At 72.7% G+C, this 113773-nt stretch carries 99 protein-coding genes and 2 pseudogenes (2 of these 101 cut by a window edge); 56 read left to right on the top strand and 45 right to left on the bottom strand.

Features of this window, described 5'->3' with window-relative positions; all coding sequences use genetic code 11:
• From ACIHEI_RS11725 to paaE, 6 genes are all read left to right on the top strand, one after another.
• Positions 1-120, top strand: partial view of a sensor histidine kinase gene (locus ACIHEI_RS11725; RefSeq protein WP_396606468.1) — the 3' portion only. The gene continues 1710 nt to the left of window position 1, outside the view; 120 of the gene's 1830 nt are visible here — the last part of the coding sequence; the start codon falls outside the window, past its left edge; its stop codon occupies positions 118-120.
• Positions 121-227: 107 nt separating this feature from the next.
• Positions 228-1211 carry a 1,2-phenylacetyl-CoA epoxidase subunit PaaA gene (gene paaA, locus ACIHEI_RS11730; protein WP_387635009.1) on the top strand — a complete coding sequence of 328 codons (984 nt, stop codon included), beginning with the start codon at positions 228-230 and terminating at the stop codon, positions 1209-1211.
• Positions 1208-1501: a 1,2-phenylacetyl-CoA epoxidase subunit PaaB gene (gene paaB, locus ACIHEI_RS11735; RefSeq protein WP_392944654.1), complete on the top strand. Its 294-nt coding sequence runs from the start codon at positions 1208-1210 to the stop codon at positions 1499-1501. Before paaA ends, paaB begins: the two co-directional genes overlap by 4 nt.
• 43 nt (positions 1502-1544) lie before the next feature.
• Positions 1545-2426, top strand: coding sequence for a 1,2-phenylacetyl-CoA epoxidase subunit PaaC (gene paaC, locus ACIHEI_RS11740; RefSeq protein ID WP_396606469.1), 882 nt, complete (start codon positions 1545-1547; stop codon positions 2424-2426).
• Positions 2420-2917 carry a 1,2-phenylacetyl-CoA epoxidase subunit PaaD gene (gene paaD / locus ACIHEI_RS11745; RefSeq protein WP_396606470.1) on the top strand — a complete coding sequence of 166 codons (498 nt, stop codon included), beginning with the start codon at positions 2420-2422 and terminating at the stop codon, positions 2915-2917. The genes paaC and paaD overlap by 7 nt, the downstream gene beginning before the upstream one ends.
• Positions 2917-3984: a 1,2-phenylacetyl-CoA epoxidase subunit PaaE gene (paaE, locus tag ACIHEI_RS11750; protein ID WP_387634998.1), complete on the top strand. Its 1068-nt coding sequence runs from the start codon at positions 2917-2919 to the stop codon at positions 3982-3984. Before paaD ends, paaE begins: the two co-directional genes overlap by 1 nt.
• Positions 3985-4041: 57 nt before the next feature.
• Here paaE and ACIHEI_RS11755 read toward each other — a convergent pair whose 3' ends face one another.
• From ACIHEI_RS11755 to ACIHEI_RS11765, 3 genes are all read right to left on the bottom strand, one after another.
• Positions 4042-5157, bottom strand: coding sequence for an NAD(P)-binding domain-containing protein (locus tag ACIHEI_RS11755; RefSeq protein WP_396606471.1), 1116 nt, complete (start codon positions 5155-5157; stop codon positions 4042-4044).
• A 38-nt stretch (positions 5158-5195) separates the two neighbouring features.
• Positions 5196-6068, bottom strand: a complete 873-nt coding sequence (locus ACIHEI_RS11760) for a RimK family alpha-L-glutamate ligase (RefSeq protein WP_396606472.1) — start codon at positions 6066-6068, stop codon at positions 5196-5198.
• Positions 6069-6270: 202 nt separating this feature from the next.
• Positions 6271-6645, bottom strand: coding sequence for a YbjQ family protein (locus ACIHEI_RS11765; protein WP_392944642.1), 375 nt, complete (start codon positions 6643-6645; stop codon positions 6271-6273).
• A gap of 143 nt (positions 6646-6788) precedes the next feature.
• Here ACIHEI_RS11765 and ACIHEI_RS11770 point away from each other — a divergent pair, with 143 nt between their 5' ends.
• Both ACIHEI_RS11770 and ACIHEI_RS11775 read left to right on the top strand, forming a co-directional pair.
• Positions 6789-7706, top strand: a complete 918-nt coding sequence (locus ACIHEI_RS11770; RefSeq protein ID WP_396606473.1) for a hypothetical protein — start codon at positions 6789-6791, stop codon at positions 7704-7706.
• 17 nt (positions 7707-7723) lie between these two features.
• Positions 7724-8476: an aminoacyl-tRNA hydrolase gene (locus tag ACIHEI_RS11775; RefSeq protein ID WP_396606474.1), complete on the top strand. Its 753-nt coding sequence runs from the start codon at positions 7724-7726 to the stop codon at positions 8474-8476.
• Between the two features lie 66 nt (positions 8477-8542).
• Here the strand turns inward: ACIHEI_RS11775 and ACIHEI_RS11780 are convergent, their stop codons facing one another.
• From ACIHEI_RS11780 to ACIHEI_RS11795, 4 genes are all read right to left on the bottom strand, one after another.
• Positions 8543-9856: an aldehyde dehydrogenase family protein gene (locus tag ACIHEI_RS11780; protein WP_396606475.1), complete on the bottom strand. Its 1314-nt coding sequence runs from the start codon at positions 9854-9856 to the stop codon at positions 8543-8545.
• A 23-nt stretch (positions 9857-9879) separates the two neighbouring features.
• Positions 9880-10017 (bottom strand): hypothetical protein, encoded by a 138-nt coding sequence (locus tag ACIHEI_RS11785; protein WP_396606476.1) that lies wholly within the window; start codon positions 10015-10017, stop codon positions 9880-9882.
• Positions 10018-10095: 78 nt separating this feature from the next.
• Positions 10096-10671 carry a TetR/AcrR family transcriptional regulator gene (locus tag ACIHEI_RS11790; protein ID WP_396606477.1) on the bottom strand — a complete coding sequence of 192 codons (576 nt, stop codon included), beginning with the start codon at positions 10669-10671 and terminating at the stop codon, positions 10096-10098.
• Between the two features lie 4 nt (positions 10672-10675).
• On the bottom strand, positions 10676-11371 hold the full coding sequence (locus ACIHEI_RS11795; RefSeq protein ID WP_396606478.1) for a type 1 glutamine amidotransferase domain-containing protein: 696 nt from the start codon (positions 11369-11371) through the stop codon (positions 10676-10678).
• Between the two features lie 171 nt (positions 11372-11542).
• On the opposite strand from ACIHEI_RS11795, the gene ACIHEI_RS11800 reads away from it, so the two are divergent.
• Positions 11543-12493 carry a LysR family transcriptional regulator gene (locus ACIHEI_RS11800; protein WP_396606479.1) on the top strand — a complete coding sequence of 317 codons (951 nt, stop codon included), beginning with the start codon at positions 11543-11545 and terminating at the stop codon, positions 12491-12493.
• Between the two features lie 181 nt (positions 12494-12674).
• On the opposite strand, the gene ACIHEI_RS11805 is transcribed toward ACIHEI_RS11800, so the two are convergent.
• The 9 genes from ACIHEI_RS11805 to ACIHEI_RS11845 all read right to left on the bottom strand — a co-directional run bounded on the left by ACIHEI_RS11805 (position 12675) and on the right by ACIHEI_RS11845 (position 25303).
• Positions 12675-13538 (bottom strand): NmrA family NAD(P)-binding protein, encoded by an 864-nt coding sequence (locus tag ACIHEI_RS11805; RefSeq protein ID WP_396606480.1) that lies wholly within the window; start codon positions 13536-13538, stop codon positions 12675-12677.
• 97 nt (positions 13539-13635) lie between these two features.
• A complete protein-coding gene (locus ACIHEI_RS11810; protein ID WP_396606481.1) occupies positions 13636-14100 on the bottom strand; it encodes a hypothetical protein in 465 nt (154 codons plus the stop codon).
• Positions 14101-14274: 174 nt separating this feature from the next.
• Positions 14275-14793 (bottom strand): MarR family winged helix-turn-helix transcriptional regulator, encoded by a 519-nt coding sequence (locus ACIHEI_RS11815; RefSeq protein WP_396606482.1) that lies wholly within the window; start codon positions 14791-14793, stop codon positions 14275-14277.
• 593 nt (positions 14794-15386) lie between these two features.
• Complete coding sequence (locus tag ACIHEI_RS11820; RefSeq protein ID WP_396606483.1) at positions 15387-16631, bottom strand: TIGR02679 family protein; 1245 nt, start codon at positions 16629-16631, stop codon at positions 15387-15389.
• A gap of 2 nt (positions 16632-16633) precedes the next feature.
• On the bottom strand, positions 16634-20752 hold the full coding sequence (locus ACIHEI_RS11825; protein ID WP_396606484.1) for a TIGR02680 family protein: 4119 nt from the start codon (positions 20750-20752) through the stop codon (positions 16634-16636).
• Complete coding sequence (locus tag ACIHEI_RS11830) at positions 20749-22014, bottom strand: TIGR02678 family protein (protein WP_396606485.1); 1266 nt, start codon at positions 22012-22014, stop codon at positions 20749-20751. Before ACIHEI_RS11830 ends, ACIHEI_RS11825 begins: the two co-directional genes overlap by 4 nt.
• Positions 22007-23620: a TIGR02677 family protein gene (locus ACIHEI_RS11835; RefSeq protein WP_396606486.1), complete on the bottom strand. Its 1614-nt coding sequence runs from the start codon at positions 23618-23620 to the stop codon at positions 22007-22009. The genes ACIHEI_RS11830 and ACIHEI_RS11835 overlap by 8 nt, the downstream gene beginning before the upstream one ends.
• 105 nt (positions 23621-23725) lie before the next feature.
• On the bottom strand, positions 23726-24751 hold the full coding sequence (locus ACIHEI_RS11840; protein WP_396606487.1) for a ferritin-like protein: 1026 nt from the start codon (positions 24749-24751) through the stop codon (positions 23726-23728).
• A gap of 369 nt (positions 24752-25120) precedes the next feature.
• Complete coding sequence (locus ACIHEI_RS11845) at positions 25121-25303, bottom strand: hypothetical protein (RefSeq protein WP_396606488.1); 183 nt, start codon at positions 25301-25303, stop codon at positions 25121-25123.
• 739 nt (positions 25304-26042) lie between these two features.
• On the opposite strand from ACIHEI_RS11845, the gene ACIHEI_RS11850 reads away from it, so the two are divergent.
• Positions 26043-26759 (top strand): class I SAM-dependent methyltransferase, encoded by a 717-nt coding sequence (locus tag ACIHEI_RS11850; protein WP_396606489.1) that lies wholly within the window; start codon positions 26043-26045, stop codon positions 26757-26759.
• A gap of 721 nt (positions 26760-27480) precedes the next feature.
• Complete coding sequence (locus ACIHEI_RS11855) at positions 27481-28788, top strand: TIM44-like domain-containing protein (RefSeq protein WP_396606490.1); 1308 nt, start codon at positions 27481-27483, stop codon at positions 28786-28788.
• A 202-nt stretch (positions 28789-28990) separates the two neighbouring features.
• Here ACIHEI_RS11855 and ACIHEI_RS11860 read toward each other — a convergent pair whose 3' ends face one another.
• Positions 28991-29899 carry a DMT family transporter gene (locus tag ACIHEI_RS11860; protein WP_396606491.1) on the bottom strand — a complete coding sequence of 303 codons (909 nt, stop codon included), beginning with the start codon at positions 29897-29899 and terminating at the stop codon, positions 28991-28993.
• Between the two features lie 286 nt (positions 29900-30185).
• Here ACIHEI_RS11860 and ACIHEI_RS11865 point away from each other — a divergent pair, with 286 nt between their 5' ends.
• Positions 30186-30626: a hypothetical protein gene (locus ACIHEI_RS11865; RefSeq protein ID WP_396606492.1), complete on the top strand. Its 441-nt coding sequence runs from the start codon at positions 30186-30188 to the stop codon at positions 30624-30626.
• 8 nt (positions 30627-30634) lie between these two features.
• Here the strand turns inward: ACIHEI_RS11865 and ACIHEI_RS11870 are convergent, their stop codons facing one another.
• The 6 genes from ACIHEI_RS11870 to modA form a co-directional block, all read right to left on the bottom strand.
• Positions 30635-33340, bottom strand: a complete 2706-nt coding sequence (locus tag ACIHEI_RS11870; RefSeq protein ID WP_396606493.1) for an MXAN_6230/SCO0854 family RING domain-containing protein — start codon at positions 33338-33340, stop codon at positions 30635-30637.
• A 162-nt stretch (positions 33341-33502) separates the two neighbouring features.
• Positions 33503-34381 (bottom strand): glycosyltransferase family 2 protein, encoded by an 879-nt coding sequence (locus ACIHEI_RS11875; RefSeq protein WP_396606494.1) that lies wholly within the window; start codon positions 34379-34381, stop codon positions 33503-33505.
• A gap of 59 nt (positions 34382-34440) precedes the next feature.
• Positions 34441-34920: an SMI1/KNR4 family protein gene (locus ACIHEI_RS11880; protein ID WP_396606495.1), complete on the bottom strand. Its 480-nt coding sequence runs from the start codon at positions 34918-34920 to the stop codon at positions 34441-34443.
• Positions 34921-34932: 12 nt separating this feature from the next.
• A complete protein-coding gene (locus ACIHEI_RS11885; protein WP_396606496.1) occupies positions 34933-35991 on the bottom strand; it encodes an ABC transporter ATP-binding protein in 1059 nt (352 codons plus the stop codon).
• Positions 35988-36827 (bottom strand): ABC transporter permease, encoded by an 840-nt coding sequence (locus ACIHEI_RS11890; RefSeq protein ID WP_396606497.1) that lies wholly within the window; start codon positions 36825-36827, stop codon positions 35988-35990. The genes ACIHEI_RS11885 and ACIHEI_RS11890 overlap by 4 nt, the downstream gene beginning before the upstream one ends.
• On the bottom strand, positions 36824-37609 hold the full coding sequence (gene modA, locus ACIHEI_RS11895) for a molybdate ABC transporter substrate-binding protein (protein ID WP_396606498.1): 786 nt from the start codon (positions 37607-37609) through the stop codon (positions 36824-36826). Before modA ends, ACIHEI_RS11890 begins: the two co-directional genes overlap by 4 nt.
• 271 nt (positions 37610-37880) lie before the next feature.
• On the opposite strand from modA, the gene ACIHEI_RS11900 reads away from it, so the two are divergent.
• Complete coding sequence (locus tag ACIHEI_RS11900) at positions 37881-39251, top strand: cytochrome P450 (protein WP_396606499.1); 1371 nt, start codon at positions 37881-37883, stop codon at positions 39249-39251.
• A gap of 48 nt (positions 39252-39299) precedes the next feature.
• Here the strand turns inward: ACIHEI_RS11900 and ACIHEI_RS11905 are convergent, their stop codons facing one another.
• Positions 39300-39965 carry a hypothetical protein gene (locus ACIHEI_RS11905; RefSeq protein WP_396606500.1) on the bottom strand — a complete coding sequence of 222 codons (666 nt, stop codon included), beginning with the start codon at positions 39963-39965 and terminating at the stop codon, positions 39300-39302.
• A 434-nt stretch (positions 39966-40399) separates the two neighbouring features.
• Between ACIHEI_RS11905 and ACIHEI_RS11910 the strand changes: the two genes are divergently transcribed.
• The 12 genes from ACIHEI_RS11910 to ACIHEI_RS11965 all read left to right on the top strand — a co-directional run bounded on the left by ACIHEI_RS11910 (position 40400) and on the right by ACIHEI_RS11965 (position 53792).
• Positions 40400-41197, top strand: coding sequence for an MHYT domain-containing protein (locus ACIHEI_RS11910; RefSeq protein ID WP_396606501.1), 798 nt, complete (start codon positions 40400-40402; stop codon positions 41195-41197).
• An 80-nt stretch (positions 41198-41277) separates the two neighbouring features.
• Positions 41278-43770, top strand: coding sequence for a nitrate- and nitrite sensing domain-containing protein (locus ACIHEI_RS11915; RefSeq protein WP_396606502.1), 2493 nt, complete (start codon positions 41278-41280; stop codon positions 43768-43770).
• Positions 43767-44177, top strand: coding sequence for a roadblock/LC7 domain-containing protein (locus ACIHEI_RS11920; protein ID WP_387634894.1), 411 nt, complete (start codon positions 43767-43769; stop codon positions 44175-44177). Before ACIHEI_RS11915 ends, ACIHEI_RS11920 begins: the two co-directional genes overlap by 4 nt.
• A 105-nt stretch (positions 44178-44282) precedes the next feature.
• On the top strand, positions 44283-44609 hold the full coding sequence (locus tag ACIHEI_RS11925; RefSeq protein ID WP_396606749.1) for a DUF742 domain-containing protein: 327 nt from the start codon (positions 44283-44285) through the stop codon (positions 44607-44609).
• A complete protein-coding gene (locus ACIHEI_RS11930) occupies positions 44590-45177 on the top strand; it encodes an ATP/GTP-binding protein (RefSeq protein WP_387859565.1) in 588 nt (195 codons plus the stop codon). The genes ACIHEI_RS11925 and ACIHEI_RS11930 overlap by 20 nt, the downstream gene beginning before the upstream one ends.
• A 142-nt stretch (positions 45178-45319) precedes the next feature.
• Positions 45320-45751, top strand: a complete 432-nt coding sequence (locus ACIHEI_RS11935) for a CBS domain-containing protein (protein ID WP_392944590.1) — start codon at positions 45320-45322, stop codon at positions 45749-45751.
• Positions 45752-46062: 311 nt separating this feature from the next.
• Complete coding sequence (locus ACIHEI_RS11940) at positions 46063-46200, top strand: hypothetical protein (protein WP_396606503.1); 138 nt, start codon at positions 46063-46065, stop codon at positions 46198-46200.
• Positions 46201-46400: 200 nt separating this feature from the next.
• Positions 46401-47615 carry an MFS transporter gene (locus ACIHEI_RS11945; RefSeq protein WP_396606504.1) on the top strand — a complete coding sequence of 405 codons (1215 nt, stop codon included), beginning with the start codon at positions 46401-46403 and terminating at the stop codon, positions 47613-47615.
• A gap of 381 nt (positions 47616-47996) precedes the next feature.
• Entirely contained in the window at positions 47997-48611 is a 615-nt protein-coding gene (locus ACIHEI_RS11950) for a hypothetical protein (RefSeq protein ID WP_396606505.1), read from the top strand.
• 258 nt (positions 48612-48869) lie between these two features.
• Complete coding sequence (locus tag ACIHEI_RS11955) at positions 48870-49310, top strand: Lrp/AsnC family transcriptional regulator (RefSeq protein WP_387634875.1); 441 nt, start codon at positions 48870-48872, stop codon at positions 49308-49310.
• Positions 49311-49408: 98 nt separating this feature from the next.
• Complete coding sequence (locus tag ACIHEI_RS11960) at positions 49409-52363, top strand: aminotransferase (protein WP_396606506.1); 2955 nt, start codon at positions 49409-49411, stop codon at positions 52361-52363.
• 94 nt (positions 52364-52457) lie between these two features.
• Positions 52458-53792, top strand: a complete 1335-nt coding sequence (locus ACIHEI_RS11965; protein ID WP_396606507.1) for a flavin monoamine oxidase family protein — start codon at positions 52458-52460, stop codon at positions 53790-53792.
• 71 nt (positions 53793-53863) lie between these two features.
• Here ACIHEI_RS11965 and ACIHEI_RS11970 read toward each other — a convergent pair whose 3' ends face one another.
• On the bottom strand, positions 53864-54385 hold the full coding sequence (locus tag ACIHEI_RS11970; protein WP_387859579.1) for an RICIN domain-containing protein: 522 nt from the start codon (positions 54383-54385) through the stop codon (positions 53864-53866).
• Positions 54386-54637: 252 nt separating this feature from the next.
• Here ACIHEI_RS11970 and ACIHEI_RS11975 point away from each other — a divergent pair, with 252 nt between their 5' ends.
• Positions 54638-56086, top strand: coding sequence for a BTAD domain-containing putative transcriptional regulator (locus tag ACIHEI_RS11975; RefSeq protein ID WP_396606508.1), 1449 nt, complete (start codon positions 54638-54640; stop codon positions 56084-56086).
• Positions 56087-56092: 6 nt separating this feature from the next.
• Here ACIHEI_RS11975 and ACIHEI_RS11980 read toward each other — a convergent pair whose 3' ends face one another.
• Complete coding sequence (locus ACIHEI_RS11980; RefSeq protein WP_396606509.1) at positions 56093-56500, bottom strand: hypothetical protein; 408 nt, start codon at positions 56498-56500, stop codon at positions 56093-56095.
• 8 nt (positions 56501-56508) lie between these two features.
• Here ACIHEI_RS11980 and ACIHEI_RS11985 point away from each other — a divergent pair.
• Together ACIHEI_RS11985 and ACIHEI_RS11990 are read left to right on the top strand one after the other, a co-directional pair.
• Positions 56509-56628 (top strand): annotated as a pseudogene (locus ACIHEI_RS11985) (hypothetical protein); the annotation flags it as partial.
• Between the two features lie 58 nt (positions 56629-56686).
• Positions 56687-57622, top strand: a complete 936-nt coding sequence (locus ACIHEI_RS11990; RefSeq protein ID WP_396606510.1) for a hypothetical protein — start codon at positions 56687-56689, stop codon at positions 57620-57622.
• Positions 57623-57709: 87 nt separating this feature from the next.
• Here ACIHEI_RS11990 and ACIHEI_RS11995 read toward each other — a convergent pair whose 3' ends face one another.
• Positions 57710-59071, bottom strand: a complete 1362-nt coding sequence (locus ACIHEI_RS11995) for a cation:dicarboxylate symporter family transporter (protein WP_396606511.1) — start codon at positions 59069-59071, stop codon at positions 57710-57712.
• Between the two features lie 192 nt (positions 59072-59263).
• On the opposite strand from ACIHEI_RS11995, the gene ACIHEI_RS12000 reads away from it, so the two are divergent.
• Both ACIHEI_RS12000 and ACIHEI_RS12005 read left to right on the top strand, forming a co-directional pair.
• Complete coding sequence (locus ACIHEI_RS12000) at positions 59264-61084, top strand: ATP-binding protein (RefSeq protein WP_396606512.1); 1821 nt, start codon at positions 59264-59266, stop codon at positions 61082-61084.
• Positions 61081-61815 carry a response regulator gene (locus ACIHEI_RS12005; RefSeq protein ID WP_396606513.1) on the top strand — a complete coding sequence of 245 codons (735 nt, stop codon included), beginning with the start codon at positions 61081-61083 and terminating at the stop codon, positions 61813-61815. The genes ACIHEI_RS12000 and ACIHEI_RS12005 overlap by 4 nt, the downstream gene beginning before the upstream one ends.
• A 19-nt stretch (positions 61816-61834) precedes the next feature.
• Here ACIHEI_RS12005 and ACIHEI_RS12010 read toward each other — a convergent pair whose 3' ends face one another.
• Positions 61835-62479: a class I SAM-dependent methyltransferase gene (locus tag ACIHEI_RS12010; protein WP_396606514.1), complete on the bottom strand. Its 645-nt coding sequence runs from the start codon at positions 62477-62479 to the stop codon at positions 61835-61837.
• 176 nt (positions 62480-62655) lie between these two features.
• Here ACIHEI_RS12010 and ACIHEI_RS12015 point away from each other — a divergent pair, with 176 nt between their 5' ends.
• Positions 62656-64035, top strand: coding sequence for a diaminobutyrate--2-oxoglutarate transaminase family protein (locus ACIHEI_RS12015; protein ID WP_396606515.1), 1380 nt, complete (start codon positions 62656-62658; stop codon positions 64033-64035).
• A gap of 56 nt (positions 64036-64091) precedes the next feature.
• Positions 64092-65537 carry a pyridoxal phosphate-dependent decarboxylase family protein gene (locus tag ACIHEI_RS12020; protein ID WP_396606516.1) on the top strand — a complete coding sequence of 482 codons (1446 nt, stop codon included), beginning with the start codon at positions 64092-64094 and terminating at the stop codon, positions 65535-65537.
• 6 nt (positions 65538-65543) lie between these two features.
• Here ACIHEI_RS12020 and ACIHEI_RS12025 read toward each other — a convergent pair whose 3' ends face one another.
• On the bottom strand, positions 65544-66344 hold the full coding sequence (locus ACIHEI_RS12025) for an inositol monophosphatase family protein (protein ID WP_396606750.1): 801 nt from the start codon (positions 66342-66344) through the stop codon (positions 65544-65546).
• A 679-nt stretch (positions 66345-67023) separates the two neighbouring features.
• Here ACIHEI_RS12025 and ACIHEI_RS12030 point away from each other — a divergent pair.
• Positions 67024-67341, top strand: a complete 318-nt coding sequence (locus tag ACIHEI_RS12030) for a hypothetical protein (RefSeq protein WP_396606517.1) — start codon at positions 67024-67026, stop codon at positions 67339-67341.
• A complete protein-coding gene (locus ACIHEI_RS12035) occupies positions 67338-67637 on the top strand; it encodes a hypothetical protein (protein ID WP_396606518.1) in 300 nt (99 codons plus the stop codon). The genes ACIHEI_RS12030 and ACIHEI_RS12035 overlap by 4 nt, the downstream gene beginning before the upstream one ends.
• Positions 67638-67692: 55 nt before the next feature.
• On the opposite strand, the gene ACIHEI_RS12040 is transcribed toward ACIHEI_RS12035, so the two are convergent.
• Complete coding sequence (locus tag ACIHEI_RS12040; RefSeq protein ID WP_396606519.1) at positions 67693-68442, bottom strand: MerR family transcriptional regulator; 750 nt, start codon at positions 68440-68442, stop codon at positions 67693-67695.
• 225 nt (positions 68443-68667) lie between these two features.
• Between ACIHEI_RS12040 and ACIHEI_RS12045 the strand changes: the two genes are divergently transcribed.
• From ACIHEI_RS12045 to ACIHEI_RS12055, 3 genes are read left to right on the top strand one after another with little or no spacing between them, the layout of a single operon-like run.
• A complete protein-coding gene (locus ACIHEI_RS12045) occupies positions 68668-70224 on the top strand; it encodes a flavin-containing monooxygenase (RefSeq protein WP_396606520.1) in 1557 nt (518 codons plus the stop codon).
• Positions 70221-71240 carry an alpha/beta fold hydrolase gene (locus ACIHEI_RS12050; protein WP_396606521.1) on the top strand — a complete coding sequence of 340 codons (1020 nt, stop codon included), beginning with the start codon at positions 70221-70223 and terminating at the stop codon, positions 71238-71240. Before ACIHEI_RS12045 ends, ACIHEI_RS12050 begins: the two co-directional genes overlap by 4 nt.
• Positions 71237-72118 carry an SDR family oxidoreductase gene (locus ACIHEI_RS12055; RefSeq protein WP_396606522.1) on the top strand — a complete coding sequence of 294 codons (882 nt, stop codon included), beginning with the start codon at positions 71237-71239 and terminating at the stop codon, positions 72116-72118. Before ACIHEI_RS12050 ends, ACIHEI_RS12055 begins: the two co-directional genes overlap by 4 nt.
• Positions 72119-72204: 86 nt before the next feature.
• On the opposite strand, the gene ACIHEI_RS12060 is transcribed toward ACIHEI_RS12055, so the two are convergent.
• Complete coding sequence (locus tag ACIHEI_RS12060; protein WP_396606523.1) at positions 72205-74268, bottom strand: discoidin domain-containing protein; 2064 nt, start codon at positions 74266-74268, stop codon at positions 72205-72207.
• A 512-nt stretch (positions 74269-74780) separates the two neighbouring features.
• Here ACIHEI_RS12060 and ACIHEI_RS12065 point away from each other — a divergent pair.
• Together ACIHEI_RS12065 and ACIHEI_RS12070 are read left to right on the top strand one after the other, a co-directional pair.
• Positions 74781-75554, top strand: coding sequence for an SDR family NAD(P)-dependent oxidoreductase (locus tag ACIHEI_RS12065; RefSeq protein ID WP_396606524.1), 774 nt, complete (start codon positions 74781-74783; stop codon positions 75552-75554).
• 252 nt (positions 75555-75806) lie between these two features.
• Positions 75807-77612 carry an ABC transporter ATP-binding protein gene (locus ACIHEI_RS12070; RefSeq protein ID WP_396606751.1) on the top strand — a complete coding sequence of 602 codons (1806 nt, stop codon included), beginning with the start codon at positions 75807-75809 and terminating at the stop codon, positions 77610-77612.
• Between the two features lie 15 nt (positions 77613-77627).
• Here the strand turns inward: ACIHEI_RS12070 and ACIHEI_RS12075 are convergent, their stop codons facing one another.
• Positions 77628-78299 (bottom strand): lysophospholipid acyltransferase family protein, encoded by a 672-nt coding sequence (locus tag ACIHEI_RS12075; RefSeq protein ID WP_387634814.1) that lies wholly within the window; start codon positions 78297-78299, stop codon positions 77628-77630.
• 239 nt (positions 78300-78538) lie between these two features.
• Positions 78539-80719 carry a CDP-glycerol glycerophosphotransferase family protein gene (locus ACIHEI_RS12080; protein ID WP_396606525.1) on the bottom strand — a complete coding sequence of 727 codons (2181 nt, stop codon included), beginning with the start codon at positions 80717-80719 and terminating at the stop codon, positions 78539-78541.
• Between the two features lie 617 nt (positions 80720-81336).
• Here ACIHEI_RS12080 and ACIHEI_RS12085 point away from each other — a divergent pair.
• Together ACIHEI_RS12085 and ACIHEI_RS12090 are read left to right on the top strand one after the other, a co-directional pair.
• Positions 81337-81606, top strand: coding sequence for a hypothetical protein (locus ACIHEI_RS12085; RefSeq protein ID WP_387634808.1), 270 nt, complete (start codon positions 81337-81339; stop codon positions 81604-81606).
• 214 nt (positions 81607-81820) lie between these two features.
• Positions 81821-82243, top strand: coding sequence for a secondary thiamine-phosphate synthase enzyme YjbQ (locus tag ACIHEI_RS12090; RefSeq protein WP_387634806.1), 423 nt, complete (start codon positions 81821-81823; stop codon positions 82241-82243).
• Positions 82244-82262: 19 nt separating this feature from the next.
• Here the strand turns inward: ACIHEI_RS12090 and ACIHEI_RS12095 are convergent, their stop codons facing one another.
• From ACIHEI_RS12095 to pqqC, 4 genes are all read right to left on the bottom strand, one after another.
• A complete protein-coding gene (locus ACIHEI_RS12095; RefSeq protein ID WP_396606526.1) occupies positions 82263-85310 on the bottom strand; it encodes a choice-of-anchor D domain-containing protein in 3048 nt (1015 codons plus the stop codon).
• Positions 85311-85400: 90 nt separating this feature from the next.
• Positions 85401-86306, bottom strand: coding sequence for a pyrroloquinoline quinone biosynthesis protein PqqB (gene pqqB / locus ACIHEI_RS12100; protein WP_396606527.1), 906 nt, complete (start codon positions 86304-86306; stop codon positions 85401-85403).
• A gap of 19 nt (positions 86307-86325) precedes the next feature.
• Positions 86326-87750, bottom strand: a complete 1425-nt coding sequence (gene pqqE, locus ACIHEI_RS12105) for a pyrroloquinoline quinone biosynthesis protein PqqE (protein WP_396606528.1) — start codon at positions 87748-87750, stop codon at positions 86326-86328.
• Positions 87751-87753: 3 nt separating this feature from the next.
• Positions 87754-88455 carry a pyrroloquinoline-quinone synthase PqqC gene (gene pqqC, locus ACIHEI_RS12110; protein WP_396606529.1) on the bottom strand — a complete coding sequence of 234 codons (702 nt, stop codon included), beginning with the start codon at positions 88453-88455 and terminating at the stop codon, positions 87754-87756.
• 312 nt (positions 88456-88767) lie between these two features.
• On the opposite strand from pqqC, the gene ACIHEI_RS12115 reads away from it, so the two are divergent.
• Positions 88768-88983, top strand: coding sequence for a hypothetical protein (locus ACIHEI_RS12115; RefSeq protein ID WP_387634793.1), 216 nt, complete (start codon positions 88768-88770; stop codon positions 88981-88983).
• Between the two features lie 22 nt (positions 88984-89005).
• Positions 89006-89836, top strand: a complete 831-nt coding sequence (locus ACIHEI_RS12120) for an alpha/beta fold hydrolase (protein ID WP_396606530.1) — start codon at positions 89006-89008, stop codon at positions 89834-89836.
• Between the two features lie 116 nt (positions 89837-89952).
• Here the strand turns inward: ACIHEI_RS12120 and ACIHEI_RS12125 are convergent, their stop codons facing one another.
• On the bottom strand, positions 89953-92979 hold the full coding sequence (locus tag ACIHEI_RS12125) for an AAA family ATPase (RefSeq protein ID WP_396606531.1): 3027 nt from the start codon (positions 92977-92979) through the stop codon (positions 89953-89955).
• Positions 92980-93001: 22 nt separating this feature from the next.
• Positions 93002-94168 (bottom strand): exonuclease SbcCD subunit D, encoded by a 1167-nt coding sequence (locus tag ACIHEI_RS12130; protein WP_396606532.1) that lies wholly within the window; start codon positions 94166-94168, stop codon positions 93002-93004.
• A 227-nt stretch (positions 94169-94395) separates the two neighbouring features.
• On the opposite strand from ACIHEI_RS12130, the gene ACIHEI_RS12135 reads away from it, so the two are divergent.
• Entirely contained in the window at positions 94396-94989 is a 594-nt protein-coding gene (locus ACIHEI_RS12135) for a hypothetical protein (RefSeq protein ID WP_396606533.1), read from the top strand.
• Positions 94990-96249: 1260 nt separating this feature from the next.
• Positions 96250-97047, top strand: a complete 798-nt coding sequence (locus ACIHEI_RS12140; protein WP_387634781.1) for an SGNH/GDSL hydrolase family protein — start codon at positions 96250-96252, stop codon at positions 97045-97047.
• A 133-nt stretch (positions 97048-97180) separates the two neighbouring features.
• On the opposite strand, the gene ACIHEI_RS12145 is transcribed toward ACIHEI_RS12140, so the two are convergent.
• Positions 97181-98356, bottom strand: a complete 1176-nt coding sequence (locus tag ACIHEI_RS12145) for a polysaccharide deacetylase family protein (RefSeq protein ID WP_396606534.1) — start codon at positions 98354-98356, stop codon at positions 97181-97183.
• 209 nt (positions 98357-98565) lie between these two features.
• Complete coding sequence (locus ACIHEI_RS12150) at positions 98566-100389, bottom strand: AMP-dependent synthetase/ligase (protein ID WP_396606535.1); 1824 nt, start codon at positions 100387-100389, stop codon at positions 98566-98568.
• Between the two features lie 338 nt (positions 100390-100727).
• Here ACIHEI_RS12150 and ACIHEI_RS12155 point away from each other — a divergent pair, with 338 nt between their 5' ends.
• From ACIHEI_RS12155 to ACIHEI_RS12185, 7 genes and pseudogenes are all read left to right on the top strand, one after another.
• On the top strand, positions 100728-103373 hold the full coding sequence (locus ACIHEI_RS12155) for a nitrate- and nitrite sensing domain-containing protein (RefSeq protein ID WP_396606536.1): 2646 nt from the start codon (positions 100728-100730) through the stop codon (positions 103371-103373).
• The gene (locus ACIHEI_RS12160; protein WP_387634770.1) at positions 103370-103768 is read left to right on the top strand and encodes a roadblock/LC7 domain-containing protein; all 399 of its coding nucleotides are present in this window, start codon (positions 103370-103372) and stop codon (positions 103766-103768) included. Before ACIHEI_RS12155 ends, ACIHEI_RS12160 begins: the two co-directional genes overlap by 4 nt.
• 8 nt (positions 103769-103776) lie before the next feature.
• Positions 103777-104286, top strand: coding sequence for a DUF742 domain-containing protein (locus ACIHEI_RS12165; RefSeq protein ID WP_396606537.1), 510 nt, complete (start codon positions 103777-103779; stop codon positions 104284-104286).
• Positions 104267-104884: an ATP/GTP-binding protein gene (locus tag ACIHEI_RS12170; protein ID WP_387859622.1), complete on the top strand. Its 618-nt coding sequence runs from the start codon at positions 104267-104269 to the stop codon at positions 104882-104884. Before ACIHEI_RS12165 ends, ACIHEI_RS12170 begins: the two co-directional genes overlap by 20 nt.
• Before the next feature lie 539 nt (positions 104885-105423).
• Positions 105424-106074, top strand: a complete 651-nt coding sequence (locus ACIHEI_RS12175) for a winged helix-turn-helix domain-containing protein (protein WP_387859624.1) — start codon at positions 105424-105426, stop codon at positions 106072-106074.
• A gap of 202 nt (positions 106075-106276) precedes the next feature.
• Positions 106277-107242, top strand: a complete 966-nt coding sequence (locus tag ACIHEI_RS12180; protein WP_396606538.1) for an SGNH/GDSL hydrolase family protein — start codon at positions 106277-106279, stop codon at positions 107240-107242.
• A 195-nt stretch (positions 107243-107437) separates the two neighbouring features.
• A pseudogene (locus ACIHEI_RS12185) lies at positions 107438-107818 on the top strand (VOC family protein); the annotation flags it as partial.
• 819 nt (positions 107819-108637) lie between these two features.
• Here the strand turns inward: ACIHEI_RS12185 and ACIHEI_RS12190 are convergent.
• Entirely contained in the window at positions 108638-108904 is a 267-nt protein-coding gene (locus tag ACIHEI_RS12190) for a hypothetical protein (RefSeq protein WP_396606539.1), read from the bottom strand.
• A 324-nt stretch (positions 108905-109228) separates the two neighbouring features.
• On the opposite strand from ACIHEI_RS12190, the gene ACIHEI_RS12195 reads away from it, so the two are divergent.
• Positions 109229-110548 (top strand): RICIN domain-containing protein, encoded by a 1320-nt coding sequence (locus tag ACIHEI_RS12195; protein ID WP_396606540.1) that lies wholly within the window; start codon positions 109229-109231, stop codon positions 110546-110548.
• A gap of 104 nt (positions 110549-110652) precedes the next feature.
• Here the strand turns inward: ACIHEI_RS12195 and ACIHEI_RS12200 are convergent, their stop codons facing one another.
• The 3 genes from ACIHEI_RS12200 to ACIHEI_RS12210 are packed head-to-tail and all read right to left on the bottom strand — an operon-like array spanning position 110653 to position 111895.
• The gene (locus tag ACIHEI_RS12200) at positions 110653-110856 is read right to left on the bottom strand and encodes a DUF397 domain-containing protein (protein WP_396606541.1); all 204 of its coding nucleotides are present in this window, start codon (positions 110854-110856) and stop codon (positions 110653-110655) included.
• Positions 110853-111065: a DUF397 domain-containing protein gene (locus ACIHEI_RS12205; protein WP_396606542.1), complete on the bottom strand. Its 213-nt coding sequence runs from the start codon at positions 111063-111065 to the stop codon at positions 110853-110855. Before ACIHEI_RS12205 ends, ACIHEI_RS12200 begins: the two co-directional genes overlap by 4 nt.
• The gene (locus tag ACIHEI_RS12210; RefSeq protein ID WP_396606543.1) at positions 111062-111895 is read right to left on the bottom strand and encodes a helix-turn-helix domain-containing protein; all 834 of its coding nucleotides are present in this window, start codon (positions 111893-111895) and stop codon (positions 111062-111064) included. The genes ACIHEI_RS12205 and ACIHEI_RS12210 overlap by 4 nt, the downstream gene beginning before the upstream one ends.
• A 129-nt stretch (positions 111896-112024) precedes the next feature.
• Here ACIHEI_RS12210 and ACIHEI_RS12215 point away from each other — a divergent pair, with 129 nt between their 5' ends.
• The 3 genes from ACIHEI_RS12215 to ACIHEI_RS12225 all read left to right on the top strand — a co-directional run.
• On the top strand, positions 112025-112294 hold the full coding sequence (locus tag ACIHEI_RS12215) for a hypothetical protein (RefSeq protein WP_396606544.1): 270 nt from the start codon (positions 112025-112027) through the stop codon (positions 112292-112294).
• Positions 112295-112320: 26 nt separating this feature from the next.
• Positions 112321-112905: a hypothetical protein gene (locus ACIHEI_RS12220; protein WP_396606545.1), complete on the top strand. Its 585-nt coding sequence runs from the start codon at positions 112321-112323 to the stop codon at positions 112903-112905.
• Positions 112906-113056: 151 nt separating this feature from the next.
• Positions 113057-113773, top strand: the 5' portion of a protein-coding gene (locus tag ACIHEI_RS12225) for a methyltransferase domain-containing protein (protein WP_396606546.1). It continues 126 nt past the right edge of the window; only the first 717 of its 843 coding nucleotides appear in the window; it begins with the start codon at positions 113057-113059; its stop codon lies beyond the right edge, outside the window.

Raw genomic sequence — 113773 nt, forward strand, 5'->3', positions numbered from 1 at the left:
GACGGCGGCGTCCAGGTGGCCAGCACGCCGGGGGCGGGCTCGGTGTTCACGGTCCGGCTGCCGCTCGAGGGCGCGAAATCAGGCTCGCGCGAGCTGGCGGGCAGGCATCCGGGGGCGTAGGGGGTACCCCCAGCGCCCCCGGATTCGCACCCGCCTGCGCTCTCCCGGTATGCGCACCCGCTGCCCTTTCCCTCCATGCTTGTCACGAGGTCCCCCATGCGTACAGAATGGAACCGACCGAACGGTCAGTCGGGAGGTGGGTGGTGGAGGCGAGCGCGGAAGCGCAGTCGCGGTTCGAGGCGGTGATCGCCAACGAACAGCGCGTGGAGCCCCGGGACTGGATGCCCGAGGCGTACCGGGCGACCCTGGTGCGGCAGATTGCGCAGCATGCCCACTCGGAGATCATCGGGATGCAGCCGGAGGGCAACTGGCTGACCCGGGCGCCGTCGCTCAGGCGCAAGGCGATCCTGTTGGCGAAGGCGCAGGACGAGGCCGGGCACGGGCTGTACCTGTACGCGGCGGCGGAGACCCTGGGCGTGGACCGGGCCGAGCTGACCGAGAAGCTGATCGACGGGCGGCAGAAGTACTCGTCGATCTTCAACTACCCGACGCTGACGTTCGCGGACGTCGGCGTGATCGGCTGGCTGGTGGACGGCGCGGCGATCTGCAACCAGGTCCCGCTGTGCCGGTGCAGTTACGGGCCGTACGCGCGGGCGATGGTGCGGATCTGCAAGGAGGAGTCCTTCCACCAGCGGCAGGGCTACGAGTTGCTGATGACGCTGATGGCCGGCACCGAGGCGCAGCAGCGGATGGTGCAGGACGCGGTGGACCGATGGTGGTGGCCGTCGCTGATGATGTTCGGCCCGCCGGACGGGGCCTCGCCGAACAGCGAGCGGTCGATGGCATGGCGGATCAAGCGGCACAGCAACGACGAGCTGCGCCAGCGCTTCGTCGACATGACCGTCCCGCAGGCCGAGCACCTCGGCGTCACACTGCCGGACCCGGCGCTCGCCTGGAACGAGGAGCGCCGCAGCTGGGACTTCGGCGAGCCGGACTGGTCGGAGCTGATGCAGGTGATCAAGGGCCAGGGCCCGTGCAACGCGCAGCGGATCGACCGGCGGCGCGCCGCCCACGAGGACGGCGCCTGGGTGCGTGAGGCGGCGTCGGCGTACGCGGCCAAGCGCGGGCAGAGGAAGGGGAGTTCGGAATGAGCGGGGAGCGATCGTCCTGGCCGCTGTACGAGGTGTTCGTACGGCCCCGGCGCGGACTGAACCACGTCCATGTGGGGTCGCTGCACGCGGCCGACGACAGGATGGCGCTGCTGGCGGCGCGGGACCTGTACACCCGGCGCAACGAGGGGGTGAGCCTGTGGGTGGTCCGCTCGGACGCGATCACCGCGTCCAGCCCGGACGAGCAGGACCCGTTCTTCGCGCCGAGCGGCGACAAGGTGTACCGGCACCCGACGTTCTATCCGATCCCCGAGGACGTTCCGCACATCTGACGCGGAGCTGATCCACCGTCAACTACTGGGCAGGGAAGGCGACATGACCGACGACCACGTGTACCTCTCACTGGCCGACGCCGCCGGGGAGCCGGACGGCGAGGCCCGCTGGGCCTACGGCACGGGGTTCGCCGATCCGCTGCTGGGCGTGGACGCCGCGCCGCCGCCGGGCATCGACCCGGCGGACCTCGCGGCGTACTGCCTGATGCTGGGCGACGACGCGCTGGTGCTGTCCCAGCGGCTGATCCAATGGATCACCCGGGCACCGGAGTTGGAGGAGGAGGTGGCGCTCGCCAACCTCGGCCTCGACCTGCTCGGACAGGCCCGCCGACTGCTCACCCGGGCCGGGCAGCTGGACGGCACCGGCCGCGGTGAGGACGAACTCGCCTACTGGCGCGAGGACTTCGAGTACCGCAACGTCCGCCTCGTGGAGCTGGAGAACGGCGACTTCGCGCAGTGCGTGGCCCGGCTGCTGATGTTCGCCACCGCCCGCGAGGAGCTGTACCGCCGCCTGGCCGGGCACGCCGACCCGGTGCTGGCCGCCGTCGCGGCCCTCGGCGTCAAGGAGTTGGCGTACCACCGGGAGTACGCGCAGTCCTGGGTGCTGCGGCTCGGCGACGGCACCGCGTACTCGCGGGAGCGGATGCAGGCCGCGCTGGACGCGCTGTGGCCCTGGCTGGACGAGCTGTTCACCCCGCACGAGGTCGAACTGCGGCTCGGCGTCGACCCGTTCGAGCTGCGCGAACCCGTACTGGCAAGCCTGGCAGCGGTGTTGGGGGAGGCCACACTGAGCGTCCCGGAGGCCGCGCCGCGGGCGTACGTGAACGGCCGGGCCGGGCGGCACGGCGTGCACACCGAGGCGCTCGGCCCGCTGCTGGCCGAGCTCCAGGTGGTGGCCAGAGCGCACCCGGGGGCGACATGGTGACCACCGTCGAACGGGCCAGGGAGGTCGCGGCCGCGGTGCCCGACCCCGAACTGCCCATGCTCACCCTGGAAGACCTCGGCATCCTCGCCGACGTCGAGGAGCACGACGGGACGATCACCGCCTGGCTCACACCCACCTACTCCGGCTGCCCCGCGGTCGCCGAGATGGCCGGCGACGTGGCCCGGCGGCTGCGCGCGGCCGGCTTCGAGCAGGTTGAGGTGCGGCTGCGGATCGACCCGCCGTGGTCCAGCGACCGGATCAGCGAGGAGGGCCGCCGGAAGCTGGCCGAGTCGGGCATCGCCCCGCCGGTCCTCGGGGCGCGGCCCGTGGTGGCCTCGCTGACACTCGGCCCGACCCGGCTGGCCGTGCACTGCCCGCAGTGCGGCTCCACCGACACCGAGGAACTCTCCCGGTTCGGCTCCACCGCCTGCAAGTCCCTGTGGCGGTGCCGCAGTTGCCGCGAACCCTTCGACCGGATCAAGGAGATCTGATGGCCGCCCGCCGCCCGCAGTTCCACATGCTGCCGATCGGCAACCTGGAACGGCTCTGCGAGGACGCCGTCGCGGTGACCTTCGACGTACCGCCCGCGCTCGCCGAGGAGTTCACGTTCCGGCCCGGGCAGACGCTCACGCTGCGCCGGATCGTCGACGGGGTGGACGAACGCCGCTCCTACTCGCTGTGCTCGCCCGTCGGCGGGCCACTGCGGATCGCCGTCCGCGAGGTGCCCGGCGGGCTGTTCTCGCACTGGCTGGTCGACCAGGCCGCGATCGGCGAGATGGTCGAAGTCCTGCGCCCCAGTGGGACGTTCACCGCCGACCCGGCCGAACCCGGCGAGCACGTGCTGATCGCCGCGGGCTCCGGCATCACCCCGATGGTGTCCATCGCGGGCTCCGTGCTGGCCGGCCACCCCGACTCGCGGGTCACCCTGCTGTACGGCAACCGGCGCAGCGACACGGTGATGTTCGCCGACGAGCTCGCCGACCTGAAGGACCGCTACCTCGACCGCTTCCAGCTCGTCCACGTGCTGTCCCGGGAGAGCCGGGACGCCGAACTGCTCAGCGGCCGGCTCGACGCGGACCGGGTGAAGGCGCTACTGGAGGCGCTGGTGGACGTCCCCGAGGTCGACCACTGGTGGCTGTGCGGGCCGTTCGGGCTGGTGACGGACGCCAAGCAGCTTCTGGCCGAACTCGGCGTCCCCGCCGGGCGGGTGCACCAGGAACTGTTCCACGCCGAGGACGAACGGGCCGAGGAACGACACCTGGAACCCGCGCCCGACGCCGACGCCAGCGAGGTCACCCTCGTCCTCGACGGCCGCTCCAGCACACTCGCCCTGCCGCGCGACCGCGCCATCCTGGACGGCGCCCAACGCGCCCGCCCCGACCTGCCGTTCGCCTGCAAGGGCGGCGTCTGCGGCACCTGCCGCGCCCTGCTCTGCGAGGGCAAGGTCGAGATGCGCCGCAACTTCGCGCTGGAGGAGTCCGAACTGGCCGCCGGCTACATCCTCACCTGCCAGGCCCGGCCGGTCTCCGACCAGGTCACCGTGGACTACGACCGGTAACTGCCGTCAGACGGTAACTCCCGCTACGCGGTAGCTCCCGCTGCGCGGTAACTCCCGTTACACAGCGGCGGGTTCGGCGGCCGGCCGGTCGCTTCCGCGCAGCAGGCGGACGACCTCGTTCACCGCTGCGCGGCCCGCCCGGTTGGCGCCGACCGTGGACGCCGAAGGGCCGTAGCCGAGCAGGTGGATGCGCGGGTCGTCGGTGACGCGGGTGCCGGTCATCCGGATGCCGCCGCCCGGGCCGCGCAGGGCGAGCGGCGCCAGGTGGGTCAGCTCGGCGCGGAAACCCGTCGCCCAGATGATCACGTCCACCGCCAACTCCTGCTCGCCCCAGGCCACCCCGTGCTCGGTGAGACGGTCGAACATCGGGCGGCGGTTCAGCACACCCAGCGCCTCGGCCCGGCGGTACGCGACGCTCGGGCCGAGACCGGTCACCGAGACCACGCTGCGCACCGGCAGGCCCGCCGCGACCCGCTCCGCCACCTTGGCCACCACCTCGCGGCCGAACTCCGGTGTGAACGGCCCCTCGTGGACCACCGGCGGGGTACGCGTCACCCACACTGTCTCGGCGACCTCACCCAACTCGGACAGCACCTGGATCGCCGACGCCCCGCCACCGACCACCACCACCCGCAGCCCGGCGAACTCCGCCGGGCCCCGGTAGTCCGCGTAGTGCAACTGACGGCCCGCGAACCGGCCCGGGTAGCGCGGCAGGAACGGCCGCGTCCAGGTGCCGGTCGCGTTCAGCAGCGCCCGGGTGACCCAGCTGCCGGAGTCGGTCTCCACCAGCAGCCGCCCGTCCGGCCGGTCGCGCACCGCCAGGACCTTCACCGGGCGCACCACCGGCAGGGCGTGCTGCGCCTCGTACGCGGCGAAGTAGCCCGGCACGGCGACCCGGGCCGGGGTGGCCGGGTCGGTGGCGGGCAGCTCGAAGTCCGGCAGGTCGTGGAAGCCGTGCACGGTGGCCATCGTCAGCGACGGCGAGCGGTGCGCCCAGGCGCCGCCCGGGGCGTCGTCCGCGTCCAGCACCACGAAGCCGGTGTACGGGGCGAGGCCGCGACGGTGCAGGTGGTAGGCGGCGGACAGGCCGGCCTGGCCCGCGCCGATCACCACCGCGTCCACCTCGCGGGGGTCGGCGGCGGCGGGCTCGGTCGTTGCACCTTGAACAGTCACGCCGGTGAAACATCGCCGCGCGGGCGGGTGTTCCCGTCTCAGCCGCCGTTCTCGGGCAGCAGACGCAGGGCGGCGGCGACCAGGGCCTCGGGGCCGTCCGGGCGCAGGCCCAGGAACAGCCGGGGCTCGGTGAGTTCGAGCTCGATCAGCGCGGGGGAGCCGTCCGGCAGACGCACCAGATCGACCCGGGCGTAGAGCAGCTCCGCGCGCTCCGGGACGGCCGCCAGCACCTGCTCGGCGAGGGCGAGTTGGTCGTCGGCGGGCTCCCGGGCGACATCGGCGAAGCCGCCACCGAGCATCGGGCCGCGGCGCACCGCGTGGCTGAACTCCCCGCCCAGGTACAGCAACGAGGTCTCGCCCTCGTCCTCGACCATCGGCAGGTACGGCTGCACCATCGCGGTGCGGCCGGCCGCGGTGAGGGCGGCGGTGTGCGCGAGCGCCTCGGCACGGTCGGTGGTGCGCAGGGTGTCCCGGGCGCCGGACGAGACGGTGGGCTTCACCACCAGCTCCGGCCAGTCGGCGCCGGCGAGTTCCCCGCCCGGGGCGACCCAGACGGTGGGAACGATCGGCACACCGGCCCCGGCCAGGTCGCGCAGGTAGGTCTTGTCGGTGTTGCGCTCCAGCACCGGTACCGGATTGGCCAGCCGGGTCAGCGCGGCCGTCCGGCGGGCCCAGTCGAGGAACGCGTCGCGGTACAGGATGTAGTCCCAGACGCTGCGGACCAGAACCAGCTCGTAGCCGCTCCAGTCGACCGCCGGGTCGTCCCAGACCGCGGCCTCCGCGGACACTCCGGCCCGGGCGAACGCGGCCAGCACGGGCCGCATTTCCACGTCCTCGATGCCCCGGCAGGTGGCGTACGCGACCCGGGCCGGGCCGGTCGGTGCGGGAACTGGAGGCAGAGGGGTGCTCACGGGTGCTCCTGGCGGTGCGCGGGACGGGCCGGCAGCGAGGCTCTTATGCATCCGTGAGCGGTGTCAACCGTTTTACTGACCGTCAGACAAGTTGACCGCTCTGTGGTCGAAACCAAGTTCATCTACGCGGGGATGGTCTCCGCGTAGATGAACTCCAGCGCGTGATCACTTCTGATCAACCGTGACCGCCCCCGAAACCGAGTCAGCCGTCGAGCGGCTCGATGACCGCGGCGGTGCCGTACGCGCACACCTCGGTACCGACGTCAGCAGCCTCCGTGACGTCAAATCGCATCATCAGAACGGCGTTGCCGCCACGTGCCTTGGTCTGCTCGACCAGCCGCTCCATCGCCTGGTTCCGGGTCTCCACGAGCGTCTTCGTGAGGCCCCTCAGCTCACCGCCCATCAGAGACTTCAGGCCCGCGCCGATCTGCGAGCCGATGTGCCGCGAACGCACCGTCAGGCCGAACACCTCGCCGATCACCCGCACCACCTTGTGGCCCGGCACATCGTTCGTGGTGACCACCAGCACGCCGCCGGACGGATCCTGCCCACCGCCGAAATTGTCCAGTTCACTCATGGTTCCCACCTTCCGTCACGATTTGGTCGGAACGCCAGCATGGCACACGGAAAGCGCTTTCCGCGCTACCTCGGCAGGCCTGTCCGGCATCGGATCGGGAGAGCGGATGGACATCGGACCCCCGGGTTTGTCAACCTGGTGGCATGGGCGAGCGAAGCGATCATCCACACGGGCCTGGCGCGGCGGAGGACTCCGGCGCGCAGGAGATCGAGGCCACCGTGGTGCTGGGCATCCGGATCACCGACTGGCCGGCCCTGCGGGCCGCCGCACAAGCGGCCGTCGAAGACCTGGACTTCGCCGGGATCGACCCCGAGGGCCAACGCCGCCAACTGCTGCGGGAAGTCGCCGAAGACCCCAACGCGGCCCTCGGCGCACTGCTCCACCCCGACCGGCTGGTCGCCGCCATCCCCGGCATCGAAGCCCTCGGCGGCACGCTGGAAATCAGCGTCACCGACGACTTCGCACCCGACTTCGCCGAACTGTTCCCCCTCGACGACGGCAGCGACACCGGCGACTGGACCCTCACCCCGCGCACCGCGTGCCTGCTGCACACCCAGCTGATCAGCCTCTCCGACGCCGCCTACGAAGACCTCGACGAACACGGCGACGACCCCGTCACCGTCGTCGACGAACCCGACTGGACCGTCTTCGGTCGCCTCCAGCAGCGCACCTGGAGCCTGCACCGCGGCTGGCGGCGCGCCTTCGCCCGTGCCTTCGACGACCTCGCCGACGACCTCGCACTCGGCGAATGGCCACTGCCCCGCAGCCTCGCGGAGGACGTCGCGCTGCGCCTCGCGCTCGCCGACGCCCGCGCACTGCTCGGCTCCCAACCCGAGTCCGTGGCCGACATGATGGGCGACCTGCCCGCCGACCTGTACGACTACGACTGGGACGGCTGCGCCGACGAACTCTTCGGCGTCTACGGTCCCGAAGAGACCCCCGACGACCTGGACGCCGGACAGCGGATCGACCAACTCCTCGCCGCCACCCACCCCGAGGGCTGGTTCCTCGGCTACCGGGACGCCGAGGAACGCGACCCCGGGCGGGGCTACCGGCGCTGAACTGGCATGCTGGAGGCGTGAGCTCACCCACCGACGTGCCCAGCGAACTTCCCCCGTCCGCCCCCGCCGCTCCGCCCGCGGTCGGCGGGGACGCCGAGGACCGCGACTCCCACGAGCAGTACGTGCTGCCGCTGGTGGTCCGGCTGGAGAAGGCCGACCCGCCCGGCCGGACGGACGCGCTGGAGACCTCGGCCCGGGCCGTGCTCACCCTGCTGTCCGACCCGCGGGTCACCGCCGACGACGGCGAGTGGGCGGAACGCGTCAAGGCCTGGGAGGACGCCCGGATCCGCAAGGTCGTGCGGCGCGCCCGCGGCGGCGAGTGGCGCAAGGCGGGCGAGCTGCCCGGAATCACCGTCACCGGCGAGCGCGCCGAAGTCCGCGTCTTCCCGCCGATCCCGCTGGACGGCTGGCCCAAGGAACTCGCCAAACTCCAGGTCTCCGGCACCGAACTCGACGACCCCACCCCACCCGCCCCCGTCCCCGAGGGCGTCCCCGTCCTGTGGCTCAACCCCGAGTTGGAGATGAGCGCCGGCAAGACCATGGCGCAGACCGGCCACGCCGCCCAGCTCGCCTGGTGGGAACTGAACGACGCCGAGCGCAAGGAATGGGCCGAAAGCGGCTTCCGGCTCGCCGTCCGAACCGCCCCCGCCGCCGACTGGCCCGCCCTCACCGACGGACACCTCCCGGTCGTCCGCGACGCCGGCTTCACCGAGATCGCCCCCGGCAGCTGCACCGTCGTCGCCGACCACCCGGCCATGCGGGCCCGCTGACGCCTCCGGGCCAACTGTTCCATCGGACGGCGGCGCGACACCGCCCCGACCTGTCCGTTGGACGGGTCAGTTCAGCGGTACGTCGAGGCGGGCGCGGCGGTGGCTGAACGTGGCGATGGAGTGAGGGCCGTGGTAGCTGCCGAGGCCGGACTCACCGACGCCGCCGAAGGGCAGGTCGGGTACGCGGAGGTGAGCCATGGGCAAGCCGAATCCGAGGCCGCCGGAAGACGTCTCGGCGGCGAGGCGGGCGCGCGTGGTCTCGTTCCCGGTGAAGCCGTACAGGGCCAGCGGCTTGTCGCGGTCGTTGATGAAGGCGATGGCCTCGTCCAGGTCTGCGACCTCGACGATCGGCAGAACGGGACCGAAGATCTCTTCCTGCATGACCGGGTCCTCGGCCTTCACGCCGGTCAGGACGGTGGGCGCGATGTAGACGTCGTCGCGGTCGGTCGTGCCGCCGAAGGCGAGGGTGCCGGAGTCGAGCAGAGCGGCGACCCGGTCGAAGTGGCGCTGGTTGACGAGGCGTCCGTACGCGTCCGAGGTCTGCGGGTCGCTGCCGAACATGCGCTCCGTGGCCTCGGCGAGTGCGGCCGCCAGGCGCCGGGCGGTGGCCGGGTCGGTCAGGACGTAGTCGGGGGCGACGCACGTCTGGCCGGCATTGCGGAACTTGGCGTCGGCCAGGCGGGCCGCGACCGTGTCGATGTCGGTGTCGCTGTCGACGAACACCGGGGACTTGCCGCCCAGTTCGAGCGTGACGGGGGTGAGGTGCTCGGCTGCCGCGCGCATGACGATGCGGCCGACGGTGCCGTTGCCGGTGTAGAAGATGTGGTCGAAGTGCTGGGCGAGCAGCTCGGTGGTCTCGGGCACCGCGCCCTCGACGACGGCGACCGCGTCCCGGTCGAGGTACTCCGGTACCAGTCGGGCCATCAACGCCGAGGTGGCGGGGGCGAGTTCGCTCGGCTTGAGGACGACGGTGTTGCCGGAGGCGAGCGCCCCGGCGACGGGGACGAGCGACAGCTGGACCGGGTAGTTCCAGGGCGCGATGACAAGAACGGTACCCAGCGGTTCGTAGTGGGTTCCGGCGGTCGTGCCCTGCGGCAGCCCGGCCAGGGACCGGGCGCCGAGCGGTTCGGGGGCCAGCCACTCCTCCAGGTGGGCGAAGGTGTGGTCGATCTCGCGGATCGGGAAGTCGACCTCGGCGGCGTACGCCTCGGCGCGCGGCTTGCGGAGATCGGCGTGGAGGGCGTCGGCGATGGCATCCCGGTTGTCGGTGAACAGGGTGCGCAGTGCGGTCAGTTGGGCGCGGCGCCAGGCGATCGGCTTGGTCCTGCCGGAGCGGAACGTGGCCCGCAGTGACGCGATGAGGGATTCGGTGTCAGACATGGCAGTGGTACTCCTGATGCTGGTCAGTGGGCGCTGAACAGCAGGTCGATGCTGTGGTTGACCTGGCTGCCGGGCTCGAGGTACTGGTCGGCGGCCTGGCGCCGGGCGAGGAAACGCGGAGTCGCACGGTGTGCTTCGGCAGCCTCGGCGTCGACGTACACCTCGTAGCGGAAGACGCTCCGTGCTGGCCGGGCCGGGCGAGGGAGTGGGGAGCCCCGGCCGGTGGGGAGGCGGGGAAGTCAGCTGCCCGCGGTCACGATGGGCTCGGGTACGCCCAGCAGTCCGGCCACGAGGGCGTCGGATCCCAGGGGCAGCAGGCGGTGCGCGTCCGTCGCGTGCTCCAGGCCGACCACGAGCGAGATGCAGATGTCCGCGGCCTCGGCGGGCCCGACTCCTTCTGCGGTGCCCGCCTCGGTGAAGAGTCCGGTGAGCAGGTGGCGCAGCTCGGCGGTGAAGCCGGAGCAGATCCCGCCGAAGAGGCGGGCCTTGTCGTCGAGGAGTTCGGCCGTGTGCGGGGAGTCCTCGGACAGGGCGAGGACGAGTTCGAGCTTGGCGGCGAGCACGCCCCGGACGCGGGCGGTGTACGGAACCGCGCTGTCGGCCGCTGCCCGGCGGGCCCGCACGAGCGCCTGCTCGTGCAGGCGCCCGGCGAGCCGCCGGAAGGCGTCGTCCTTGCTGCGCACGTACTGGTAGACCGCGGACCGGGACACGCCCATGGTGGTGGCGATGTCGTCCATCGTGGTGCGCCGCACGCCGTACCTGGTCAGGCAGTCGTACGTGGCGTCGAGGACCTCGTCGAGCCGGTCGGTGCCCATCGGGTCAGGCCAGCTTCTTGAGCATTTCGACGGCCAGCGGGGCGGAGGAGGCCGGGTTCTGGCCGGTGACCAGGTTGCGGTCGACCACCACGTTCGGCACCCACGGCTCGCCGGCCCGGACGTTCACGCCGGCCTCGGTGAGGCGGTCCTGGAGCAGCCACTTCGCCTTGTCGGCGAAGCCGGCCTGGGTCTCCTCGGCGTTGGTGAAGGCGGCGACGTCGTAGCCGGCGAAGGCGTTGGTGCCGTCGGCCTCGACGGCTGCCAGCAGCGCGGCCGGGGCGTGGCAGACCACTCCGAGCGGCTTGCCGGACTCCAGTGCGAGGGTGAGGAGGCGGCCGGAGTCGGCGTTGACCGCGAGGTCCTCCATGGGGCCGTGGCCGCCGGGGTAGAAGACGGCGGCGTAGTCGTCGAGGTCGACGTCCTCGACCTTGATCGGCGACTGCAGCTCGCCGAAGCCGGCCAGGGCGTCGGCGATGCGGTCGGCGTTCTCCTGCCCGCCGTTGACCTCGGGGGCGAGGCTGCCCTTGTCGACGGTGGGAACGACACCGCCGGGCGTGGCGACCACGATCTCGTGACCGGCCGCCTTGAAGGCCTGGTAGGGGGCGACGGCCTCCTCGGCCCAGAAGCCGGTGGGGTGCTTGGTGCCGTCGGCCAGCGTCCAGTGGTCGGCGCCGGTGACGACGAAGAGGAGCTTCGACATGAGGGTGGTTCTCCGAGGGTGCGGATCCCGTACGGGCCGTAGGGATCGGGGACGGTAGGTCGCCGCCGCCGACGTTTCCGAAGGACTGACACTTCGTGTTCAGTTCGTCAGTGCGGCGCTGTCCTCGAAGGTAGGACCCCTGCCCCATCGGAATCCAATAGGCTCGTGCATGTGAGAGATAGGGATCCCAATGGACCGCCGGGAATACCGCCGCCGCAGGGCAGCGGCCTTCTCGATCTGAATCTGCTGCGCACGTTCCTCGCGGTGTACCGCGCCGGCGCCTTCACCGCGGGCGCCCGCGTGCTGGGCCTGTCACAACCGACAGTGACCACGCAGATCCGCTCGCTGGAGAACCAGCTGGGCCGGGAGCTGTTCGAGCGGCTGTCCCGCGGCGTCGCCCCGACCCCGTTCGCCGACGAGCTGGCCGCGCGGGTCATGGAGCCGTTGGACGCCCTCGGCCCGGTCAGCGGCGGCGCCCTCTTCGGCGAGAGCGACGCGGAACCCGTGCACCTGGCGGGGCCTGCCGAGTACCTCACGCACTGCGTCATGCCGACGCTCGCCCCGCTCGTCGACAAAGGTGTGCGCCTGCGCGTCGCATTCGGCCTCACCGACGACTTGCTCGACGGACTGCGCGCGGGCCGGCACGACCTGGTGGTGGCCACCCTGCGCCCACGTGGCCGCGCGCTCGCCTCCGTACCGCTGGCCGACGAGGAATTCGTCCTGGTCGCCGCACCTTCGTGGGCCGAACGGATCGGATCACGCCTTGCCGCCGAGGGGCCCACAGCCCTGCACGGGGTGCCGCTCGTCTCGTACGCCGAGGACCTGCCGATCGTCCGCCGCTACTGGCGCCACGTGTTCGACAGGCGCTTGACCTGCCAGCCGACCGTCACGGTCCCCGACCTCGGAGCAGTCAAGGCGGCGGTTGTCGGCGGCGCAGGGTTCAGTGTGCTGCCCCGCTACCTGTGTGCCGACGATCTGGCCTCGGGCACCCTGATCCTCCTCAACGATCCGGACGACCCGCCGATCAACACCGGCTTCCTGGTCCAGCGCCCAGGATCGTCCACGAACCCCCATGTCACGCTGGTCCGAGACCACCTGCTGCGCTCCGCCCGCGAGGCCTGAGGGTCGCCGCAGCCATCGCCCACGCGGCGCCGCCGGGGGTGCGGAGGGCACAGGATCCGGGGGAGGGGCGCGGGCGGTTCGCCGCGCCCCGTCCGGCTTCGGACGGAGTGAGGCGTTCGGGGAGGGGTGAGCGCCCGCCGCCTGGAGTCGGTCTTCTTCAGGTGGCGGGCGCATTACTGAATCACCGGAAGTGCGTGCGGTGTTCGTTCAGGAAGGCGTCGAGGGTGCGGGGCGGCCTGCCGAGGATGTCGGTGACGGTGCTGGTGGGGAACTCGGGCCGGGCGATGGCGAGTTGCTGGATCTCCACGACGTGGTCGGCGAGCCAGGCGGGCAGGCCGGCCTGGTGGATGAGGTTGTCTCGCAGCTCGTCCGGTGCGAGGTCGATGTACCGGATCCGGCGGCCGGTCAGTTCGCTCAGCCGGGCGGCGAGGTCGGGGTGGGAGACGGCTTCCGGCCCGGTCAGGGTGTAGGTTCCGCCCGCGAGGTGGCGCCGGGTGAGCACGGCGGCCGCGACGTCGCCGATGTCGCGGCAGTCGATGTAGTTGCAGGGCGCGTCCCCCATGGCGCCGAGGACGACGCCCTGGGCCACGGTGGGCGCGAGGCGCAGCAGGTTCTGCATGAACGCGTAGGGGCGCACGACGGTGCCGGTGAGTCCGGAGGCGCGCAGGTGTTCCTCGACGGCGTGGTGTCCGCGGGATATCGCGACGGGTGCCGCGGGCTCGGCGGCGGGGGCGGAGAGCTTGACGATGTGTCCGATTCCGCTGTGGGCGGCGATGTCGATGACGCGGGTTTCGAGTTCGACCTGTGCGGGGCCGTTGGCCATGGCGAGGAAGAGCTGGTCGGCGCCCGCGAAGGCCGTGCGCAGCGAGTCGGGGTCGCCGGCGTCGGCGTACCGGACCTCGACGCGCCGGTCGTGCGGGCCCGCTGCGCCGGGGAGCGGTCGGTGCGGGGTGCGGGTGAGGGCGCGGACGGGGACGTCGAGTGCGCGCAGGCTGTGGAGCAGGGCGGTGCCGGTGGTTCCGGTCGCTCCCATGACGACGATCATCGGGTGTCTCCTCGGTGCTTGGTGGCTTCCGCGGCAGCCGGTGCCGCCGGGGTGGGTTCGGTGCGTTCGGGCGCCGGTGCCCGGGTGCCGGGGCCGGTCACGGCCGGGCTTTCGCGACTGTGCCGCGCCAGCGCAGGGTGACGATGGTGGTGGCGAGGACGGCGGAGACGGGCAGGTCGATGCGCAGTCGCCGCAGCCAGGGGGCGGCGTGGATCGAGGCGCGGGCCGGCAGCCACTCGGCGGCGAACCATCCCAGCGCTGCCGCCACACCGGCGGTCGCCATGACGAGCAGCGCGGTCAGGACGACGCGCGGCAGGGCAGTGGTCCAGCGTCGCGGCCGCCCGCCGTGCCGCAGCCAGGTGCCGACCAGGAACGCCACCACCGCGGAAGTGCCGGCGATGGAGGTGCAGGCCGCCACTGTCAGGTCCGCCTGTCCGGTGACGACCCCCGCGGTACCCGCCATCAGCGCGGGGGCGGCGTAGGCGGTTAACACCTCGCGCCACAGCGTGAACGGTCGGGCGGCCGCCCGGCTCGGGCCGGTTCTGTCGTTCGTTGCGGGCATCTTGGCCTCTTCATCTCGTTGGAGTTCCGAAAGGCGAAAGGTGTGGTCGGGTCGTCGGCAGATCTTTCCCGGCATGGTAATTAGGTGGCTAATTACTGCTTGGCGAAAAGGGCCCCCATCCGCGGGATGGGAGCCCGGGCCCGGCGGTCGGCCGGGTCAGTCGGGTCGGCTGGGTCAGTCGGCGGTCAGGGCCGAGCTGCCGCGCACGACGCGCGCGAGCAGGTCCAGGAACACCGCGCGCTCCTCGACGGTGAGCCCCGCGACCATCGCCTCCAGTCGCCCGAAATGCTCGGGCGCCATGTCGCGCAGGCGCTGCGCACCGCGCGCGGTCAGGACTGCGACCGTGCCGCGCCCGTCCTCGGTGGACGGGCGCCTGGCGATCAGGCCCTCGCGCTCCAGGCCGTCCAGCAGGCCGGTGACCGTGGCCCTGGAGACGTCGAGGTCGGCCGCGAGCTGCGAGGGGGACTTCTCTCCCCCGTGGCCTTCGAGGTCCGCGAGCAGCCGGTAGCGGCCCGTCGACAGTCCGAACCTGGCGAAGTGGGCCTCGGCCGCCCGGCCGACCCTCGCGCCTGCGGAGATCAGCCGCACCGCGACCAGTACCGCCTGCGGGTCCGTCTCCAGGCCGTAGTGTCGCAGTTGCCACCCGGCCTGCTCCAGTGTGGGCTGCTCGCCGTCGGCCTCGTCTCTCCTCATGCACGTAATATGGCAGCTAATTACTTTGCGAGTCAAGGTGCCGGCCTCAGGCCATTGGCACCCGACGGCACCTGGCCGGCCGATGCCTCCAGGGACGGGTGCTGCCCTGATCCGGGGCGACGGCATGGTCCGGCACCGGGTCGGGGCAGCCACACCGGGCGGCTCCGGACCGCTGTCGCCCACCCTCCCGGACGCTGCTCGCCACCGAAGAAGGCGACCGCGCGCTCCGGCTCCGGGACCCGCGCACCGGCGGGCAGGTGGCCGACCTGCGCGGTCACACCGGCCGGAGCGGGGGAGCGCGGTGGTCTCCCGGGCGTTCCACTGCCGGAACCTCGCGGGCAGGCACGTGCCGCAGGGCCGGTAGCCGGCGGCGCTCGCGGTGGCCTCGTCCGGGAAGAAGACGCGGTGGCGGACGTCATGGCCGGCGGCGACGAAGCGCAGGGCGGAGGGGCAGTCGCGGCGGCCGTGGATGCGCCTGGGGTGGTAGCCGCCGAGGGTGCCGGGGGTGGTGCTGGTGTACGGGTGGCCGTCGGGGCCGATCAGGGTGCGGGTGCGCGGGGGTGCCGGGGTGGTGGGGTCGCGGATGCACCGTGTCAGCGGAGGTCGGCGAGGAGTTGGTCGAGCAGGTGCTCCTCCTCGACGCGCAGGGCGTGTTCGGCGATGGCGGAGGAGAGGGACGGGTCCCAGGGCGTGGGGGCGGGGGTGCCGGTGGTGAGGGGGGTGCCGTGGCCGCGCCGGACGGCGGCGAGGTAGGAGGGGGCGTCGTAGCGCCAGGGGACGGCGCCGGGGAGGCGCAGGACGGTGGCGGCGATGCGGACGCCGCCCCAGTCGAAGTCGCCGTGGTGGGCGAGGGGCGAGCCGGCGGCGGCGATGGCGGTGAGCAGGACGCGGGCGGCGACGGAGGGATTGCCCTCGACACAGACCATGGGCGGGCAGTCGGGCCCGTACGCATCAGCGGCCGCGGCCAGGATCGCGGGGTTCTCGCAGACGCGGACCGTGCGTCCGTGGAGGTCGAGTGCGGGTGGCCGGCGGGTGAGTTGGCGGAGGGTCAAGAGGCAGGGTTCGCCGTCCTCGCGGGCGGCGGTGAGGATGCGTCCGGTCGGGTCGGAGGGAGAAGCGGGGAGGTTGAGGACGAGGACCCGGGAGGACAGCTCGTCCAGGGCCACGCCGACCGAGGCCCAAGCGGCCCGGCGGCTCTCGGCGCCGCCGGGGAGTTCGGAGGGGGCGGTGAGGGCCCGGACGGCGGAGAGGACGAGCGTGGTGAGCGGCCGGCCGTGGTCCAGCGCGTGGGCGTCGCCGATGGCGCGGGCGGCGAGGACAGGGAGGGTGAGGCCGTCCGCGGGGAGGTGGGAGAGGACCCGGGCGGTGTCGGTGGCGAGCTGCCGGGCCGTGGCCGGATCGCCGCCGGACAGCCGTTTGAGCAGCCCGGTGCCGGGCAACTTGGTGTGCCAGTCGGCGAGTTCGGGGCGGCCGGTGACGGCGGGGCGGTCGAGCTCGGCTAGCGCCCGCCGCCAGGCCGCCGCCACGGCGGCCTCCTGCACGTGGCGGTCCGTCACCGGGCCGGTCAGGGCGGTCACGGCGGCCGCGAGGCCGTCCGGACCGGCGCCGCTGGCCCGGAGCACGGCGTCCACGGCGGGGAGGGAGACGGACAGGGAGCGCCCGGGCCGGGCGGGGCGGCCCAGGAGCCTAGCGACCGCGGCCCGTTGGTTTTCGGTCGCGCCGGTCAGGGTGACGGTGGCGTCCAGGGGGCGCCCGTCCTCCATGCGGCGGCGAACGCGGTCGAGGAGCCAGGCGAGGTCGGGTGCACCGAGCAGGCGTCGCAGGCGGGGGAGATCCATGGTCAGGCGAACAGACCTTCCGGCCGACGATCCGACCGCGCGGGGGCGGCGGGGTCGGGGACCCGGGTTCGGTGGTGGCCGTCCCACCTCCAACGGGTGACCAGGACGGCCGCGATCTCGTCGACGCGGGAGAGCTGGGCGATGGCCAGCCCGGGAACCTGGGGATAGCAGCCCCATTCCCGTTCGGAGGTCATGACGACATCGAGATCGAAGGCGGCGAGCAGTCCGAGGGACTTGGCCCGGGAGTCGTCGTCGACGCCGGCGAAGGCTTCGTCCAGGGTGACCAGGCGCGGGGCGTGCGGATTGCCGGCCGAGGCGTAGTGGGAGGAAGCGGCCGCGAACAGCGGGAGCGAGACGGAGAGCACCCGTTCGCCGCCGGACGCGGGTCCGGTGGCGGACTGCCACCTGCCGTGCTGGTGGCGTTCGATGCCGAACTCGTGCCAGGACCGGTAGTCCAGGGCGGTGGTGAGGTGTTCGAGCCAGGTGCCGGAGGGACTGTCGGCGCGGGCCCGGTCGATCTGGCCCTGGAGGAATTCGCCGAGAGCGGTGCGGTCGGCGTCCGTCCAGGCGTCGGAGGACTGGCGCAGCAGGCGCCGGCGGGCTGAGGCAAGGCCCCCGGGCGCGTTGCGGGCCGGGCGCCAGACCAGCCGGAGCAGCATGCCGGTGCTGGTCGGGCGGTCCTTCAACTCCTCGTTCATCCGCAGGACGCGCTGGTCGGCGGCGCCGACCAGCTCCTGGAGGGTGCCGGCCACCTCGGTGATCAGGTGGTTCTCCAGGATCTCCTGCTCGCGGGCGGAGAGCAGGTGCTCCCGGTCGGCGACCTCGGTGGTGAGCGCGGCGGCCAGCTCGGGGACGGAGCGCTCCCGGCCCTGGAAGACCACGTCCACGATCAGGCCGTCGTCCAGCAGTCGGGCCGCGGCCGTGTGGCCGTGGCGGGACAGGGAGTCGGAGAGGTCCTTGTGTTCCTCCATGATCCGGCGCTGGACGCGTTCCCAGGCGGAGTCGGAGTCGTCCACCGATTCCAGCTCGCGTTCGACGGAGCGGGCCAGCCGGACGGCGGGTTCGGGCGCCCACGAACCGGCTTCGGCGTCGAGGCCGGGCAGGGCGACGGCGAGCAGGCCGGTGGCGGCGAAGCGTCGCAGCGCGTCGATGGCCTCGGCGCGGGTACGGGCGGTCTCCTCGATCTCCGCGCGGACCCGGGTGCGCAGCGCGTCGGCGGCGGCCTGGCCGCGGACGGCGGCGGTCTGGTCGCGGCGCGCGGTCCGCTCCTCGTCCTCGCACGCGGCCAGCGCCGCGGAGACCTCGGCCAGCCTGCGCTGCAGTTCGGCGACGGCGGCACCGATCGTGGCGGCGAGCGTCCGGTGGCGTTCGCCTGCGGCGACGGCCTCCCTGGCCGCGGTGCGGGAGCGTTCGGCGAGTTCGGCGGTGTGTTCGGCGGCCCGGGTGTGCTCGTCGCCTTCGGCGGCCAGCGCGGTGCCGGCGGCGCGGGACTCGCGCACGGCGGGCCAGAGGCCGGCCACGGCCACCCGGTATCGGCCGAGGGCCTCACGGACCTCGCGCAGTTCGTCGGCGGTGGCGGGAAGGCCCAGTTCCTCGGTGAGGGAGCGAAGTTCGGCACCGGCCAGGTCGGCGGCCGCGGCGGCCTCGGCGGCTGCCCGGTCGGCCGCTGCGCGGCGCTCGGCGGCGCGTACGTATTCAAGGTGCGCCACCGACACGGCGGCGTGCGCGCCGCGCAGGTCCGAGTCGTCCGGCAGGGCGGCCTGCTCGGCGGCGAGGGTGCGCAGGTCCGCGTCCAGCCGGGCGGAATCCGCGTCGAGGGTCGCCAACCTGGCTTCGACTTCGGCGAGCTCGGCCTCGATGGCGGCGAGCCGGGTACGTCGGGCGTGCTCCCGGGCGAGGTCGCCCAGGTATTCGGCGGCGGGCTTGGACCAGGCGCCGACGAGCGCGCCGAGGCGGAACCGGCCGTCGAGGGCGATCCAGCTGCCTGCCTCGGGGAGTTCCTCGCCCGGGTCGAGCAGACCGATGCCGGCCAGCAGCCGGGCGACCAGCCCGTCGGGAAGCGCGGCGGCGGCCGGGTCCTCGCGATCGACCGCCGGGCACAGGACATCGGCCAGCGACCGGCCCGCCACCGGAGCGCCGACGGACACCAGCGTGTCCCAGGCGTCGGCGGTGGCCACCCGGCCGTCCGGATCGACCCAGGCATCGAGCAGGCCGGACGACTCCAAAGCCGCTTCCAGGGACGATTTCTGACGATCCGTCAGGCCAGCCGTGAAATCGACCAGACGCCACAGCGGCGCACCGGGCCGCGTCCGTCGATTCTCCGGGGCACGGGTGTGCGGAGTACGGGGGCCCGGCCGGCCGCCTGCCCGCAACTCGGCCGACTCGGCCCACAGCGCATCGCGGCGTTCACCCGCCGCGCGCTGCTCCGACTCCAACACGGCCCGGCGCCGGGCGAGTTCGATACCGATGGCCTCCGCCGTCCGCCGTGCGGCCTCCCGGGCGGGGTCCGCCCCGGCCAACGTCCCGATCCAGTGGGCCAGTTCGTCGAGCGTGCCCTCGGGATCGGACGGTCGGAGCAGGGCACAGCCGGCGAAGTGCGTGCGGACGGCGGCGAGGTAGTCCGAGCCCGCCCGCTCAGCGGCCTCCGCGGACTCGGCCCGCAGCTCGGCCCGGTGGGCCAGTTCGCCGTCCGCTTCCGCCAGCCGGCGGCGGGCCGCGTCGAGCTCCCGCCCGGCCAGCTGGGCGGCCGCCACGTGCCGGTCGGCCAGGGCGACCGAACGGAGCCTGCGGTCGACGGCCTCGGCCGCGCCGCGCTGCGCCGCCTCCGGGGTGTCGCCCGCCGCGAGCGGGCCGCCGACCCGGTCGGCGTGCTCGCGGTCGATGCCGGCCGCCGCCGCCTCCTCTTCTGCCGCGGCGGCGGCGGCCGCCAGGGCGCGTTCGGCGGCCTCGACGCGTGACCGGGCGGCACCGAACCGGGCGGCGTACCTGGTCAGCTCGTCCTCGGCCCGGAGCCGGTCCGCCTCGGCCCGCTCGGCGTCCCGGGCGGTGCGGTCGGCCAGGTCGGCGGCCTGCTCCAGCTCGCGGGCGCCGCGCATCTCCGGGCCGGCCCGCAGCGCCTCGTTCCGGGCCCGCAAGCCGGCGTGCCGCCGCTCCAGTTCCTCCAGCCGGGCCCCGGTTTCGGCGAGTGCGGTGCCCGCGGCCTCGAAGTCCTGCTCCGCGGTGTTGAGTTCGGCCCGCTGGGACTCGTAGCGGGCATGCTGGGCGCGGGGCGCGCGGGCCTTGCGCCGGGCGGCCACCCGGGCGTAGCGCCGGTAGTGCTGGAGGAAGCCGGTGGCGGCGCGCTCGGCGGCCACCATCGCCGCCAACTGCTCCTTCTCCTCGTCCAGCGAGCGGAACGCCTCGGCGACGTCGGCGATCACGGCCTGGTCCATCGGCGGCAGCGATTCGGTGAGGGCCAGGGAGAGGGCCTTCTCGCTGGGGCGCTTGGACAGCTGCGGCTGCCGCAACTGGACGAGCAGGTCGACCAGGGCCGCGTACCGCTGCTCGCCCAGGCCGAACAACGCCTCGTCCACCGCCCGGCGGTACGCCCGCGCCGAGTCGTACAGCAGGCCCCGGCCGTCCAGGGCCTCGGCCAGCCGGTCGCGGCCGATCGCCGCGCCCGTGGAGTCGAGCAGCCGCAGCTCGGGGCCGATCCGCCGGTCGGTGACGAAGAACCAGTGCCGGGCGATACCGCGACCGCTGACCGCTTTCAGGCCGCAGCCCAGGGTGGTGTAGTGCGGGGTGCCGTCCTCGTCGAGGCGGCCGAACTCGATCCAGGTGTAACCGAGCCGCTCGGGGTGCGGGTGCTCGCCACCGAGCAGCAGGTTCCACTCCATCCGCTTCTTCGGGTCGGCGTCCGGCTCCACCCGGTGCGGGGAGAGGTCGCCGTCCAGCAGGAAGGGCAGCGTCAGGGCGAGCACCTTGGACTTGCCGGTGCCGTTGTTGCCGCGCAGCAGCAGGCGGCCGTCGTGGAAGTGGAACTCCTCGACGTCGTAGTAGAAGAGGTCGACCAGGCCGACCCGCAGTGGCTGCCAGCGGGTGCGGCCGGGCAGCGGCAGTGGCGTCTCGGTGGTCGTGCTCATCGGGTCCTCTTCCCCTTCGTGCTCTTCTTCGGGGTGCTGCGGGGAGCGCTCTGGCCCGGTTCCAGCAGGATCGTCTCGCCGACCCGGTACCGGTCCAGGGCCGGACGGGCCCGGACGGCGGGAGTGCCGTCCGCGGCCGCGACCCGGTCCAGCAGACCGAGCGCCACGAGCCGGTCCACGGCCTGCTCGGCCAGCTCGGCCTCGGCGCCGGGCGCGGTCGCGCTGCGCCGCCAGAAACCGGCGTGCTCCAGGGCCCAGCCCGCCACCCTCCGGTGCAGTTCGGGCAGTGGGACGGTCGCCCCGCTGCCCGCCAGGTGCTCGGCGACGAGCAGTGCCACATGGCCGTCGGTGCCCTGCTCGGGCATCCGCAGGTCCGTCAGGTCGTCGTCCGGATCGACCATCGCGATGCCCTCGGCCCGTACTTCCGGTACCAGCCCGGTGAGTTCGCCGATCCGCCGGGTCAGCGCTCCGCGCTGCGAGGCGAGGTACGTGCTCTCGGCTTCGGACAGCCCGTCCAGGTACAGCACCGGGTCGTCCAGCAGACGCCTGGTCAGCGCGTGCCGCAGCGCCCGGTTGCGCAACTCGTCGCTGTCCGGCAGCACCTCGGCGCCGAGCCCGGCGAGCCGCTGCGCGAAGCCGTCCGCACGCACGGTACTGGGACCGCGCCTGGAGACCAGGAGACCGGCCAGCACCCGGCGGTCGACGTCGTACAGGACGTCCCCGGACGCCTTGAGGAACGCCTCCTCGTCGCCCGCGACCCTGGCCAGTGCCCCCCAGTGCAGCAGCAGCCGGACCACCGCCACCAGATCGGCACGCTCCTCGCGGTCGGCCATGGCGAAGACGACCCCGGCGGCCTCCAGCGCGGGGTCCGCCGCGGCGAGCACCACCTGCTCCGCCAGCCGGCCCAGCGCGATCTGCTGCTCGGCGCGCTCCAGCGCGGCCAGGCACAGGCAGAACAGGACGTAGCGGCGCCGGGAGAACGGCAGTCCGGTGCGCTGGTCCCGGGCCGGATGGGTGGGGTTGTCGTCCCGGCCCGGGGTCCGGCGCAGCCGGGCCACCTCCGAATCCACCAGCAGCGGCCAGCCGGTGTTGCGCTCGAACCACGTGCGCAGCGCCGTCGCGTGCTGCCGGACCAGCCGGAAGTCGTCGGCGTGGGGACCGCCGGCGCGCAGCAGGGGACGTCGCAGCAGCGCCCGAGCCGCCCGTCGCACCTCCTGCGCCCGCTGCGCGGCCAGGGCGTCGCCGAGGCGGTCGTCAGTCACGGTCGTCCCCCAGTGGTTCGTCCGCAGGTGCCAGGTCGATGATCTCCACCAGGTGCTCCGGGCCCCACAGCGTGCCGTCCAAGGTGTCGATCTTGGCGATCCCGCCGCCGGGCAGCCTGGTCAGTCTGATCTCCATCGTTCCGTCGTTGGTGGTGGTGGAGACCGATTCGGCGCCCGGGCGCCAGGCCGACAGCGCGTCGCCGAGAAGCAGCAGGAACAGCCGGAACGCGTCCCGGTCGAGCCCGCCGAGGTCGCTCAGGCGCACCTCGCCCCCGGTGGCCAGCGAGGCGCGGGCGGCCGCGGTCTGCTCGGCCTGTTTGCGGGCCAGCTGGGCCAGGTACGTCCTGGCCTCGCCGCGGTCCTGCACGGCCCTGGCCCGGCCGCGCCGCTCGTACGAACCGGTCCGGCGCAGCTGTGGGCTGATCCGGACGCCCGGGGCGTCGTACCAGGAGGCCGAGGCGGGCACCGGATCCGCCTCCCGTTCGGCCAGCGTCTCCTGGTCGATCGTCAGGTGGCGGGCCGAGTACAGGCCGAAGGCCGAGCGCCACAACCGGTGGCGGGAATCGTCGTCCGGGGCCTCGGCGAACCAGCGGGCCAACTCCCGGAAGTCGGCGGAGCGGTCCGAGCGGCCGGTTCTGCGCTCGTTCAACGCCTGGACGACCGCGAGGAGTTGGGGAACGGCCTGGCGGGCGGCCGAACGCAGCAGCTTGGCCTGGGAGCTGCGACCGGGAACACTCAGGAACCAGGCCCGCAGCCCGTCCCAACGGCCCCGCCACCGGGCCTCGGCGGCGGCCAGCGCCTCGGCGGCGGCGTCCGGCGCCGCGTCCGAGGCCTCGCGTTCGGCCGCCAGCCGCAGCAGCGGACCGATCGGGCCGTCCGGTGGAGCGTCCAACTCCTCCAGCAGTTCGGCGATTTCGGCACCGCGGGTGACCAGGTCCGCGATGAAACGCTCCAGGTAGTCGATCAGCCGCTGCTTGTAGGCGAGGAACACCTCGACCTCGGCCTCGTGCAGGTCGACCGTCCGCTGCAGCGACCCCATGAAGGCGCGGGCGTTCTCCGCGAGCCCCGAGAACCGCTCCACCAGGGCCAGCAGTGACAGGTGCACCACGGCCGGGTCGGGCTCGGGCCGCCGGGCGAGGGCCAGGACGGTCCGGAGCTGGGCCGCGATGTCGGCCAGCGCGACGGCCTGCAGCTCACCGCGACGGCCCAGCGCCTCGTCGTACGCGGCCAGCGCCTCCTCGGCAGCCTCGCCGGCGCGCGTCAGCTGGTAGATGCTCCGGGCCCGGTAGAAGTCCTCCAGCGCGGTGACCCGGCCGGTGTCCGGATCGGCGCGCAGATTCCCCCACTTGGCAAGCTGTACCAGTGCGGCCGCGACGACGTCGAGTGACAGGCGGGCCTCCGGCGGCAGCCCCAGGTGCACATCCTCCGGGCGGAGGTGGACGGTGAATTCCTGCTTGGCCCGGACGAACACACCCATCACCCGCCGGTACAGCGCGCTGTTCTCCGCAGTGAGGTGCGCGAACGGCCGGTACGGCCCGTCCCCCTGACCACCCTCGCCGCGCGGCGGTCTCGCAAGCGGATCGTTCTCGCTGGTCACGCACGTCATTGTGCCGGACGGGTGACCGGGATCGGACCGGTATGCCGAAACCGGGTCGGACAGGGACTCGCGGGGCTGCTCCCGGCGGGGCCGGGAACCCGTACGTTGGTTGATTCAGCCGTGGTTGGGGCGGTGGATGAGGAACTCGGGCCCGTACACGTGTGTGCTGTCACCCGGTAGGGGTTTGACCATCAACGCCTGCGCAGCCCCTTTCAGCGTGAACATCGCACCGACCGACTGGCTCAGCGCGGAGGAGTCCCCGTCCCGCCATGCCGTCTCCAGGAAGTCGAGCATCTTGGTGTACTGGTCGTTGAAGGCGGTGAGCAGATCCGGCACGTCGCCCGCGGGGTTGGGCCAGGCCCCCTGCGTGAGCCTGCCCATGGGGTACGTCTCGGGGAAGGGAACCGGATCCCCGACCCAGTCGTACGGTGTGGGGCCGGAGGGCGTGGGCACCAGCCGGTGTCCCTTCCAGATCTCACCGAAGCCGTAGTAGTGGGCCAGCTTTCCGCCGGCGGTGGGGTCGTCGGGCAGATGGCTGGTGCCCTCTCCCTGCTCCTTGATCACATCGATCGCCTTTGTGATCTGGTCGACCGAGGTGAACTTCTCCAGCGTGTTCCTGCCGATTTGCGTCTCCATCTGATGGCCCGACCCGATGGACGGTTTGACGTTGTTGAAGGCGTCCCGCACCGCGTCGTAGAACTGGCCGATCGTGACCCACTCCTCCTGCAGGCGCGCGAGCGGGTTCTCGGGCATCTCGATCTCCATGAAGACCTCCCGGACGTACGTCTGGGTCAGCCCCTGGAGGTACACATCGATCGTCGGCCGCACATTGCCCGGCAGCTTGCCCGGATACGTCGGGGCCGCGGCGAGGATGCGCGGTGTCCCGCCGATCGCCGACAGCATGTTGCACACCATCCCCATGTGGTACATCTCGTCGTGGACGACGCTCTTGATCACCGCCTCGGCATCGGAGCCCGTGGTCTTGATGGACCACATGCCACACAGGTAGGGCGGCAGGGTCGACAACTCCAGAGCGATGGCGGACTGCAGACTCTCCTTGATCCACTCCAGGTCGTGATCGACCGCTGGGGTCTTCATGAGTTCGGCGATCGGCACCGGCTTGGTGGCGTAAGTGGTCACAGTGGTTCCCGTTCGTTCGATGGGAGCGGCGGCCAGGCACGGTCGACGCGGCCGGAGCTGCTCGAGAAGAAGCTCCGGCCGATCACGACTGTTCAGTGCGAATCCCCGCGCCGCTGAGTGCGCATTCGATCGTTCCCGGGCTGGATCGTGACAAAAGCGGACAGATGAGCGAAGACTCCTTCGGCGTACTCGCCGTCCGGGGCCGTGCGCGGACCCGCGGCGGCGTAGCGCGCCCGGAGCGGACGCGGCCGAGCCCGGACCGGAGTTGCAGGTGCCGGCGGCCTCGGTCCGTGGTCGACGCTGGGTCGAGCTGGACCCTTGCCGCGCCGGAATGGACGCCCACATGCGGGCAGACGGAACAGCGGGGCCTCAGGTGTCGAGCTCGCGGGTGATCTTCGAGCGGGCGGGGGCCCAGACGCCGTCCGGCAGGAAGCCCTCCTCGCCGACCCGGTCCAGCTGCATCGCGACGTAGTGCGTCGAAGCGTTGCAGTCGTCGTCCGCCTCGTCGAAGAACGTGATGCTGTCGGGAGCCAGGTGGAAGTTCCCCGGCATCGCTCATCGGCCCAGCACATCACCCGGAAGGAAGCGCCGAGAACCGGGGCCATCGAATTCGGAATGCCGCCGGTCGGCCCGGCGCAGTCACGAGACCGACCGCAACGCCTGCGCGACTCCCAGGAGTACGGGGTTCAACGCCGCGTGGCGTGCGTCATGCGCCCGGGGCGTGAGCCGAGGCCCATCAGGTCGAGGGGTTGGTTCACCGACCGCACTGGGCCGGAGCCAAGTCGCTCCAGCGCCACCGGCAATCGAGTCGGCGGGAGCCTGCCAGGAGCCCGCCGACTCGTGCGTGGCCTCGCACCGGGCGCGTGCTGGGGTGCGTGTGCCTTGAGCGGGCCGTCATCGAGATCGCCCCCGGCAGCTGCACCGTCGTCGCCGACCACCCCGCGCTGCGACGCTCGTGAACGCACCACGCTGACCCCAACACGGCAACGCAGTAGGTAAGGCATGCGTACTCCGACAGTCGTCGCATGCCTCTGACGGGTCCTCCTGGAGGAGTGGGGGAGCTCCGGAGAGTTGGGCAGACCGCCGGGGTTGAGGAAGTGCAGTTCTGTTCGGCGCCGTTGAAGGACGGGACAGGGGAGGTCGCCGATCCGGTGCCGGCCGTCGGCGACGGGGGAGGGATGTCAACGTCCGGTCATCGGGGGCGAGTTGTGGCCCGTTCATGGGTGCGGCGCGCGGTGTTCTGGCAGGCTGGTGCGCGGCATGTCCGAACCGGTCCGGTCAGGAGTGTTCCATGGCAGCAGGGGAGCAGGAACCCGCCCAGTACGACGCCATCGGTGAGCGGTACGCCGACTTCAAGCGCGACCACGGCAATTCGCCGGAGGAGCCCGCGGTGCGTGCCCTGCTCGGGGATCTCGCGGGAGCCCGGGTCCTCGACGTGGCCTGCGGGTTCGGCCGTTACACCCGGCTGGCGAGGGAGCTCGGTGCCGCGCGCGCCGTGGGGGTGGACGTCTCGGCGGAGATGGTGGCGTTGGCCCGGGCGGAGGAGGCGCGGAGCCCCGCTGGGGCCGTGTATCACCGGCACGATGCGGCCGCGCTGCCGGTGTTGGGGGTCTTCGACGCGGCGGTGGCGGTCTGGCTGTTCAACTACGCCGAGGACCCCGGGCGGATGGCCGACATGTTCCGGGGCATCCGCGCCAACCTCGTCCCCGGTGGCCGCCTGGTCGCGGTGACGGTCCACCCCGGTTACGAGGCGGCCGATCCGGACCGGCAGCCCGTCGGGGCGCGGGTGACGGCGGCCCGGCCCGTACCGAGGGGCACGGCTCTCGTCCTGGAGTTCCCGGTCGAGCCGCCGGTCGTGCTGGCGTTCACCCGCTGGGACGCGGACGTCTACGAGCAGTCCGCCCGCCAGGCCGGCTTCACCGACCTGACCTGGCACCCCGTCCGGAATCCGGCGTCGGAACTGCCGGGACGGGAAGACCCGTTCATCGTCGCCCTCGTCTGCGCCTGACCGGGCGGCCCCGCGCACGGGGTGCCTGATTCCGCGGTTCAGCGGGCTCGGTGGCCACCATGCCGCTGCGCTCGGCCGGTCGCACCTTCCGGGCGGCGATCAATCGCACTGCTCAGCGAGATGAGCTGTCCGCCCACAAGGACCACGAACTGTCCGCTCACCCGGACGTCCTCATGTCGGTGGACAACATCCCGCCCCCACATGGCGCGGGACCGCCCCCGGAGCCCGAAGGCCCCGGGGGCGGTCCCCTTCACCTTCACCGGACGAGCGGCGAGGTGGTGGGTGTTGTTATCCCACGAGCCGGTCCGCGTCCGCACGGCGACGTGCCCGGTACAGCAGCACACCGTCCAGCGTCAGCAGCCCGCCACCGGCCAGACCCGCGGCCGCGAGACCCGCGGGCCAACCCGTGTCCGGCGGGTGACCCCCGCCACCGGCGTGCGGCGGCTTCGAAGGCACCGCGACGACGCTGAACCCGGGTGCGAGCACGCCTGGAGCACGGCCGGGCAGGTCCATGCGCGAGGACGCCGTGGAGGGCCTGGTTCTCGGGGTGGAGATCCGGCCGGCCTGGCGGACGGGGTGCTCGCCGGGGTCGGTCTGCCGTCCCCGTCCTCGGGAGGCTCGCTGACCCCAAAGTCTGTCGGGTGTCCAGGCTTGTAGGCTCGAGTGGAACAGCTCTGATTTTTGAAGGGGGAGCCCAGTGCGCGCCCGTCGATGGATAACTGTGGTTGCTGGAGTCGTCGCGCTGAGCAGCCCGGCGGTCGCGTATGCCCGCGGCGGGGGCGGTAGCCACGGGTTCAGTGGTGGCGGGGGCGGCGGGGGCAGCCACGGTGGTGGCTTCCACGGGTCGACCGGCACCGGCTTCGGCTACGGATTCCTGGCCGGTGGCGGCGGCGGTGGGATCTTCCCGCTGCTGGTGATCGTGGCTGTGATCCTGCTGATCATGTGGCTCAGGTACCGGCGCCGGAAGGCGAGGCAGGCGGCCGACCTGAACACGGTATCGGACCGTACGGCGCACCGCTCGGACGCGCAGGCGCGCGAGCGCGCCGCCCAGATCGGGGCCCGGGTCGATGCCCTCGCCGAAACGGATGCGACCTTCGACCGCGCCGCACTCGAGCGCCGGGCCGTCTGGCTGTACACGACCGCCCAGCAGGCCTGGACCCGGAACGATCTCGCCATGCTGCAGCAGATCCTGTCTCCGGTGCTCTACGGCAAGTGGGCCGACGAACTGCACGACTACGCGTCGCGCGGCGAGGTCAACGTCGTGGAGATCGTCTCCGGCCCGGTGGTCGAGCTGGTCGACGTCGCGAACCGCGCAGGCGAGCTGAACGACACCGTCACCTTCCGGATCACCGCGACGCTCAACGACTACGTGCGCCGCGGCTACGGCACGGACGCCGTGCGCAAGGACGGCTCGACCCGCCCGGTCGAGTACTGGACGCTGCGCAAGAGCCCGGCCGGGGAGTGGATCGTGTCGTCGATCGAGCAGGCGGCCGAGGGCGCGCACCACCTGACCAGCGCCATCGAGACGGACGGCTGGGACCAGAAGGAGGTCGCCCGCGAGGCGGTGCTCGAGGTGGCCGGGAAGACCGCGGTCAAGGGCGTGAGCGACATCCTGTCGCTCACCAACATCTCGTGGAGCACGGACGCCGACAACGCCGTCGGCGACCTGAGCGTGCTCGACGGCCGGTTCGACAAGGCGGTTCTCGAGGTCGCCGTCGAGCGGTTCCTCGAGGAGTGGGTCATGAACGACGGCAGCCTGGACTTCACGTCCGTGCGCACCGTCAACCGAACCGTCATGCGCAACGCCGTCGTCAAGTCGGTCACGGTGCGCTCGCTGGTCTCGCGCGACCCGATCGTCTTCCGGGTCGCGGTCGACGCGGAGGGCGTCTACTACGAGGTCGACCGGCGCAGCGAGCAGGTACTCCGCGGCGACGCGCGCGAGCGCAGGCCGATCGGCTTCGCGTTCGATCTCCGGCTGGACGACACGTCGAGCAACGCGTGGACCGTGATCGCCGCCGACGCGGCGTAGGCGGGGTCCGCGCTGCTCAGGCCTTGACCGCGTTTGCGGGGCCGGCTGGAGCAGAACAACGCTGTGGTAATGAGCGTGGTGCTGCTGGTGATCGGTGTCGCCCTGCTGGGCAGGGGCATCGGTGGGCTCAGCTCGTAGGGGGGCGGTGTGGGACGGCCCTTGTCGGGCCGTCCCACCGTTGCTTTGCGGGCCTGGCCGGAGGTCAGCCGGCGCGCAGCTCCGTGCGGGCCAGGGCCGTTACCGACAGCAGCAGGACGGACGTGCCGAGCAGGACGGACGGGGTGAGCGGCTCGTCCAGGACGGCGGCGGCGATCACCGTCGCGCTGAGGGGTTCGATCAGGGCCACCACGGAGGCGGTGGCGGCGCGGATCACTGCCGCGCCCGCGAAGTAGAGCGCGTACGCGAGGGCGGTCGGCACGGTCGCCAGGTAGCCGAGCAGCAGCAGGGTGGACGGCAGGGCGTGCGTCGACGGGAGGAGGCCCTCGGCGAGGGCGAACGGTGCCAGGCAGACCGCGCAGACCGTGAACGACCAGAGCGTGGTGACCGCCGGGTCGTCCGCGGTGCCGGTACGGGCCCAGTGGCGGGTGGCGACGGTGATCGCCGCGTAGCCGGCCGCCGAGGTCAACGCCCAGGCCAGGCCCAGCGGTTCGGCCTTCACGCCCCCGCCGCCGCCGAGCATCAGCACCGTCAGGCCCAGCAGCGCGCCCGCGATCGCCGACACCCCGGCGCGGCCCAGGCGTTCGCCCATCAGCAGCCGTCCGCCGAGAGCCACCATCACGGGCGCCGAACCGAGCGTCACGACCGTGGCCACGGCCAGGCCCGCGTGCTGCACCGCGAGGAAGTACGCGGCCTGGAACAGCGTCAGCCCGAGCCCGTTGAACAGGATTCGGGCGGGGGCGGGCCGCGGGCGCCTCGCCTTGGTGGACAGCCGCAGCGCGAGCAGGACGCCCGCACCGCCGAGCGAACGCCAGAACGTCAGGGCCAGCGGCCCCAGCCCGCTCTGCCGGAACAGCAGCGCGGCCGCCGCCCCGGCGGTACCCCAGGCGGTCGCGGCGAGCGCGACGTACAGCAGGCCCCGCCGCGCGGGCAGGGCGGTGTGCGTGGAAAACACGGGTGAACTCCCGAAAAGCCGTGATGGTCAGTGGCCACGGAAGCGGGCAGCACCAACCGGCCCGGTCGCCCCGCCCGAAACGGCAGGACCCCGGACGCGCTCAGGAAGTGGCCGGCCGCCCGCTCAGACGGCGGGAGGGGGCAGAACACCGCGATGCATGGCGGTCACTGTACCGGGCGGCGGGGGTCGGCTGGTTCAGTCGGGATCACGGTAGGTTGACGGAATGGTGCCGGGGGGTGAGCGCAGGGTGGCGCGATGGTTGGTGGCGGGATCACTCGGGGCGTGCGTGGTGTTCACCGTCGGGGTGGTGGGGTGGGGTGCATGGCTGACGGATCGTCAGGGCGCGTTCGTGACCGATGCGGTGAGGGCGGAGCGGCTGGCCGGGTTGGGGGCTGAGCAGCATCCCGGGAAGGGGCGGTACTACGTGCCGGAGCAGGCCGTGTTGGTGCGGCGGGCGGACGGGGGTGCTGTCGGGTATCTGCATTACCGGCTGGGCGGGGGTATGGATGTCAACGTCGAGGATTTCCTGCGGACTTACGACCTTGGCGAGCCGGGGGGAGCGGTGGCGATTCCGGAGGATCTGCGGGAGGCGTTGCCCGGGGACGAGCCGGGGGACGGGGCGTTGGTGTCGGGGCAGGTGGGGCGGCAGGTGTTTGTGGTGCGGGCGGTGGGGGGTGAGCTGCCTGGGGGCGGGGATGTGTATGTGCGGGCCGAGGGGCAGGGATAGCGGGGGCGTCAGCGGGTGGGGGCGAGGAGGGCCACCAGATCGGGGGCGGTGAGGCGGTGGAGGGTGTCGGGGGCGGCGTCGAGGGGGCCGGGGTAGAGGCGGTAGAGGGAGCCGGTGAGGGGGGTGGTGGGGAGGTCGGCGTGGAGGAGGGCGAGGAACGTTCGTTGGGGGGTGGGGAGTTCGGTGGTGGTGGCGTCGGGGTCCTGGCGGTGGCGGAGGCGGGCGGCGAAGGTGGGGAGGTCTTCGGTGGGGCGGCGGCGCCAGTGGCGGACGGTGCCGTCGAGGCCGCGGACCAGGACCTCGCCGGTGGTGTGGGCGGCGCGGGCGCAGGCGATGTCCCAGAGGGTGGCGCGCTGGTCGGGGGAGAAGTGGGTGAGGACGTCGCGGCAGAGTTCGGCGATCGCGGTGCGGTAGGCGTTGACGCTGTGGAAGTGGCCGGTGGCGCCGATGTTGAGGTCGGTCCAGGTGAAGTGGCGGTCCGTCAGGTCGACGATCATCGGGACGGAGACCTTGGCGTGGCCGGTCAGGTCCATCCGTTGGCGGACGGCGCGCGGGTGGAGCAGCCGGCTGCCGGGCGGGGTCGCGTCGAGGTCGGCGAAGCCGGTGTAGGCCTCCGGGAGTTGGTCGAAGGGGACGTCGTTGTAGCTGAACACCAGCATCACGGCGTACCGGATCCGGGTGGCGGACAGCCGTTCGAGGTCCAGGTCGACGAACTCGGTGGCGCCGTCCGGTGGCGGGGCGGAGACGTAGTCGCCGGAGTGCACGGCGGCGCGCTGTCCGAACATCAACTGGGTGTAGTCGCACAGGCCGTGGAACTTCCAGTCCGCGTCGTACAGGGCAACGGAGAGGTCGAGGTCGACGCGGCGGCGCTGCGGTTGCAGCCAGTGGAGGAACAGCCGCAGGCGGTCGCCGGTCGGTAGCGGCAGGCGGCTGCCGCGCGGTACCGGGACCAGGACGCGGGCGGCCGCGCGTTCGGCGAACGGGACGGCCATGCCGGTCAACGCCTCGTCGAGGACGGCGAGTTCGGGAAGGTCGGCGGGCGTCGGGGTGGCGCGGCGGAGCAGTTCCTGCTCGATCAGGGTGACCACCGGGGCGCTCAACTCGGCCGGGACGACGGTGCCGTGGTCCTCCCGGGCGTGCACGGAGGCGGCCGGGCCGCGCAGGAAGTGCAGTCGTCGTTCGCCCGCGGTGCGCGGGCCGCGCAGGCGGCCGTACGCGCCGAGCAGCGGGCCGGGCGCGACCCGGGGCAGGGCGCGGGCCAGTACGGCGAGCAGCTCGGGTGGCAGCGGTTCGCCGGGCAACATGATCGCGTGCACGCGGAGGAGATGGTGCAGGCGGCGGGTCAACTCTCCCGGGCGGGACGAGAGTTCGTTGAGAGCGGTCGAGACGTCGCCGGTCGCGAGCAGGCCCTCCACCCGGGAGGCGAAGCCGGTGTGCGACAGCCGTCGGCGGCCGTCCGGGCCGGTGGTGATGCGTAGCGGTGCGGGCGGTGCGGCCAACTCCGGTGCGGCGGAAGGTCCGTCGAGGTCGGTGCCGCGCAGCAGGGCGAATGCGGCGGCCCCCGAGGGGAAGCGGCCCGCGTGCTCGAACGGATGCAGCAACTCGCCGACGCGCAGCCAGGGTTCGCGGTGGCGGCGGAGGTCCTCGGCGAGAGCCGACGTCGGCAGTCCGGCCAGGATTTCCAGCAGGCCGCGACGCACCGGGCGGGGCAGCTTGCGCAGTCGCAGGCGGCGGGCGGTGGAGCGCTGGAGATCCGGTTCGGCACCCGAGAAGGCCCAGAGCAGGCGCAGCACGTCGGTCGCGGTGTCGATCCGTTCCGCCAGGAAGGGGAGGGCCAACTCGCCGTCGCGGCGCATCAGTTCGGCCAGTGCGTGGGCCTTGGTCTCGCGTACCGGTATCTCGGCGGGCAGTCGGTGGGGCAGATCGGCCGGGGCGTGGGCGAGCAGGGTGGCCAGGTCGTCGCGGTCCTGCGGGCCGAGGGGGGTGCGGCGGCTCAGGAGCGTGTTCAACTCGGACATGGCGGCGTCGATGTGATGCCGCGTCAGGAGTCGGATCGGCCGTAGCTGGTCGGTTGTCGGGGGGTCGGCCTGGCCCTTGTGCGGCGGCGGGGCCGTCTTGGGGGTGGTGCGGCTTCCGCCGACCAGGAACGGGCGTTCGGCGAGGGGCTCCCAGCAGGCGGGGCAGTGGGCGGCCCGGCCGACCGTGGTCAGTTCGTCGAGGCAGTCGAGGCAGAGCAGGTGGGCGCACGGCGCGAGGATGCCGATGCCGGCCTCCGCGCCGGTCCGGGCGCAGCGGGTGCAGGGCTGGTTCGGCTGGTTGCGCAGGAAGGCCCGCATCTGGCGGCTGTGCTGCATCCGGGCGGTGTCCGGGACGGCGTCCGGGAAGCGGCGGAACAGCGGGGTGTGGCGGCGGCCGGTGCCCAGCAGGTGGTCGATCCTGGCGAGCAGCGCCGTGCCGGTCTCGGCCAGCCGCAGCGGGGCCAACCTGGCCAGGGTGGTGCGCAGTTCGGCCGTCGGCAGGTAGCCGCGGGACGCCAGGTCGGCGTCCAGTGCGGTCAGTCCGCGCAGGCTCCACGGGTCGGGCTCGGGCAGCAGTTCGGCCGGATCGACGGCGACGGCGGCGCGGCGGCGGAGCAGGAAGGAACCGAGGTCGAGGTCGACACTGGCGTCGAACCGGGCCCGGCTGGCTCGGGGCGTGCGAACGGGATCCCCCACGGAGACGGAAGACGAGAGTGCGGGCGGAGAGGGGGCGCGCTGATCTTTTCGGAGAAGGAGAAGGAAGCACGCCGCGGAGCCGCCCGCCGGGGCAGCCTAGCGGAGGCGCCGGGCCGCGCCAACGGATTTGATTCGACCGCGAATCCCGGGCACGTGCGGTCGTCAGATCAGGGGCGGGCGGCCGAGGCGGGTGAGGTGCCAGACGGTGTGCCAGCGCATGGGGCGGCGGGGTGGGCAGGAGGTGCGGAGGCCCTCGGCGAAGCCGGCGAACCAGGAGGTGAGGCCGGGGAGGGAGCGGGTGCGGGCGAGGGTGAGCAGCAGCCAGGTGGCGAGGTAGAGCGGGACGAGCGCGGCGGGGAGGCGGCGCTTGGCGAGCCAGACGCGGTTGCGGGCCGTGTAGCGGTAGTAGACGGCGTGCCGGGCGGGAGAGGTCTTCGGGTGCTGGAGGACCACCTGCGGGTCGTACTGGATGGTCCAGCCGTCGTCCAGGGCGCGCCAGGCGAGGTCGGTCTCCTCGTGGCCGAACCGGAACTCGCCCGCCCACAGGCCGGTGCGGCGCAGCATCGGCACCGAGAGGGCGTGGCCGCCGCCGAGGAACGCGGTGACCAGGCCGGCCCGCATCGGGTCGGACGCCCGCAGGCGGGGGACGTGGCGGCGCTGGGTCTCGCCGTGCTCGTCCGCGATCCGGAACGCGACGATCCCCAACCGGGGCTCTGCGGCGTAGCGTTCGGCGACGCGGCGGAACACGTCGTCGGCGATCAGCAGCCCGTCGTCGTCCAGTTCGACCACCACGTCGATGTCGCCGGCGTCCAGCAGTGATTGGAGGCCGACGTTGCGCGCGCCCGGGCAGCCCGGGTTGTCGGTGAGGGGGAGCTTTTCGAGCCCGGGCCGGTCCACGTCGGTGAGCGGGCACGCGCTGCCGACCAGTACGACGCGCTGCGCGGGGAGGTCCTGGCGGTCCACCGAGTCCAGCAGGGCGGTGAGTTCACGCGGGCGGTTGCCCATGGTGACGATCACGACGCCGATTCGTGGTGCGCTCATCTGCTGGACTCCGGTGCGGGACGGGCGGGTTCGGCCCCGATGGTAGCCGGAGGGGCCGGTCAGGCGTCGAACGCGCTTGTGGCGGTGAGCTGTTCGAGGAAGGTGCGCAGGTCGGGGGCGAGGGCGAGTTCGGTGCCGGCCTCGGCGTCGAGCCAGGTGACGGAGGGCTCGCGGTGCGGGCCGCGGGCGCGGTAGTCGAGGGCGATCCACCAGTGGCCGTCGCCGCAGAGCAGGACCACGGGCGAGGGCAGCTCCCACTCGCCGATCAGGTACGGGGTGTCGAGCAGCGAGAGGGCGTCCGGCCGGTGGCCGATGCCGAGCAGGTGGTCGAACGGGACGTGGTCGTCGCTCCAGGAGGTGGGGCGTTCGGTCGGGAAGGCGGCGTACTCGTCGGCGATCGCGCCGCCGTTGCGCCGGCGCAGCAGGGCGAGCAGCTCGGCGGGCAGGGTGACGCCGAGCAGGCGCTGCGCCTCGGCGACGGCGGCGTCGGTGAGCGGCGGCTGGGTGAAGGCGGGGGAGTCGTCCCGGAAGAGTTGCACAGGGGCAGGATCTCAGGCCGGGTAGGCGTGGGTCTGGGTGGCCTTGACGGCGGCCCAGACGCGGGTGCCGGGGGTGAGGTCGAGGTCGGCGGCGGCGGTGGGGGTGAGGTCGGCGGCGAGGGGGAGGGGGCCGGTGAGGTCGACGCGGAAGCGGTCGCCGTGCAGGTCGAGGCCGGCGACGGTGCAGGGGAAGAGGTTGCGGGCGCTGGTCTCGGGGCGGTGGCGGTGCAGGGTGACCGCGTCGGGCGGGAAGGCGACGAACGCGGGGCCGGTCAACTCCTCGTCGGTGGTGAGGACTTGGCCCTCGGGGAGGGTGACGTGGCGGCCGTTCGCGGTGCCCTGGTACAGGTTGAGGCCGACCAGGCGGGCGATGTAGTCGGTGCGCGGCCGGCGGGCGACCTCCGCGGGGCGGCCGGTCTGGACGACCTGGCCGGCCTCGATGACGACCAGGCGGTCGGCGAGCACCATCGCGTCCAGCGGGTCGTGCGTGACGAGGACCGCGACGGCCTCGAACTCGGCCAGGTGGCGGCGGAGTTCGGCGCGGACGTCGAGCCGGGTGCGGGCGTCGAGGGCGGCGAGTGGTTCGTCCAGCAGCAGCAGGCGGGGGCGGACGGCGAGGGCGCGGGCGAGGGCGACGCGCTGGGCCTGGCCGCCGGAGAGTTTCGCGGGGCGGCGTCCGGCGTGCTCGGCGACGCCCATCCGCTCCAGCCAGGGCAGTGCCTCGGCGCGGGCGGCGGCGCGGCGAAGTCCCTTGCAGCGCAGGCCGAACGCGACGTTGTCGAGCGCGGACAGGTGAGGGAAGAGCAGGTAGTCCTGGAAGACCACGCCGATCGGGCGCTGCTCGGCGGGCCGGAACACGTCGTCGGCGGGGGAGTCCAACTGCTCGCCGTCGAGGGCGAGATGGCCGCCGGTGAGGGGGAGCAGCCCGGCGAGGGCGCGCAGGGCGGTGGACTTGCCGGCGCCGTTCGGGCCGAGCAGGGCGACGACTTCTCCGGGTTGTGCGGACAGCGCCACGTCGAGCGCGAACGGGCCGCGTTCGACGAGGAGTTGGGCGTCCAGAGCAGGGTTCACGGGGTGGACATCCAGCGGTCGCGCAGTCCGGCGAGGACGGCGATGGAGACGGTGAGCAGGATCAGGCTGAGCGCGATCGCCGCCTCCGGGTCGGACTCCATGGCGAGGTACACGGCCAGCGGCATGGTCTGGGTGCGGCCCGGGAAGTTGCCGGCGAAGGTGATGGTGGCGCCGAACTCGCCGAGCGCGCGCGCCCAGGCGAGCACCGCGCCGGCCCCGATGCCGGGGGCGACCAGCGGCAGGGTGACCCGGCGGAACGCGGTGAGCCGGGACGCCCCGAGGGTGGCGGCGGCCTCCTCGTAGCGCGGGTCGGCGGCGCGCAGTGCGCCCTCCACGCTGATCACCAGGAACGGCATGGCGACGAACGCCTCGGCGACCACCACGCCGGCGGTGGTGAACGGGAGGGTGATGCCGGTCGCCGAGTCCAGCCAGCGGCCGACGATGCCGTTGCGGCCGAGCACCAGCAGCAGCGCGACGCCGCCGACCACCGGCGGCAGCACCAGCGGCAGGGTGACCAGGGCGCGCAGCAGCCGGCGGCCGGGGAACTCGGTGCGCGCCAGCAGCCAGGCCAGCGGGACGCCGAGCAGCAGCGAGATGCCGGTGGCGGCGGTCGCGGAGATCAGCGACAGCCGCAGCGCCTGCCAGACCTCGGGGCCGGTGAGCAGCGTGGGCAGCGCGCTCCACGGGGCGCGGATCAGCAGGCCGAGCAGCGGCAGGACGAGGAAGGCGAGGCCGAGCAGCGCGGGAAGCAGCAGGGCGGCGGGGACGCGGGTGGCCCCCCGGGGCCGCCGCCGGCCCCGGGGGTGTGGTGCGGGAGTGGTTCGGGGGGTGCTCACGGGACCTGGAAGCCGGCCTCGGTCAGCACGTTGCGGGCGTCCATGGAGTTCAGGTAGCCGAGGAACGCCGCGGCGCCGTTGCTGTTGGGCGCCTTGCCGAGGGCGACGACCGGGTAGTCGTTGACGGCCTGCGCGGCCTCGGGGAACTCCACGCCGTCGATCTTCGCGGCGTCCGCCTTCACGTCCGTCCGGTACACCAGCGAGGCGTCCACCTCGCCGAGTTCGACCTTGGTGAGCGCGCCCTTGACGTCCTGCTCGTAGGTGGCGGGGGTGAGTTCGACGCCGGCGGCCTTCAGCGCGGTGATGGCGGCGGCGCCGCACGGCACCTCCTTGGCGCACAGCGCGGTCTTCGCGCCGCCGAGGTCCTTCAGGGCGGCGATGTGCTTGGGGTTGCCCTTGGCGACGGCGATCTCCAGCGTGTTGCGGACGAACACCCTCGGGTCCTCGCCGGTCAGCTTGGCGTCCGTGACGGTCTTCATGGTGGCGGGGCTGGCCGCGGCGAACACGTCCACGGGTGCGCCGGAGACGATGCTCTGGGCGAGGGCGGAGGAGCCGCCGAAGTTGAAGGTCACCTTGGTGCCCGGGTAGGCGGCCTCGAAGCGCTTGCCGAGCTCGGTGAAGGACTCCTTGAGCGAGGCCGCCGCGAACACCGTCACCGTGCCGTCGACCTTGGGGGCGTTCTGCGTGCCGTTGTTCGACGTGGGGTTGGCGGTGCACGCGCTCAGCGCCGCCGCGAGGGCGAGCACGGCGGTGGCGGCGAGGAGGCTTCTGGCGCTGCGCATGGATGGTTCCCCTGGTCGTGGTGGGCGGTCGCGGCGATTTGTCGGGGGCCGATCAGCTGATCATAGTGCCGCAACTGCGGGGCTCAAGGGGGAGACCCCCTCGCACCAGCGACCTTAAGGCGAACTTAAGGGCTGCATGTGCCAGGCCTCAAGCGCCAGATCAGGCCAATGATCGTTCCTCTCGCCATGCCCCGCCCCCCGGGAGATACTGACGCAGTGTCAGCGAACCCCTACCGTCCGGGGGCTCGCCCGCCGACGGAGGGGGAACTCCATGACCGCGACCACCCGCGTGCCCGGCCCGGCCGGACTGCCGCTGATCGGCTCGCTGCTCGACCTCAAGCGCGACCCGCTCGCCACCTACGTCGCCGCCCACCGCGACCACGGCGACGTGCTGCGCATCCAGGCCGGCCCGCCCGGACTGCGCGCCGAGATCTACCTGGTCTGCTCGCCCGAGGGCGCCCAGCAGGTGCTGGCCACCGAATCGTCCAACTTCCGCAAGGACAACGTGTTCTACGGCGAGATCCGGGCCAGCTTCGGCAACGGCCTGCTCACCGCGCAGGACGAGGACTACCTGCGCCAGCGCCGCCTCGTCCAGCCGCTGTTCACCCGCCGCCGGGTCGACCAGTACGCGGACGCCATCGGCGTCGAGGCCGAATCGCTGGCGCAGCGCTGGGCCGAGGCCCCCGAGGGGACGGTGGACCTCGCCGAGGAGATGTCCCGGTTCGCGCTGCGCACCGTGGCCCGGATCCTGTTCGGCCAGGACGTCGAACAGGCCGTGGAGACCGTCCACCACGCCTTCCCGATCCTTGGCGCGTTCGTCCGCGACCGCGGCTTCGCCCCCGTCCGGTTGCCCCGCGAATGGCCACTGCCCGGGCACCGCAAGGCACTTGAGGCCGAACGCGCGCTGTACGCGGTGTGCGACGGGATCATCGCCCGGCGGGCCGCCGAGGGCGACGCCGAGGAACGGGACGGGGAGGACCTGCTCGGCCTGCTCGCCAAGGCCCGCGACGAGGACGGCAACCAGCTCGACGCCACCGAACTGCGCGAACAGGTGCTGATCTTCCTGCTGGCCGGCCACGAGACCACCGCCACCTCGCTGACCTTCGCCCTGCACCTGCTCGCCAAGCACCCCGAACAGCAGCGCCTGGCGTACCAGGAGGCCGCCGAGCTGCTCGCCGAAGGGCGCCGTCCCACCGCCGCCGACTACGCCCAACTCCCGTACCTGACAAGGGTGCTGAAGGAGGCGATGCGGCTCTACCCGGCCGCGCCCTCGGTCGGCCGGCGGGCCGTCGATTCCACCGTGGTCGGCGGCGTCGAGATCCCGGCCGGCGCGGACGTGCTGATCGCTCCGTACGTGACGCACCGCCACCCCGAGCACTGGGACGACCCCGAGCGCTTCGACCCCGAGCGGTTCACCCCCGAGCGGGAGGCCGCCCGTCACCGCTACGCCTGGTTCCCGTTCGGCGGCGGCCCGCGCGCCTGCATCGGTCAGCACTTCTCGATGCTGGAGTCGGTGCTCGCGCTGGCCGTGCTGCTGCGGGAGTTCGAGATCGCGGCCGTCGACACCGATGTCCCGCTCGGGCAGGGCATCACGCTGGAGGTGCGCGGTCCGGTCCGGGTGAAGCTGACGCCGCGTCAGTAGCAAGTGTGCCGCCCGCTCCCCGAGTTGATGGGGGAGCGGGCGGATGGCTCAGGCGGTGTGGGTGAGCTTCACCAGGCAGAGGGTGACCGGGTTGGGGCTGTCCTTGCGGACGAGCATGTTGTCACTCTCGGGGAAGGCGTCGCAGGCGTCGTCGGCGGTCGAGGAGGATCGGCCGACCACCTTGGAGTCCGCGTCCTTGGCGCCGCAGTCGACCACGACGATGAAGGTGCGGGTGGAGCCGCCGACCGTGCGCAGGCAGTCGCCGGCCTTGACGTTCGCCGGGTCGGCGACGGAGCTCGTGGCCGTGGGGGTCGGGTAGCTGCTGACGTGCACCCGGACCGGGGCGGGGCCGGTCGCCCCGTCGCGCCAGGAGTGGCCGCCGTTCCAGACGAGCGCGGCGATCAGCAGCACCGGCAGCAGCAGGCCGAGGATCTGCACCCGCTGCCACAGCGGACGGCCCACCGGCATCGGGGTGCCCGGCGCGCCCGGCAGCGGCGGGGGCAGCCGGCGGACCTTCGACCAGGCGCCGAGGTTGGTCAGCATGGTGATCGGGTTGATCAGCATCGAGCCGATGCCCCACCAGCCCTGCCACAGGCTGTTCGAGGTCATCCGACGCACCGACGCCAGTCCGCAGTCGCGGCAGAACGGGCCCCGCAGCTTGAGGAACCGCATGAGCACGATGAAGCCCTGGTGGCCGCGGACCGTGGCCTCCACGGCCGGGACCGAACCGCAGAAACGACAGAACGGGCCGTGGAACGGCGCCTGCGGGGCGGAAGCGGTCTCGGCCCCTGGAGCGGCGTACGTCGGAGCACCGAATGCGCCGGACGGCGGGGGCGGGACGGGATTGGACACGTAGATCCTCGAATTGATGTTCCAACTGGAAAGTACGCGGAGAGTAGCGGGTCCGGCCGACAGTCCGCATCCCGGTTGAAGCCCGGCGCCCGGCGGAGCATGCGGGGGGCATAGGCCAAGGGCCCATTCGAGCACACCGAACCCACGCCGCGTGGTGCTTTTCAGATCTTCTGGTGACCATCTATCAACTCTGGGTAGCGTCCAGCGTCCCCGGATCAACAAGAGCCCTGGCACCCAGGAGCTTTGACTCAGAAGAGCGTGGGCGAGCGCCGCCGGGCACTCGCAGGAGGCAACCCATGGGATCGATGGACCACTTCAGTGTCGGCTGGCTCACCCCAGTCCTCTCCTACGCGATGGCCTGCGTCGGCGCGGCCCTCGGCCTGCGCTGCACCCTGCGCGCGCTGTCCGCCACCGGCGCCTCCCGCCGCAACTGGCTGCTCACCGCCGCCGCCGCGATCGGCTCCGGCATCTGGACCATGCACTTCGTCGCCATGTTCGGCTTCGCCGTGGACGGCACCGAACTGCGCTACGACGTACCGCTGACGGTGCTCAGCCTGCTGGTCGCGATAGCCGTGGTCGGCCTCGGCGTGTTCGTCGTCGGCCACGGCCGGCACCGCGGCCGCAGCCTGCTGCTCGGCGGACTCACCACCGGACTCGGCGTGGCCGCCATGCACTACCTCGGCATGGCCGCCGTCCGCATCCACGGCGAACTGCACTACCGGTTCGGCACCGTGGCGCTCTCCGTGCTGATCGCCGTCGGTGCCGCCACCGCCGCGCTCTGGGCCGCCGTCACCATCCGCAACGTGTACGCCGCCGCGGCCGCCTCGCTGGTCATGGGCATCGCCGTCAGCTGCATGCACTACACCGGCATGGCCGCCGTGCACGTCCACATGGAACCCGCCCGCACCGGCCTCGGCGGCGCCACCGCCATGCAGTTCATCTTCCCGCTGGCCGTCGGACTCGGCTCGTTCCTGTTCCTCACCGCCGCGTTCGTCGCGCTCTCCCCGACCGCGCAGGAACGTGCCGCCTACCGCGAGGCCGGCCAACTCGCCGTCGAGGAACTCGCCGTCGACGAACTCGGCCGCGCCGCCTGACCGGTCGTCATCCACCCTGTCGCCGTCTCAACGCTCGCCCGGCCAGATGCGCCGAACCCCCCGAAAGGCCGTCCCCGCCCATGCGCCCACCCCGAGGCACCTCCCGCAGCGGACCACCCGCCCCCAGCGCCACCCGCGGACCCGCCCGCAACCGGCCCGGCGCCCCCCGGCGCGGCGCCCACGCCGGACCGCCCGCCGACGAAACCCCGCTGCCCGCAGCCCCGTTGGCCCGCCCCGGCCTGCGCCCGCGCACCGTCCGGGCCCGGATCGTCGCCGTCCTGATGCTCCCCGTGGTCGCGCTGATGGCGCTGTGGTCGTTCGCCACCGTCAGCACCGCCGGCGACGTCTGGGAACTGCTGCGGATCAAGAACGTCGAAACCACCCTGCGCACCCCCCTCGACCGCACCGTCACCGCCCTGCAGGCCGAACGCGCCGCCGCCGGCCAACTCCTCGCCACCAACGGCCCCGACGCCGCCCGCGACAGCGAACTGCGCGCCGCCGCCCAGAACACCGACAACGCCGCCGCCCCGCTCACCCTCGCGCCCGGCTACAACCGCGCCGACGCCGAAGGACTCGGCAACGAGACCGCCGGCCGCCTCGACACGCTGGCCCGCGCCGTCGCCGCCCTCCCCGCGCTGCGCCGCCAGATCTCCGGCCACGGTGTCCGCTGGGACGACGCGTACAACGCCTACACCGCGGCCGTCGACAACGCCCTCGCGGTGGCCGGCTCGCTCACCGCCCTGCAGGACCACCGGGTCGCCGCCGACGCCCGCGCACTGCTCGAATTCGCCCGCTCCCGCGAACAACTCGCCCGCGAGGACGCCCTGTTGCGCGCCGCCGCCCGGGCCGGCCGGCTCGACGACACCCAGTACCGCACCGTCCAACAGGCCGCCTACGCCCGCGCCCAGTTCGAACAGGCCGCCGCACCCGACCTGCGCCCCGCCGACCGCGCCGCGCTGGCCACCGTCACCAACGGCCCCGACTACCAGGAACTGCGCCGCTACGAGGAAACCGTCACCGCCGCCGGCGACCCGCGCGCCGCGCTCGCCGCCGTCCCCGCCGACCGCTGGGCCACCGTCGCCGCCACCACCGCCCACGACCTCGCCGCCGTCGAACAGCAGGCCGGCGAGACCGCCGCCGAACGCTCCGACCCCTACGCCCTCGGCCTGTTCACCACCTCCGGCGCCACCGTGCTGCTCGGCCTGCTCGCCGTCCTCGCCTCCCTGCTGGTCTCCGTCCAGATCGGCCGCGGCCTGGTCGCCGAACTGCACGCCCTGCGGAACTCCGCACTCGAACTCGCCGGACGCAAACTCCCCGCCACCATGCGGAGGTTGAGGTCCGGCGAGGAGGTCGACGTGGACACCGAGGCGCCGCTGCGGGAACACGGCGGCGACGAGATCGGCCAGGTCCACCAGGCCCTCGACACCGTCCAGCGGGCCGCCGTCACCGCCGCCGTCGAACGCGCCGAAGTGCTGTCCGGCGTCTCCGGCGTCTTCGTCAACCTCGCCCGCCGCAGCCAGGTCCTGGTGCACCGCCAACTCACCCTGCTGGACGCCATGGAGCGCCGCACCGAGGACCCCGCCGAACTCGACGACCTGTTCCGGCTCGACCACCTCACCACCCGGATGCGCCGCCACGCCGAAGGCCTGATCATCCTCTCCGGCGCCGCCCCCGGCCGCGCCTGGCGCAAGCCCGTCCCGCTCACCGACGTGGTCCGCGCCGCCGTCGCCGAGGTCGAGGAGTACGCCCGGGTCGACGTCCAGCGCCTCCCGCACGCCGCCGTCACCGGCCCCGCCGTCGCCGACCTCACCCACCTGCTCGCCGAACTCGTCGAGAACGCCACCGGATTCTCGCCCCCGCACACCAAAATCCACATCCGCGGCGAACAGGTCGGCACCGGCTACGTGGTGGAGATCGAGGACCGCGGCCTCGGCATGGGCCCCGAAGCCCTCGCCGACGCCAACCGGCGGATCGCCGCCAGCGACCAGGTCGACCTCTTCGACAGCGACCGGCTCGGCCTGTTCGTGGTCAGCCGGCTCGCCAAGCGGCACGGCGTCAAGGTCGCGCTCCGGCCGTCGGCCTACGGCGGCACCACGGCCGTCGTGCTGCTGCCGACCGAGCTGCTCGACCTGCGCGGCGTCGAGGCGGACGGACTCTCGCCCGACGGATTCGTCGAACCCGCCTACCCCGCACGGCCGTTGATCCCGCCATCGGTACCCGGACGGGCCGCGGCCACCGCGCTGGCCGAGCCGCCTCCCGCGCCTGCGTCGTTGCTCCCGTCTGCGCCGCCTGCGTCGTTGCTCCCGTCCGCGCCGCCCTCGCCCGCGCTGCCCGCCGACGGGGACGACCAACTGCCGCGCCGGGTACGGCAGGCCAGCCTCGCGCCGCAACTGCGCGACGCCCCCGAACCCGCCCGGCCCGGGCTGCGCCCCGGCTCGCCCGCCGCGCCCGCCTCGTTCGCCGACCGCGACCCCGAGCAGGCCCGCGCCGCGATGGCCGCGTTCCAGCACGGCTGGGCCCGGGGCAGCGCCCCCGACACCCGTCCTTTCGAGCGAGGAGACCGCCCCCGATGATCGGCACCGCCCACCACACCGGCGAACTGAACTGGCTGCTCGACGAGTTGGTCACCCGCACCGCCCAGGTCAAGTTCGCCGTGATGCTCTCCGCCGACGGCCTGTCGATGGGCAACTCCACCGGCCTGGCCCGCGAGGACACCGAGCACCTGGCCGCCGTCGCCTCCGGCTTCCACAGCCTCGCCAAGGGCGCCGGCCGGCACTTCGACGCCGGCCAAGTCCGCCAGACCATGGTCGAGTTGGAACGCGGCTACCTACTGGTCGCCGCCGCCGGCCAGGCCTCCTGTCTGGCCGTCTTCGCCGGCCCCGACGCCGATCTCGGCCTGGTCGCCTACGAGATGGCCCGCCTGGTGCGCCGGGTCGGCGAACACCTGGCCGCCGCCCCCCGCGGCCCCCAGGAGGGGTGACCCCCGTTGGCCTACCCCCCGCGCCACTACCTGCCCGGCTCCCCGTTCGGCTACCCGCCGCCGCCCGACCGCCCCGTCCAGTGGTACGACGAGGCCGCCGGCCCGATGGTCCGCCCCTACGCGCTCACCAAAGGCCGCACCCGCCCCGGCCAGCCCTTCGACCTGATCGCGCTGGTCGTCACCGATGTCTTCGATCCGGCGGTTCTGCCGGTCGGCCCCGAACAGGCCGCCATCCTCCACCTGTGCCAGGGCAACGCACTGTCCGTCGCCGAGATCGCCGCCGAGCTCGACCTGCCGCTCGGCGTCGTCCGGGTCCTGCTCGGCGACCTCCTCGACGCCGAACACATCCGGGTCAGCCGTCCCGTCCCCCCGGCCCTGCTCCCGCACGAGCACATCCTCCAGGAGGTCATCCATGGACTTCGCGCGCTCTGACGACCTGGCCCTGAAGATCCTGGTCGCGGGCGGCTTCGGCGTCGGCAAGACCACCCTGGTCGGCGCCGTCAGCGAGATCAAACCGCTGCGCACCGAGGAACAACTGACCGCCGCCGGCACCCACATCGACGACCTCGGCGGCGTCGAACGCAAGACCACCACCACCGTCGCCATGGACTTCGGCCGGATCACCATCCGCGAAGGCCTGTCCGTCTACCTCTTCGGCACCCCCGGCCAGGACCGCTTCTGGTTCCTCTGGGACGAACTGGCCCAGGGCGCCCTCGGCGCCGTCGTCCTCGCCGACACCCGCCGCCTCACCGACTGCTTCCCCGCCGTCGACTTCTTCGAGCACCGCGGCATCCCGTTCGTGGTCGCCGTCAACCACTTCGACGGCACCCGTGCCTTTCACCCCGAGGAGGTTTCGCGGGCCCTCGACCTCGACTGCGGCACCCCCGTGGTGCTGTGCGACGCGCGGGAGCGGGGATCGGGAAAGACCGTGCTGATCAACCTCGTTGAGCACGCCGGGAAGGTGCATGCGGCGAGAGTGCTGGCGGAGAGCGGAAGTTGACCTCCAGCTGCGTTGCCAGGGGCGTTCCGATTCGCGGGGACCTCGTCGCGGGGAGAAGCTGGACCAGGGGTGCAACGCCACAGGGCGGGCCGCGATCTCCGCGGCCGGACACTCAGTAACCAGCTGTAACCAGGAGGACGGCATGACCACGGCCAAGGACATCATGCATCCGGGTGCTCACTGGATCACCAAGAGCGACAATCTCCTGCACGCCGCCCAGCTGATGCGCCAGTTGAACGTGGGTGCGCTGCCCGTGGGCGACGAGACGCACAACGAACGGCTGTGCGGGATCATCACCGACCGCGACATCGTACTGAAGTGCGTCGCGCAGGGCCTCGACCCGGCCGACTGCAAAGCCTCCGACATTGTCGAGGGCACCCCGCGCTGGATCGACGCGGACGCCGGCATCGACGAAGTCCTGCGCGAGATGGAGAGCCACCGCATCCGCCGGCTCCCCGTGATCGACAACAAGCGCATGGTCGGCATGATCAGCGAGGCGGACCTGGCCAGGCACCTGCCGGAGAACCAACTCGCCGAATTCGCCGAACGCATCTACGCGGGGAGCTCGAGGTAGCGACCGCTGCGGTGACCACGGCGTCGCAGCGGTGGAGGTGCGTCAGTTGACGCCCTCGACCGCGGGCGGCGCCTGGTCGTTGCGCAGGAGGAGCGCGGACGCGGTCAGCCAGAAGAGCAGTTGCCCAGTACGTGCCCGCCCGCCCGCTGCGCCCGCTGCGGGCGGATGCGGGCAGGGCCGCTACCTGGAGCGTAGCGCCCAACTCGCCCGCACCGCCCGGGGATCGGGCCATCGGGCGGCCGCTCACCCGATGGTGGTGGCGCCGCCCCGGCGCCGGGCTCGGGCGGAACGAGATCGGGGGTGTACCCGCGATGGCGAACGACGGTCGACGGGCGACGACGGTGAAGCGGCTGGCGAAGGCGGCGCTGTTCAGTGCGGTGCGGGCGGTGGCGGGAGCAGGCGGGACGGCGGCGGTGGGGCTGGTGGTGTGGTGGGTGCGGCAGCGCTGACGTGAGGGGCGAGGGCCCGGACGTAAATGGGTGGACGGCGTCCGGGCCGGCTGGGCTAGCATGCCGCCATGTTCCTCATCCGTGACTAGGACCCCGCGCGGCACCCGCCCACCACGACCGGTGGCGCGGTGCCTTCGGCGTCCCTGTTCACCGGCGTGCTGCTCGTTGCCGCGCGCCCGGCTTCTTCGAGGAACCTCACGATGTCTACGTCGTATTGGGCTGTTCTGCGCACCCCTGGCGCCGCCCGACTGTTCGGCGCCGCCATGATCGGCCGCCTCTCCTACGGCACCGTCTCGCTCTCCCTGCTGCTCGCCGTCGCCGCCACCACCGGCTCGTACGCGCGGGCCGGCTGGGTGATGGCCGTGCTCTCCACCGTCAACGTCCTGCTGTTCCCGGCCCGGGCGGGAATGGTCGACCGCTACGGGCCGCGTCGCGTGCTGCCGCCGATGGCCGCCGGGTACGCGCTCACCCTGCTCGGACTGGCCGCCGCGACGTGGCGGTCCGGCACCCCGTACCCCGTCCTGCTGGTACTGGCCGCGGCGGCCGGCGTGTTCGCCCCGCCGCTCGGGCCCGTCACCCGCGCGCAGTGGAGCCGGCTGGTGACCGACCCCGAACTGCGGCGCCGGGCCTACAGCTTGGACACCGTCGCGGAGGAACTCCTGTACGTCACCGGCCCGTTGCTGGCCGGCGTTCTCGCAACGGTCGCGCGTCCGGCCGTCGGCGTGCTGCTCAGCGCTGCGCTGGTCCTCGGCGGGACGCTCGCGCTGGCGGTGTCCGTGCCGCGAGAGACGGCTACCGGTGGCGCCGACTCGTCTTCTGGAGACGAGGTTTCGAGCACCCGTGGGCTGCTGTCCCGGGCCCGTCAGCCGCTGGCGGCTGCCGCCGGGGCCGGGGCGGGGCTCGGCGCGTTCGGCCTGCTGGCCGTGGTCTTCGCCGGTCAGCACGGGCGGGACGCGGACGTCGCCTGGGTGGAAGCCACCCTCGCCGCCGGCAGCGCGATCGGCGGCCTCGCCCTCGGCGCCGTCAACTGGCGTATGGCGGCCGGGAATCGGCTCACCATCCTGACCGCCGTCCTCGGCACCGCACTCGCCCTCGCCGCGCTCGCCCCGTCCCTCCCCGTCCTGGCCGTCATCGCCGCCTTCGCCGGACTGGCCGTCGCCCCGACCCTCACCACCGCCTACCTGCTCACCGACGAAATCGCCGCGCCCGAACAGCGCACCCGGGCCGGCGCCTGGGTCAACACCGCCTTCAACGCCGGCGGTTCACTCTCCACCGCAACGGTCGGCCTGCTCACCGAGCGCCTCCCGCTCTCCGTCTGCCTGCTGCTCGCCGCCGTGCCCGTGCTGGCGGCGCTGGTCGCCGCTCCGTCCTGGCGGGTGTTCGGCAACGAGCGGGCGGTGGCGGCGGAGGGCTGAGCCTCCGGCAGTACCGAGGGCTGGGGGCGGCGTAGCCGCCCCACCCGGAGGGGAGGTTCCGGACGAGGGCGGGCCCACGACGGCCCTCGTCCGGCGGCTTTCGCTTCGACGTTCGCGGTCCGACCGTCAGGGCCGTGGCGGGACGTGCCGGCGCCGGCGGTGGGTCGCTCGGGCGAACCCGTCGAACATGGGTATGACGTCCCGCAGTTGATGAGGGGAGCGGGGCGTGGTGTGGCAGATCGGTGTCGTGTGTGCGGTGACCGGGCTGGTCGGTGCGGGGCTGTTGCGGTGGTTGCCCGTTCGGGGCGGGTGGACGGCCTGACGGCGGTCGAGGTCGCGGGAGTGCGGGGCGGTTCGAAGGCCGCGCTGGGAGTGGCCGTCGTGGAACTGCACCTTGTCGGGGCGATCGACGCAGGCTCGCGTGGCCGGCTGCGGCGGGTGGTGCACACCGGGCCCGGGCGTGACGTGACTGTGTTGCACCGGGCCGTGTGGACGGCGTTCGGCAGGGACCTGTCGTTCGCCGATGCTGCCGCCGCCCCGGTCGTGCGGCGAGCACGGGATGAGCCGGGCGCCGAACTGGCCGGACACGGCCTGCGGTGCGGCCGGGCCCGGTTGATGGTGGCCCGCCTGCTGGGCCTCGCAGCCGGCGGTGCGGCCGTGGGCATCGCGGCGCAGGGAGCCCGTTGGGCGGGGGTGACCTTGGCGGTGCTCGCGGTTGCTGTCCTGTGTGCCCCGGCGCGGACCCTGGCGGGGTGTCGGCTGTTGCGCGAGCTACGCCGCCTGCATCCGCTTCCCGGTGGCGCCCCGGCCGGGACGGAGGAGGTGGGGCTTCTGGTCGCGCTTCACGGGCGCCGGGCTCTGCGTTCACTGGTGCCGACGCTCGCCGCCGGCGCCGGCCTGCTCGGTGGCGGTGCTGCCCGGGAAACCGTTGCCCGGTCGGAGGGTGGCCCGTACGAGGGGTGGGGCGTCGATGCCGGTGGCAGTGGGGGTAGTTGAGAGGTCTCCGCTGCGGTGCTTCTGCTCCTCGCGCGACTGGGTGTCGAGCTGCCGTGTCGAGCTGCCGTGCCGAGCTGCCGTGCCGAGCTGCCGTGCCGAGCCGCCGGGCGGAGCCGCCTCGGCGCTCGATCCGTGTGTCCGGGCGCTCGATTCGATTGCGCTGACCATTGATTCGAGCGTCCGGATCCGGCATGGTGTCCTTCACAGCGCTCCGAGCTGCTGTTTCCCCAGGTTTCCGCAGTGAAGGGTCCTTGCTTCGTGGACGAGATCGACCGGGCCATCCTGCGGGAGCTCCAGGTGGACGGGCGGATCCCGTACGCCGAGTTGGGGCCAAAGGTCGGGCTGTCGCCGTCCGCTGCGCGGCAGCGGGTGCAGCGGCTGGTCGAGGCCAAGGCGGTGCAGGTGGTGGGGGTGACCGACCCGATGACCATGGGGCGGCAGACCATGGCGCTGCTGGGTCTGCATGTGGACGGCGACCCCCGGGCGGTGGCCGATGAGTTGTCGCGGCACGACGAGGTCGTGTACGCGGTGCTGACCGCCGGGACGTTCGATCTGTTCGTCGAGGTGGTGTGCGACCGTCCGAGCGACCTGCTGGATTTCGTCAACGACGTGGTTCGCGCCGTCGAGGGCGTCGTGTCGGTGGAGAACTTCCCCTACTTCGCGATCCACACCCACCGCTTCCTTTGGCACGTCGACTAGGGACCGCCCGGCCGATCCTGCCGGGCGCGATCGACCGGACAGGCCCTGGCCCAGCCGCCGACGCGCCGTCATATCCGCACCACGCCGAGGACCCCGTCATGCCGCACCCCGAGCACCGCACCGTCGACTTCTTCGCCGAGGACGCACTCCCCGTCCCGCGCATCACCCCGGCCGAGGCCGAGCTCCTCGCCGCCAGGGAGCTCGGGATCGCCGGGCGTGCCGAGTCGCTGGGCAGCCAGCAGGACGCCAACTTCCTGCTCCGCGACGGGGACGGGGGCATAGCCGCGGTGCTGAAGATCGCCAACCCGGCGTTCGGCGCCGTCGAGGTCGAGGCCCAGGACGCCGCCGCCGACCTGATCGAGGCCGCGCACCCGGAGTTGCGGGTGGCCACCGTGCTGCGCGACCACGACGGTGCCCCGCGCCGGGCCGTGGTGGAGGTCGAGGGCGGGCCGGTCACGGCGCGGGTGTTGCGGCACCTGGACGGGGGTGCGCTGTCGGGGCCGCGGCATCTGTCCGCGAGGACCGTCGCGGCGATGGGGACGATCGCCGGGAAGGTCAGCACCACGCTGCGGTACTTCCGGCACCCCGGGCTCGACCGCGTCCTGCAGTGGGACCTGCGGCACGCCGACCGGGTAGTGGCCCGGCTCGCCGCGCACGTCGGCGAGCCCGAGCGGCGGGCCGCCGTGCTGGCGGCGACGGACGAGGCCTGGGCGCGGGTCGAGTCGGTCGCTGCCGAACTGCCGTTGCAGGCCGTGCACTTGGACCTCACCGACGACAACCTGATCCGCCGTCCGGGCAGTTGCCCGCCGATGCCCGACGGGATCATCGACTTCGGTGACCTGACCACGAGTTGGGCGGTCGGCGAACTCGCCGTCCAGCTCTCCTCGATGCTCCACCACGACGGCGTCGAACCCCACCAGGTGCTGCCCGCAGTCCGGGCCTTCCATGCCGTCCGGCCGCTGTCCGCCGCCGAGGCGGGGGCACTGTGGCCGCTGGTCGTGCTGCGTGCCGCCGTGCTGGTGGTCAGTGGGCGGCAGCAGGCGGCCGTCGACGCGGACAACGCCTACGCCACGGCCGCGCTCGACCGGGAGTGGCGGATCTTCGAGCAGGCCACCCGCCTGCCGCTGGCGGTGATGACCAACTTGGTGCAGGACGCGACGGGCCACGCCGACGGACCGGCCGCGGTCGCCCCAACGGCGCAGCAACTGCTGGGCGGATTCGACGAGTTCACCGTCCTCGACCTGTCCACCGACGCCGACACGATGGACGGCGGCAACTGGCTGGAAGCCGGCGCCGAGGACCGGGCGGCGGCTGCCGCGCTGGCCGGCGGCGCGCAGGCCGTCCGCACCCCGTACAGCGGCGTCAGGCTCTCCCGGACGCCCGCGCTGTCCGCCGTCTCCCCGGAAACCGTCTCCACCGGCGTCGACCTGTGGCTCGGCCGGACCGCCGCGGCGCACGCGCCCGACGCCGGACGGGTGCTGGCCGCCGGGCCGGGGAAGATTGAACTCACCTATGGGCAGTGGGTGTTGGAGCTGGCCTTCGCGGCAACGGTTCACCCGCTGGTGGCCGAAGGTGCGGAGGTCGGCGCGGGCGAGGAACTCGTCCACCTCCCGGCCTGCTCCGCCGTCCGCCTCGCGCTGCGCGACGCCGACGGTCCGGCCGTCCCGCCGCTGGTGCGCCCCGAGTACGCCGCGGGCTGGCTGCCGCTCACCGCCGACCCCGCTCCGCTGCTGGGCCTGGCCTGCATCGAGCCGGTGGAAGAGCGGAGCGACCTGCTGGAGCGGCGCGGTGAGGTGTTCGCGACGGTGCAGGGGCATTACTACGACGCCCCGCCCCGGATCGAACGGGGTTGGCGCCACCACCTGTTGTCCACCGATGGCCGCTCGTACCTCGACATCGTCAACAACGTCACCCCGCTGGGCCACGCCCATCCCCGGGTCGAGCGGGCGGTGGCCCGGCAGTTGCGGCGGCTGAACACCAACTCGCGCTTCCACTACGCCTCGGTGGTGGAGTTCACCGAGCGCCTCGCGGCGCTGCTGCCCGCGCCGCTGGACACCGTGTTCCTGGTCAACTCCGGTTCCGAGGCAGTCGACTTGGGGCTGCGGCTGGCCATCGGCGCCACCGGGCAACCCGACGTGGTCGCGCTTCGGGAGGCGTACCACGGCTGGACGTACGCCTCCGACGCCGTCTCCACCTCGCTCCAGGACAACCCCAACGCGCTTGCCACCCGACCGAGTTGGGTCCACACCGTGGACTCGCCCAACCCCTACCGGGGCCGCCACCGCGGCGCCGACGCAGCCCGCTACGCCCCCGAGGCCGTGGCGGAGATCGACGCCCTCGCTGCTGTGGGGCGTCCGGCCGGTGCGTTCGTCAGTGAGACGTTCTACGGCAACGCCGGGGGAGTGGCGCTGCCGGACGGCTACCTCGCCGAGGTGTACGCGGCGGTGCGGAGGCACGGCGGGCTGGCCGTGGCCGACGAGGTGCAGGCCGGGTACGGCCGGCTCGGGCACTGGTTCTGGGGCTTCGAGCAGCAGCAGGTCGTCCCCGACATCGTGTGCGTCGCCAAGGCGATGGGCAACGGGCACCCGCTCGGCGCGGTCATCACCACCCGGGCGATCGCCGAACGGTACCGCGAGCAGGGCTACTTCTTCTCCTCCACCGGTGGCAGCCCGGTGTCCAGCGTCGTCGGGCTGACCGTGCTGGACGCCCTGCGCGACGAGGACCTCCAGGGCAACGCCGTCCGGGTCGGCGGCCACCTGAAGCGCCGGCTCGAGGCGCTGGGCGACCGGCACGGGATCGTCGGCGCGGTGCACGGCTCGGGCCTCTACCTCGGTCTCGAACTGGTCCGCGACCGTGGGACGTTGGAGCCCGCCACCGAGGAGACCGCGGAACTCTGCGATCGCATGCTCGACCTCGGCGTCGTGGTCCAGCCCACCGGCGACCACCTCAACATCCTGAAGATCAAGCCCCCGCTGTGCCTCGACACCGCCGCCGCGGACTTCTTCGCCGACACCCTGGACCTGGCCCTCACCCAGCTCGGCCACGCCGGCTGACCACCGGCTGATCCAGGCCCCCGGCGCCGGGCGACTCCCGCCCCCACGCCGGGCGCCCCACCCCCACACCTTCGAACTCCCTGGAACGGTAAAGATGTTGGACACCATCGTCGTCGGCGCGGGAATCGCCGGCCTCACCGCCGCTCGGCTGCTGCACGCCGCAGGACAGCGCGTGATCGTGCTCGAGGCCCGGGACCGGGTCGGCGGCCGGATGTGGACGGACCGCACGGCCGGGTTCTCCGTCGACCGCGGCGCCTCCTGGATCCACGGCCTCACCAACAACCCGCTCACCGGCATCGTCGCCGAACTCGGCCTGGAAACAGTCGAGTTCACGGTGGGGAGCTTCCAGGCGGGCGGGCGGCCGATCGCCGACCACGACGAATCGCGGAAGCTGTTCGACGAGGCCGCGACCGAGCAGTGGCTGGCCGACGTGGAGACCGCGGACGCGCTGTTCCAGCAGGCCATCGCGGAATCCGGCGACGACGAGAGCTACCACGTTGCCACCGAGCGCACCCTCGCCGAGACCGGCTGGGACGCCGAACGAGCAGACCGGGTACGGGTGTTCTTCCGTCACCGCACCGAGGAGCAGTGCGGCGCGGACATCGAGCAGGTCGCCGCCCACGCCCTCGACGAGGACGCCATCGACGGCGAGGAAGTGATCTTCCCCGGCGGCTACGACGCCATTCCCCGCGCCTTCGCGGAAGGCCTCGACATCCGCCTCGGAACGACCGTCACCGCCGTCACCAGGTCGGCCACCGGAGTCCGCGTCGACACCGAGGACGGACCCTTCGAGGCCGCCCAGGTGATCGTCACAGTGCCGCTCGGCGTTCTGAAGGCCGGGACGATCGCGTTCGCGCCCGCCCTGCCCGCCGCCGTCGCCGGGCCGATCGCCCGCCTCGGCATGGGCGCGTTCAACAAGGTCTTCCTCCGCTTCCCGGAACGGTTCTGGCCGGACGGCGTCTACGCGATCCGGCAGCACGGCCGGCCCGGCGTCCCGTGGCACTCCTGGTACGACGTCTCCGCGGTGAGCGGCGAGCCGATGCTGCTGACCTTCGCCGGCGGCGACTTCGCCCGCGAGCTCGAGGCCATGACCGACGAGGAGATCGTCGCCTCCGTGGTCGGCGCCCTGCGCGGGATCCACGGCGACGCCGTCCCCGACCCCGTCGGACACTGGATCACCCGCTGGGCCTCCGACCCGCTCGCCCTCGGCTCGTACTCCTATGTCGCCGTCGGCTCCTCCCACGACGACCACGACGCGATGGCCGAACCCGTCGACGGCGTCCTGCACTTCGCCGGAGAGGCCACCTACGGCCACGAACCGGCGACCGTCCACGGCGCCCTGCTCTCGGGCCACCGCGCGGCCGAACGCGTCCTCGGCGCCGAGCTCCCGCTGACCGGGCTCACCCGCGCCCTGGATCCCTCGAACTGACGACCCGGTGCGCAGCCCTGGAAGCAATCAACCGGCTTCCGCGGCTGCGCACTTGTGGGAGGTCAGGGAGGTCAGAGCTGGAGCAGGTTCCAGCTCTGGTTCGCCGTGTTCCACACGTCGTCGGTGGCGATGCAGTCCCACTGCTGCAGGACGGCCTTCTCGACGGGCGCGCCGTTCGCGTCCAGACACCTGCCGGTGGCCCGGTTCCGCAGGATCATGGTCGTGGGGAAGCACATGCAGGTGTGCCCCACCCAGCCGATGGTCCACTCGGCGGGCGCGTAGCCGGCGCCGCAGGCCGGGTACTGGATGACGGGGGTGCCGTTCGAGTAGGTGCCCGCGCGCCAGTCGAGCATCAGGCACTGGCCGGAGTGCCGGGCCTTGATCCGGAAGACCCCGTTTCCGCTGTCCAGCAGCTCGAACTCCTGGGAGAGGCTGGTGTTGTTCGGCCACAGGAAGACGCCGGTGTACGCGGCGGTCGACGCCCACATGACGTCGGCCCGCAGCCCCGTCCGGGCGTTCACGATCTCGTACCGGGCGGGGTCCGCCGCGTGAGCGGGCGCGGGGGCGAGTGCCCCGACGACGACAAACGCCACGGCCGCCGCCAGGGCCGCCGGAGCGAGTCGAGAACGCCTTGCCGGCCGTGGTGAGGCGCCTTCGCCGGGACGGTCGGACCGTCGGGGAAGCGGTATCCGCATGCTGTATCCCTCCGCGAGCACACGAGCGGTCACCGGTGGTCGGGCGCCACCGGTGATCGTCGCCGGGTGAGCCCCGGCCCGTCCCACCCTGCCTTCGCACCCTGTGCACCGACCTTGCGGCCACCTTGCGAGCCAGGCCAGCATGGGGAGTTGGGCATTCGGCGGGCGCTGCCGACCACCTGGGGGGTACATGTGGACATCCGGCTGCTGGGCGAGATCGAGGTGCGGTCGGCGGGCCGGCCGCTCGACCTCGGAACGCCGCAGCAGCAGCTGGTCCTGGCCGCGCTGATCGTCGACGCCCGAAGGCCGGTCGCGATCGAGACACTCGTCGACCGGGTCTGGGGCCACGACCCGCCCCCCAACCCCCGGCCCGTCCTGTACGCGCACCTGAGCCGAATCCGCCGACTGCTGAGACCGTCGACCGCCCCCGACGGCGGCGCGCCCGCACGGATCGAACGCCGACACGCCGGCTACGTCCTCGACCTCGACCCCGAGTTGGTGGACCTGCACCGCTTCCGCCGCCTGGTCGAGCCGCTCGACGACCGGCAGCGCGACGACCGGGCCCGGGCCGCGGCACTCGCCGAAGCGCTGCGCCTGTGGCGCGGGGAGCCCCTGGCCGGGCTCTCCGGCGGATGGGCGGCGCAGGTCCGGGCGAGCTGGCACCAGCGGCGGCTGGACGCGGCGGTGCGGTGGGCGCAGGCGGAGCTCCGGTGCGGTCGTCCCGCCGCGGTCGTCTCCGCGGTGCCCGACCTCGCCGCCGAATATCCGCTGGCCGAGCCCCTGGAACACGTACTGATCCAGGCCCTGCACGCGACCGGCCGGGGCGCGGAGGCCCTGCACCGCTACGGCCTCGTCCGGCGGCGCCTGGCCGAGGAACTGGGCGCCGACCCCGGCAAGGAACTCCGAACCCTCTACCGAACCGTCCTGATCGGAGACCCGACGCCCCTCCCACGGTGGACCGAAACCTCGCCTCGGGGCGACGTCGGCCCGGTCGCCACGGCCGAGGCGCCGACGCCGACGATCCCCCGACGCGCCCTGCCGGCCGTTCTTGCCGCGGCCACCGTTTCCGCGCTTGCCCTCCGGCGCACCGGCTGCGACCGGAACGCGATCGCCGCCCCGCCACCGTCATCGGTCGAACGCGCACGTCAACTCTTCGCCAGCGCCGAGGAGTTCGACCAGCAGGACCGGACACCGGACGCGCGGGCCACCGTCCTGGACGCTGCCCGGCTGTGGGGCGAACTCATCGCACTCGACCCGGACCGCAACGCGCCGCCGCTCGCCCCCGCCGCGCTGCAGGCCCTGACCAGGGCGGGCGTGGACTTCACCGTCCCCCGCCCCACCCTCCTCGACTGGCTCGCCGATCCGACCCGCACGCCCTACCCGGCGATCTCCCAGGTGATCCTGCTCCGCGGATGGCGGTTCGCCGCACCGGTCTCCCTCGACGCCGTCGTCCGCGCCTACGAGCACACCCCCGGGACCACTTCGCCCCGCGCCGTCACCGAGGTGCACACCGACACCCTGAAGGCGGCCGTCCTGGACCACGCCAGAACGCGCCACGGCACGCAGGCCACCGACTTCGGTCAACTCCTCAGGGCGTGAACGCTGTCAAGGCGCCATCAGGAGTGCCGCCGAGCGGGCGACGCGGCGGGCGGCCGGCGCGGGGGCCAGGGCGGCGGTGGCGGCGAACTGGGCGAGGACGGAACCGTGGGTGAGGGCGGTGGCGGTGGCGGCGTGCCAGAGCAGGGGGGCGGCCACGGCGACGGTGGTCAGGGCCGGGGCGCAGTACCAGAGCCCGAAGGGAAGTGCCCCGTACCAGTCCGCGGACAGCGACATCAGGTCGTAGCGGAGCGGTCCGCGGTACGCGCCCAGCAGCGCCGCGCCGACGGCGGTCGGGGCGCCCGCGGTGAAGAGCAGCAGGACGGCCGACAGGACGACGGGCGGGGCCTGGATCGCGGCGGCGGTGACGGTCGCGGCGGCCGCGCCCAGTACGGCGAGCAGGACGGTCGGCACCACCAGGGACGGTCTGTCTGCTGCGGACGGAGGGCGGTTGGAAGATCATCCACGAGCACGTCTCCATCCCGTTCGACCTGACGACGTTCCGGCCGTGGCTGCCCGCCGAGAAGGACGACCGGCCGGTGTGACGCTCCGTTACCGTCGCGTCGGCGAGCCGGGCTCCGGGGGCGGTCGTACATTGAGCGGATGATCGTCGACAACGGGACGGGGCCGGCGCGGCCGGTGCGGTACGGGTGGGGGCCGTCCGGGCAGTGGCTGGCCGCGCGGGGGCAGTGGGAGGAGCTGCTGAAACGTTTTCGGCTGGCCAGGGCGCTCGGTGACGCGCTGGCGGGGCCGCTCGGGCACCTGGTGGCGTACGGGGCGCCCGCGGCTCTCGCGGCGCGGCTGTTCGACCCCGACGGCGGGCCGGGTGCGGCGGCGACGGTCGGTGACCACGACGCCGGGCCGCTGTGGGAGGTGCTGGCGACCCGCCACCCCTGGCCGGTGCTGGCCGCGCTGCCGCTGCCGCCCGCGATCCGTCACCTGGCCGCGCACACCCGGGCCCTGCTCGGCGAGGAGACGGGGGCGACGTACCGGCTGCGCCCGTGGGAGGACTGCGGGTGGGAGCGCGACACCCGGGTCCGCGAGTACCTGCCCGGCGGTGGCGCGCGGCGCGCCCTGCACCTGGCGCCGCCCACCCGGGAAGGGCTCGGCGTTCTCGAACTCCCGTCCCCCGGCGCCCGGTTGACCGGACTCCCGGCGACCGCGCTGCTCGCCGGACTGTCCGGCTGGACCACCGCCGTGTGCGTGCGCGGCCGCGCCACCGACGCCGCCGCGCAGCTCGCCGCCGGGCCGGACGTCACCGGCGGCCAGTTGCCGTTCGCCGCGCTGTACCCGGCGCTGGTCCATCTCGCGTCCGCCCGCCCCGACCTCGGCGCGGCCCAAGGGCGGCTCGCCGTCCGGGAGCTGCTCACCGCGATGAGCGGCCCGGGCGCGGCCGGCGTCGACGCGCTGGTCGCCCGGCTGCACTGCCTGGCCTGGACCGAACCGGGCGACGACCTCCGGCACCTGCACCTCGCCCTGGAGGACCCCGCCACCGGCCTCGCCTGGGCCCTCTCCGGCACCACCCCCGACCCGGCCTGACGCGCCCCCGCATACGCAGACGCCCCCGCCGGCGTCCCGGGCAGACCCGGAACCCCGGCGGGGGCGACGTGCGAGGTAGCAGGAAGGTCAGGCGGCCGGCTCAGTCACCGGGGCCTGCGCCTGGGCGGGCAGGTCGGCGGTCTCGGGCGTGCCCGCGCTCTCGTCGTAGGGGAGCGCGCCGGTGAAGACGGCGTTCATCCGCTCGCGGTCGAGCTCGCCGGTCCAGTGTCCGATCAGGACGGTCGCGGCGGCGTTGCCCGCGAAGTTGGTGAGGGCGCGGGCCTCGGACATGAAGCGGTCGATGCCGACGATCAGGCCGACGCCGTCGACCAGCGCGGGCTTGTGCGACTGGAGACCGCCGGCCAGGGTAGCCAGGCCGGCGCCGGTGACGCCCGCCGCGCCCTTGGAGGCGATGATCATGAACAGCAGCAGGGAGAGCTGCTCGCCGATCGACATCGGCTTGTCCATCGCCTCGGAGATGAAGATCGAGGCCATGGTCAGGTAGATCGCGGTGCCGTCCAGGTTGAAGCTGTAGCCGGTCGGCACGGTGATGCCGACGACCGGGCGGCTCACGCCGAGGTGCTCCATCTTGGAGATCAGCCGGGGCAGCGCGCTCTCGGAGGACGAGGTGGACAGGATGAGCAGGAACTCCCGGCCCAGGTAGCGCAGCAGGCTGAAGATGTTCACGCCGGCGGCCAGCCGGAGCAGCAGGCCGAGGACCACGACCACGAACAGCACGCAGGTCACGTAGAAGCCGATCATGATCACGGCGAGGCTCTTCAGTGCGGCCGTGCCGGTCGCGCCGACCACCGCCGCCATCGCGCCGAACGCGCCGATCGGGGCGACCCACATGATCATCGACATCACGCGGAACACCAGCTTCTGCAGGTGCTCGACGCCGCGCAGGATCGGCGCGCCCGCCTTGCCCATGCCCTGCAGCGCGAAGCCGACCAGCAGCGCGACCAGCAGGGTCTGCAGGACCTGGCCCTGGGTCAGCGAGGACACCAGGGTGGTGGGGATGATCCCGAGCAGGAAGTCGGTGGTGGACGAGGCGCCCACCGCGGCCTGCGCGTGGCCGGACTTCGCCAGCGCCGCCGTCAGGTGCAGCCCGCTGCCCGGCTCCAGCAGGTTGCCGACCAGCAGGCCGATGCCGAGCGCCACGGTGGACGTCAGCAGGAAGTAGCCGAGCGCCAGGCCGCCGACCCGGCCGACCTTCGCCGCCTTGGTGACCGATCCCACACCCAGCACGATGGTGCAGAAGATGACCGGGGAGATCATCATCTTGATCAGGTTGACGAAGCCGGTGCCGACCGGCTTCAGCTCCACCGCGAACTTCGGCGCCGCCAGACCCACCACGATCGCCGCGATCACCGCCGCGATCACCGCCAGGTACAGGTAGTGCGTCCGGTCGGATTTTCTGGTCGGCTTCCCGTTCGTGGTGGGGGTCATCCGCTCGGCTCCTTCGCCGTAGGCTCGTTCTCGTCGCGCCACCGGGGGGAGCGAACGCGACCGGCCCGTTGGGTGGCGGGCCGCGCCTGACTATTCGCTCCGTCGTGAGGGACGTCACGATTACGGTCATAGAGTTCACGGGTAACCCCCGCGGACGTCGTGACGGGCCCGTGACCGGGCACACTGGTCGGCATGCACCCGTCCAGCCCGACCGTCCGTGCCGCACGCGCCGCCCGCCCCCGCCGGCGCCGCAGCCTGGCCGGACGGCTGTTCGCGGTCCAGGTGGTCATCGTCGGGGCCGTGGTCGCCGGCGGCGCCGTGCTCGCCTACCTGTTCACCGCCGGACGCGCCGAGGACACCGCCCGCCACGAGGCCACCGCCGTCGCCCAGTCCGTCGCCGACGCCCCCACCGTCCGCGCCGCCGCCGTCGGCCCCGACCCCAGCGCCGTCCTCCAGCCGTACGCCCAGCAGGTCCGCGCCGACACCTACGTGGACTTCGTCACGGTCATGGACCCGCAGGGCATCCGCTGGACCCACCCCGACCCGGCCCAGATCGGCCGCCCCTTCCTCGGCCACATCGACCAGGCCCAGCAGGGCCGCCTCCAGCAGGAGACCTACACCGGCACCCTCGGCCCGTCCGTCCGCGTGGTCGCCCCCGTCTTCGACGACCAGCACCACGTGGTCGCCCTGGTCAGCGCCGGCATCACCGTCGACAACATCTCCGCCCGGCTGCGCACCCCCCTGCTCGCCCTCAGTGGCGTCGCCGGCGCCGCCCTCGCGCTCGGCGCCACAGCAAGCTACCTGGTTGCCGCCCGGCTGCGCCGCCACACCCACGGCATGGACGCCGAGGAACTCGCCCACCTGTACGACTACCACCAGGCGACGCTGCACTCGGTGCGCGAAGGCCTGGTGCTGCTCGACCGCGACCACCACGTCCTGCTGTGCAACGACGCCGCCCGCGAACTGCTCCAACTCGGCGACGAAGTAGGCGAATTGACGGTGCATCAGCTCGGCCTCCCGGGTTCGCTGACGCGGGCCCTGGAGTTCGCCGAACCGGTGCGCGACGAGGTGCACCTGACCGCCGAACGCGTCCTGCTGGTCAACATCTCGCCGATCGGGCCCGGACTCGGCAGCGTGGTCACCCTCCGCGACCACACCGAACTCCAAGGACTCACCGGCGAGTTGGACACCGTCAAGGGCATCGCCGCGGCGCTCGACGCACAGGCCCACGAAGCCGCCAACCGGCTGCACGCCGTGGTTTCGCTGATCGAACTCGGCCGCCACCGCGAGGCCGTGGAGTTCGCCACCGCCGAACTCGCCCTCGCCCAACGGCTCACCGACCAGGTGGTCGGCGCCGTCGGCGAACCCGTGCTCGCCGCACTGCTGTTGGGAAAGGCCGCGCAGGCCGCCGAACGCGGCGTCGAACTCCACCTCACCGCGGACAGCCGGATCGACGACGGCGTACTGCCCGACCGGCTCACCCCGCGCGACCTGGTCACGCTGCTCGGCAACCTGATCGACAACGCGGTCGACGCCGCCATCGAGAACGCCGCCCACGCCGACCCCGAAGTCCGCGTCACCGCCCGCACCGAGGACGGCCACCTGCTGCTCCGGGTCGCCGACACCGGCACCGGCGTCGACCCCGCCGCCGCCGACGAGGTCTTCCGGCGCGGCTGGACCACCAAGCAGCACGGCCGCGGACTCGGCCTCGCCCTGGTCGCCCAGACCGCCCGCCGCAACGGCGGCGACGTCGAGCTCGGCACGGCCGCCACGCACGGCACGGCCGCCACGCACGGCGGGGCTGCCACGCACGGCGGGGCTGCCACGTACGGCGGGGCTGCCGCGCACGGCGAGGGTGCCGCGTACGGCGGGGCGGCCGCGCACGGCGAGGGTGCCGCGTACGGCGGGGCTGCCGCGCACGGCGACGGCGCGGACGCCCGACTCGGCGAGCCGTGCGGCGGCGCGGTGCTCACCGTCCGGCTCCCGCTCCAGCGTTCGGTGGTGGACGGGTGAGCGGCGGCGGACGTGCGACCGGGGATCCTGGGCACCGGCCGATCCGGGTGCTGGTGGTCGAGGACGATCTGGTCGCCGCCGACGCGCACGCCCGGTACGTCGCCCGCACCCCCGGCTTCACCGTCACCGCCACCGCGCACTCCCGCGCCGAAGCCGTCCGCGCCCTCGACCGCGCCCGGGAGGCCGACGCGCCCGTCGACCTGATCCTGCTCGACCTCTACCTCCCCGACGGCCACGGCCTGCACCTGTGCGCCGCGCTGCGCGCCGCCGGGCACACCGCCGACATCATCGCCGTCACCTCCGCCCGCGACCTCGCCACCGTCCGGCAGGCCGTCACCGCCGGCGTCGTCCAGTACCTGCTGAAACCGTTCGGCGCCGCCGCCCTCGGCGACCGCCTCGGCCAGTACGCCCGCTACCGGGCCAGCCTCGGCCGCGACGGCGAGGCGCTCGGGCAGGACGAGGTGGACCGGGCGCTCGCCCTGCTGCGCGGCACCGACCGCACCAGCCTCCCCAAGGGCCTGACCGCCGCCACCCTGGAGACCGTCGCGGCCGCGCTGCGCACCGCCCCCGACGGCCTGTCCGCCGGCGCCGCCGCGGAGGTCACCGGCGTCTCCCGGATCACCGCCCGCCGCTACCTCGAGCACTTGGTCACCACCGGCCACGCCACCCGCGAGCCGCGCTACGGGCAGGTCGGCCGACCCGAACTCGGCTACCGCTGGAACAGCGAATAGCCGTACGTGTGCGCCGAGTTCAGGCGGGTCGGCGCTCGGCGAGGACCAGGAAGCGGTCCGGTTCGTCGGTGTAGGACAGCGGGTGCCAGCCGGCGGCGGTGAGCAGCGGGAAGAGGTTCTCGCGGGCCCGCAGGTCGTCCGGGGTGACGGCGCGGCCGTGGCGGGCGGCGAGGGCGGCGCGGCCGACGGGGTGGTAGAGGGCGAGCCGGCCGCCCGGGCGGGTGACCCGGGCGAGTTCGCGCAGGCCGGTCGCCGGGCCGGGCAGGTGGGAGATCAGGCCGGCGCCGAAGACCAGGTCGGCCACGGCGTCGGGGAGCGGGAGTCGCGTGCAGTCGGCCTGCAGCAGCGCGGCGTCGGCGCGGTGCGCGGCGGCCTGCGCCAGCATCTCCGGCGTGAGGTCGACGCCGAGGACGGTGCCCGACGGACCGACGGCGGCGCGCAGCAGCGGCAGCGCGCGTCCGGTGCCGCAGCCCGCGTCGATGACGAACTGGCCGTCCGCCAGGCCGGTTTCGGCGATCGCGGCGGCGTAGCGCGGACTGTCGTCCGGGAACTTGCTGTCCCAGCGGGCGGCGCGCTCGGCGAAGAAGGCGCGGGTGTCGGCGAGTTCGCGGGCGTGGGACCGGCGCTGGGGCTGGTCGCGGGCGTCCGGCTGCGGAGTCTCCATGGCGGCAGGGTACTTGGGTGGTGGCCGTGACTTCGGCGCGGTCGTGCTCGTTGACATGGCAGGTGCGGAAAGTGGTGCGTGCTCACTCGAACGGGTGATCAGTAGGCCCTGGGCGCTGTTCGACGGAGCCTCAGAGGTAAAGTTAGGCTTACCTAACCATCCAAGGGAGCTCCGCTGTGACCCTCACCGTCGGCACCCCCGCCGCGCCCGCCGGCGACGCGATCCTGCGCCGCCAGCGCATCCGCGAGTCGGCCGCCCGCACCTACGCCCGGTCCTTCCCGATCGTCCCGGTGCGCGCGAACGGCATGACAGTGGAGGGCGCCGACGGCCGCCGCTACCTGGACTGCCTCTCCGGCGCGGGCACCCTCGCCCTCGGTCACAACCACCCCGTGGTGCTCGAAGCGATCCGCCGCACGCTGGACAGCGGCGCCCCGCTCCACCTGCTCGACCTCGCCACCGCCGAGAAGGACGACTTCACCACCGCGCTGTTCGAGAGCCTCCCCGAGAAGTTCGCCGCCAAGGCCCGGATCCACTTCTGCGGCCCCGCCGGCACCGACGCCGTCGAGGCCGCCCTCAAGCTGATGCAGACCGCCACCGGCCGCCGCGGCGCGCTCGCCTTCACCGGCGCCTACCACGGCATGACCGCCGGCGCCCTCGCCGTCACCGGCAACACCGCCGTCAAATCCCCGCTGCCCAGCACGGGCGAGGTCACCCGGCTGCCCTACCCGTACGCCTACCGCTGCCCGTTCGGCATCGGCGGCGAGCGCGGCGCCCAGCTGGCCTCGGCCTACACCGAACGGCTGCTCGACGACCCGTCGGGCGGCGTGCTCCCGGCCGCCGCGATGATCCTCGAACCCGTCCAGGGCGAGGGTGGCGTTGTCCCCGCTCCCGACGGCTGGCTGCGCGAGATGCGCCGGATCACCGCCGAACGCGGCATCCCGCTGATCGTCGACGAGGTGCAGACGGGCGTCGGCCGCACCGGACGGATGTGGGCGGTCGAGCACAGCGGCATCGAGCCGGACGCGATGGTGCTGTCGAAGGCGATCGGCGGCAGCCTCCCGCTCGCGGTCGTCGTCTACCGCGAGGAGTACGACAGTTGGCGTCCCGGCGCACACACCGGCACCTTCCGCGGCAACACCCTCGCGATGGCGGCCGGCGCCGCGACACTCCGGTACGTCGCCGCGAACGGGCTGGTCGCCCGCGCCGAGACGGTCGGCGCCCGGATCGCCGCCCGTCTCGACGGCGCCCGTGACCGCCTCCCGGTGATCGGCGACGTGCGCGGCCGCGGCCTGATGCTCGGCGTCGAACTCATCGACCCCGCAGGGGAGTCGGACAGCTGTGGCGCCCGCCCCGCGAACCCCGGCCTCGCCGTCCGGGTGCGCGAAGCCTGCCTCGCCCGCGGCCTGATCGTCGAACTCGGCGGCCGCCACGACGCCGTCCTGCGGCTGCTCCCGCCGCTCACCATCACCGACGAGCAGGCCGACGCCGTCCTCGAACGGCTCTGCGAGGCCATCGAGTTCGCGATGCGGGAGCCTGCGGCGGCCGTGCATGGGTAGTTGATTGATCGTCAAGGTTTGTTACTGGTCGAACGGTTGAAAGTGGAAGAGAAGAAGTGAGTGGGTTAACCGAACTCTCCGGCGGTGTGGCCGGGCCCGAGGCGCTGCGGCCGCTGCTCGCACAGGTGTTGGCGGCGCTCACCGCAGGGGCGGTGCGGCGGGGCGGGCCGGTGGTGGCGGGCGAGCCGATGGCGGTCGGGGAGGTGGTGCGGGAGGCCCTGGCCCGGGCCCACGGGCCGGGCGCGCTTGGGCAGTTGGTGGAACTGCTGGCACACGGCGCGGCCGACCCGGCGGACCCGGCGTGCGCAGCGCACCTGCACTGCCCGCCGCTGGCCGTCGCGGTGGCCGCCGACCTCGCCGTGAGCGCCCTCAACCCGTCCCAGGACTCCTGGGACCAGGCGCCCGCCGCCACCACCCTGGAGAGCGAACTCCTCGCCGAACTCGCCCAGTTGGTCGGCTTCCGGCCCGACCGCGCGGCCGGCGTGCTGACCACCGGCGGCACCGAGTCCAACCTGATGGGCCTGATGCTGGCCCGCGACCAACGCCTCGGCCCCGACGTCGAGTTGAACGGCATCCCGCGCGGCGTCCGGCCCCGGATCCTGGCCTCCGAAGTCGCCCACTTCTCCGTCCAGCGCGCCGCCGCACTGCTCGGACTCGGCGAACGCGCCGTCCGCGCCATCCCCGTCGACCGCCAACTCCGCATGGAACCCGACGCGTTGGCCGATGCGTTCGCCGAAGCCGGCTGGGAGGGCGCCACCCCGATCGCCGTGGTCGCCACCGCCGGCACCACCGACACCGGAGCCATCGACCCGCTGCACGACATCGCCGACCTCGCCGCCCGGCACGGCACCTGGCTGCACGTGGACGCCGCGTACGGCGGCGGCGCACTGTTCTCCGACCGGCTCGCCCCGCTGCTCGACGGCATCGACCGGGCCGACTCGGTCTCCCTCGACTGGCACAAACTCGGCTGGCAACCCGCCGCCGCCGGCGTGTTCCTGGTCCGCGACGCCCGCACCTACGCCTCGTTGGCCCGCCGCGCCGTCTACCTCAACCCCGCCGACGACGAGGACGCCGGTTACCCCAGCCTGCTGGGCCAGTCGCTGCGCACCACCCGCCGGCCCGACGCCTTCAAACTCGCCGTCACCCTCCGGACGCTGGGCCGCGACGGGCTCGGCGCACTGGTCGACCGCTGCCACGACCTGGCCCTGCGGGCAGCCGAACTCGTCCGCGCCAACCCCGAGTTGGAGCTGCACTGCGACCCGATCCTGACCACCGTGGTGTTCCGGTACGCGGCCTCCGACAGCGACCACGTCAACGCGGAACTGCGCCGCCACCTGCTGCGCACCGGCCGGGCCGTCGTCGGCCGCACCGAACTCCCGGGCACCGGCCCCGGCCGGGTACGGCTGAAACTGACCCTGCTCAACCCGCACACCACCGAACGGGAGATGGAGTCGCTGCTGGCGGCCGTGGTCGAGAGCGGACGGGCGGTGCAGAAACGGTAGGGCGTTCTACAGTCCCTTGAGCAGGATCTCCCGAAGCGTCTCCCACTGCTCCGGATCCGCCGCCACCAGCAGGCCGTCGGTGCCACCGGGCGGCTCGGGCAGATACGGCGAGCCGTCGAAGCGGGCGGAGCGGCCGCCGGCCTCGGTGATCAGCAAGGAGCCCGGGGCGTGATCCCAGGGGAGCGTGCGCCAGTACAGGATGAAGTCGCGCTCACCGGTCGCGACCAGCGGATACTCGATGCCGGCGGCTCTGCGCCCCGGATCGAGCGGGCCGAGCGCGCGGGCGTTGTCGAGCAGATGATGGCTGGTGGGCGGGGCGAAGTAACGCGTCTTCAAGATGCCCGTCCACTCCTCCGGCGTGGTGGTCACCTGCTCCCGGACCAGCCGCGTCCCGTTCCGCCAGGCCCCCGCGCCGAGTTCGGCGGTGTACGCGGTGCCCGAGCACGGCTGCCAGATCCAGGACGCGACGGCCCGGCCGTCCCGCACCAGCGAAGCCATCACCGCGAACGCGGGCTCCCCGGCGACGAAGTTCTTCGTCCCGTCCACCGGATCCACCAGCCACACGGCCGGCTCGTCCAACAACGCCCGCGCAAGCGCCGGATCGGCCGCCACCGCCTCCTCCCCGACCACCGGGACGGGCAGCAGTTCGCGCAGCCGCCGAGTGATGATCCGCTCCGCATCCCGATCCGCGACAGTGACGAGATCGCCCGGAGCCTTCTCCATCACCTCACCCTCGGCCAGCGCCCGAAACCGAGGCTCCACTGCCTCCGCCGACGCCTCCACGAGGATCTCGGTGACCTTCTCCATCAACACGCCCGCGCTCCCTTCACCGCCCTCCACTCTCCCATGCCGGGGTGTGACGGGTGATGCGCAGGTGTCTGGTGTGACAGCAGAGGCGCCTGGCGGCGGGCGGGGTGGGGGTGGGGGTTGGGTGCCCGGGGTGTGGCGGGTGGTGCGCAGGTTGTTGGTGTGACAACACAGGCGCCTGGCGGCGGGCGGGGAGGGGGGTGGGGGTTGGGTGCCCGGGATGCGACGGGTGGTGCGCAGGTGTCTGGTGTGACAACACAGGCGCCTGGCGGCGGGCAGAGCGGGGGTGGTGGTTGGGTGTTCTGGGGTGTGGCGGGTGGTGTGCGGGTGGTTGGTGTGACAGCCGAGGCGCCTGCGGCGGGCGGGGTGGGGGTGGTGGTTGGGTGCCCGGGGTGCGACGGGTGGTGTGCAGGTTGTTGGTGTGACAGCAGAGGTGCCTGGCGGCGGGTGGGGTGGGGGGTGGTGGTTGGGTGCCCGGGGTGCGACGGGTGGTGTGCAGGTTGTTGGTGTGGCAGCAGAGGTGCCTGGCGGCGGGTGGGGTGGGGGTGGGGTTGGGTGTTCCGGGGGGTGACGGGTGTATACGGACAGAACTGCTCCGGGACTCGACCGCCAACCGATACCGTCGTTCCTGCGGGCACTCGTTCCGGCGGCGCCCGCTACCGCCATCGAGGAGGACCAGGTGACCATCCAGCCCGACCACCAGGACGCGGCCCTGGCTCGCCCGGCCACCCTGCACGAGCTGCGCATCGCACTGTCCCGCTACGGACTGCCCGGCGATCGCGAGCAGTTCGAGCAGATGCTGGCTGCCGCCCTCGACGCCTCCCCGATCGGAGACCTCGCCGCCGTCACCGAGGTCATCGCCGCCTACCGGCACCGCCTCGCCCTGCGCACCAGCCCCGAGGCCATGGCCGCACTCACCGCGCCGATCGGCGGCCAGCAGTGGACTCCGGCCGCCGACGCGTTCGCGCGACTGCGTGCCGTCGGCGGCGACCGGTGACGGAGCAGCCCGAACAGCGGCCGGCCCCGTTGCACGTTTTCCTCTCCGACACCGCCGCGCAGACCCTCGGCCGACTGCGCCCCGGCGAGCTGGATGTGTTTGAGAAGTTGATCGAGCGCCTGGCGGTTCACCCCCGGCTCGGCATTCCGGTGCCCGGCGGAACCGACCCCGAGGTCGACGACTACACCGCCCGCACCGACCCGGCCGCCGACACCGGTGACCGCATCAGCGTCGTCTACCGCGTGCACGATTCGGTGCGCGCCGTGTTCGTGACCTGGATCATCGCCGGGCCCTGACCCGCGCAGGCCTGCGGCGCCGGGGGCGGGGGCGTCGGTGGCCGGGTGGGTGGGGTCAGGTTTCGTTCAGGCGGTCGTATTCGGCGCGGACGCGGCGGTCCATGGCGAGGGCGAACTGGGCGTCGTTGACGGCTCGGGCCAGGGGGCGGATGCGGTGGATGCGTTCGGTGAGGCGGGTGGCTTCGGCGGGGGTGAGGTCCTGGACGTGGGTGAGGGCGCCCAGGAGGCGGTCGCGGATCAGGGTGACGAAGGTGTCGGCCATCGCGTCGGCGTACTCGCTGGCGTGGCGGCTGACCTCCAGGACGGCGGACAGCGGTACGCCCTCGTCGACCAGGGCGACGGTGGCGTCCATCAGGCGGCGGGAGATGTGGGTGATGCCGTCGGGGTCGACGGTGATGAAGCCCTGGGCGAGGGATTCGGCGGTGTTGGCCTCGGTCAGCTGGTCGCCGAACGCGGCGCGTAGCTCGTCCCAGCTCAGGTGGACGGGGGTCTCGTCGGACCAGGGGGCGACCAGCGCGGCCTGAAGGCCGATCAGTTCGGCGACGTCGCGGCCGTCCTCGCCGGCGCCGATCAGTTCGGCGATGCCGCCGAGCGCGTGGCCGCGGTCGAGGAGTTCGGCGATCAGGCGGAGCCGGGCCAGGTGGTGGGGGCCGTACCAGGCGATCCGCCCGGCCTTGCGGGGCGGGGGGAGCAGGCGGCGTTCGCGGTAGAAGCGGACGGTGCGCACGCTGATGCCGGCCGCCTCGGCGAGGTCGGCGATGCGGTACTCGCGCGGGGGTTCGCGGTCCTGCTGGGTCTCCGCCACGCCGGTCAGCATAGGGCCGGGCCGGGAGGGGCGGATAGCCGCGCAATCGTCCGCGTCGGCGCTATTCCACTCGGTGTCAACAAGGGCTACTCTGCCAAACGCGCCAGTGATTACTGGCAGCATCCAGGGCTCCATCCCCTCAGCACACAGCGGCAGTTCAGCACCGCACCCACCGCACCGCACCCGGCCCGTGCCGTCCCCCACCCTTGCCAGGAGGACCCGCCCATGGCACCCCGCACCAAGAAGCCGCCCGCCCCCGACCCCGTCGAGCCCCAGGCCGTGCCGCACGTGCGGGTCGCCGTCGTCGGCTCCGGCTTCGGCGGCCTCGGCGCCGGCGTCCGGCTGCGCCGCGCCGGGATCACCGACTTCGTGATCCTGGAACGCGCGGACTCGGTCGGCGGCACCTGGCGCGACAACTCGTACCCGGGCTGCGCCTGCGACGTGCCCTCCCACCTGTACTCGTTCTCGTTCGCGCCGAACCCGGAGTGGCCCCGGGTGTTCTCCGGGCAGCCCGACATCCGCGCCTACCTGGAGAAGGTCGCCGACACCTTCGGGCTCCGTCCGCACCTGCGGTTCGGCGCCGAGGTGACCGAACTGCGCTGGGAGGAGGACCGCACCCGGTGGCGGGTCACCACCCGGGCCGGCAGCTGGACCGCCGACGCCGTGGTCTCCGCCGCCGGACCGCTGGCCGACCCGCAGATCCCGGACCTGCCCGGCCTGGACAGCTTCCCCGGCAAGGTCTTCCACTCCTCCCGCTGGGACCACGACTACGACCTGGCGGGCAAGCGCGTCGCCGTGGTCGGCACCGGCGCGTCCGCCGCGCAGATCATCCCGTCCATCCAGCCCACCGTCCGCAGCCTGACGGTCTTCCAGCGCACCCCCGCCTGGGTTCTGCCGCGCGCCGACCGCGAAGTGACGGGCGTGGAGAAGTGGTTGCACAGCAAGCTCCCGCCCAGCGGACTTCTGCGCCGGTCCGCCCTGTTCGTGATTCGCGAGCTCCAGGTGGACGCCTTCGTGCGCCGCCCCCAACTGCTCAAGGCCGTCCAGCAGGTGGCGCTGCACCACATGCGCAAGGCGGTCGCGGACCCGGCGCTGCGCGCCAAGCTCACGCCGGACTACCGGATCGGCTGCAAGCGCATCCTGCTCAGCAACACCTACTATCCGGCGCTCGCCGCCCCCAACACCGAGGTGGTCGCCTCCGGCCTGCGCGAGCTCCGCGGCAGCACACTGGTCGCCGCCGACGGAACCGAACACGAGGTCGACGCGGTGGTGTTCGGCACCGGATTCCACGTCACCGACCTGCCGATCGCGGAGCGGGTGTACGGCATCGGAGGCATGCCGCTGGCCGAAGCGTGGAAGGACGGTATGGAGGCGCTGCGCGGCTCCACCGTGCGGGGCTTCCCGAACCTGTTCTTCCTGATCGGCCCGAACACCGGGCTCGGCAACAACTCGATGATCCTGATGATCGAGTCCCAACTCAACTACCTGATCGACGCGCTGACCACACTGGACTCCCTCGGCGCCACCGCCATGCAGCCCACCGAACGGGCCCAGCGGCAGTGGAACCTGGAACTCCAGCACCGGATGAGCCGCACCGTGTGGACCACCGGCGGGTGCCGCAGCTGGTACCTCGAGGAGGACGGCAAGAACACCGTCCTGTGGCCGGCCTCCACCAGCGCCTTCCGCCGTGCCACCCGGCACGTCGACCTCGCCGAGTACGAACTCCTCAAGCGCACCGCCCCGTTGGGCGACGCGCTCGACACCGAGGCGGTGCCCGTATGAGCCCCCGTATCCCTGCCGACTGCGTGCTGCCCGACCCGGCGGCCGTCCACACCGTCCGCTCCGCCGACGGCGCCGAACTCAACGTCGAGGAGTACGGGCGCGAGGGCGCGCCCCTGCTGGTGCTCGCCCACGGCTGGACGTGCGCCACCACGTTCTGGGCGCCCGTGATCAACCGGCTGGTCAGCGACTTCCGGGTCATCGCCTACGACCAGCGCGGCCACGGCCGCAGCCCCGCGCCGGCCGGCGCCGCCGGGTACGGCACCGGCAAGCTCGCCGAGGACCTCGAAGCGGTGCTGACCGCGACCGTCCCCGCCGGTCGGCGCGCGGTGGTGGTCGGCCACAGCATGGGCGGTATGACCATCATGGCGGCCGGCGGACGCCCCGAGGTGGCCGCCCGCACCGCCGCCAACGTGCTGGTCAACACCGGCGCCGGCGAACTCGTCGACGAGCAGACGGTGTTGCCGCTCTTCGTGCGCGGACGGGCGCTGCGGCGCCTGCTGAGCCGGCCGGTGCTCCAGTCCCGGCTGTCGCTCGGGCCGATCAACGGCATCAGCCGGGCCGTCCTCAAGTACGCCACCATGGGCCCCGCCACGCCCCCCGACCGGGTCGAGGCCTGCGCGCAGGTGGTGCACGCCTGCCCGCCCAAGGTGCGCCACCGCTGGTCGATCGTGCTGGACGTGCTGGACGTGCACGCCGAACTGGCCCGGATCACCGCGCCCACCGCCGTCATCACCAGCAGCAACGACAAGCTGACCCCGCCGGTCCACTCGCGCCGGATCGCCGCCGCCCTGGCCGACCCGCGCGGCCTGCTGGAACTGGACGGCGCCGGCCACATGAGCCCGCTGGAGCGGCCCGCCGAGGTCGCCGACGAGATCCGCCGGGTCGCCGCGCTGGTCGCCGACGACCTGTTGGCGGGCGTCGTTGCGTTCGCCGGTGCCGAAAGCACGACCGATGCCGCGGGTGCCGCCGCCTCGGACCACCCGTCCCCGACCGTCACCGTGGAGAAGACCGCATGACCCCGCCGCTGTCCTCGCAGGTCGTCGTCATCACCGGAGCCGCCCGCGGCCTGGGCGCGCTGATGGCCCGCAAGCTCGCCGACCGGGGCGCCAAGGTCGCGCTGGTCGGCCTGGAGCCCGCCGAGCTCAAGGCCGTCGCCGCCCAGTGCGGCGAGCACGCCTCCGCCTGGGAGGCCGACGTCACCGACCTGGACGCGCTGACCGAGGTGGCGAACCGGATCAAGGACCGGTACGGACGGATCGACACCGTCGTCGCCAACGCCGGCATAGCACTCGGCGGGCCCACGCAGGACAGCGACCACCGGGCCTGGAGCCGGGTGATCGAGGTCAACCTGCTCGGCTCCGTCGCCACCGCCCGGGCCTTCCTACCCGCGCTGGTCGAGAGCCGCGGCTACCTGCTGCAGATCGCCTCGCTCGCCGCGCTCACCCCCGCCCCGCTGATGTCCGCCTACTGCGCCTCCAAGGCCGGCGTCGAGTCCTTCGCCCACGCGCTGCGCGCCGAGGTCGCCTACCAGGGCGTCAAGGTCGGTGTCGGCTACCTGAGTTGGACCGACACCGACATGGTGCGCGGCGCCGACCAGGACGAGGTGCTGCGGCAGATGCGCGCCAAGCTCCCCTGGCCGGCCAACAAGACGTACCCGATCGGCCCCGCCGTGGACCGGCTGGTGGCCGGCATCGGCCGCCGCTCCGCGCACGTCTACGCGCAGGCCTGGCTGCGGGGCATGCAGCCGGTGCGCTGGATGATGCCGACCCTGATCGCCGCCGTCGGCTCCCGCGACGTCGCCCGGCTCGCACCGCAGCTGAAGGCCACCGCAGGCACCCGGCTGCGCCCGGTCGGCGCGGGTGGGCAGGCCGACCAGGACGCCCGGGGCGAGTGACGATCACCGAATGACGGGCGGACGATCGGCGTTGGAGAGAGGCCGATCGTCCGCCCGTCATGTTCAGACGGTCACACCGGGCGTGGTCAGGTGCCGTGCACCGACATCTCGTACAGCGAGTACCCCCACTGGGTGGCCCGCGCCGTGCCGTGGAAGCGCACGTACCGGGCCGCCGTCGGCGCGAACGCGGCGGTGTCCAGCCCGCCGTCGCCCGCCGTGGTCGACCAGACGGTGCGCCAGGTGCTGCCGTCCGTGGACACCTCGATCCGGTAGCCGGTGGCGTAGGCGCGCTCCCAGTCCAGCGTCACCCGGTCCACGGTGTGCACCGCGCCGAGGTCCACGCTCAGCCACTGGTCGTCGCTCCAGTCGCTCGCCCAGCGGGTCGAGTGGTCGCCGTCCAGCGCCCGGCCGGGCTGGTAGGAGGTGAACGGGTTCCACTCCGCGGAGCTCGCCGTGGCATTCGCCGTGCCGGTCGCCAACTCCCGCCCGGCGGAGTGGTGTTCGGTGGCGCGCCAGGTGGTCAGGTAGGACTGCGCGCCCTTCATCAGGTCGTTCACCACTCCCTGTCCGCCACTGAGCCGGATCTGCTCGATCCAGTCCGGCAGCAGACCGGCGTGCGCCACGCCGTCGGTGTTGATGTCCCAGGTCCGGGAGCCCGTCACCTGGCGGTCCAGCACCGATCCGCCGTCCGCGCTGCGGAACGGGTACGTCACCGCGTTGGGCGCGCCCGTACCGACCGGGCCCGGCCAGCCGCCGACACCGTTCAGGTCACTGCCGTAGCCGTAACCGACCCCGTAGGTGTCGCGCAGCGCCTTGGTGCGGTTCGCCTCGGCCACGAAGCCGTTCGCGTCGTGCGGGTACTGGGCGGCGAACCCGCCCAGCTTGTACAGGCGTTCGGTCCAGCCGAGGTCCATCCAGCTGTGGCTGGAGAGCACCCCCGGGTAGGACTGCGACTCCAGGATCTCCAGCGAGCTCTTCGCCGCCTTGACGCTCATGTGGTCGAGTTCCAGCATCATGTGGCGCTTCATCATGCCGTGCACCGCGTAGTCGCCGAGCTCGGTCAGCCCACGGGTGTTGCACTGCGCGGACGCCGAGTACGTGGGCAGGTTCACCCCGGCCGGCAGCATCCCCTGGGCCTGCGCGGTGGGCAGCCCGATCGGATTGTCCTGCTGCGGGCCGGTGCACTGCTCGGTGGTCCAGAACGTGCCGGTCGACAGGAACTGCCCGGCGTTCACGGCCACCCCGGTGGTGCCCTCGTCGAACCGCACCCCGCACAGCGCGTTGTCGAACTTGTGGCACAGGAACATGCTGCGCACCCCGAGCGCGTACAGCTCGTCCAGCCCGCGGTCGATCGCGGCCCGGTCGCACTGCGGCACGTCCAGGATCTGCTTGCAGCCGAACGGCTCCGAGGTCTCCACCCCGAGCACCACCGCCAACTTGCCCTGCTCGATCACGGACCGGGCCTGGTCGGAGTCGGTGACGATGCGGAACCAGCCCTTGCCGGGCCCGCCGTACATCGTGTCGATGTACGCCTGGAGTTCGTACGACTTACGCGCCTCGGTGCGGATGGCGTCCATCTCGTCGCAGCCGCGGTCCTTGTACGGGTAGATCGAGCACAGCAGCCCGTTGGTCACCAGGTCGTTGACCAGCACCCGCTCGCCACCGCGCCAGGCCCGCTCGACCCAGGCGTAGTAGTCCTGCTGGTGGCTGAGCGAATTGTGGGCCGGCCAGTCGGCGAAGGTCGGCCAGCCGACCGGGTCGTGGTGGCCGTTCGCGCCGCCCGTGACGTTCTCGAACAGGGCGAGCGAACCGTCCGGATAGTGCTCCGGGCAGTCCTTCAGGGCGTCCGCGACCCCCTGCGGGGAGAACGCGGCACCGCAGATCACTCGGCCGCCGAACCCCTCGGCGGACATCAGGTGGTTGTGCGCGTCGACGAAGCCGCGGACGCTGTCGTCGGCGGCCGTGCCGCGGAACGGCTCGCCCGTGACGTTGATCTGCGAGTCCGGCGCGGGCCGGGCGGTGGGATTCCACCACCCGTCGGCGGCACGGGCGTTGGAGCCCGGCACGGCACCACTGGCGAGTACGGCCGCGAGCAGGAGCAGCGGCAGCAGACGGGCGAGGACGTTCCTGGTGCGATGGTTCCCGATCATGGTCACCTCGGGTCGGGGAGGCGGCGGTCGTGAGACGGCGCGGGTTTTTCCCGAGAATCGCGAGTTGTTGACACTCCGTCAATACCTTTGACGTTATTACTGACCGGTCAGTACGCGATGGGAGTGGGGTGATTTGTCGACAGATCGCCAGGTTTGCGGGTGCGGGACATGGTGCGGGACAGGGTGCGGGACATGTTGCGGGCCCGCCCCGTGGGGAGGGGGCGGGCCCGAAAAGGGGGCGAAGGCGTGCCGGCGCCGTCAGGACCACCGGGGTCGGGGACGGGCCGGGCACGCGACTTCTATCCAGAACGGGTGAAGCTGAACAAGCATCAGTTCTCCAGGGCGAGGTGGACGCCGCGTGGGACGGCGGCGATGCCCGAAACCGTAGGTTGATATGACTTATGCCGCGACGGGGCGCGCCGCCGACGCCCCGGGGGTCGCCCGAAGGGCCGACGGAGCCGCGACCCCAAGATCCACGACGGATCCGGCTACCGACCGGTACGGTCGAGCCCATGACCACAGCCCTCATCACCGGCGCGACCGCCGGCATCGGTGCCGCCTTCGCCCGCCGCCTCGCCGCCGACGGACGCGACCTGGTACTGGTCGCCCGCGACACCGAACGCCTGCGGCAGTCCGCCGACGAACTCACCTCCCGCTACGGCGTCCAGGTCGAGACGATCGCCGCCGACCTCGCCACCGACACCGGCATCGGCTCGGTCGAGGACCGACTGCGCGACGACGCCCGCCCCATCGACCTGCTGATCAACAACGCCGGCTTCGGCAACCGCGGCGCGTACCTGGACGTCCCCGTCCAGGACGAACTCGACATGCTCAAGGTCCACATCGAGGCCGTCCTGCGCACCACCACCGCCGCCGTCCCCGGCATGCGCGAACGCGGCTTCGGCGGCATCGTCAACCTCGCCTCGGTCGCGGCGTTCGTCCCGCGCGGCACCTATGGCGCGACCAAGGCGTGGGTGGTCAACTTCACCCTCGGCATCGCCCGCGACCTGGCCGGCAGCGGAGTGCGCCTCCAGGCGCTCTGCCCCGGCTTCACCCGCACCGAATTCCACCAGCGGGCCGGCATGGGCACCTCCTCCATCCCCGCCTGGGGCTGGCTCACCGCGGACCGTGTCGTCGACGAATCCCTCCGCGACCTCGCCCGCAACCGCCCGCTCTGCGTTCCCGGCAAGCGGTACAAGGCGGCGGTGACGGCGGCCCGGATGCTGCCGCTGGGCGGGCTCGGGAAGCTTTCGACCACGGCGGGGCGGGACTACCGCAAGGCGTAGTTCGGTGCTCACCCGTCCGCAAGGTCGCGATCACGTGCAAGTCATTGTCATGCGTCGCGATCTTGCGGTCGGGTCCTTCCGCTTCGCGCAGTTCCCCGCGCCCCTGGTGGTGCTCTCCCGCGCCCCTGGTGGTGCTCTCCCTGCTTGTGCCTCCTTTCCTGGGAATGCCCAGAAGGTTAGGTTTGCTAATGGTGAGTAAGGCTCGTTAAGGTGAGCCCCGCCCCCCTGTCCGCCGACCAGCTGGAGGTCTCCGTGCGACTGAACCGGATCGACTGGACGCCGCCCGAAGGGGAGGAGCGGCAGCCTGCGCAGGTGAAGAGGATCTTGCGGTTGTTCCGGCCGTATGCCGGGCGGCTGGCCGGGGTCGGGTTGTTGGTGGCGGCGTCGGCGGTGGTGTCCGTGGTGACGCCGTTCCTGTTGCGGGCGGTGCTGGACGTCGCGATTCCGGAGCGGCGCACGGGCCTGCTGACCCTTCTCGCGTTGGGGATGATCGCGGCGGCCGTGATCACCAGCGTGCTCAACGTGCTGCAGACGCTGATCTCCACCACGGTGGGGCAGCGCGTCATGCACGACCTGCGGACCTCGGTCTACCGGCATCTGCAGCGGATGTCGCTGGCGTTCTTCACCCGGACCCGCACCGGTGAGGTGCAGTCGCGGATCGCCAATGACATCGGCGGGATGCAGGCCACCGTCACCGGCACGGCCACCTCGCTGGTGTCGAACCTGACCGCGGTGATCGCCAGCGTGGTCGCGATGGTGGCGCTGGACTGGCGGCTGACCATTGTTTCCCTGCTGCTGCTCCCGGTGTTCGTGTGGATCAGCCGCCGGGTCGGCCGGGAGCGGAAGCGGATCACGGGGGAGCGGCAGCGGCAGCTCGCCAAGCTCTCGTCCGCGGTGCAGGAGTCACTGTCCGTCAGTGGCATCCTGCTGGGCCGCACGATGGGTCGTTCCGCCTCGCTGACCAGCGAATTCGCCGATCAGTCGGACGAGTTGGCGGCGCTGGAGGTGCGCTCCAGCATGGCCGGCCGGTGGCGGATGTCGACCATAGGGATCGTGATGGCCGCGATGCCCGCGATGATCTACTGGGCGGCGGGCCTGGCCACCGCGACCGGCGCGCCGATCGTCTCGCTGGGCACCCTGGTGGCGTTCGTGTCGTTGCAGCAGGGCCTGTTCCGGCCGACCGTCAGCCTGCTGTCCACCGGCGTGGACGTGCAGACCTCGCTGGCGCTGTTCCAGCGGATCTTCGAGTACCTCGACCTGCCGGTGGAGATCGACGAGCCCGAGCACCCCGTCCAGCTGGAGCGGATCCGCGGCGACGTGCGGTTCGAGGACGTCGAGTTCCACTACCAGGCCGGGCAGGACCGGCCCACTCTGGACGCCATCGACCTGACCATTCCGGCGGGCGGCTCGCTGGCGGTGGTCGGCGAGACCGGTTCCGGCAAGTCCACGCTGTCCTACCTGGTGCCGCGGCTGTACGACGTCAGCTCCGGGCGGGTGCTGATCGACGGGGTGGACGTGCGCGAGCTGTCGTTCGAGACGCTGGCCCGGGCGGTCGGCGTGGTCTCCCAGGAGACGTACCTGTTCCACGCGTCGATCGCCGACAACCTGCGGTTCGCCAAGCCCGACGCCACCGACGACGAACTCGTCGCCGCCGCGAAGGCCGCCCAGATCCACGACATGATCGCCGAACTGCCGGACGGCTACGACACCTTGGTGGGCGAGCGCGGCTACCGCTTCTCCGGCGGCGAGAAGCAGCGCCTGGCCATTGCCCGTACGGTGCTTCGCAATCCGCCGGTGCTGATCCTGGACGAGGCGACCAGCGCGCTGGACAACCAGACCGAGCTGGCTGTCCAACTGGCCCTGGACGACCTCGCCGAGGGCCGCACCACGATCACCATCGCGCACCGGCTGTCCACCGTCCAGGGCGCCGACCAGATCGCCGTCCTCGACCACGGCACGCTCGCCGAACTCGGCACCCACGAGCAGCTGCTGGCCCGCGACGGCCGCTACGCCGCCCTGCTCAACCGGGACGCCGCGGTGCCGGTGGCCGCCGCCTGACGGCCCGCCGGGGCCCTACGCGGCCTTCGGGGACTCGTTGTACTGCTCGGCCAGCTCCTGGCCGGAGAGGGCGTGGATGGCGGCCATCACCTCGTCGGTGACCTGCCGGCGCGCCTTCGCGGAGCGGGCCTGGCCGTGCAGGTCGTCGAAGCGCAGCGGCTCGCCGAACCGGACGGTGATCTTGCGCAGGCGCGGGATGCGCTTGCCGACCGGGAGGATGTGCTCCGAGCCCTCCAGGGCGACCGGGACGACCGGCACGCCGGCGGTCAGGGCCAGCCAGGCGACGCCGGTCTTGCCGCGGTACAGGCGGCCGTCCAGCGAGCGGGTGCCCTCGGGGTAGATGCCGAACGCCCGGCCGGAGTTGAGGATCTCCAGGCCCTCCTCCAGCGAGGCGGTGGCGGCCCGGACGCTGCCGCGCTCCACCGGGACGGCGTTGATCACGTGGGTGAAGAAGTACCGGGAGATCGCGCCCTTGACGCCGGTGCCGGTGAAGTACTCGGCCTTCGCCAGGAAGAACACCTGACGCGGCGCGGCCAGCGGGATCACCACGCTGTCCACGAACGACAGGTGATTGCTCGCCAGGATCACCCCGCCCTTGCGCGGCACGTTCTCCAGGCCCTCGATGGTCGGCCGGTAGAGGGCACGCGCGAGCGGCTTGAGCACGAGCTTGGTGACGAGGTCGATCAACGGGCCCTCCCTGGCCGAAGGTCGGACCGCCCGGGGCCCAAGGCGGTACCCGCCGAGGGGCGAGGCACGCGGCTCGGACGGAGGTCGGACCACTGGGTTCGAACCGCAGACTACGACATCGCACCGGCCGCCCGTCCACCGGACGGCGGCATCACGCCACTGCGATCCTCGTCACGCCCACCTGGTGGGAAAGCACCCTCTCACCTGGTGAGACGGCCCACCAGGTGAGACGGCCCTGCCTACTTGCGGACCGGGAAGATCCGGCTGACCACCCGTTCGGCGGCCCGGCCGTCGTCCCACGGGCAGAACCGCTCCCGGAAGCGCTGCCGGGCGGTCGGCTCCGGGTCGCCCGCGAGCAGCGCGTCGGTCAGCGCGTCCTGCTCGGTGGCGACCGCGCCCGGGGGCTCCTTCATCAGGTCGAAGTAGACGCCCCGGACCTGCTGGTACTCCTCCCAGTCGGGGGCGTACACGGCGATCGGCCGGTCCAGCACCGCGTAGTCGAACATCATCGACGAGTAGTCGGTGACCAGGGTGTCGGCCGCCAGGTACAGGTCCTCCACCGAGGGGTGGTCGGAGACGTCCAGCAGCCGGGCCGAGCCCGGGAGGGACGTCAGGTCGCCCGCGCCGCCGTCGTGGAAGTAGTGGGTGCGCACCAGTACCGTCCAGCCGGAGCCGAGCCGTTCGGCCAGCGCGGGCAGGTCCAGCAGCGGCAGGTAGCCGCCCCGGGACTCGCGGTGGGTCGGCGCGTACAGCACGGTGCGCTGGCCGGGGGCGATGCCCAGGTCGCGGCGGACCTTCGCGCACTCCTCGGTGGTGGCGTGCACCAGGCGGTCGTTGCGCGGGTAGCCGGTGTCGAGGACCTGGTAGGTGCCGGGGAACGCCCGGGCGAAGTGCTCGCTGGTGTGCGGGTTCGGCGACACCAGGTAGTCCCAGCGCGACACCGCCTCGCGCAGCCGGTCGAAGTCCATGCCGTCCGCCGCGACCGGGTGGTCCCGCAGGTCCATCCCCATCGCCTTCAGCGGCGTGCCGTGCTGGGTCTGCACGTGCACCGTGCCGGTCCGCTTCGCCATCGTGTGCGGGAAGTTGACGTTGTTGACGAAGTACTTGGCGGTGGCCATCGCCTTCAGGTACGCCGGGGTGTTGACGATGACGTACGGCACGCCCTCGGGCATCGTCGCGGCCCGCGCCGCGTTCTCCACCACCCACACGCCGCGCACCTGCGGGGCCAGCTCGCGGGCCTTCTCGTAGATCGCCGCCGGGTTGCAGGCGTACCCGCGGTGCCAGTACGCCGCGTACACCGCCAGGTGCTCGTCTATCGGGAGCCGCCGGAACGCGTTGTACGCGGTGAACCGGGCGCTGCTGCGCATCGCCTTCTTCACCCCGGGCGCGACCGCCCTGGTGCCGCGCTTGACGGCGCCCGGCAGCCGGCCGCCGCGGCGCAGCTCGGCGTAGGCGCGCCGGGAGCCGCGGGCGGCCAGCCGGTACTGGATGCCGCGGATGCCGGACGGGAAGCGGTAGCCGGCCGGGCGGTGCTTGGCGAAGTGGCCGGTGATCCGGGCGAAGAACTCGGCGCGCAGCTCGACCGGGACCAGCCCGGGGCTGTCGTAGATGGTCAGGGCCTGCTTGACGGTGCGGTCGAAGACCAGGGTGCGCAGCTTGTTCGCCCGCTCGTCGCGGTCCAGGAAGGCGAAGATCGCGTCGTACTGGGCGAAGGCGTCGGCGTGCTTGGGCGAGGCGGTGGCGGTGATGGCGCCCGGGCGGCCGCGCCGGTAGCGGTAGCAGGGGCGGTCGAGGTAGACCAGCCGGTCGGCGGCCAGCAGCAGCGGGTAGGTGACGGAGATGTCCTCGTAGTACCCGCGGCCGAAGTGCACGTCCAGGTCGAGCAGGTACTGCCGGCGCATCACCTTGTTCCACACCGCGAGCACCGAGTTGAACAGCGCCGGGTGCTCGGCGGCGGTGCAGCCGGAGACCAGCGGGGAGCCGGCCAGCACGTGCCGCCAGGGGTTCGGCTCCTCGCCGCCGTCGTGGTAGACGTGCGTGAAGTCGGTGAGCAGCACGTCGGCGGGCACGTCGCGGGTGGTCTCGGCGCGCAGTTCGGCGAGGATCGCGTCGATGGTGCCCTCGGGCAGCCAGTCGTCGCTGTCGACGAACCAGACGTAGGTGCCGGTGGCCTCGGCGAGGCCGGCCGTGCGGGCGCCGCCCAGGCCCTGGTTCTCCGCGAGGTGCAGGACCCGCATCCGGGGGTCGGTGGCGGCGTGCGCGTCCAGCAGGGCACCGCTGCGGTCGGGGGAGCGGTCGTCCACCGCGATCAGTTCGACCTCGCCGGGGGCGGCGCCGTCGGCCCGGAGCGAGTCCAGGCACTGCGGCAGGAAGCGTTCGACGCCGTGGACGGGCAGAACGATGCTGAGCAGGGGTGGCACGTGCGTTCACTCCGCGAAGGGATTGGGTGGCTCCGGCAGATCGCCCGGTCCCCGCCCACTCTACCGAGCGCCTACGGGCGCACCTCGGGCGCGGCTGAAACGCGACCGCCGGTGCCGCGCGTGATCGGTGGCGGCACCGGCAGTCCGGTTGGCGGTCCGACCGACCCTCAACGGTCGACCGCCGGTCCGTGCACCACGCCGGAGTCGGGCCGCCGCAGCGTCGAGACGGCCGCAGGTGACTCACTGTGGTGCCGGAAGTCTGTCATGTGATGAGCAGGTGATTCGTTCATACTCGAACTCATCCGACCGGGTTCGGGTGGCTCAGGCCCTTGATCCCGTGTCCATACAGATACTGCTTGGAGGTTCCGGCGGCGTCAATCCCTCGTATGTGTTCAGTTTCTGAACACCACGGGCCGCCGCGACGTCTGACGCCCGGTCATGCTTGGATGGTGCACCATCAACCGATGCGCAGTCGTGACCGGGCGCACCGCACTTCGGTGAACGTCAGTTCCGTTCGCGCGATACGGTGGCAGAACACCAGGACGGTTGCATGAAGACCGCCATAGCCGGATAGTCTTCGCCTCACGGCCCTGGCGCCTCGTAGGGGTGGGAAACAGATGGAACAGATTCAAGTGCGGACGCGGCCCCGGGTGCCCGCGATCCAGTGCGGCATGGGCACGACCGGCCGCCGGATCGAACGGCACCTCGCGGTGCTCGGCGCCCCCGCGCTCTCGACGGTGGACACGGCGGAAGCTCTCGGTCTGATAAGAGAACTGACGCCGCGTGGACCCAGCGTCCCCGTCGCCGTGCCCCGCCGCTCGGTGCGGGTCTCGCTGATGGCCCCGCTGCGCCGGCTCAAGCGGAGCATGTTCGGCAGCCGCGGCTGACCGCACCGACGTGAGGACGGGCGGCCCGCCGCTCGTCGCCACGAACCCGACGGACCGTGAGTCCGTCGGGCTTTCGGCGTTCCCGCGGGCGGTCGGGGCAGCCCTGGCGCACGGTTGCGAAAGGCTGGCGCGCCCTGGCGGGCGACCTTGCGGTGGGGTGGCGTTCGGCGGTCGCCCCTTCGGGACTGGTCGCAAGATCGGCCAGGATGGCCCCATGTCCGACACCTTCCACACCACCACGCTCGAGATCACCACCGGCCGCAGAGAGGTCGCCCTCGACATCACCGACCGCTGCCACGACTTCCTGCGGGACGTTGCCGGCGGACGCGACGGCCTGCTGAACGTCTTCGTCCCGCACGCCACCGCGGGCATCGCCGTCATCGAGACCGGCTCCGGCAGCGACGACGACCTGCTCACCACCCTGCGCGAACTCCTGCCCGCCGACGACCGCTGGCGCCACCGCCACGGCACCCCCGGCCACGGCCGCGACCACGTGCTGCCCGGGCTGGTCGCCCCGCACGCCACCCTGCCGGTGGTGGGCGGCCGGCTCGCCCTCGGCATCTGGCAGTCGGTCGTGCTGATCGACACCAACGGGGACAACCCCGACCGCACCCTGCGGCTGTCCTTCCTCGGTTGACCGGCCGGCCGGCCCGCCGCTAGAAGGTGATCGACACCCCCTGGACGCGGTGGTTGTCGTTGAGCCCGCCGGTGGCGCCCGTGAAGCCGACCAGGACGCCGGCCGGAACGGCCACCGTGGTGTCGATCGCCGCCCGGCCGTCCACGGTGACCTGGACGCGGCCGCCGGTGACCTGCACGTCCACGGTGTGGGTGCCGGTGCGCAGATCGCCGATGTTGGTCGCGGTGGCGGCGTAGACGAGCGCGTCGCCCTGGCCGCCGGTGGCCAGGGCGACGAAGTTGGCCGAGGGGTCGTTGGCGTTCTTGGACGTGTCCAGGGTGACGGCGAGGCCGTGCAGTCCGGAGTAGCCGAGCCCGCCGCCGCCACCACCGAGCGCGTGCGGCGTCTCGTGGGCCGCGTCGAGCAGGACGAAGGCCAGGCCGTCCGCCCCCGAGGCACCGCCGCCGCCGATGACGGCCGTGAAGTGGGCACGCAGGTTCGCGGAGGGCACGGCCATGTCGCACAGCGCGGATCCGGTCTGGTCGTTGATGGCCTCGGTGAGCACGATGTCGGTGCCGGAGAGCACGGCCGTGCCGTTGAACGTCCAGTCGTCGGCGCTCGGCGGGGCGACGCTGCCGCTGGTGACCCCGGTGCCGGTGAAGGAGACGGTCTGCATGCCCTGGCTGTCGTCGCCGGTGAGCAGGAAGTGACCGGAGGCCTGGCCGGCGGCGGTGGGGGTGAAGACCACCGTCTGGGTGACCTGCTGGTCGGGGCCGAGTTGCTGGCCCTCGGCGATCGGGTCGGGAGCGGAGAACGGCGCGGTGGGCGGCGCGGCCTTGGTCACGTTCAGCGTCACGTTGCCGGTGTTCTTGATGTCGAAGGTCCTGCTGAGCGAACCGCCGACCGGGACCTGGCCGAAGTCGACCGAAGTCGGCTTGATCGTCAGCTGCGGGGCGCCGACGACGGCCGTACCGGTGAGCGGGACAGTGACCGAGAGCCCGTCCGAGCCGGTGACGGTGAACTGCGAGCTGTCGCCGCCGGCCGGGCTCGGGACGGTCGGCGCGTAGGTGGCGGACACGGCGAGCGAGGTGCCCGGGGCGAGGCTGAAGCCGACCGGGGGCAGGCCGGCGACCGTGAACGGGGGAGATGACGACGTGGTGCCGCCGATCGTCTCGGGCGTGGTGCCGGTGTTGGTGACGATCACGCTGAGCGTCATCGAGGACTGGGTGGCCAGCTGGCCGAAGTCCAGCGACGGCGGTGACGCGGCGAAACCGGGCTGGGTGCCGGTGCCGTGCAGGTCGAGGCCCACGGTGCCGGCGACGCCGTTCGTCGTCACGGCGAAGGAGAGCGTCCCCGTCGCTCCACCGGGCCCGGTCGGCGCGAAGCCGACCGGGACGGCCAGGGTGCCCCCGGTGTTCAGGGTGACCGGGAGGGCCGGGGGCGTGGCACTGAAGGGCGCGGCCGTGGTGATCGCCGTGACGGTCACGCCGCGCGCCGCGGTGACCGTCGTGGTGGCGTTGCCGGTGGCGCCCACCGCGACCTGCCCGAAGTCGACCGGAGTGCCCGTCAGGGCGGCCTGGGACGGGCTGCCGAAGGCGATCAGCCGGCCGTCGCGGGTACCGACGTAGACCCGGCCCGAGCCGACGCCGACCTTGGCGAACTTCACGGCCGTCCCGATCGGCGCCGACCAGCGCAGCGTCAGGACGCCGTTGACCGGCACCGCGTCGTACGCGCGCAGTTGCGCGTTGCTGCCGTCCTTACCCTTGGGGTCGGGGCAGACGACCCAGACCAGCGCCGAACCGGAGGTCATACCGTCGGACGTCACGCTCGGCGAGCCCGGGTAGTGGCCGATCTCGGCGCTGCTGGTGCCCGCATTGGCCAGGACGGGCGTGCCGGTGCCGTCGACGCCGTACTTGAGCGCGCGCAGATGGCCGTCGTTCTCGGGGACGTACACGAAGCCGCCGTCACCGCCCCAGACCGCCAGGTGGCCCCAGACGCCGCGGAACGGCCCGGCCACGGACAGCGCCCCGTCCGAGCCGCCGGGCCCCTGGCCACGACCGCCCAGATCGTCCCGGTCGAGGAGGAAGACCCGGCCGTCCTTTCCGATCTGGACCAGCAGCTTCGGGTGGGCCGTGGTGCCGAACGGCGGCGAGGGCAGGGCCACCGGGCCGCCGGAGCCGAAGTCCTGGTCGTGCAGGTCCAGTTGGTCCGCGTTGTCGGGGCTGAAGAAGTCCACCGCGGTGAGCTGCCCGTTGCTGGACACGTGGATCACCGACTCGGCGAGGTGGCCGGGCGGCTGGTTGCCCGGGCCGGGCGCGGGCGAGATGCCGTTGCCGGTGGAGAAGAAGATCCGGCCGGGACCGTCCGAGACCAGGCCGCCGCCGCCCATCCAGACCCCGGACCTCGGCGTCTTGCCGCCCGTGTTCTGCGTGCACCACATGCGCAGCGCACCGGTCGCCGTCTTCACCCCGACCAGGTAGCCGAAATACGTGTCCGCGTCGCAGTGCGCGCCGAACCCGGCGAACACCTCGCCGTCGAGCAGCAGCAGGCCGGTCCGCTGCTGCGCCGTGAACGGGTCGAACACGACGCCCGCGTTGTTCGGCGGGGAGCCCTGGATCTTCACCGGCCAGTTCGGCGGCTCGTTGCCGGTCGCCACGTCCAGGCTGTGCAGGAACCACTGCACGCTCTTGCCGTGCGGGTCGCCGTCGACGTTGACCTTGGCGGTGAGGTAGACCCGCCCCGACGAGGGATCGAACACCGGGGTGGAGGTCACGCCGATGTTGGGGACCAGGTCGCCGCAGCCGATCGCGGCGGCCGGCCAGCCGGGGCCGAGGGACTTGGACCAGAGGATCGCGCCGGTGACGGCGTGGATGCCGTAGACCTTGTTGTTCTCGGTCGCCACCACGACGGTGGACCCGATGACCAGCGGCTGGGTGTAGACCTGCCCGTCCACGGCCGTCGAGAACAGCTGGCCGAAGTCGGCGGCACTCACCTGGCTGGGCGCCAGCTGCGGCTGGGCCGAGTCCCAGCCGGTCCGCATCGGATTGAACGAGACGGTCGGATCCTGGGCGATCACATTCGGCGTCATGGTGCGCTTCCTTCTCCGTTTCGAGCGACTGCTCTCGAGCGACTGCCCGGGCGGATGTGGTGGGTGGTCATGAGGGCGTCCGTGGGCTGCTCACAGCCGCAGCTCCAGGCCGTCAGCGGCGACTTCCACGCCCTCGGCGGCGAGCTCCTTGTGCTGGTCCGAGTCCGGGTCGGTCAGCGGGTTGGTGTTGTTGAGGTGTGTGTAGAGGCGCCGCGCGCCCGGGTGCGGGCGCAGCCGCCGCAAGGTGCCGTCCGGCCCGGCGATCGGCAGGTGGCCGAAGGCGCGGGCGGTGCGGCGCTCGCCGGCGACGTGCTGCAGCTCCTCGTCGCTCCAGAACGTGCCGTCCAGGAGCAGGCAGTCGGCGCCGGCCAGGAACGCGTCGAAGCCGTCCGGCCAGTCGGCGAGCGAGGGCGCGTAGACCGCGCAGGCTCCGGTCCGGGTGTCTGTGAAGCGGTAGGCGACGGCCCACGGGCCGGGCGCGTCGACGTGGGCGGCGTAGCGGGGCCGCTTGTCGCTCACCGGGAAGGCGGCGACCGTCAGCCCGCCGTCGTCCTCGCTGCCGCCGAGCCGGAGCTGCCGGTCGAGCGGGTGCCAGCGGGAGGTGCCGTAGCGGGCCAGCAGGCCGCGCAGCGGGAAGACCTCGCCGAGGCTGTGCCAGACCGGTGGCGGGGCGTGGATGTCCAGCTCGGCGCCCTCGCGCAGAGCGAGCAGGCCGGCGGTGTGGTCGAGTTCGCCGTCGGTCAGCAGGACCCCGCGCAGCGGCGTGCCGCGGGTACCGTCCGGCGGGGCCAGCTCGGGTGCGGCGAGCAGCTGGACGCGGAGGTCGGGCGAGGCGTTCACCAGGTACCAGGCGTCGTCGGAGGCGCTGACGGCGAGGCATTCCTGCGTCCGCCAGGCTTCCGGGCCGGCCGCGCGGGCCCGGGCGCAGGTCGGGCAGGCGCAGTTCCACTGCGGCAGGCCGCCGCCGGCGGCGGTGCCGAGTACGCGTAGCCGCATGGCTTGCCTCCTTCGCGGTTCAGGCGCCGCGTGGCACCAGCGGCGGGGTGGGGTCCGGCTCGCTGCCCCGGACCAGCCCGGTGACCAGCGCGTGGTGCGGCGAGAGCCGGCAGACCGGGTCGGTGGCGGCCGCGTCCCCCGTCAGCTGGAAGGCCTGGCAGCGGCAACCGCCGTGGTCGAGCTCCTTGCGTTCGCAGCTGCGACAGGGTTCGGGCATCCAGTCCGTGCCGCGGAAGCGGGTGAACGCCGGCGAGTCGAACCAGATGTCCGCCAGCGGGCGGTCGCGCACACTCAGCACGCCGAGCCCCGGGATCTGCGCGGCGGCCGGGCAGGGCAGCACGTCACCGTTCGGCGCGACGGTGAGCTGACGGCCGGCCCAGCCGTTCATGCAGGGCTTGGGCCAGCTCTCGTGGTAGTCCGACACGACATAGACGATCTGCATGCGGTTTGCCAGGCGCTCGCGGGCCGCCGTCACCGCGGCCTCGGCCGCCGCCAGTTGGGCAGCGGTCGGCAGCAGCGCCGCGCGGTTGCGCAGCGCCCAGCCGTAGAACTGGGTGTTCGCCAGCTCCAGGCGGTCCGCGCCGAGCTCCGACGCCAGGTCGATCAGAGCGGGGATCCGGTCGATGTTGCGCCGGTGCAGCACGACATTGACCGTCAGGGCCAGGCCGGCGGCCCCGACCAGAGCGGCGGCGGCCAGCTTGCGCGCGTGCACGGGCCGGCCCGCCAGCTCGTCCGCCGGAGCCGCCGTCGCGTCCTGGAAGCTGAGCTGCACATGATCGAGGCCCGCGGCGGCCAGCTCGGTCAGCCGGGCCCGGGAGAGTGCCTGCCCACCGGTGATCAGGCTGGTGTACAGGCCCAGCCCGCGGGCGTGCGCCACCAGCGCGGGCAGGTCGCGCCGGAGCAGCGGCTCGCCACCCGACAGGTGCACCTGGAGCACGCCCAGGGCCCGCGCCTCGGCGAGGACCCGCCGCCACTCGGCCGGGCTCAGCTCGTCGGCGTACGCGTCGAGCGCGACCGGGTTGGAGCAGTAGGCGCAGCGCAGCGGGCAGCGGTAGGTCAGTTCGGCGAGCAGGCCGTACGGGCGGGCGGCGGTTCGGTCAGTGGTTTGACGTTCGGGCGTCTCGGGATGGGGCTCGGGTGTCTCGGGAAGGGGTTTGGGCGTCGCGGGAAGGGCCGGGCCGGCTGCGAGCAGGTGCTGGTCGGCCAGCGAGGCGAGGAAGGACCGCACCTCGGCCGGTCGCACCCCGGCGTACTCCCGTTCCAGTGTGGCGAGGATCGCCGTCGTGCCGGTGGCGCCGTCGCAGCGTGCGAGCACGGCGGCGGCCGTCTCGCCGAGCACCAGCACGCCGTCCGGATGCAGCAGTACCGGCACGGACCGCACCCGGTCGTGGCCGAGCCGGACGCCCCGGCGCAGGCGCCAGGGGCCCTCCGCCGCCGTGGTCACCCGTCAGCCCGCCGCGGTCGCGTGCTCGATGGCGTCGAGCATCGACCAGAGGACGTCGCACTTGAAGGAGAGCGCGGCCAGCGCCGCGTCCTGCTGCTCACGGCTCGTGCAGTACTCGGTGACCAGGCCCAGTGCGTGGGCCGAGTCGGCGTCGGCCACGGCTGGACGCTGCTCGAAGTACCGGAGGCCGGCGGGCTCCACCCATCCGTAGTGGGTGCGCAGGGCGGTGAGCCGCTCGCGCATCAGGCCGGGCGAGAACAGTTCGGTGAGCGAGGCGGCGACGGCCTCGATCCACGGGCGGGTGCGCGCGAAGTTCACGTAGGCGTCCGTGGCGAAGCGTACGCCCGGCAGGACATGACGCTCGTCCAGCACCTCGTCCCGGCTGAGCCCGGCGGCCTCGGCGAGGGCGAGCCAGTCGACGTTTCCGCCCTGGCCTGGCGCGGTGCCGTCCTGGTCCGCGAGGCGCTTGACCCAGCGGCGGCGGACCTCCGGGACGGGGCAGTTGGCGATCACCGCCGCGTCCTTCCGGGGCAGCCACTTCTGGTAGTACCAGCGATTGGCGATCCAGGATCGCAACTCCGCCTCGCTCAGCCCGCCTTGGTGCAGCCTGAGATGGAACGGGTGGTTGTGCCAGTACCTCTCGGAGTGCGCGTACAGGGCCGCGGTGAACTCCGGGACGGTGCGCGCTGTCCGGTCGTCCGTCATGGCTGCCCGCTACCGTCGGCCCGCGTAGGCCGTGACCTCGGGCGCGAGCTCGATGCTCTGCGCGGTCGGTGGCGACCAGGACCGCCGCAGGTCTGCGCGGGGCGGTGGCTCGGACGGTGCCGCGGGTGCGGGGCCGGCCGGCTCGGGGGGCGGGGGAGCGGTGGTGGCGTTCGGCTGGTTCGTCATACGAGCACCCCGGAGGTGATCACGAGGGGATGTGCAGGGTCGGTTTCCAGCATCGATCCGCGGCCGGGTGCGCGCAATCGGTCCACGGGTCGGGGCCAGGACGGCAGGGGACGTACCCTGGGCGGCATGGCAGAGCAGCAGTCGGAGAGTGCCGGGCAGGTCTGCGAGGTGTCCGCCGACCCGGAGCAGGCGCGCCGCGGGTTGCTGGCCGGCGGGCCCGGTGAGCGTGCCACGTGCGTGCTGTGCGGTGAGGAGACCGAGTACCCGGCCGAGACGCCGGGATCCACGCTGTGTCCGGTCTGCACCTGGCAGCAGGCCCAGCGGGCCGCGTGCTCCGGCTGATGATCCATCAGACAATCGGTCCATGACCGTTTTCGCGCCGAGCGCCGGGCCCGTCGGCGGCCTACTGGAACGCCCGCACGCCACGCTCGCCTTCGAGGTGGCCGGGCCGGCGGACGGCCCGCTCGCCGTGCACGCGCACGGCTCGCTCTCCAGCCGGGCCCACGAGAGGCGCGCCGGCCTGTTCGACTGGACGCCGCTCACCACGACGCACCGGCTTGCCCGGTACGACGCGCGCGGCCACGGGTACTCGACAGGGCGCGCCGTCGCCGAGGACTTCGGCTACCCCGCGCTCGCCCAGGACCTGCTCGCGCTCTGCGACCACCTCTCGCCGGACGCACCCGTCACCGGGCTCGGGGCGTCCATGGGCACCGCGACCGTCCTGTGGGCCGCGCTCGCCCGCCCCGAACGGTTCGACCGCCTGGTGCTGGCCATCCCCGCCGTCGCCTGGGCGGCCCGCGACCCGCGACGGGCCGGACTGCGAGCCGCCGCCGCCCTGGTGGAACGGCGCGGCACGGGCACGCTCGGAGCAGCCGCGAAGATCGGCGGGCCGCCCGCGGTGCTCGCCGAAGTCCCGCAGTACGCCACCGAGTTCGACGCCGCCGAGCACCTCGCCCCGTCCGTCCTCCGAGCCGCCGCCGAAGCCGACCTGCCCACCCCCGACCGCCTCCGCGACCTCCCCCACCCCACCCTGATCCTCACCTGGCCCACCGACCCCATCCACCCGACCGCCACCGCGACCGCCCTCGCCGCCCACCTCCCCGAAGCCCGCCTGCACACGGCCACGACCCTGACGGACATCAGGAGTTGGGGCCGGGTGGCGGCGGACTTCCTGGCAGGCGGCGAGTCCTCGTAGCGGCAGGTGTTCGGCTACTGGATGCGGAGCTGACGGTCTTCGGGGGGCGGGTTCGGGTCCTGCCCGTGACGGACTTCGGCGAGGCGGGAGGGTCGGCGGCACCCGGCGCAAACGCGTCAGGTGTCGTCGCGGGTGGTGTGGTGCGTGGTGGAGCCGTGGCGGTGTTTGCGGACGAGGAGTTGGGCGGGGATACGGGTGCGGAGGTCGGCCACGTGGCTGACGATGCCTACGGCGCGGTCGCGTTCGCGGAGGGAGTCGAGGACGTCCATGACTTCTTCGAGGGTGTTTTCGTCGAGGGTGCCGAAGCCCTCGTCGATGAAGAGGGTGTCGAGGGGCATGCCGCCGGCCTCGTCGGTGACGACGTCGGCGAGGCCGAGGGCGAGGGCGAGGGAGGCGAAGAAGGATTCGCCGCCGGAGAGGGTGGCGGTGTCGCGTTCGCGGCCGGTCCAGGCGTCGACGACGTGCAGGGAGAGGCCGGAGCGCTTGTTGCCGGAGACCAGGCCGTCGCTGTGGACCAGGGTGTAGCGGCCGCCGGACATTTTGAGGAGGCGCTGGCTGGCGGCGGCGGCGACCTGTTCGAGGCGGGCGGCCAGGACGTAGGACTCCAGGCGCATGCGCAGGGCGTTCTCGGCGGGGGCGCCCGCGAGCAGGGCGGCGAGGCGGCTGATCCGGGCGTAGGCGTCGAGGACGGGGGCGAAGGCGTCGGCGAGGGCGGTCAGGTCGGCGGTGATCCGGGCCAGGGCGGTGACCCGGGCGGTGGCGGTGCCGTGTGCGGTGTCGGCGGTGCGCAGGACGGCCGTGGCGTGTTCCTCGGCGGCGTGTGCGGATGCGGTGTCCGCGGGCGGGAGTTCGGCGGCCGCGCGCAGGTCGGGGTCGGCGAGGCGGGCTGTGGCCTGTTCCAGGGCGGCGTCCAGTTGCTCGAACCGCCGTTGCAGGGCGTCGCGTTGGTGGGCGGGGAGTTCGGCGGCGGCGAGTGCGGGCAGGTCGGTGAAGCCCGCGTCGGCGGCCGCCTGTTCGAGGGCGTCGGTGGCCTCGGCGAGGCGGCGGGTGGTTTCGGTGGTGGTGCGGGCGGCGTCGAGGACGGCGGTGACGGCGGCGGCGAGGGCGTCCACCGCGGTGGCGCGGGCCGCGACGGACGGGGCGTCGCCGCGGGCGGCGGCGATCCGGCCGGCCAGCGCGTCGAGTTCGGCCGCGACGGTGCCGAGCCGGTCGGCGAGGACGGCTCCGCGCTCGCCCGCCTGGCGCAGCCGCTCGTGGCGGGCCTTGCGCTCGTGCTCGAGTCGTTCGACCTGCTGGCCCAGGGGGACCAGTCGTTCCGCGGTGTGCAGTGCGGTGCGGCGAGAAGAGTTCAACTCTTCTAGGGCGAGGGAGAGTTCGGCGACCGAGCGGCCGCCGGAAGCGGTTTCGGCGGCCGCGGTGTCGGCCTGCAGCGTGCTCAACCGGCGCTTGGCGGCGTCGAGTTCGCCCTCCGCCGCGTGCTGGGCGGCGCGGGCGCGCTGCTCGTCGGCGGCGGTGACCTGGTCGGCTGAGGGGCGGGCCGGGTTCGGGTGTTCCGGCGAGCCGCACACCCGGCAGGGTTCGCCGGCGGCCAGCTGGGCGGCCAACTCGGCGGCCATGCCCGCGAGTCGGCGTTCCTGGAGGTCCAGGGTGCGGGACCGGGCGTCCAGCGCGGCGCCCGTCAGGGCGTGCACCTCCGCCTCGGCGGCGGTGAGTGAGGAAAGGAGTCGGTGGTGGCGGTGGGCAGCGTCCTGACGGAGCGTCAGATCGACGTGCTGGGCGTCGAGTTGGGCGAGCAGGGCGTGGGCATCGCGGGCCGCGTCGAGGTCGGCGTTCAGCTGCTTCAGCTGGTCGTCGAAGCCGGACAGCCAGTCCTGCGACTCCTCCGCCAGGTCGTCCGCCTGCTTCTGCTCGGCGGCCAACTCGCCGCGCTCGATCAGTAGTTGGGCGTGTCGCTGCTCGTCGGCTCGGGCCCCGGACAGGCGGGTCGCCTCGGTGTGCAGGGCGCGTTCGGCGGCGGCGAGCGGGAGCTCGCCGAGCAGCTGGGCGGCCCAGGGGGCGGCGGACCGGGTGTTGAGTGTGGCGGTGTGCGTGGACTCGGTGGCGGTGGCGGCGGTGTGGGCGGCCAGCGCGCTGCGGTGCAGGGAGCGCAGGGGGGCCAGGGTCTCGGCGGCCAGCGCGAGCCGCAGGCGGGACCGGTCGGCGGCCGACTCCTGGTCGGTGGCGGTGAGTTGGAGATGCTTGTCGAGCGCGGAGTGGTAGTGGTGCTGGCGGTCCGCCAAAGTGCGCTGGGCGTCCAGGTGCGCGCGGGCCCGGGTGCGGGCGGACTCGGCGGCCTCCAGCGCGAGCGCCGTCGCGGTGACGCGTTCGGCGGCCGTGCCGCGCAGCATCGCCGCCCAGGCCAGCACGTCCGAGGCGGAGGCGTTCTCGTCGGGCCGGTGCGCGGCGGCGTCCTCCGCGAGCGGACCGGCGGCCTCCTCGGCGCGGGCCGCCAGGTCGCGCAGCTTCTGCCGGCCGGCCTGCACCTCGTGCTCCTGGCGCAGGCGGCGCTCCGCCGCCCAGCGTTCCAACTGCTCGAACCGGCTGGTGTCGAACAACTTGCCCAGCAGCTCGGCGCGCTGCTTGGAGTCCGCGCGCAGGAACCGCGCGAAGTCGCCCTGCGGCAGCAGTACCACCTGGCAGAACTGGTCCCGGCTCATGCCGAGCAGCCGGGTCAGCTCCTCGCCGGCCTCCTGGTGCGACTTGCTGACCGCGACCCAGCCCGGCTCGCCCTCGCCGGCGTCCGCGGCCCATTCACGCAGCAGCGTCTGCGCCTTGTCCTGCGTGAAACCCGCACCGCGCTTCTTCGGGCGGAGCTGCTCCGGGCTGCGGGTGATCTCCAGCCGGCGCCCGCCGAGCGTCGCCTCCAGCACCACCTCGGTGCGGCGCCCCTGGTCGGCGTGGTCGCTGCGCACGCCGTTGCTCTTGCGCGAGCCCGGCAGTTCGCCGTACAGCGCGTAGCAGACCGCGTCCAGCACACTGCTCTTGCCCGCGCCGGTCGCCCCGCGCAGCAGGAACAGGCCGGACGCGGTGAGCCGGTCGAAGTCGATCCGCTCCGTGGACGCGAACGGGCCGAACGCGGTGACGGTGAGCTGGTGCAGCCTCATCGGGCGCTCCCCTTCGAGAGGTTCATCGGCCGTTCTCCTCGGCCCGGCCGGCGGCCGTGCGGCGCACCGACTCCAGGCCCTCCAGCAGCCAGGACTGCTCGGTGTCGTCCAACTCCCGCCCCGGGCGGACATGGGCGACGAAACCCTCCACCACCTCCTGGTCGCTGCGCCCGCTGACCCGCTGCGCGTACGACTGCGCCGCGGCCTGCTCGCCGCCCTCGGGATCGAACAGCAACTGCAGGGTGTGCGGGAAGCGGACCCGCAGCCGCTCCATCGGATCGACCGGACGCACCGGGTCGGTCAGGGTGGCCTGCACCCAGGCGTCGCGGGCCCAGTCGTGCTCGTCGGCGGTGAGCAGATCGTCCAGGCGGCCGCGCAGTTGGGCCAGCGGCCGGGGCTGCGGGCAGAAGATCCGGGTGGCTTCGACGGCGCCCTCGGCGTCCAGGTCGACCAGCCACATCGACTTGCGGTGGTTCGTCTCGGAGAACGAATAGGCGAGCGGGGAGCCCGAGTAGCGCAGGTGCGGGGCGAGGGTCTGGCTGCCGTGCAGGTGGCCGAGGGCCACGTAGTGCACGCCGTCGAACACCCCGGACGGCACCGACTGCACGCCGCCCACCGCGATGTCGCGCTCACTGTCGCTCGGCTCGCCGCCCGTCACGAAGGCGTGCGCCAGCACCACGGCCCGGGTGCCCGCCGGGCGCGCGGCGAGGTCGGCCCGGACGGCGTCCATCGCCGCCGCCAGCACCTGCTCGTGCCCGCCCTTCGCCAGCCGCTCCCGCACCAACGCCGGTTCCAGGTACGGCAGCCCGTACACCGCCACCGGCCCGTGCTCGTCGTCCAGCAGCACCGGCTCGGCGAGCGTGCCCGGATCGGTGCGCAGGTGTATGCCGGCCCGCTCGATCAGGCGGGACGCGACACCGAGACGGCGCGCGGAATCGTGGTTGCCGCTGATGAAGACGGTCGGGATGTTCCGTTCGGCCAGCCGCCACAGCACGTCGTCGAACAGCGCGACGGCCTCCAGACCCGGCAGCGCGCGGTCGTACACGTCACCCGCCACCAGCACCGCGTCCACCCGCTCGGCGACGGCGGTGGCCACCAGGTGGTCGAGGAACGCGCGCTGCGCCTCGTGCAGGTTCTCGCGGTGGAAGGAACGGCCAAGGTGCCAGTCCGAGGTGTGCAGCAGCCTCACGTCGAAGCTCCCCGCAGCATGTCTGTCACTCCTCGTCGCTTTCATGTGGTCGGGCCGGTACCGAGTATCACAGGTACGGGTGACAGGCCGGGAGCGGAGAGGCGGCGGAGGCCGATGGGACAGGTGGGACGGTGACCCGACCGGCGGCCGGGGCTGTTCATCGGTCGGGTGTTCGGGGAAGATCATCAGGTGGCGAGGGTGGCCGCCCGGAGTGCGGAGGGAGTGGCATGGGCATCGAGTACAGCCCGGAGATCTCCGAACTGCTCGGGCGGGTCCGGCGCCGACCGAATGCCGGGTGGCCCTGGCACGCGGGGATCGCGGTACCGGAGGGGCTGCCGGTGAAGCAGTCCTGGGGCTGGCTGTTCGCCCCCGACGGCCGGGTGCTCACGCTGGTCAACCCGCGGGACGGGATCGTCAGCCTCCCCGGTGGCTCGCTGGAGACGGAGGACGCCGGCGACCCGGGCGCCGCGCTGGCCCGCGAGGCGGGGGAGGAGGCCCAGGCCCGGATCGGCCCGCCGCTGTACCTCGGCTACCTGTACGACCGGGTCGGCTCGGCTAACGGCGGCCACGAGTGCGCGCGTGTGCGGATGGCCGCGGCGCTGCACGGCGCGGGCCCGTCCGCACCCGATCCGGCGTCCGGCCGCCACTACCGACGGCTGCTCGTCGCCCCCGGGCTGGCGGTCGAACTCCTCGGCTGGGGAACCACCGGCCTGTACCAGGCCCGGGCGGCGGTGGCGGCGGCGGTCGCGGTGCTGGGGGTTCCGGCGTCGGCGAACGAGACGATCGAGGAACTGCCGCTCGAGGGCTGCTGGTTGCGTTGAGCCGGGTGCTCGATGTCTCGGAGTTGACAGTCATCAATTGATTGATGACTGTCGGGCGACGCAAGTCGGGTGCTCCGCGCTCCGGGCTCGTCACACCTTGGGCGGCTGCCGCGGTTGAGGTAATGACGACAACGGTCCTGGTCGCCTTGCGAATGGTCTTGTACATGATTACCGCCCGGTAGGGCGTGCCCGTCGCACAGGTCGGCGGCGAACGCGGACAAGACCGGTCGCCGGGGCGGGCGAAAGACGATTGTCGGCTGTGATCCGCCTCACGCTGTCGGGGTATTCCCGTCGTATGGCGCAGTTTGCCGAGGTGTGGAACGGAATTTGCGCGCGTATATGTCGGAACCCCGCGCGCGGGCCGCGCGACCGGGGGGGACGTGTGGCGTGGATCACGTCCTGGCGCGGTTGAAGCCGCGCCAAGGGGGGGATCGCGCGCGGGAGTTCGGGTGCGCGTGGCGGTGGCCCGCGCTCGGCGGAGCTCGGGGCGGGCTCCGCCCGCGGTCGCCTTCGGGTGGTTCGAATTCCTCCTCCGGGGCGGGTCCGCTGTTCAATTCGGAGGTGGTCCTCGCGGGAGGACCGGCGATTTCCGGGACCGCCGGCGCCCGGGTTCTGGGCGGCGGAATTTCTTCGGAAATCCGGTGGGCATTTGTGATTTCCGTGGCGGGCGGGCGGATTTCGACGAGCGGGTGACTTCGGACCGTGACGAACCTGCTCGGGGGTGTCGACACAGGGCGTGATCGTCGCGATCGGTGGAGTCGGACAGGTGGGCGACGAACCGTCGGGGCTCGCGCCTGTCGTTCGACGGGGGTGCCAGGTCCGGTCGCGGTGCGCTGCTCGGCGGTGGCGGGCGGGGCGAGCAGGGAAGTGTTGCGCGCCGGCCGGCGCCTCGCCGCTGATGGCCCGGACCAGGCGTCCGGAAATCGCCGTCCAGTGTCCGGAGTTCGGCGTCGGGTGCGTTCAAGTGGCGGCGCGTGTCGGCACGTTGACCCGGAAGCCGGGCACGGAGTGTCACGCCGTCGTCGCGCTCGGAGATGGGGCGGGAGTTGACGGTGCGTCAGGTGAAAAATCGGGTGATCGGGCGTTCGGGAGGGGGCTGGAGGGAATTTCCGCAGCCCAGGTCAGGGGTGGGTCTCCGCGCGTAGCGATTTTCAGGTGTCCGTTGGATGAGTGTTCGTCAAATTCTTTGGCATGACCGCTTCCCCACGAGGCTACTGGCTGGTATCCAATGTGTGGCCTGCATCACTCATTGGAGGAAAGATGACTCGCGTTCGCGCCGTAACCGTCGCTCTCACCGCGGCAGCCCTGTCCATCGCCACCCTTGCCGCCGCCACCCAGGCGAGCGCCGCCGGCGTCAACTACGTGGCGCTCGGCGACTCTTACTCGGCCGGTGTCGGCTCGGGCAGCTACACCAGCGAGAGCGGCAGCTGCAGCCGCAGCACCAACGCCTACCCGCAGCTGTGGAAGAACGCCCACGCCCCGACGTCGTTCAAGTTCGTCGCCTGCTCGGGTGCGACCACCAACGACGTGCTTGCCAACCAGATCAGCTCGCTGAGCTCGACGACCACCCTGGTCTCGATCACCATCGGCGGCAACGACGCCGGCTTCGCGTCGACCATGCAGACCTGTGTGCTGAGCAGCGAGGCCTCGTGTCTGAGCGCCGTGAACACGGCGAAGAGCTACGCCACCAACACGCTGCCGGGCAAGCTCTCCAACCTGTACTCGCAGATCAAGGCGAAGGCGCCCAACGCGCACGTGGTGGTGCTGGGTTACCCGCACCTGTACCAGGTGCCGGGCAACTGCATCGTCGGCATCTCGGACACCAAGCGGACCGCGATCAACGGCGCAGCGGACACCCTGGACTCGGTGATCTCCAAGCAGGTTGCGGCGGCCGGGTTCACCTTCAAGGACGTCCGGACGATCTTCTCGACCCACGAGATCTGCGGTTCGTCCTCGCAGTGGCTGAACAGCACCACGCTGCCGGTCAGCGACAGCTACCACCCGAACTCCTCGGGCCAGGCGTACGGCTACCTGCCGAGCTTCTCCGCGGGCGTCTGATCCCCGGAGCAGCCGCTTGTCCGTGAGGGACGCGTGAGCCGGTGTCCGGGCCCATGGGAGGGGCCCGGACACCGGTGTTCGTGAACCGCCACGGACTGACAATACGTCAGCCTTATCCGCGCGGCGGCGAGGGTCAGTGAAGGTAGTCGGCCAGCGCGGCGGGCTTCAGGCCGGCCGCGGCGGCCGCGTCCAGGGCGCGCTGGAGGTCGCTCGCCAGGGTGTCGGTGAAGTGCAGGATGATCACGTCGCCGGGCTGGAGCGGGCCGCCGTGGTAGACGTTCGAGGCGCCGGAGGTGAAGTCGGCGGTGGCGGTCAGCAGGTACTTGATGCCGCAGTTCGCGGCGGCCTGCTGGGAGTTGGCGTCGAAGGCGAAGTACGGCGGGCGGAGGATCGTCGGCGTGGTGCCGTAGCGGGCGGTGACCGCGTCGCGGGCGTCGCAGATCTCGGCCTGCTGCTCGGCGAGCGACAGCGTCGTCAGGTCGCGGTGCGAGACGGTGTGGTCCTGGATGGAGGAGCCGGGCGCGGCGGTGATCCGGCTGAAGTAGTCCTGCTCGAAGCCCTCCGGCATGGGCAGCGGGAACGCGGTGACCGGGAGCCTGCGGTCGGCGATCAGCTGCGCGGCCTCGGGGGTGCGGAACCAGCCGTCGTCGATGGTCAGGAAGACCACCTTGTCCGAGGTCGGCGCGTTCCAGGTGGCGTACGCGGGCGCGGGGGTGTCGCCGGTGACGCTGACGTCGTCCACCGCGATCGGGCCCTGGCCGTACCAGCCGTGCACGTACAGCTGCACGGAGGTGGTGGCGGCGCCGGTGGTGAAGGTGGTGGACAGCTGCTGCCAGCCGGTGCCGGTGGACGCCGTCCAGGCCGGCGGGACGTCGTGGCCGGTGCCGGTGGCGCCGATGAAGGCGTACGAGCCGTGCACCCAAGCCCGGTAGGTGTAGCTGGTGTTGGGGCGCACCGCGAGGGTCTGGGTGCACTGGCCGGTGGAGTCGGCGGAGGCCGGGGTGATGGCCAGCGCGGAGCCGCCGGTGCGGGCCGCGGTGGTGACGGCGCCCTCGCCGGCCGCGCAGTGCCAGCCGGGGATGGAGCCCCAGTCGGCGAGCGGGAGGGTGGGGATCTCGAATCCAGGGTTGGTGGCCAGGTTGACCGCGGGGGCGTCGGCAGCCGTGTTCGTCGGGGCGCCGGCGTGCGCGGCCGGGGCATCGGCGTGTGCGGCCGGGGCATCGGCGTGCGCGGCCGGGGCGGTGGCGAGGGCGGCCAGCACGGTGGCGGCGGCAGCCGTCGCGAGACGGCGGCGTGCGGAACTGAGCACGGATCAACTCCAGTGTGGGGGAGGAGAGAAGACGTGACTCCCGGAGGGGACGGGGGTCGGTCGCGGCCCTGCCGCACCGGGCCAGGTGCACACAATGGACTGGACCAATCCCGGCGGTCAAGGGGGCTGTCGGAGATCGGTCAACCGCCGGGCCGTGCGTTGCGGTTGCGTTGATGACGGAGCGTCGGAGTCCGGAACGGGCCGGCCGTTCAGCCGGCGTACAGCTCGTCGATGTCCTGCGCGTAGCGGTCCGCCACCGCTGCTCGGCGGATCTTCAGCGAGGGCGTCAACAGGCCGTCGTCCAGGGTGAATTCGTGCGGCAGCAAGCGGAAGGCCCGGATCGACTCGGCGCGCGAGACGGTGGTGTTGGCGGCGGCCACGGCCCGCTGCACCTCCTGGTGCAGCTCGTGGTCGGTGAGCACCCCGTGAATGTCCAGCTGCGGGCGGCCGCGGGACTTGAGCCAGTGCGCGAGGGCCACCGGGTCGAGGGTGATCAGCGCGGCCAGGTACGGCCGGTTGTCGCCCACCACCAGGCACTGGGCGACCAGTGGATGGGCCCGCACCCGCTCCTCCAGGATCGCGGGGGCGAGGTTCTTGCCGCTGGAGGTGACGATCACCTCCTTCTTGCGGCCGGTCAATGTCAGGTAGCCGTCCTCGTCCAGCGAACCGAGGTCGCCGGTGGCCAACCAGTCGCCGTGCAGCGCCTCTTGCGTACAGCGCGGATGGTTGAGGTAGCCGGAGAACACGCCGGCGCCGCGCACCCACACCTCGCCGTCCTCGGCTATCGCCACCGCCGCGCCCGGCACCGGGCGGCCGACGGTGCCGAATCTGGGCCGGTCCGGGGGATTGGCGGTGATCGCGGCGGTCGTCTCGGTCAGGCCGTAGCCCTCGTACACCGTCATGCCCGCGCCCGCGAAGAACAGCGCCAACTCCCGCCCCAGCATGGACCCGCCGGAGATCACCGAGCGCACCCGGCCGCCGAGCACGGCCCGCACCCGCTGGTACACCAGGCGCTCGTACGCGGCGTGCCGCAGCCGCAGCGCGGGGGACGGGCCGGGGCCCTTGCGGTGCGCCCGGCGCTCCCAGGCCGTCGCCCACTCGATCGCCACCTGCTCGGCCTGCAGGAAGGTCTCCAGCCGGCCCGACGCCTCGGCGGCCTCCCGGGCCCGGCGGTGGATCTTCTCGAAGATGTACGGCACCGCGTGCAGGAAGGTCGGCCGGAACGCAGCCAGGGCCGGCAGCAGACTGTCCGCCGCCAGCTTGGCGTGGTGGCCGATCCGGATGCCGCCGCGGATCGCCGCGACCTGGGTGAGCCGGCCGTACACGTGCGCCAGCGGCAGGAACAGCAAGGTGGCGGGCTGGTCGCCGCCGGTGTCGGAGAACACCTCCGCCCAGCCGTCCAGCACCGCGTCCGCCACCGCCGCGAAGTTGCCGTGGGTCAGCAGACAGCCCTTCGGACGGCCGGTGGTGCCCGAGGTGTAGATGACGCTGGCCAGCGAATCCGGCGTCACCCCGACCCGTCTACGGTGCACCAGGGCGTTCGGCACTTCCTGCCCGTCGGCCATCAACTGCTCGACGCAGCCCCGGTCGAGCTGCCAGATGCCGGTCAGCGCCGGCAGCGCGTCGCAGACCGCGCCGACCGTCATCGCCTGGTCCTCGTCCTCGACCACGCAGGCCACCGCCGAGGTCTCGGCCAGGATCCAGCGCACCTGTTCGGGCGCCGCCGTCGGGTACACCGGGACCGGGATCGCCCCGACCGACCAGAGCGCGTAGTCGAACAGCGTCCACTCGTAGCGGGTGGAGGACATCACCGCGACCCGGTCGCCGTAGCGCACCCCGCGGGTGAGCAGACCCCGGGCGAGGGCCAGCACCTCGTCGCGGAACTGAACGGCCGTCACCGGCCGCCAGACGCCGTCCGCCCAGCGGGACAACTGCACCAGCCGCGGTTCGCGCTCGGCCCGGTCGAACACCGAGTCGGCCAGCCCGCCGGTCACCGCCGAGCTGCCGAGCGCGGGGCTGCTGATCTCTCGCACGGTACCCCCGTTCCGCCGATCCCCGCCCCGGATCGCACAGGCGGAGGGCGGCACCGGCGAAGCTACCCGATCGACGCGGTGCTGCCCAGAGTCACCGCCCGACGACACCGCGCACCGGGCACAGTGCCGCAGGTGGGGGCACTGAAGGACGCTGGTGAGGAAATTAAAGGACGATACGGACACCACACGATCACGATGCAAATTCACCCTACGAACGGACGGTCAGTAAGTAGTAGGCTCGCGGCTCTCGTACCCCTCCGTACCTCTTCATGCTCATTCCTGCCCCCGGCCGCTCGTGCCCGGCGACCACACCGACCGAGGACCACCAGAGGACCCACATGCGCCTGCGCCGCAGCTCGATCCGCGCGAGGATCATCGCGCTGCTCCTGGTGCCCATCGTGGCGCTCGGCGGCCTGTGGGCCTACTCCACACTGATCACCACCAGCGGCGTGTGGAACCAACTCGACCTCAGCGACACCTACACGGCCTTCGGCGGCCCCGCCGACCAGTACGTCGACGACCTGCGCATCGAACGCACCGCCGCCGTGCTGCGCCTCGCCGACCCCGCCAACAAGGCCTACACCGACTCCTACCTGAAGTCCCAGACCGTCACCGACCGGGACCTGCAACTGCTGCGCTACCAGGCGGGCAGCCGCGACGCCGGCAAGCTCGACGGCGACCAGCGCGCCCGCCTCCACGACCTCATCGCGTCCGCCGACGAACTCGCCGCCGTCCGAAGCCAGATCGGCCAGCACCAATCCAGCTGGGACGGCGCGCTCAAGGACTACAGCGCCCTGATCGGACCGGTCTTCGCCTTCCGATCCTCCTTCGTCGCCAAGGAGAGCGGCGCACTGCCCCGCCAGGGCACCCTGCTGGTCGAACTCACCCGGGCCACCGACTACCTGGCCCAGGAGACCGCCGCGATGCGCGCCCTGCGGGCCGGAACCGCCACCGCCGCCACCGACATCCGCAAGCAGCAGATCGCGCTGGACGCCATGCACGCCCAGCAGACCCTGTTCCGGGTCTACGTCGCCGAACTCGACCCGCAGGACCAGCACGACTACATCGAACTGCGCAACAGCGAGGCCTGGCACGCCCTCACCCTCGCCGAAACCGGCTTCGACAACGCCACCGACCGGGCCGCCGAAGTCCGCGGCGGCCCCGTCGACAACTGGGGCGACAACGCCGACCGGGTCCTCAACGACATCGCCACCATGAACGCCCGCCTGGCCTCCAAGATCGGCGACCAGGCCCACGCCTACGCCGTCAACTCCCTGCTGCGCGGCGGCGTCGCCGGCCTGGTCGGCCTGCTCGCCGTGGTGATCTCCATCGCCGTCTCCTACCGCATCGGCCGCCGCCTGGTGCGCGAACTCGTCGGCCTGCGCAACGCCGCCGCCGACCTGTCCGCCAACCGACTGCCCTCCGTGATGCACCGGCTGCGCCTCGGCGAAGAGGTCGACGTGGTCGCCGAAGTCCCCCAACTCGACTTCGGCACCGGAGAGATCGGCCAGGTCGGCCGCGCCTTCAACGAGGTGCAGCGGGTCGCCGTCGAGGCCGCCGTCGAACAGGCCCAGCTGCGCCGCGGCGTCTCCGCCGTCTTCGTCAACCTGGCCCGCCGCTCCCAGGTGCTGCTGCACCGTCAGCTCACCCTGCTCGACACCATGGAGCGCCGCACCGAGAACCCGCGCGAACTCGAAGACCTGTTCCGGCTCGACCACCTCACCACCCGCATGCGCCGGCACGCCGAAGGCCTGATCATCCTCTCCGGCGGCTCGCCCGGCCGCGCCTGGCGCAAGCCGGTCCGGATGGTCGACGTGGTGCGCGCCGCCGTCGGCGAGGTCGAGGACTACGCCCGGGTCATCGTCCGGCCGTTCCCCGGCACCGGACTGCTCGGCTCCGCCGTCGCCGACGTCACCCACCTGATCGCCGAACTCGTCGAGAACGCCACGGTGTTCTCCCCGCCGCAGACCCAGGTCACCGTCCAGGGCGAGGTGGTCGCGCACGGCTTCTGCCTGGAGATCGACGACCGCGGCCTCGGACTGAACGAGCAGCACCTCGGCGAGATCAACCAACGCCTCGCCGTGGAGCAGGAGTTCGACCTCGCCGACACCGACCGGCTGGGCCTGTTCGTGGTCTCCCGGCTGGCCCGCCGGCACGGCATCCGGGTCCACCTGCGGCCCTCCCCGTACGGCGGCACCTCCGCCGTGGTGCTGATCCCGCGCGAACTCCTCGCCGACGCCGCCGAGATGGCCCCCGACGGGGCCCGCCCCGCCGCCGACGACGCCACTCACCGCCGGGCCACCGGCACCGCCGAACCCGGCCGCGCGCACGCCGCGCCCGCGCATGCCGCGCCCGCGAAGGTGCTCGGCGGGCCGCGCCCGTCCGCCGCCGACCCGTCCGCGAAGCCCGGCGGGCTGCCGCGACGGCGAACTCCCGGACAGGAAGCGGCCGTTGAGGGCGCATCCGGGACGGGGCGGCACCGGCGGACCGAGGACGCCGAGCCCGCCGCTCCCGCTGCGGTGGCCGCGGTGCCCGCTCCGTCGTCCGGTGCGCCCGTCACGCCGCTCACGCCGGTGGCCGGGGGGCTGCTGCCGCGCCGGGTCCGGCAGGCCAGCCTCGCGCCCCAACTTCGGGCCGGCGCCGGCCCCGAGACCCCCGAGTCGGCCCGCGAGCGCAGCCCCGAGGAGGCCCGCTCCGCGTTCGCCTCGTTCCAGCGCGGCTTCGCCCGCGGCCGCGGCGACCGGTTGCAGCCCGCCTCGCTGACCGTCGTCCGTTCCGAGCCCGACCCGGCCGCGCCCGGTGACCGCTCCGGCGCGCGGGTCGCGCCGGCCGTGCCGCAGCCCGGCCGCCCGCCCCGGCTGCGGGTCGCGCTCCCCTCCGCGCCGGTGCCACCCGCGCTGCCGGCCGCCCCCGTCCGCTCCGTCCCCCCGGCGCACCAGCCGCCGGACGCACCGCCCGCACCAGCAGAAGGAACCGAATCATGACCGCAACAACACCGCCGTCCGGGAGCCTCGACTGGCTCCTCAACGACCTGGTCGGCCGCGTCGCGACCCTTCGGCACGCGGTAATCCTGTCCAGCGACGGCCTGGCCACCGGCGTCTCCAGCGGCCTCGGCCGGGAGGACGCCGAGCACCTGGCGGCCGTCGCCGCCGGCTTCCACAGCCTCGCCAAGGGCGCCGGCCGGCACTTCCAGGTCGGCGGCGTCCGGCAGACCATGGTCGAACTGGACGAGGCCTTCCTGTTCATCACCGCCGCCGGCGACGGCAGCTGCCTGGCCGTGCTCAGCGATGCCGAATCCGATGTGGGCCAAATCGCCTACGAGATGGCACTGTTGGTGAAGCGCGTCGGGGAGCACCTGGCCGCCGAGCCGAGGAGTTGACTGGTTAGATGAGCGAGCCCGAGCCGACCGAGCCGACCGAGGCCACCGCCCCGGCCGACCCCGGCGGTGAGAGCGCGGACGAGGCGTCGGCCGACGATACGCCGATCGACCTGTTCGTGCCCCGCACGCCGGTGGACAACCGCTGGTTCGACGACGACGCCGGACCGATGGTCCGGCTGTTCTCGATGACCAGAGGACGCGCCCGGCCGGTCGACGACGGCCTGTTCGACCTGATCTCGCTGGTCACCGCCGCCGGGGAGTACCTCGCCCCCGGCGGCGTCCCGGCCGACCTCCCGATCGGACCCGAGCACCACGCCATCCTCCAGCTCTGCTGCGAAGAGCCCCTCAGCGTCGCCGAGTTGGGCTCCTACACGGACCTGCCGGTCAGCGTGGTCCGGGTCCTGCTCGGCGACCTCCACGACGCCGACCTGATCAGCGTCACCCGACCCTTCCAGCTCGCCCAGCAACCGGACGAGCGACTGCTGCGAGACGTGATCAATGGCCTCCGTGCACTCTGACGCCCCTGACGCGGCGTCAACTTCCGCTACCCGCAAGGCTCCTTGGGCCGCCAACGCGGTCAAGATCCTGATTGCCGGCGGCTTCGGCGCGGGCAAGACCACCCTGGTCGGCGCGGTCAGCGAGATCCGGCCGCTGCGCACCGAGGAGACGCTCAGCGAGCGCGGCCGCCCGGTCGACGACACCGCCGGCGTCGAGGACAAGCGGACCACCACCGTCGCCATGGACTTCGGCCGCATCGACCTCAAGCCCGGCCTCGCCCTCTACCTGTTCGGCACCCCCGGCCAGGACCGCTTCTGGTTCGTCTGGGACGAACTCGCGCGCGGCACCCTCGGCGCGGTCGTGCTCGCCGACACCCGGCGGCTCGCCGACTCCTTCCCCTCCGTCGACTACTTCGAGCAGCGCGACATCCCGTTCGTGGTAGCCGTCAACTGCTTCGAGGGCACCGAGGTGTACGCGCCCGAGGACGTCCGCGCCGCGCTCGACCTGCCGGAGAGCGTGCCGGTGCTGCTGTGCGACGCGCGGCGGCGCGAGGACGGCAAGGAGTTGCTGATCCGGCTGGTGCAGCACGCCGCCGAGCGGGTCGGAGTGCGACTGTAGTACTGGTCGCATTTTTGCAGGTCAGGGCGTTGGCGTCCGGATGGTGGATGGTTTCTGTCTTGGCGTGCGGACCGGGCGGTGCAGTGGGTTGCCTTCCGGGCACGTGGCGTGGAAGTCTCGTACTCGTGCCCGCCGTTCGTCGCGGGTTCTCGACACCGCACCGGGGGAGGAGCAGGACCATGACCGAAGCGGTCCGCGTCTCCGTCCTCCCCGTGCTGACCGTCCGCCGGTACATCGACCACGGTCTGATCTACAGCGCCTGCTGTCGCTGACGCACCGTCATCACCCTTTGCCCGTAGGTGTGGTGGCGGTTCTGTGCGTTTTTCGCCGACCCGTCGTGCTCCGGAGAGCCGCCCTGTGAATCCTCGCGTACTTCTCGAACCGTTCTGGCCCCCGCGCCAGGCCCACCACTTCGACCAGACCTGTCGGCGCGTACCCCGCGTCTCCCGCCTGCCGCACTGACCGACCCGTCAGCGCCGGCGCGCCGGAAGCGCAGACGACGACCACCCACCGACCGTCACGCGCGAAAGAGCCCTCGAATGTCCTACGCCGCCACCGCGACCCCGCACCTGCGAGCGGTCCGTACCCTGCCGAACCACAACCACTCCCTGCCGAACCAGCCCCTCGACGCCGAGTACCGGCGGGTCGCCGCCCCGGCCGCGATGACCCGGCCCGCGCCCGCCATCGCCCCCGAGAGCCTGCTGGCCGGACTCCAGGACGGCGCCGCCGTCGTCGCCGCGCTGCCCCAATCCGTGCTGCCGCAGGGCCTGTTGGCGCAGCTCGGGGCCGGCGCGAACAGCCCGCTGGTCGGGTACCTGGTGCTGGTGCCCGCCGAGAAGGTCGCTCCCGCGCCCGCTCCCGTGGTGGCCGCCGCCCCGGTCCGGCCCTTCACCCGCCCCGCCGAGAGCGGCATCTCCGTCGACCTCGACCGCCGCAACGCGTACGTCGACGGCGCCCTGCTCGACCTCACCTACCTCGAGTTCGAGCTGCTCGCCCACCTCACCGAGCACCCGCACCGGGTCCACACCCGCGACCAACTCGTGCACACCGTCTGGGGATACGGCCACGTCGGCGACGGCCGCACCGTCGACGTCCACGTCGCGCGCCTCCGCCGCAAGCTCGGCGCCGCCTACCGCGACACCATCGTCACGGTCCGCCGGGTCGGCTACAAGTACGCGCCGGTGGCCTGACGGGCCGGGACGCAACGGAACGACGGCTTGCACCGCAGGGTGCGGGCCGTCGTTCCGTTGTGGGCGGTCGGGCGGTCGGGCGGTCGGGCGGGGGGGGCGTGGTTCCGGGGCGGATAGATGTCACCCTCGGAGTTGGACCGCGTGCGTATAGTGACGATTCGGCTGGTCAAAGCGTCATCAACGCCGTATCCCTGGAGGATTCGTGGCAAACTTCCGCAATCGTCTGGCCCTGCTCGGCTCGGCCACGGCGCTCGCCGCCGGCACCGTCGTTCCCGCGCAGTTCGTCGCGGCGCAACCCGCTGCTGCGGCGGACCGTCAGTGGGTCGCCCTGGGCGACTCGTACACCGCCGGGTTCATCCGGGCCGCCGGTGAGGTCTTCGAGATCCCGCGCGACGGCTGCGAGCGCACCGACCAGTCCTATCCTCAGCTCATCGAGCGCGACTTCGGTTCGCTCTTCGAGCTGACCAACGTCAGCTGCACCGCCGCGACCATCGAGAACGTCACCGACGAGCCTCAGGAGCCGATCGGCCGTCACTTCCCGCCCTTCTCCGAGGACCCGGACTACCCGTTCCCCGCCGTGCCGCCCCAGTCCGCGGCGGTGGGACCGGACACCGACGTGATCACCGTCGGCGTGGGCGGCAACACCCTCGGATTCGCCGATTTCCTGGTCAAGTGCCCGGAGTTGGGCCAGGGGACCGGTGGCGCCGGCACCCCCTGCAAGGACGAGTTGGGCGCGAGCGTCCCGGACCGGCTGAACAGGGTGAGCAGGGAGTACGACCGGATGCTCGCCGTGCTCCACGAGCGCGCCCCGCGCGCGAAGATCCTGGCCGTCGGCTTCCCCACCATCTTCCCCAAGGACACCGCCAAGTGCCGCTACGGCGACCTGACGCAGTTCGGCACCATCACCCAGGGCGACCTGGACTGGCTGCGGCAGGACGTCCTGGAACCGCTCAACCGGATCATCGAGAAGTCGACGGGCACCCAGGAGGCCGCCGACTTCGTCGACCTGTACGAGTCCTCGGCGGAGCACAGTGTCTGCGACGCGAGTAAGTGGGTGGAGGGGTTCATCACGCCGCCCGACCAGCTGTCCTTCGTGCACCCCAATGCGCGCGGCCACCGCAACGTCGCCGACCTGGTCGAGGCGGCGATGCTGGACATCCTCGGCTGAGCCGGGGCGGCGACGTCCTTACGTTGAACTGGCCTTTCGGCAGCAGTCGGAGGCCAGTTCGCGTGTGCGCGGGGGCTGGTGGTGCTGACGCGGGGTTGGTCCGGCGGCCTAGAATGCCGGGGTCCGCGCGCGTGCGGCCCGGGGCCGTTGAGACCACCGATGATGAGGGGCCGCATGACCCGCCCGACCACCGGAATGCTGCACCACGTCGAGATCTGGGTGCCCGATCTCGACCGTGCCGTCGATTGCTTCGGCTGGCTGCTGGACGCCTTGGGCTGGACGCCGTTCCAGAGTTGGGGCGACGGCCGCAGTTGGCGGCTCGGGACGACGTACCTGGTCTTCGAGCGGTCCCGGGCGCTCACCGCCGACCAGCACGACCGGTGCCGGCCCGGGCTGAACCACCTGGCGTTCCACGTCCAGGGCCGGGGTGCGGTGGACGCGTTGGTCGGCGAGGCCGCGCAGCACGGCTGGACCCTGATGTTCCCCGACCGTCACCCGCACGCCGGCGGCGAACAGACCTACGCCGCCTATCTGGAGAATGCCGACGGGTTCGAGGTCGAGCTCGTCGCCATCGAGCCGGAACAGCTCGATCTCGCCGCTGCCAGCTGGGCGCACCTCTGTAGCGGTCCCGACCACTACCCGGGTGGTGGGGTGGACATCCCCGAGGCCTTGCGCGGGCTGGCGGCCGCGACGGACCTCGCACAGGCCCGCAGATGGGCCGACCGCCTGTACGACCTGGTCTACCACTCGCATTCCGGCGGGTACTTGCTGCCGGCCGAGGCCGTGGTGCCGCACCTGATCCGGCTCGGCTCCTCCGGGCCGGCCGTGGTGCGGGCGATGGCGCTGGGGTTCCTGGTGGACCTCGGCGGTGGCGGGTGGTCGGGGGCGGAGAGCTGCCCGGGCAGCGAGGATTTCGCGTCCCGCACCACCGCGGCCGTTCGGGCGGGACTGCCGACGTACTACGCGCAGGTGAAGTCACCCGACGCGATCGTGCGTGCGGCGGCGTTCGTCCTGATCACCGTCCTGGAGCACGAGGCCCTGATGTTCCTCAGGGGCGACGAGCGCATCGCGGTGCAGACCGGGCCGCCGATCACGTCCGCGCGCTATCGCGCCATGGTCGATCGGCTCCACGAGCACGACTGGGACCCGACCGTCCGGCGGTACTTCGGGCTGGCGAAGATCGATCCGCTGTTCGGCCAGGGCGAGGAGCACGGGATCGAGTACTTCTACGACTCGGTCGGTTGGTGAACTCGTAGCGGGTTCAGGCGAGTTGGCCGATACGTCCGGGGAGTGGGCAGCCCCTCGGCCGGGTGCGCCGGGTGTGAAGGTGCGGCTCGCGTCCGCCCGTTGACGCGGTGGCTCAGTCCAGGGCGGCGATCCTGGCGAGCAGTGCCGTCAGTGCCCGGCGACGGTGTTGCCGGATGCGGTGTGGGCGGCAGGGCGGTACCAGCGGTGGTGGACGAGGGGTTCGACGGACAGCATTGCTGCGCCCGCCACTGCGCCGACCAGGAGGGAGGCCCAGCCGCCGCCGTTGAGGAGTGCGCTGAGGCAGGCGGCGGCGATGGCGAGGGGGCGCAGGAGGGTGAGCGGGCCGAGTCCGACGACCACGACGAGGGTGCTGGCGCGGAACGGCAGGAAGAGGTAGGCGGCGAGGCGCGTCATTGCGGGGCGGGGGCGGCGATGGGTGCGCGGGATCTTTCGCGAAGCCGGTCCGGATGCGGATGGTAGCGGGTGGCGTGCGGAGCGTAGTTGGTGATGCTCTGTCGAAAAGGGGCGCTGCTTCGTCATGTCAACTTCCTTCGCGCGGTTCGGGGATCTGGAGATCACCTACACCACAACGTTCAAGCTGGGCCTGGACAGCAGGAGCAAGCGCACCACGCTGAGCGGCTCGTTCTACCACCCGGTGCCGCCGGAGGGGTTCCACGTCCTCGGCAGCATCGGCTTCTCCGGCCTCACCGACCCCAACGGGAATGTCGCGCGCTCTGCGTGCGCGAGGCGGCCGGAACGGTCGGCGGTGCGCTGGCCCGCCCGAAGGGCTACGAGTGGGTCTGGAACGACACCGGCACCGGGGGCACGGACGGCTCCTGCTGGCGGCCGGTTCCGCCGCCCGGCTACCGGCCGTTGGGAAACGTCTTCGTCTACGGCCATGACGAGCCGTCGCCGGACCTGGTGATGTGCGTCCGGGAGGACCTGGTGGTGCCCGCGCCTGCGGGCGACCTGATCTGGAGTGACTCGGGCGGCGGCGGCAAGTACGACTTCAGCGCCTGGAAGATCAGCGCCCCAGACCAGTTCGTCGACGAGACGCCGGGCGCCACCAAGGCGGTGATCACCCCCGAGTCGTTCGTCGCGCTCGCCGGGTACGACAAGCCGTCCGTCGCGCCCGAGTTGTACGCGCTGTGGCTGCCCCTGCCCGGCGACCGGACCGAACTGTCCGCAGCGACCCCGGCGCTGACCGGGCGCACCCGGCCGGCGCAGTCCACGCCCGCCGTGACCGACCACAGCGTGCGGGTGCCGCTGACCGCGGTGCGCGACGACGCGAAGTCGCTGGCCTGGCGGATCGAGAACTCGCCGTACTACACGATCGAGCGGCGGGTGTGGTGGTCGCTGCTGCTGTTCAACGACAACCGCACCGAAACCGACCAGACCGTCGAGGACGCGGTGACGGTCGGCGTGGAGAAGACCAGCAGCGAGACCTTCAGCCGGAACACCGGCGTCTCGGTGAGCGCGGAGGTCGGCGTCAAGATCTTCGGGACGGGCGCGACCGTCAGCGCGAGCGTGAGCGCCGAACTGGGCTACGAGTCCTCCACCTCGGTCTCCGAGTTCCGCTCCCGGACCGTCACTCGCCGGCTGGTCACCCCCAAGAACACCGCCGGAGCCCTCTGGGTCGCCTCCTACGGCCTGCGGACCCTGCGGGCGGACGGCACCGTGGTGGGCTCCCAACTCAAGTTCGAGGGCGACGCGTTCCACCACGCACAGTACCCCTCCAGCGAGCCGGTGCCGACGCCGAACTCCGGAATCCCCGCCCTCGCCCGGCTGGTGTCGAAGTACAGCGGCAAGGTGCTGGACGTCGGCGGCCCGAGCATGGACAACGGCGCGGGCGTCCTCCAGTGGGACTGGAAGGGCGGCGACAACCAGAAGTGGCGGATCGAGTCGGTCGGTGACGGCTACTACCGGCTGGTGTCGAAGTACAGCGGCAAGGTCCTCGACATCGGGGGCCCGAGCATGGACAACGGCGCGGGTGCGCTCCAGTGGGACTGGAAGGGCGGCGACAACCAGAAGTTCCGCCTGGAGGCCCTCAGCGAGTAGTCGCCGCCGGCCCTCGCCGCAGTAGGTGAGGCCGCCATCCCGGAAACTCGACGGCCCGCACCGGACGACGAATGTCCGGGGCGGGCCTTGGTGATGACGCTCAGTCAGATACGGCCGAACGCGCCGTTGGCGGTGGCGGTGAGGAAGGCGGTGAGCGCCTCGGGGGTGAAGTGGAGGCGGGGTCCTTCGGGGTCCTTGCTGTCGCGGACCAGTCCGAAGTGGGCCATGTCCAGCTCGACGCAATCCCCGCCGTTGTCGCTGTACGTGCTCTTCACCCAACGCGCCTGGTCCTGCTGGGTGTTGGTCACGCCAGGTCCTTCGAGTGGAATGCGCCGGAGGCGGTGGCGGTGAGGAAGGCGGTGAGGGCCTCAGGGGTGAAGCGGAGGCGGGGGCCGCGGGGGTCCTTGCTGTCGCGGACCAGTCCGAAGTGGGCCATGTCCAGCTCGACGCAATCCCCGCCATCGCCGCTGTACGTGCTCTTCACCCAACGCGCCTGGTCCTGCTGGTTGCTGGTCATGCGAGTCCCTCTCGAGCTGCACGGATCATGGCGAGTGAAGCAACTGAGGACAGGCACTCCACCTGGAGCAGATCGTACCTTCTGGACCAAGCTGCCACGATGTCCCGATTGCGCTCGACGTGTCCTCGGGCCTGGGACTCTGCGTACCCGATCACTGAGCGGTCCGGGAGCGTGAGCAGGACCACTGGCCTCAGGAACGGTACGGCTTCGGCGAGGTCGAACGGGGCGATCTGCAGGACGACGTTGGGTCGCTCCGCCAACTCCTCCAGGTGCGCCAGTTGAGCGGCCATCACCTCCCGTCCGCCCACCGGCCGGCGGAGGCAGCCCTCGTCCATCACAGCATGGATGAGCGGTGGGTTGGGCCGCTCGTGCAGCAGGCGCTGCCGGGACGCCAGGAACGACACTTGCGCGTCAGCCCGATCCTGGGAGATCTCTCCGCGTCGCACCGCCGCGGTGGCCAGCGCAGAAGCGTAGGCGAGAGTTTGGATTTGACCGGGTACGACGAACAGTTGGAAGGTCCGCAGCATGCGGCACCGGGCCTCCTCCTCGGTGAACTCCGTGAAGCCCTCCAGCAGGCTGGCGTTGCTGTACTGCCGCCACAGCTGTTGGAACCTGGCGCCGGACTCGAACACTTCGTCGGCTTTTACCGCGAAGTTAAAGGTGATGGCCTTCTTCCCTCGTTCGATGTACGAGATCAGGCCGTTCGAATACCCCATGCGCCGCGCCAAGTTCACCTGCGACCAGCCGTGAGCCTCGCGTGACCTGCTGAGCTCCCGGCCGAATCGCAGGGCCGGGGAGGTGACGGCGTCGACTTCCTGTTCCATCTCCATGGCTGTCCCCCTTTTGACGCACCGGAACCGTCAACGGTCAAGGTCTGGAGATCCTACGCCGTCCTGTCGATCCTTGACGCACAGAGAGTAGTTGACGGCTGGGCACAACGAAGGCGCGGAGCAAGAAATATGACGGACAGTCAAATCCCTGGCCTGGAGTTGCTGAGAGTTCTGCGATTCGGCACTCCGGTGGTGGAGACCGTGATGCTGGACGGCTGTACGGATGTCCGGCGTGGGACGTTCGTGGGGGTGTTCCGGGGCGAGATCCGGATCAGGCCGGTCGGTGGCGGGCTGGAATGGGGCGCGAAGGCCGAGGACGTCGCGCTCGATCTGGCGGAGCGTGTCCGGCTGCGGAATCGCAACTCGCGCATCGGCGGCGCCGGTCGGGCGTCGGTGTAGTGGCAGGCCCGAAGGAGAATCGGCGGATGGCCATGGGTGATGGGGTGGATGCGGGCCGCCGGCGGGCTCGTTGGATCGCGGACGCGCTGAGTGAGTTGGGCGGGCGTCCGGCCGTCGCGACGGAGTCGCTGAGTGGCGGGGTCAGGGTGACGTTACGTGTCGCGGAGGAGGTGACGCCCGCCATTCGCCGGGTGCTCGACCTGGGTGACCGGTTTGGGCACGCCAATTCCGGGCGGTGGGAGCGGGTTTGGGTCGAGGTCGACGAGGCTGCGTGGGAAGGGTGGAACGCGCGCATGGAACCGGTCGAGTATTACCCGCACGGGCATCCGGGGTTGGCGTGGCAGGCGGTCGGCGAGGATCCGGACGGGTTGTTGGTTGCCGAGACCGGGGACGGGGTGGCCCTGGCGCTCGCAACGGACCCGCGGAAGATTTTCGTCCTGCCGCCGGACGAGTGGGCGGACCTGTGTGATGCGGCCAAGGCCGGGCACTTCGACGGGCTGTTGGGCGGTCGGGCGCTGTGTTCGGATCCGTACGGCAGCGGAAGGGCGGGGGCGGGCCAGGTGGAACTCGAGGGGGCGGAGCTGGAGTTGATCGCGGCGGAGCCGGGATAGGTGAGGCCGGGGACCGTCCCGGGCGAGGCGAGCAGCCGTTCGGGATGGCGTCCGGTTCGTGACGGTCTGTCAGGCGAGCGTGTTCGGAGTGTGAGGCATCCCTCTCCTGTCGTCGTGGCGCCGGTGGCCCGGGAAGGTTGACCATGGAGGCATGACCTCTTCGCATGACGGTGACCGACCGGATCCGACCGACGGCGCTCCCGCCCGTGGGTACCTGCTGGACAACGCGCGGGCGGAGGCGGGTGAGCGATTCGTTTGGCTGGCCGAGCTGTTCGACGGTGTGACGCGTGGGCACTTCGGGCGGCTGGGGATCGGGGCCGGGTCGCGTTGCTGGGAGGTGGGGGCGGGTGGCCCGGGTATTCCGGAGGCGCTTGCGGCGGCTGTCGGGCCGACCGGGTACGTGCTGGCCACGGACATCGACCCGTCGTGGCTGAAGGACGGCGAGGGGTACGAGGTGCGTCGGCACGACGTCGTCGCCGATCCGGCGCCGGAGCCGGGGACGTTCGACCTGGTGCACGCCCGGCTCGTGCTGGTCCATCTGCCGGACCGGGCCCGGGCGTTGGCCACGATGGTGGCGGCGCTGCGGCCCGGTGGCTGGCTGCTGATCGAGGATGCCGACACGGCCCTTCAGCCGCTGGCGTGCCTGGACGACAGCGGTCCTGCGCAGCGGCGGGCCAACCGGCTGCGCGGCGGGGTCCGGGAGTTGCTGTCGGGTCGCGGTGCGGACCTGAGCTTCGGGCGGACGCTGCCGCGGATACTGCGTGAGGCCGGGTTGGTGGACGTGGCCGCTGCGGGCACGTTCCCGGTCGGCGGGCCGGCCTGCAACCGGCTGGAGGCGGCGACCATTCGGCACGTGCGCGGCGAACTG

The sequence above is a fragment of the Kitasatospora sp. NPDC051984 genome, assembly GCF_044593455.1.
Lineage (GTDB): Bacteria > Actinomycetota > Actinomycetes > Streptomycetales > Streptomycetaceae > Kitasatospora.

Bases quoted from the DNA above. Each gene is read 5' to 3' on its own strand.
- paaA (WP_387635009.1), top strand. From the start codon at position 228: ATGGAACCGACCGAACGGTCAGTCGGGAGGTGGGTGGTGGAGGCGAGC.
- paaB (WP_392944654.1), top strand. From the start codon at position 1,208: ATGAGCGGGGAGCGATCGTCCTGGCCGCTGTACGAGGTGTTCGTACGG.
- paaC (WP_396606469.1), top strand. From the start codon at position 1,545: ATGACCGACGACCACGTGTACCTCTCACTGGCCGACGCCGCCGGGGAG.
- paaD (WP_396606470.1), top strand. From the start codon at position 2,420: ATGGTGACCACCGTCGAACGGGCCAGGGAGGTCGCGGCCGCGGTGCCC.
- paaE (WP_387634998.1), top strand. From the start codon at position 2,917: ATGGCCGCCCGCCGCCCGCAGTTCCACATGCTGCCGATCGGCAACCTG.
- ACIHEI_RS11765 (WP_392944642.1), bottom strand. From the start codon at position 6,645: ATGAGTGAACTGGACAATTTCGGCGGTGGGCAGGATCCGTCCGGCGGC.
- ACIHEI_RS11770 (WP_396606473.1), top strand. From the start codon at position 6,789: ATGGGCGAGCGAAGCGATCATCCACACGGGCCTGGCGCGGCGGAGGAC.
- ACIHEI_RS11780 (WP_396606475.1), bottom strand. From the start codon at position 9,856: ATGTCTGACACCGAATCCCTCATCGCGTCACTGCGGGCCACGTTCCGC.
- ACIHEI_RS11790 (WP_396606477.1), bottom strand. From the start codon at position 10,671: ATGGGCACCGACCGGCTCGACGAGGTCCTCGACGCCACGTACGACTGC.
- ACIHEI_RS11795 (WP_396606478.1), bottom strand. From the start codon at position 11,371: ATGTCGAAGCTCCTCTTCGTCGTCACCGGCGCCGACCACTGGACGCTG.
- ACIHEI_RS11805 (WP_396606480.1), bottom strand. From the start codon at position 13,538: ATGATCGTCGTCATGGGAGCGACCGGAACCACCGGCACCGCCCTGCTC.
- ACIHEI_RS11810 (WP_396606481.1), bottom strand. From the start codon at position 14,100: ATGCCCGCAACGAACGACAGAACCGGCCCGAGCCGGGCGGCCGCCCGA.
- ACIHEI_RS11815 (WP_396606482.1), bottom strand. From the start codon at position 14,793: ATGAGGAGAGACGAGGCCGACGGCGAGCAGCCCACACTGGAGCAGGCC.
- ACIHEI_RS11820 (WP_396606483.1), bottom strand. From the start codon at position 16,631: ATGGATCTCCCCCGCCTGCGACGCCTGCTCGGTGCACCCGACCTCGCC.
- ACIHEI_RS11825 (WP_396606484.1), bottom strand. From the start codon at position 20,752: ATGAGCACGACCACCGAGACGCCACTGCCGCTGCCCGGCCGCACCCGC.
- ACIHEI_RS11835 (WP_396606486.1), bottom strand. From the start codon at position 23,620: ATGACGTGCGTGACCAGCGAGAACGATCCGCTTGCGAGACCGCCGCGC.
- ACIHEI_RS11845 (WP_396606488.1), bottom strand. From the start codon at position 25,303: ATGCCGGGGAACTTCCACCTGGCTCCCGACAGCATCACGTTCTTCGAC.
- ACIHEI_RS11850 (WP_396606489.1), top strand. From the start codon at position 26,043: ATGGCAGCAGGGGAGCAGGAACCCGCCCAGTACGACGCCATCGGTGAG.
- ACIHEI_RS11875 (WP_396606494.1), bottom strand. From the start codon at position 34,381: ATGAGCGCACCACGAATCGGCGTCGTGATCGTCACCATGGGCAACCGC.
- modA (WP_396606498.1), bottom strand. From the start codon at position 37,609: ATGCGCAGCGCCAGAAGCCTCCTCGCCGCCACCGCCGTGCTCGCCCTC.
- ACIHEI_RS11900 (WP_396606499.1), top strand. From the start codon at position 37,881: ATGACCGCGACCACCCGCGTGCCCGGCCCGGCCGGACTGCCGCTGATC.
- ACIHEI_RS11910 (WP_396606501.1), top strand. From the start codon at position 40,400: ATGGGATCGATGGACCACTTCAGTGTCGGCTGGCTCACCCCAGTCCTC.
- ACIHEI_RS11915 (WP_396606502.1), top strand. From the start codon at position 41,278: ATGCGCCCACCCCGAGGCACCTCCCGCAGCGGACCACCCGCCCCCAGC.
- ACIHEI_RS11920 (WP_387634894.1), top strand. From the start codon at position 43,767: ATGATCGGCACCGCCCACCACACCGGCGAACTGAACTGGCTGCTCGAC.
- ACIHEI_RS11925 (WP_396606749.1), top strand. From the start codon at position 44,283: ATGGTCCGCCCCTACGCGCTCACCAAAGGCCGCACCCGCCCCGGCCAG.
- ACIHEI_RS11930 (WP_387859565.1), top strand. From the start codon at position 44,590: ATGGACTTCGCGCGCTCTGACGACCTGGCCCTGAAGATCCTGGTCGCG.
- ACIHEI_RS11935 (WP_392944590.1), top strand. From the start codon at position 45,320: ATGACCACGGCCAAGGACATCATGCATCCGGGTGCTCACTGGATCACC.
- ACIHEI_RS11940 (WP_396606503.1), top strand. From the start codon at position 46,063: ATGGCGAACGACGGTCGACGGGCGACGACGGTGAAGCGGCTGGCGAAG.
- ACIHEI_RS11945 (WP_396606504.1), top strand. From the start codon at position 46,401: ATGTCTACGTCGTATTGGGCTGTTCTGCGCACCCCTGGCGCCGCCCGA.
- ACIHEI_RS11960 (WP_396606506.1), top strand. From the start codon at position 49,409: ATGCCGCACCCCGAGCACCGCACCGTCGACTTCTTCGCCGAGGACGCA.
- ACIHEI_RS11965 (WP_396606507.1), top strand. From the start codon at position 52,458: ATGTTGGACACCATCGTCGTCGGCGCGGGAATCGCCGGCCTCACCGCC.
- ACIHEI_RS11990 (WP_396606510.1), top strand. From the start codon at position 56,687: ATGATCGTCGACAACGGGACGGGGCCGGCGCGGCCGGTGCGGTACGGG.
- ACIHEI_RS11995 (WP_396606511.1), bottom strand. From the start codon at position 59,071: ATGACCCCCACCACGAACGGGAAGCCGACCAGAAAATCCGACCGGACG.
- ACIHEI_RS12000 (WP_396606512.1), top strand. From the start codon at position 59,264: ATGCACCCGTCCAGCCCGACCGTCCGTGCCGCACGCGCCGCCCGCCCC.
- ACIHEI_RS12010 (WP_396606514.1), bottom strand. From the start codon at position 62,479: ATGGAGACTCCGCAGCCGGACGCCCGCGACCAGCCCCAGCGCCGGTCC.
- ACIHEI_RS12025 (WP_396606750.1), bottom strand. From the start codon at position 66,344: ATGGAGAAGGTCACCGAGATCCTCGTGGAGGCGTCGGCGGAGGCAGTG.
- ACIHEI_RS12045 (WP_396606520.1), top strand. From the start codon at position 68,668: ATGGCACCCCGCACCAAGAAGCCGCCCGCCCCCGACCCCGTCGAGCCC.
- ACIHEI_RS12050 (WP_396606521.1), top strand. From the start codon at position 70,221: ATGAGCCCCCGTATCCCTGCCGACTGCGTGCTGCCCGACCCGGCGGCC.
- ACIHEI_RS12055 (WP_396606522.1), top strand. From the start codon at position 71,237: ATGACCCCGCCGCTGTCCTCGCAGGTCGTCGTCATCACCGGAGCCGCC.
- ACIHEI_RS12060 (WP_396606523.1), bottom strand. From the start codon at position 74,268: ATGATCGGGAACCATCGCACCAGGAACGTCCTCGCCCGTCTGCTGCCG.
- ACIHEI_RS12065 (WP_396606524.1), top strand. From the start codon at position 74,781: ATGACCACAGCCCTCATCACCGGCGCGACCGCCGGCATCGGTGCCGCC.
- ACIHEI_RS12085 (WP_387634808.1), top strand. From the start codon at position 81,337: ATGGAACAGATTCAAGTGCGGACGCGGCCCCGGGTGCCCGCGATCCAG.
- ACIHEI_RS12090 (WP_387634806.1), top strand. From the start codon at position 81,821: ATGTCCGACACCTTCCACACCACCACGCTCGAGATCACCACCGGCCGC.
- ACIHEI_RS12095 (WP_396606526.1), bottom strand. From the start codon at position 85,310: ATGACGCCGAATGTGATCGCCCAGGATCCGACCGTCTCGTTCAATCCG.
- pqqB (WP_396606527.1), bottom strand. From the start codon at position 86,306: ATGCGGCTACGCGTACTCGGCACCGCCGCCGGCGGCGGCCTGCCGCAG.
- pqqC (WP_396606529.1), bottom strand. From the start codon at position 88,455: ATGACGGACGACCGGACAGCGCGCACCGTCCCGGAGTTCACCGCGGCC.
- ACIHEI_RS12115 (WP_387634793.1), top strand. From the start codon at position 88,768: ATGGCAGAGCAGCAGTCGGAGAGTGCCGGGCAGGTCTGCGAGGTGTCC.
- ACIHEI_RS12120 (WP_396606530.1), top strand. From the start codon at position 89,006: ATGACCGTTTTCGCGCCGAGCGCCGGGCCCGTCGGCGGCCTACTGGAA.
- ACIHEI_RS12125 (WP_396606531.1), bottom strand. From the start codon at position 92,979: ATGAGGCTGCACCAGCTCACCGTCACCGCGTTCGGCCCGTTCGCGTCC.
- ACIHEI_RS12135 (WP_396606533.1), top strand. From the start codon at position 94,396: ATGGGCATCGAGTACAGCCCGGAGATCTCCGAACTGCTCGGGCGGGTC.
- ACIHEI_RS12140 (WP_387634781.1), top strand. From the start codon at position 96,250: ATGACTCGCGTTCGCGCCGTAACCGTCGCTCTCACCGCGGCAGCCCTG.
- ACIHEI_RS12155 (WP_396606536.1), top strand. From the start codon at position 100,728: ATGCGCCTGCGCCGCAGCTCGATCCGCGCGAGGATCATCGCGCTGCTC.
- ACIHEI_RS12160 (WP_387634770.1), top strand. From the start codon at position 103,370: ATGACCGCAACAACACCGCCGTCCGGGAGCCTCGACTGGCTCCTCAAC.
- ACIHEI_RS12165 (WP_396606537.1), top strand. From the start codon at position 103,777: ATGAGCGAGCCCGAGCCGACCGAGCCGACCGAGGCCACCGCCCCGGCC.
- ACIHEI_RS12170 (WP_387859622.1), top strand. From the start codon at position 104,267: ATGGCCTCCGTGCACTCTGACGCCCCTGACGCGGCGTCAACTTCCGCT.
- ACIHEI_RS12175 (WP_387859624.1), top strand. From the start codon at position 105,424: ATGTCCTACGCCGCCACCGCGACCCCGCACCTGCGAGCGGTCCGTACC.
- ACIHEI_RS12190 (WP_396606539.1), bottom strand. From the start codon at position 108,904: ATGACGCGCCTCGCCGCCTACCTCTTCCTGCCGTTCCGCGCCAGCACC.
- ACIHEI_RS12205 (WP_396606542.1), bottom strand. From the start codon at position 111,065: ATGACCAGCAACCAGCAGGACCAGGCGCGTTGGGTGAAGAGCACGTAC.
- ACIHEI_RS12210 (WP_396606543.1), bottom strand. From the start codon at position 111,895: ATGGAGATGGAACAGGAAGTCGACGCCGTCACCTCCCCGGCCCTGCGA.
- ACIHEI_RS12215 (WP_396606544.1), top strand. From the start codon at position 112,025: ATGACGGACAGTCAAATCCCTGGCCTGGAGTTGCTGAGAGTTCTGCGA.
- ACIHEI_RS12220 (WP_396606545.1), top strand. From the start codon at position 112,321: ATGGCCATGGGTGATGGGGTGGATGCGGGCCGCCGGCGGGCTCGTTGG.